Annotated in this window: 105 protein-coding genes (1 of these 105 running past the window's edge); 51 read left to right on the top strand and 54 right to left on the bottom strand. The window is 32.7% G+C overall.

What is annotated here, in order from left to right; genetic code table 11:
- The 4 genes from DK508_RS10345 to DK508_RS10330 all read left to right on the top strand — a co-directional run.
- Positions 1-269, top strand: partial view of a C40 family peptidase gene (locus DK508_RS10345; protein ID WP_109300691.1) — the 3' portion only. The gene continues 481 nt to the left of window position 1, outside the view; only the last 269 of its 750 coding nucleotides appear in the window; its start codon lies off the left edge, out of view; the stop codon is at positions 267-269.
- 12 nt (positions 270-281) lie between these two features.
- On the top strand, positions 282-809 hold the full coding sequence (locus tag DK508_RS10340) for an N-acetyltransferase (protein ID WP_109300690.1): 528 nt from the start codon (positions 282-284) through the stop codon (positions 807-809).
- A gap of 81 nt (positions 810-890) precedes the next feature.
- The gene (locus DK508_RS10335; protein ID WP_109300689.1) at positions 891-1,472 is read left to right on the top strand and encodes a TetR/AcrR family transcriptional regulator; all 582 of its coding nucleotides are present in this window, start codon (positions 891-893) and stop codon (positions 1,470-1,472) included.
- A gap of 66 nt (positions 1,473-1,538) precedes the next feature.
- Complete coding sequence (locus DK508_RS10330; protein WP_109300688.1) at positions 1,539-2,288, top strand: SDR family NAD(P)-dependent oxidoreductase; 750 nt, start codon at positions 1,539-1,541, stop codon at positions 2,286-2,288.
- Positions 2,289-2,362: 74 nt separating this feature from the next.
- Here DK508_RS10330 and DK508_RS10325 read toward each other — a convergent pair whose 3' ends face one another.
- From DK508_RS10325 to DK508_RS10315, 3 genes are all read right to left on the bottom strand, one after another.
- Positions 2,363-2,722 carry a hypothetical protein gene (locus DK508_RS10325; protein ID WP_109300687.1) on the bottom strand — a complete coding sequence of 120 codons (360 nt, stop codon included), beginning with the start codon at positions 2,720-2,722 and terminating at the stop codon, positions 2,363-2,365.
- Positions 2,723-2,732: 10 nt separating this feature from the next.
- Entirely contained in the window at positions 2,733-3,722 is a 990-nt protein-coding gene (gap, locus tag DK508_RS10320) for a type I glyceraldehyde-3-phosphate dehydrogenase (RefSeq protein WP_109300686.1), read from the bottom strand.
- A gap of 115 nt (positions 3,723-3,837) precedes the next feature.
- Positions 3,838-4,518 (bottom strand): DUF2461 domain-containing protein, encoded by a 681-nt coding sequence (locus DK508_RS10315; protein ID WP_109300685.1) that lies wholly within the window; start codon positions 4,516-4,518, stop codon positions 3,838-3,840.
- Between the two features lie 190 nt (positions 4,519-4,708).
- Here DK508_RS10315 and epsC point away from each other — a divergent pair, with 190 nt between their 5' ends.
- The 5 genes from epsC (at position 4,709) to DK508_RS10290 (ending at position 10,545) form a co-directional block, all read left to right on the top strand.
- Positions 4,709-5,500, top strand: coding sequence for a serine O-acetyltransferase EpsC (epsC, locus tag DK508_RS10310; protein ID WP_109300684.1), 792 nt, complete (start codon positions 4,709-4,711; stop codon positions 5,498-5,500).
- Entirely contained in the window at positions 5,500-6,384 is an 885-nt protein-coding gene (cysM, locus tag DK508_RS10305; RefSeq protein ID WP_109300683.1) for a cysteine synthase CysM, read from the top strand. The genes epsC and cysM overlap by 1 nt, the downstream gene beginning before the upstream one ends.
- Positions 6,385-6,571: 187 nt before the next feature.
- The gene (aqpZ, locus tag DK508_RS10300) at positions 6,572-7,258 is read left to right on the top strand and encodes an aquaporin Z (protein ID WP_109300682.1); all 687 of its coding nucleotides are present in this window, start codon (positions 6,572-6,574) and stop codon (positions 7,256-7,258) included.
- A 108-nt stretch (positions 7,259-7,366) separates the two neighbouring features.
- Complete coding sequence (gene recQ / locus DK508_RS10295; RefSeq protein WP_109300681.1) at positions 7,367-9,490, top strand: DNA helicase RecQ; 2,124 nt, start codon at positions 7,367-7,369, stop codon at positions 9,488-9,490.
- 17 nt (positions 9,491-9,507) lie between these two features.
- A complete protein-coding gene (locus tag DK508_RS10290; RefSeq protein WP_109300680.1) occupies positions 9,508-10,545 on the top strand; it encodes a 2-dehydropantoate 2-reductase in 1,038 nt (345 codons plus the stop codon).
- Positions 10,546-10,572: 27 nt separating this feature from the next.
- Here DK508_RS10290 and DK508_RS10285 read toward each other — a convergent pair whose 3' ends face one another.
- Together DK508_RS10285 and DK508_RS10280 are read right to left on the bottom strand one after the other, a co-directional pair.
- A complete protein-coding gene (locus DK508_RS10285; protein ID WP_109301313.1) occupies positions 10,573-11,205 on the bottom strand; it encodes an MOSC domain-containing protein in 633 nt (210 codons plus the stop codon).
- 7 nt (positions 11,206-11,212) lie between these two features.
- Entirely contained in the window at positions 11,213-11,998 is a 786-nt protein-coding gene (locus DK508_RS10280) for a tRNA pseudouridine(38-40) synthase TruA (RefSeq protein ID WP_109300679.1), read from the bottom strand.
- 149 nt (positions 11,999-12,147) lie between these two features.
- Between DK508_RS10280 and DK508_RS10275 the strand changes: the two genes are divergently transcribed.
- Together DK508_RS10275 and DK508_RS10270 are read left to right on the top strand one after the other, a co-directional pair.
- Complete coding sequence (locus tag DK508_RS10275; protein WP_109300678.1) at positions 12,148-12,525, top strand: LysM peptidoglycan-binding domain-containing protein; 378 nt, start codon at positions 12,148-12,150, stop codon at positions 12,523-12,525.
- Between the two features lie 224 nt (positions 12,526-12,749).
- A complete protein-coding gene (locus tag DK508_RS10270) occupies positions 12,750-13,115 on the top strand; it encodes a hypothetical protein (protein ID WP_109300677.1) in 366 nt (121 codons plus the stop codon).
- On the opposite strand, the gene cmk is transcribed toward DK508_RS10270, so the two are convergent.
- Positions 13,112-13,810 carry a (d)CMP kinase gene (gene cmk, locus DK508_RS10265; RefSeq protein WP_109300676.1) on the bottom strand — a complete coding sequence of 233 codons (699 nt, stop codon included), beginning with the start codon at positions 13,808-13,810 and terminating at the stop codon, positions 13,112-13,114. The two genes, DK508_RS10270 and cmk, sit on opposite strands and share 4 nt — an antisense overlap.
- A gap of 323 nt (positions 13,811-14,133) precedes the next feature.
- Here cmk and DK508_RS10260 point away from each other — a divergent pair, with 323 nt between their 5' ends.
- Positions 14,134-15,171, top strand: coding sequence for a rod shape-determining protein (locus DK508_RS10260; protein WP_109300675.1), 1,038 nt, complete (start codon positions 14,134-14,136; stop codon positions 15,169-15,171).
- A 34-nt stretch (positions 15,172-15,205) separates the two neighbouring features.
- Here DK508_RS10260 and lon read toward each other — a convergent pair whose 3' ends face one another.
- Complete coding sequence (lon, locus tag DK508_RS10255; protein WP_109300674.1) at positions 15,206-17,656, bottom strand: endopeptidase La; 2,451 nt, start codon at positions 17,654-17,656, stop codon at positions 15,206-15,208.
- Positions 17,657-17,977: 321 nt separating this feature from the next.
- Between lon and DK508_RS10250 the strand changes: the two genes are divergently transcribed.
- The 5 genes from DK508_RS10250 (at position 17,978) to DK508_RS10230 (ending at position 21,710) form a co-directional block, all read left to right on the top strand.
- Positions 17,978-18,427 carry an RNA polymerase sigma factor gene (locus tag DK508_RS10250; RefSeq protein WP_235016365.1) on the top strand — a complete coding sequence of 150 codons (450 nt, stop codon included), beginning with the start codon at positions 17,978-17,980 and terminating at the stop codon, positions 18,425-18,427.
- Complete coding sequence (locus DK508_RS10245; RefSeq protein WP_109300672.1) at positions 18,424-18,984, top strand: hypothetical protein; 561 nt, start codon at positions 18,424-18,426, stop codon at positions 18,982-18,984. The genes DK508_RS10250 and DK508_RS10245 overlap by 4 nt, the downstream gene beginning before the upstream one ends.
- Positions 18,965-20,056: a hypothetical protein gene (locus DK508_RS10240; RefSeq protein ID WP_109301312.1), complete on the top strand. Its 1,092-nt coding sequence runs from the start codon at positions 18,965-18,967 to the stop codon at positions 20,054-20,056. Before DK508_RS10245 ends, DK508_RS10240 begins: the two co-directional genes overlap by 20 nt.
- 22 nt (positions 20,057-20,078) lie before the next feature.
- Positions 20,079-20,813: a head GIN domain-containing protein gene (locus DK508_RS10235; RefSeq protein ID WP_109300671.1), complete on the top strand. Its 735-nt coding sequence runs from the start codon at positions 20,079-20,081 to the stop codon at positions 20,811-20,813.
- A gap of 159 nt (positions 20,814-20,972) precedes the next feature.
- Positions 20,973-21,710 (top strand): tyrosine-protein phosphatase, encoded by a 738-nt coding sequence (locus DK508_RS10230; protein WP_109300670.1) that lies wholly within the window; start codon positions 20,973-20,975, stop codon positions 21,708-21,710.
- On the opposite strand, the gene DK508_RS10225 is transcribed toward DK508_RS10230, so the two are convergent.
- The 4 genes from DK508_RS10225 to DK508_RS10210 all read right to left on the bottom strand — a co-directional run bounded on the left by DK508_RS10225 (position 21,707) and on the right by DK508_RS10210 (position 28,078).
- Positions 21,707-24,061 (bottom strand): polysaccharide biosynthesis tyrosine autokinase, encoded by a 2,355-nt coding sequence (locus tag DK508_RS10225; RefSeq protein WP_109300669.1) that lies wholly within the window; start codon positions 24,059-24,061, stop codon positions 21,707-21,709. The genes DK508_RS10230 and DK508_RS10225 overlap by 4 nt on opposite strands.
- Before the next feature lie 9 nt (positions 24,062-24,070).
- Positions 24,071-24,853, bottom strand: a complete 783-nt coding sequence (locus tag DK508_RS10220) for a polysaccharide biosynthesis/export family protein (RefSeq protein ID WP_109300668.1) — start codon at positions 24,851-24,853, stop codon at positions 24,071-24,073.
- A 166-nt stretch (positions 24,854-25,019) separates the two neighbouring features.
- Positions 25,020-26,948 carry a nucleoside-diphosphate sugar epimerase/dehydratase gene (locus DK508_RS10215; protein WP_109300667.1) on the bottom strand — a complete coding sequence of 643 codons (1,929 nt, stop codon included), beginning with the start codon at positions 26,946-26,948 and terminating at the stop codon, positions 25,020-25,022.
- On the bottom strand, positions 26,945-28,078 hold the full coding sequence (locus DK508_RS10210) for a DegT/DnrJ/EryC1/StrS aminotransferase family protein (protein WP_109300666.1): 1,134 nt from the start codon (positions 28,076-28,078) through the stop codon (positions 26,945-26,947). Before DK508_RS10210 ends, DK508_RS10215 begins: the two co-directional genes overlap by 4 nt.
- Positions 28,079-28,780: 702 nt before the next feature.
- Between DK508_RS10210 and DK508_RS10205 the strand changes: the two genes are divergently transcribed.
- Together DK508_RS10205 and DK508_RS10200 are read left to right on the top strand one after the other, a co-directional pair.
- Positions 28,781-30,199, top strand: a complete 1,419-nt coding sequence (locus DK508_RS10205; RefSeq protein ID WP_370443841.1) for an MBOAT family protein — start codon at positions 28,781-28,783, stop codon at positions 30,197-30,199.
- A gap of 6 nt (positions 30,200-30,205) precedes the next feature.
- Positions 30,206-31,180 carry a hypothetical protein gene (locus DK508_RS10200; RefSeq protein WP_109300664.1) on the top strand — a complete coding sequence of 325 codons (975 nt, stop codon included), beginning with the start codon at positions 30,206-30,208 and terminating at the stop codon, positions 31,178-31,180.
- Between the two features lie 16 nt (positions 31,181-31,196).
- Here the strand turns inward: DK508_RS10200 and DK508_RS10195 are convergent, their stop codons facing one another.
- Genes DK508_RS10195 through DK508_RS10140 form a run of 12 tightly spaced genes read right to left on the bottom strand, consistent with a single transcriptional unit; the run spans position 31,197 to position 43,501 of the window.
- Positions 31,197-32,357, bottom strand: a complete 1,161-nt coding sequence (locus tag DK508_RS10195) for a GNAT family N-acetyltransferase (protein ID WP_109300663.1) — start codon at positions 32,355-32,357, stop codon at positions 31,197-31,199.
- 49 nt (positions 32,358-32,406) lie between these two features.
- Positions 32,407-33,495, bottom strand: coding sequence for a GNAT family N-acetyltransferase (locus DK508_RS10190; protein WP_109300662.1), 1,089 nt, complete (start codon positions 33,493-33,495; stop codon positions 32,407-32,409).
- Between the two features lie 29 nt (positions 33,496-33,524).
- Positions 33,525-35,117, bottom strand: coding sequence for an FAD/NAD(P)-binding protein (locus DK508_RS10185; protein ID WP_109300661.1), 1,593 nt, complete (start codon positions 35,115-35,117; stop codon positions 33,525-33,527).
- Positions 35,118-35,120: 3 nt separating this feature from the next.
- Positions 35,121-35,765 carry an acetyltransferase gene (locus tag DK508_RS10180; protein ID WP_109300660.1) on the bottom strand — a complete coding sequence of 215 codons (645 nt, stop codon included), beginning with the start codon at positions 35,763-35,765 and terminating at the stop codon, positions 35,121-35,123.
- Positions 35,766-35,803: 38 nt separating this feature from the next.
- Positions 35,804-36,409, bottom strand: a complete 606-nt coding sequence (locus DK508_RS10175) for a sugar transferase (RefSeq protein WP_109300659.1) — start codon at positions 36,407-36,409, stop codon at positions 35,804-35,806.
- Between the two features lie 18 nt (positions 36,410-36,427).
- Positions 36,428-36,667 (bottom strand): acyl carrier protein, encoded by a 240-nt coding sequence (locus tag DK508_RS10170; protein ID WP_109300658.1) that lies wholly within the window; start codon positions 36,665-36,667, stop codon positions 36,428-36,430.
- 20 nt (positions 36,668-36,687) lie between these two features.
- Complete coding sequence (locus tag DK508_RS10165) at positions 36,688-38,184, bottom strand: AMP-binding protein (RefSeq protein WP_109300657.1); 1,497 nt, start codon at positions 38,182-38,184, stop codon at positions 36,688-36,690.
- A 25-nt stretch (positions 38,185-38,209) separates the two neighbouring features.
- On the bottom strand, positions 38,210-39,307 hold the full coding sequence (locus DK508_RS10160; RefSeq protein WP_109300656.1) for a hypothetical protein: 1,098 nt from the start codon (positions 39,305-39,307) through the stop codon (positions 38,210-38,212).
- A gap of 21 nt (positions 39,308-39,328) precedes the next feature.
- Complete coding sequence (locus DK508_RS10155; RefSeq protein WP_109300655.1) at positions 39,329-39,934, bottom strand: sugar transferase; 606 nt, start codon at positions 39,932-39,934, stop codon at positions 39,329-39,331.
- Positions 39,935-39,952: 18 nt separating this feature from the next.
- Complete coding sequence (locus tag DK508_RS10150) at positions 39,953-41,260, bottom strand: CoF synthetase (protein WP_109300654.1); 1,308 nt, start codon at positions 41,258-41,260, stop codon at positions 39,953-39,955.
- Positions 41,261-41,283: 23 nt separating this feature from the next.
- A complete protein-coding gene (locus tag DK508_RS10145) occupies positions 41,284-42,333 on the bottom strand; it encodes a sugar-transfer associated ATP-grasp domain-containing protein (RefSeq protein ID WP_109300653.1) in 1,050 nt (349 codons plus the stop codon).
- A 16-nt stretch (positions 42,334-42,349) separates the two neighbouring features.
- Entirely contained in the window at positions 42,350-43,501 is a 1,152-nt protein-coding gene (locus DK508_RS10140) for a glycosyltransferase family 4 protein (RefSeq protein WP_109300652.1), read from the bottom strand.
- Between the two features lie 348 nt (positions 43,502-43,849).
- Between DK508_RS10140 and DK508_RS10135 the strand changes: the two genes are divergently transcribed.
- On the top strand, positions 43,850-45,820 hold the full coding sequence (locus tag DK508_RS10135; RefSeq protein WP_109300651.1) for a right-handed parallel beta-helix repeat-containing protein: 1,971 nt from the start codon (positions 43,850-43,852) through the stop codon (positions 45,818-45,820).
- A 73-nt stretch (positions 45,821-45,893) separates the two neighbouring features.
- Here DK508_RS10135 and DK508_RS10130 read toward each other — a convergent pair whose 3' ends face one another.
- The 22 genes from DK508_RS10130 to DK508_RS10025 all read right to left on the bottom strand — a co-directional run bounded on the left by DK508_RS10130 (position 45,894) and on the right by DK508_RS10025 (position 71,734).
- Entirely contained in the window at positions 45,894-46,856 is a 963-nt protein-coding gene (locus DK508_RS10130; protein WP_109300650.1) for a hypothetical protein, read from the bottom strand.
- A gap of 4 nt (positions 46,857-46,860) precedes the next feature.
- On the bottom strand, positions 46,861-48,270 hold the full coding sequence (locus DK508_RS10125) for an MBOAT family protein (protein WP_109300649.1): 1,410 nt from the start codon (positions 48,268-48,270) through the stop codon (positions 46,861-46,863).
- 63 nt (positions 48,271-48,333) lie between these two features.
- Entirely contained in the window at positions 48,334-49,266 is a 933-nt protein-coding gene (locus DK508_RS10120; RefSeq protein WP_109300648.1) for a hypothetical protein, read from the bottom strand.
- A 3-nt stretch (positions 49,267-49,269) separates the two neighbouring features.
- The gene (locus tag DK508_RS10115) at positions 49,270-50,577 is read right to left on the bottom strand and encodes an MBOAT family protein (RefSeq protein WP_370443840.1); all 1,308 of its coding nucleotides are present in this window, start codon (positions 50,575-50,577) and stop codon (positions 49,270-49,272) included.
- Positions 50,578-50,702: 125 nt separating this feature from the next.
- The gene (locus tag DK508_RS10110; RefSeq protein WP_109300646.1) at positions 50,703-51,746 is read right to left on the bottom strand and encodes a glycosyltransferase; all 1,044 of its coding nucleotides are present in this window, start codon (positions 51,744-51,746) and stop codon (positions 50,703-50,705) included.
- 39 nt (positions 51,747-51,785) lie between these two features.
- A complete protein-coding gene (locus tag DK508_RS10105) occupies positions 51,786-53,186 on the bottom strand; it encodes a phenylacetate--CoA ligase family protein (RefSeq protein WP_109300645.1) in 1,401 nt (466 codons plus the stop codon).
- 8 nt (positions 53,187-53,194) lie between these two features.
- Entirely contained in the window at positions 53,195-54,334 is a 1,140-nt protein-coding gene (locus tag DK508_RS10100; RefSeq protein WP_109300644.1) for a glycosyltransferase family 1 protein, read from the bottom strand.
- A complete protein-coding gene (locus DK508_RS10095; RefSeq protein ID WP_109300643.1) occupies positions 54,334-55,224 on the bottom strand; it encodes a glycosyltransferase family 2 protein in 891 nt (296 codons plus the stop codon). The genes DK508_RS10100 and DK508_RS10095 overlap by 1 nt, the downstream gene beginning before the upstream one ends.
- 17 nt (positions 55,225-55,241) lie before the next feature.
- The gene (locus DK508_RS10090; protein WP_109300642.1) at positions 55,242-56,339 is read right to left on the bottom strand and encodes an EpsG family protein; all 1,098 of its coding nucleotides are present in this window, start codon (positions 56,337-56,339) and stop codon (positions 55,242-55,244) included.
- Position 56,340: 1 nt separating this feature from the next.
- Positions 56,341-57,291: a hypothetical protein gene (locus DK508_RS10085; RefSeq protein ID WP_160114647.1), complete on the bottom strand. Its 951-nt coding sequence runs from the start codon at positions 57,289-57,291 to the stop codon at positions 56,341-56,343.
- 3 nt (positions 57,292-57,294) lie between these two features.
- On the bottom strand, positions 57,295-58,740 hold the full coding sequence (locus DK508_RS10080) for an MBOAT family protein (RefSeq protein WP_109300640.1): 1,446 nt from the start codon (positions 58,738-58,740) through the stop codon (positions 57,295-57,297).
- 10 nt (positions 58,741-58,750) lie between these two features.
- On the bottom strand, positions 58,751-58,990 hold the full coding sequence (locus tag DK508_RS10075) for an acyl carrier protein (RefSeq protein WP_109300639.1): 240 nt from the start codon (positions 58,988-58,990) through the stop codon (positions 58,751-58,753).
- A 15-nt stretch (positions 58,991-59,005) separates the two neighbouring features.
- On the bottom strand, positions 59,006-60,490 hold the full coding sequence (locus DK508_RS10070; RefSeq protein ID WP_109300638.1) for an amino acid adenylation domain-containing protein: 1,485 nt from the start codon (positions 60,488-60,490) through the stop codon (positions 59,006-59,008).
- 30 nt (positions 60,491-60,520) lie between these two features.
- Entirely contained in the window at positions 60,521-61,093 is a 573-nt protein-coding gene (locus DK508_RS21550) for a serine O-acetyltransferase (protein ID WP_109300637.1), read from the bottom strand.
- Positions 61,090-62,211: a glycosyltransferase family 4 protein gene (locus tag DK508_RS10060; RefSeq protein WP_109300636.1), complete on the bottom strand. Its 1,122-nt coding sequence runs from the start codon at positions 62,209-62,211 to the stop codon at positions 61,090-61,092. Before DK508_RS10060 ends, DK508_RS21550 begins: the two co-directional genes overlap by 4 nt.
- On the bottom strand, positions 62,211-63,317 hold the full coding sequence (locus DK508_RS10055) for a glycosyltransferase family 4 protein (protein ID WP_109300635.1): 1,107 nt from the start codon (positions 63,315-63,317) through the stop codon (positions 62,211-62,213). Before DK508_RS10055 ends, DK508_RS10060 begins: the two co-directional genes overlap by 1 nt.
- 12 nt (positions 63,318-63,329) lie before the next feature.
- Positions 63,330-64,301, bottom strand: a complete 972-nt coding sequence (locus DK508_RS10050) for a polysaccharide pyruvyl transferase family protein (protein WP_109300634.1) — start codon at positions 64,299-64,301, stop codon at positions 63,330-63,332.
- Complete coding sequence (locus tag DK508_RS10045; RefSeq protein ID WP_109300633.1) at positions 64,302-65,582, bottom strand: hypothetical protein; 1,281 nt, start codon at positions 65,580-65,582, stop codon at positions 64,302-64,304.
- Between the two features lie 6 nt (positions 65,583-65,588).
- Positions 65,589-67,109, bottom strand: coding sequence for a lipopolysaccharide biosynthesis protein (locus DK508_RS10040; RefSeq protein ID WP_109300632.1), 1,521 nt, complete (start codon positions 67,107-67,109; stop codon positions 65,589-65,591).
- A 45-nt stretch (positions 67,110-67,154) separates the two neighbouring features.
- Complete coding sequence (locus DK508_RS10035; RefSeq protein ID WP_109300631.1) at positions 67,155-68,438, bottom strand: nucleotide sugar dehydrogenase; 1,284 nt, start codon at positions 68,436-68,438, stop codon at positions 67,155-67,157.
- A gap of 37 nt (positions 68,439-68,475) precedes the next feature.
- Entirely contained in the window at positions 68,476-69,474 is a 999-nt protein-coding gene (locus DK508_RS10030) for an SDR family oxidoreductase (RefSeq protein ID WP_109300630.1), read from the bottom strand.
- A gap of 253 nt (positions 69,475-69,727) precedes the next feature.
- Entirely contained in the window at positions 69,728-71,734 is a 2,007-nt protein-coding gene (locus DK508_RS10025) for a thiamine pyrophosphate-dependent enzyme (RefSeq protein WP_109300629.1), read from the bottom strand.
- Positions 71,735-71,989: 255 nt separating this feature from the next.
- Here DK508_RS10025 and DK508_RS10020 point away from each other — a divergent pair, with 255 nt between their 5' ends.
- The 4 genes from DK508_RS10020 to DK508_RS10005 are packed head-to-tail and all read left to right on the top strand — an operon-like array spanning position 71,990 to position 75,116.
- Complete coding sequence (locus DK508_RS10020; protein ID WP_109300628.1) at positions 71,990-72,940, top strand: isopenicillin N synthase family oxygenase; 951 nt, start codon at positions 71,990-71,992, stop codon at positions 72,938-72,940.
- A 12-nt stretch (positions 72,941-72,952) separates the two neighbouring features.
- Positions 72,953-73,282 (top strand): translation initiation factor, encoded by a 330-nt coding sequence (locus DK508_RS10015; RefSeq protein WP_109300627.1) that lies wholly within the window; start codon positions 72,953-72,955, stop codon positions 73,280-73,282.
- A gap of 18 nt (positions 73,283-73,300) precedes the next feature.
- Positions 73,301-74,239: a DUF1835 domain-containing protein gene (locus DK508_RS10010; protein ID WP_109300626.1), complete on the top strand. Its 939-nt coding sequence runs from the start codon at positions 73,301-73,303 to the stop codon at positions 74,237-74,239.
- 1 nt (position 74,240) lies between these two features.
- Positions 74,241-75,116, top strand: a complete 876-nt coding sequence (locus tag DK508_RS10005) for a nucleoside phosphorylase (RefSeq protein WP_109300625.1) — start codon at positions 74,241-74,243, stop codon at positions 75,114-75,116.
- A gap of 97 nt (positions 75,117-75,213) precedes the next feature.
- Here DK508_RS10005 and DK508_RS21095 read toward each other — a convergent pair whose 3' ends face one another.
- Positions 75,214-75,360 carry a hypothetical protein gene (locus tag DK508_RS21095; RefSeq protein WP_160114646.1) on the bottom strand — a complete coding sequence of 49 codons (147 nt, stop codon included), beginning with the start codon at positions 75,358-75,360 and terminating at the stop codon, positions 75,214-75,216.
- 150 nt (positions 75,361-75,510) lie between these two features.
- Here DK508_RS21095 and DK508_RS10000 point away from each other — a divergent pair, with 150 nt between their 5' ends.
- Positions 75,511-76,362, top strand: a complete 852-nt coding sequence (locus tag DK508_RS10000) for a substrate-binding domain-containing protein (RefSeq protein WP_109300624.1) — start codon at positions 75,511-75,513, stop codon at positions 76,360-76,362.
- A gap of 472 nt (positions 76,363-76,834) precedes the next feature.
- On the opposite strand, the gene DK508_RS09990 is transcribed toward DK508_RS10000, so the two are convergent.
- Positions 76,835-77,500 (bottom strand): uracil-DNA glycosylase, encoded by a 666-nt coding sequence (locus tag DK508_RS09990; protein WP_109300622.1) that lies wholly within the window; start codon positions 77,498-77,500, stop codon positions 76,835-76,837.
- 87 nt (positions 77,501-77,587) lie between these two features.
- Here DK508_RS09990 and DK508_RS09985 point away from each other — a divergent pair, with 87 nt between their 5' ends.
- The 3 genes from DK508_RS09985 (at position 77,588) to DK508_RS09975 (ending at position 84,359) form a co-directional block, all read left to right on the top strand.
- Complete coding sequence (locus DK508_RS09985) at positions 77,588-79,762, top strand: DNA mismatch repair protein MutS (protein WP_109300621.1); 2,175 nt, start codon at positions 77,588-77,590, stop codon at positions 79,760-79,762.
- A gap of 115 nt (positions 79,763-79,877) precedes the next feature.
- On the top strand, positions 79,878-82,376 hold the full coding sequence (locus DK508_RS09980; protein WP_109300620.1) for a PIG-L family deacetylase: 2,499 nt from the start codon (positions 79,878-79,880) through the stop codon (positions 82,374-82,376).
- 165 nt (positions 82,377-82,541) lie between these two features.
- Positions 82,542-84,359 carry a sodium:solute symporter gene (locus tag DK508_RS09975; RefSeq protein WP_109300619.1) on the top strand — a complete coding sequence of 606 codons (1,818 nt, stop codon included), beginning with the start codon at positions 82,542-82,544 and terminating at the stop codon, positions 84,357-84,359.
- Between the two features lie 73 nt (positions 84,360-84,432).
- On the opposite strand, the gene DK508_RS21090 is transcribed toward DK508_RS09975, so the two are convergent.
- Positions 84,433-84,765: a hypothetical protein gene (locus DK508_RS21090; protein ID WP_160114645.1), complete on the bottom strand. Its 333-nt coding sequence runs from the start codon at positions 84,763-84,765 to the stop codon at positions 84,433-84,435.
- A gap of 233 nt (positions 84,766-84,998) precedes the next feature.
- Here DK508_RS21090 and DK508_RS09965 point away from each other — a divergent pair, with 233 nt between their 5' ends.
- On the top strand, positions 84,999-85,979 hold the full coding sequence (locus DK508_RS09965) for a Gfo/Idh/MocA family protein (RefSeq protein ID WP_109300617.1): 981 nt from the start codon (positions 84,999-85,001) through the stop codon (positions 85,977-85,979).
- Between the two features lie 106 nt (positions 85,980-86,085).
- On the opposite strand, the gene DK508_RS09960 is transcribed toward DK508_RS09965, so the two are convergent.
- Entirely contained in the window at positions 86,086-86,928 is an 843-nt protein-coding gene (locus tag DK508_RS09960; protein ID WP_109301311.1) for a DUF2911 domain-containing protein, read from the bottom strand.
- Positions 86,929-87,052: 124 nt separating this feature from the next.
- On the opposite strand from DK508_RS09960, the gene DK508_RS09955 reads away from it, so the two are divergent.
- The 6 genes from DK508_RS09955 (at position 87,053) to DK508_RS09930 (ending at position 91,264) form a co-directional block, all read left to right on the top strand.
- The gene (locus tag DK508_RS09955; RefSeq protein ID WP_109300616.1) at positions 87,053-87,712 is read left to right on the top strand and encodes an MIP/aquaporin family protein; all 660 of its coding nucleotides are present in this window, start codon (positions 87,053-87,055) and stop codon (positions 87,710-87,712) included.
- A gap of 135 nt (positions 87,713-87,847) precedes the next feature.
- Entirely contained in the window at positions 87,848-88,204 is a 357-nt protein-coding gene (locus DK508_RS09950; RefSeq protein WP_109300615.1) for a hypothetical protein, read from the top strand.
- Positions 88,205-88,289: 85 nt separating this feature from the next.
- Complete coding sequence (locus DK508_RS09945) at positions 88,290-88,784, top strand: SRPBCC family protein (RefSeq protein WP_109300614.1); 495 nt, start codon at positions 88,290-88,292, stop codon at positions 88,782-88,784.
- 15 nt (positions 88,785-88,799) lie between these two features.
- A complete protein-coding gene (locus DK508_RS09940; RefSeq protein ID WP_109300613.1) occupies positions 88,800-89,498 on the top strand; it encodes an SDR family NAD(P)-dependent oxidoreductase in 699 nt (232 codons plus the stop codon).
- A gap of 2 nt (positions 89,499-89,500) precedes the next feature.
- Positions 89,501-90,808: a deoxyribodipyrimidine photo-lyase gene (locus tag DK508_RS09935; protein ID WP_109300612.1), complete on the top strand. Its 1,308-nt coding sequence runs from the start codon at positions 89,501-89,503 to the stop codon at positions 90,806-90,808.
- Positions 90,809-90,898: 90 nt separating this feature from the next.
- Positions 90,899-91,264, top strand: coding sequence for a SnoaL-like domain-containing protein (locus DK508_RS09930; protein WP_109300611.1), 366 nt, complete (start codon positions 90,899-90,901; stop codon positions 91,262-91,264).
- Between the two features lie 97 nt (positions 91,265-91,361).
- On the opposite strand, the gene DK508_RS09925 is transcribed toward DK508_RS09930, so the two are convergent.
- Together DK508_RS09925 and DK508_RS09920 are read right to left on the bottom strand one after the other, a co-directional pair.
- Positions 91,362-91,991, bottom strand: a complete 630-nt coding sequence (locus tag DK508_RS09925) for a porin family protein (protein WP_109300610.1) — start codon at positions 91,989-91,991, stop codon at positions 91,362-91,364.
- A 147-nt stretch (positions 91,992-92,138) separates the two neighbouring features.
- Positions 92,139-93,023, bottom strand: coding sequence for a LysR family transcriptional regulator (locus DK508_RS09920; RefSeq protein ID WP_109300609.1), 885 nt, complete (start codon positions 93,021-93,023; stop codon positions 92,139-92,141).
- An 83-nt stretch (positions 93,024-93,106) separates the two neighbouring features.
- Between DK508_RS09920 and hutH the strand changes: the two genes are divergently transcribed.
- From hutH to DK508_RS09890, 6 genes are all read left to right on the top strand, one after another.
- On the top strand, positions 93,107-94,687 hold the full coding sequence (gene hutH / locus DK508_RS09915; protein WP_109300608.1) for a histidine ammonia-lyase: 1,581 nt from the start codon (positions 93,107-93,109) through the stop codon (positions 94,685-94,687).
- A gap of 31 nt (positions 94,688-94,718) precedes the next feature.
- Positions 94,719-95,969 (top strand): imidazolonepropionase, encoded by a 1,251-nt coding sequence (gene hutI, locus DK508_RS09910; RefSeq protein WP_109300607.1) that lies wholly within the window; start codon positions 94,719-94,721, stop codon positions 95,967-95,969.
- A gap of 11 nt (positions 95,970-95,980) precedes the next feature.
- Entirely contained in the window at positions 95,981-97,981 is a 2,001-nt protein-coding gene (locus DK508_RS09905; protein WP_109301310.1) for a urocanate hydratase, read from the top strand.
- 4 nt (positions 97,982-97,985) lie between these two features.
- Positions 97,986-98,936 (top strand): formimidoylglutamase, encoded by a 951-nt coding sequence (gene hutG / locus DK508_RS09900; protein WP_109300606.1) that lies wholly within the window; start codon positions 97,986-97,988, stop codon positions 98,934-98,936.
- Positions 98,937-99,044: 108 nt separating this feature from the next.
- Positions 99,045-99,800, top strand: coding sequence for a hypothetical protein (locus tag DK508_RS09895; RefSeq protein ID WP_109300605.1), 756 nt, complete (start codon positions 99,045-99,047; stop codon positions 99,798-99,800).
- Positions 99,801-100,441: 641 nt separating this feature from the next.
- Complete coding sequence (locus DK508_RS09890) at positions 100,442-100,918, top strand: hypothetical protein (protein ID WP_109300604.1); 477 nt, start codon at positions 100,442-100,444, stop codon at positions 100,916-100,918.
- A gap of 62 nt (positions 100,919-100,980) precedes the next feature.
- Here DK508_RS09890 and DK508_RS09885 read toward each other — a convergent pair whose 3' ends face one another.
- The 3 genes from DK508_RS09885 to DK508_RS09875 all read right to left on the bottom strand — a co-directional run bounded on the left by DK508_RS09885 (position 100,981) and on the right by DK508_RS09875 (position 102,801).
- Positions 100,981-101,487 carry a ferritin gene (locus DK508_RS09885; protein WP_109300603.1) on the bottom strand — a complete coding sequence of 169 codons (507 nt, stop codon included), beginning with the start codon at positions 101,485-101,487 and terminating at the stop codon, positions 100,981-100,983.
- 95 nt (positions 101,488-101,582) lie between these two features.
- Complete coding sequence (locus DK508_RS09880) at positions 101,583-101,894, bottom strand: hypothetical protein (protein WP_160114644.1); 312 nt, start codon at positions 101,892-101,894, stop codon at positions 101,583-101,585.
- Between the two features lie 82 nt (positions 101,895-101,976).
- Positions 101,977-102,801, bottom strand: coding sequence for an alpha/beta hydrolase (locus DK508_RS09875; protein ID WP_109300601.1), 825 nt, complete (start codon positions 102,799-102,801; stop codon positions 101,977-101,979).
- A 194-nt stretch (positions 102,802-102,995) separates the two neighbouring features.
- On the opposite strand from DK508_RS09875, the gene DK508_RS09870 reads away from it, so the two are divergent.
- The 10 genes from DK508_RS09870 (at position 102,996) to DK508_RS09825 (ending at position 115,225) form a co-directional block, all read left to right on the top strand.
- Positions 102,996-103,442: a hypothetical protein gene (locus tag DK508_RS09870; protein ID WP_109300600.1), complete on the top strand. Its 447-nt coding sequence runs from the start codon at positions 102,996-102,998 to the stop codon at positions 103,440-103,442.
- A 189-nt stretch (positions 103,443-103,631) separates the two neighbouring features.
- Positions 103,632-104,096, top strand: coding sequence for a hypothetical protein (locus tag DK508_RS09865; RefSeq protein WP_200831863.1), 465 nt, complete (start codon positions 103,632-103,634; stop codon positions 104,094-104,096).
- A 61-nt stretch (positions 104,097-104,157) separates the two neighbouring features.
- Positions 104,158-105,213 carry a hypothetical protein gene (locus DK508_RS09860; protein ID WP_109300599.1) on the top strand — a complete coding sequence of 352 codons (1,056 nt, stop codon included), beginning with the start codon at positions 104,158-104,160 and terminating at the stop codon, positions 105,211-105,213.
- 100 nt (positions 105,214-105,313) lie between these two features.
- Positions 105,314-106,228 carry a nucleotidyltransferase gene (locus DK508_RS09855; protein ID WP_109300598.1) on the top strand — a complete coding sequence of 305 codons (915 nt, stop codon included), beginning with the start codon at positions 105,314-105,316 and terminating at the stop codon, positions 106,226-106,228.
- Positions 106,218-107,123 carry a patatin-like phospholipase family protein gene (locus DK508_RS09850; protein ID WP_109300597.1) on the top strand — a complete coding sequence of 302 codons (906 nt, stop codon included), beginning with the start codon at positions 106,218-106,220 and terminating at the stop codon, positions 107,121-107,123. The genes DK508_RS09855 and DK508_RS09850 overlap by 11 nt, the downstream gene beginning before the upstream one ends.
- 52 nt (positions 107,124-107,175) lie before the next feature.
- Complete coding sequence (locus DK508_RS09845; protein ID WP_109300596.1) at positions 107,176-107,805, top strand: hypothetical protein; 630 nt, start codon at positions 107,176-107,178, stop codon at positions 107,803-107,805.
- Positions 107,798-108,175 (top strand): mCpol domain-containing protein, encoded by a 378-nt coding sequence (locus DK508_RS09840; protein ID WP_109300595.1) that lies wholly within the window; start codon positions 107,798-107,800, stop codon positions 108,173-108,175. The genes DK508_RS09845 and DK508_RS09840 overlap by 8 nt, the downstream gene beginning before the upstream one ends.
- 78 nt (positions 108,176-108,253) lie before the next feature.
- A complete protein-coding gene (locus DK508_RS09835) occupies positions 108,254-110,179 on the top strand; it encodes a hypothetical protein (RefSeq protein ID WP_109300594.1) in 1,926 nt (641 codons plus the stop codon).
- A gap of 200 nt (positions 110,180-110,379) precedes the next feature.
- Positions 110,380-110,940 carry a hypothetical protein gene (locus tag DK508_RS09830; protein ID WP_109300593.1) on the top strand — a complete coding sequence of 187 codons (561 nt, stop codon included), beginning with the start codon at positions 110,380-110,382 and terminating at the stop codon, positions 110,938-110,940.
- Between the two features lie 1,780 nt (positions 110,941-112,720).
- Complete coding sequence (locus DK508_RS09825; protein ID WP_160114643.1) at positions 112,721-115,225, top strand: gliding motility-associated C-terminal domain-containing protein; 2,505 nt, start codon at positions 112,721-112,723, stop codon at positions 115,223-115,225.
- Positions 115,226-115,343 lie beyond the last annotated feature (118 nt).

Below are 115,343 nucleotides of genomic sequence, written 5' to 3'. Positions count from 1 at the left end.
TAACTGGGTATACCTTGTTAAGAGATGCATCGCAACAAGCAACTCAAGGAGAAGCGTTGAGCTTTATTGAGGAAAGTGAACCTGGTGATCTTGCCTTCTTTGACAATGAAGAAGGTGCAATCATACATGTAGGTATCATGATGAAAGATAACTATATTATCCACGCGCATGGTAAAGTGCGTGTGGATCGTATAGATCACACTGGGATTTATAATACCGAAAAACGTACTCATACACATAATTTACGAGTGATAAAACGTATTATCTAATACCATTTAAGGATGTCTTCTCAAGCTTTAAAAATAATACGGGTACAACATCAAGATAATCTGAAACTATTAGAAATAGGCTACCAGACTTTTTATGATGCCTTTGGCCCTCCTGTAAATACAGAAGAAAATATTCAAGAATATTTAAAAGAAAAATTCACTCTAGATCAGATAAATAAAGAACTTGCCGAGCCTGATTCAGAATTCTATTTTGCATTGATTGACACTCAGATTGTAGGATACATAAAAGTAAACTTTAACGATGCTCAAACAGAAAAAATTCAGGGAAATGGCCTAGAGATTGAGCGTATCTATATTGTTAAAATGCATCAGGGCAAAAACTTCGGGCAAATCTTATTCAATTCATGTCTAAACATTGCTGAAAATAGAAATGTAGATTTTATATGGTTAGGTGTATGGGATCAAAATACTAGGGCCATACGTTTTTATGAAAGAAATAATTTCAAAATCTTTGGCAAGCACCAATTTGTATTAGGTACAGAGATACAAACCGACATGATGATGAGACTGGATCTTTAGGTATTTTAAAAACTTTATGATTTTAATAACAATTATAGTAGGAATTATTACTTAATTTTGAAACGTTCATTTCAATTAAGAATGCCAAAAACTGAAACATTTAATAGAAATCAAGTGCTACAAAACGCTACCGCAGTATTTCATAAAAAAGGATACAATGGTACTTCTATGCAAGATTTGGTGGATGCAACTTCACTAAACAGATCAAGTATATATAATTCATTTGGTAGCAAATTGGGAATGTTTATGGAAGTATTATCTCATTATCAATCTCTATATAAGAGTCAAATGGGAAAAGAACTGATGCACTCTCATAATGCTTCGAACATGATAAAAGCAATTTTTGATATCTACCTTAAAGATATTTACGGAGATCGAGATAGAAAAGGATGCTTAATTGTTAATTGCAAATCCGAAATGACCAATCAAGAACCTTTGATTAAATCTTTTATGGAACAGAATCAAGAGCAAACTATAGCGATGCTTGAAGATGTAGTTCATAACGGACAAATGGAAAAGATTTTCAATGAGGATCAAACGGCAGCTCAATATGCCTTGTATTTATATTCTTCTATTCAAGGATTACGTATGACAGGTATACTTACCAATAACGAAGAAGAATTAAAAAACCTTGTAAACACAGTACTTACCGTACTTTATTAAATATTTTTTTTAATCTATTTTGAAACGATTGTTTCAAATAAAAATTAAACAATTAATATCATACACATGAAAAAATTAGAAAACAAAGTAGCCGTTATAACAGGTGCAAACAGTGGAATTGGCTTAGCAACAGCCAAGTTATATCTAGAGCAGGGAGCCAAAGTGGTTATCTCTGGAAGAAGGCAAGAAGCCCTGGATGAAGTAGCTCGAGAACTACAAGGAGATTTTATAACCGTAAAAGCCGATGTAGCTATACCCGCAGATAACACAAAATTGATTAAGGAAGCCACCTCGAAATACGGAAAAATAGATGTCCTATTCCTAAATGCTGGAGTAGCTCCCGTTTCTCCAACGAATGAAATCACCGAAAATCATTATAATGAAGTTTTTAATATCAATGTAAAGGGGCCAATTTTAGCTACCAAAGAGGCTTTACCTCATATTAATGATGGCGGTACAATTTTATTTACCAATTCTATTGTACATCAAAAAGGTTTTGACGGATTGGGAGTATATTCTGCTTCGAAAGGAGCTTTACGTGCATATCAACGCGTCTTAACTTCAGAAGTGAAATCTAGAGGTATTCGAGTAAATTCTATTGCTCCAGGTCCGATTGCGACTCCACTTTATGACAAAATGGGATTACCACAAGATGTCGTTCAAGAAATGGGAAAAGGATTTGCTCAACAAGTTCCACTAGGTCGTTTTGGAACATCGGAAGAAATAGCACAATCTGCCCTATTCTTAGCTTCAGATGATGCATCTTTTATTAATGGTGTTGAGTTAGAAGTAGATGGTGGGTTAAGTCAAATCTAAAACCCTTCTTTTATACTTAAAAGGGGATGATCAAATGATCATCCCCTTTTTTATTGTACATCCAATATTTATTATTAAGAGCTTTTCTTTTTTTTAAGTTTAGGAATATTTCCAATCAATATACTATGCTGCTTTATCAACTTAGCGATCTGTCTGGCACCTTCTTCAAAATAATCAGAATCATCGGGTAACAACAACCAGCTTTTTAATCCATAAACCTTGATCATCCTAACATCTTTAATCAACGATCTTAACTCTTCATGATGTTCAGTTTTGGTTGCAATCCATATTCCGTTATCTTCTATGTGATTATCCTTTTGACGTAAAGCAAAAACAATTTTATCGCCATAATAAAAAGCATCTATTCCGAACATCTTTTTATGTCTGAATTGCAGCGGGTATAATTCTTCAAATATAAAATCGTAAGGAAACATTACTTATTTTTCACAATTCTTGAATCTGTCTAATCATTTGATTTGTAAAACCCCATTCATTATCATACCAAATCATAATTTTAACCAAATCCCCATCAACAACTCTTGTCATTGAAGCATCTACAGTAGCGGCATACGGATTTTGCTGAATATCAGACGAAACTATCGGCTCATATGTAACATCCAATACTTTTGCGTATCGATCTGTTTGAGCCTCTTTTAGAAGAATTTCATTAATTTCTTCAGCAGATGTATCGCGCTCTGCAATGAAAGTCACATCACTAACAGAACCTACAGGAACAGGAGTTCGTACTGCTACTCCATCAAATTTACCTTCATATTGCGGTAAAGCTTTTGTAGTTGCGATTGCCGCACCTGTAGAGGTTGGAGTAAGATTAACTGCTCCTGCTCTACCCATTCTTGGATTCTTTTTTGAAGGCGCATCTACTAACGTCTGAGAAGCTGTGTATGCATGAATCGTATTTAAAATTGCCTTTTTAATCCCTATGGTCCTTCCTAAAACCTCAACCACAGGACTTATATTATTTGTGGTACAGCTAGCACAAGAAAAAATCGCAGTCTTACCTTCTGCTGTATTAACACCATGTACTACCGTTGGAGTATCTTTACTTTTTGTTGGTCCGGAAATCACAACATTAGTAGCTCCTGCATGAATATGCTTTTCTGCATCTTCTCTATTGGTAAAAAAACCAGTACTCTCGATAACAATATCTATATTATGTTCTTTCCACGGTAGTTGTTCTGGATCACGTTGATTGAAGTATAATATCTTTTGATCATCAACATGCAAATGATCCTCATGAATACGAACTTCTTTATCATAAATACCATACACACTATCGTATTTTAATAAATATTTCGCATTATCAATAGACATTAAATCATTTACCGCAACAACTTGTAAATCTGGCTCTTCCATAATTACTTTAAGTGCGGCTCTACCAATTCTTCCGAATCCATTAATTGCAATTCTTTTCATATATATTATTATTTTTTATTATCAAAATTCAATTTAGATATACAAGTAATATCTTGCACATCTATAGTCGCAAAAAAGAAGTTATAATTACCTCAATCAATACGTCATAGGAGTTTTAATCATCTATTAATGACACTCCATTTAAATCAGTTGTTAATACATCACTCATGTAATCAAAATAAGGTCTCAACAACTCATAGTGATATATTACTTTATCCAAAAAATCAGATGCAAACACCTCTTTATCACTAAACGAATGTGAAACAAAAAAAGATTTATTTCTTATCAAATCTATCGCCGGATGATCTTTACTAAATCCTTTTGGTGCAGTTTTTACTTGATATTCTGTACTAAAACCGTCAAAAGCTTTTTTGAAATTAGGGGTAGCTAATATTTCTCTAATCTCTTGATCATCCATTTCGAATTCTTTTCTTATTCTTAACAGATCGGCGGGTTGCGGGCCAAAAAATCCTCCTGCTATTAATGAATTACCTGGTTCCAATCTTAGATAATACCCTCCTCGCCTATGAGCGCCTGCTCTACTAAAACTAGCACTCCTATGCACATTATAAGGAGTTTTGTCCTTGCTAAATCGAATATCTCTATTAATTCGAAATACTTTAGTTTTTTCTATTTCATCATTTTCATTAAGTCTATCAGCAATTGCTGCATAAAAAGCCTTTAATACTTTCTCATTGGCTTGATATTCTTTTTTATGTTCTGTCATCCAGTCCCGATGATTATTTTTTTTCAAATTATTTAAAAATTCAAATGCTGATTTTGGTATGGTATTCATAAAAATTACTTTGATCTTAAAATTACTAAAATCTAACTTCGTCTTTCAAGTTTAACTAAAAATTATGCATTTATTGAATTTTTAAAGACCAGTTGTTATAATTATCTGAAAAATGTAAGGATTTATAGTGTATTATGACTTATGTACTCTTTATTCTATATATTTACTAGAGTTTTCAAACATATAGGTGATGACCAAAGAAAGAGATCAAATTATTGCTAAGATTAAAGAACAAAAAAAGAACCCTAATCTGAAGCTAAAGTTAAAAGAAAGAACGGAGTATTTCACAAATTTACTTTTTTATACATTATTCGATTCGGATACAGAAGTAGCTAAAAACATAGATCTTTTAGAAAAGACTTTTGAGGAACTTATTGATCTTGCGTGTTGGGAAACCGATAAACCATGTAGTAAGCTTTGGCAGTCCTATCTAGAAACCTTGCCAGAAATATTAGAAAAGTTAAATCTTGATGCTCAAGCTTTTATACAAAGTGATCCTGCTGCTAATTCGATAGAAGAAATCTATATGGCATATCCTGGCTTTTATGCTATAGCTATCTATAGACTAAGTCATGAACTATTAAAATTTGGATTACCAATGGTACCTAGGTTAATGACAGAATATTCTCATCGTCTTACTGGTACCGATATAAATCCAGGTGCAGAAATTGGAGATTCTTTCTTTATTGATCATGCTACAGGAATCGTTATCGGAGAAACTGTTATTATAAAAAATAATGTAAAAATATATCAAGGAGTAACATTAGGTGGGCTTTATGTAGATAGAAAATTGCGTAATGTAAAACGTCACCCTACGGTTGAAGATAATGTAACCATATATGCCAACGCTACCATATTAGGTGGTAGTACAGTTATTGGTGCAAACAGTACCATTGGTGGTAATGCATGGATTACCTCTTCGGTTCCTCAAAACTCAATCATTTCAAACACTTCAGAAATTAAGATCAAAAAAGTTGTTTAATGTCGCATAGTATTTTAGACCTTATCGGAAATACGCCTTTGGTAAGGGCCACTTCCCTAATAGACAATCCCAATATTACACTTTACCTTAAACTTGAAGGTCATAATCCAGGAGGAAGCGTAAAAGATCGTGCTGCTTTTAATATGATCAAATCTGCACTAGATAGAGGTGATATTAATCAAAATTCTAAACTTATTGAAGCTACTAGCGGTAACACAGGGATAGCACTTGCTATGATCGCAGGAATTTTTAATCTGAATATTGAATTGGTAATGCCCGAAAACTCGACCAAAGAACGAGTTCAAACTATGCGTGCCTATGGGGCAAAAGTTACCTTAACTTCTAAAGATATTGGTATTGAAGGTGCAAGAGATTATGCAGAAGCCAAAGTTAATGAAGAAGGCTATATTATGCTTAATCAATTTGCCAATGATGATAACTGGCGAGCTCATTATAAAACTACCGGGCCTGAAATTTGGAGAGATACTATGGGTAAAATAACTCATTTCGTTTCTTCGATGGGAACTACTGGTACTATTATGGGTACTTCTACATACTTAAAAGAGCAATCTACAGATATACAAATTGTTGGTGTACAACCAACAGATGAATCTCGAATTCCGGGGATTCGCAAATGGCCAAAAGAGTATCTTCCAAAAATATTTAACCCTTCAAAAGTAGACCAAGTAATTGAAGTTAGCCAAGAGGAAGCTACGGCAATGGCAAAACGATTAGCCAAAGAAGAAGGTGTTTTTTCGGGCATGAGTAGTGGTGGATCTGTTAGCGCTGCACTTAAACTTGCAAAAACCTTGAAAAGCGGTGTATTGGTGGCTATCATATGCGATCGTGGAGATCGATATTTAAGTTCTGATCTGTTCGACTAGACGCATTTTTTAAATTCTTTACCTCAAGATTAATTCTTTTAGTTTTTGTTAAAAAGATATTAATACTCTATATTTCAATAGTAAATACACTTCATTTCAATTATCAAAGCACCTCAAAATGTAAGACTTATAGGTGTTTTCAAGAAATGTTAGGGGCGTTATTTATCATTAACTAAAACTAAATCATATGAAAAAATTAATCTCAGAATTTATCGGAACACTATGGCTTGTATTAGGAGGTTGCGGAAGCGCCGTATTAGCCGCTGGATATCCAGAATTAGGAATCGGATTTGTAGGTGTTGCGCTTGCTTTTGGCTTAACTGTAGTTACTATGGCCTATGCTATTGGTCATATTTCAGGTTGTCACCTCAATCCAGCTGTTTCTATAGGATTATGGATAGGCGGTAGGTTTGATAAAAAAGAGCTTATACCATATATTATAGCTCAAGTTCTAGGAGGAATTGCCGGAGCAGGAATTTTGTACTTAATAGCTAGTGGTAAATCGGGGTTTGAAATAGGCGGTTTTGCCGCAAATGGATTTGGAGAACATTCCCCGGGTGGATATAGTATGTTGTCTGCTTTGATAACCGAAATAGTAATGACATTCATGTTTTTAATTATTATTTTGGGTGCAACACATTCAAAAGCACCTAAAGGTTTTGCCGGATTAGCTATTGGTTTGGGACTAACACTTATCCACTTAATAAGTATACCTGTTACTAATACATCAGTAAACCCTGCAAGAAGTACCAGCCAAGCAATATTTGTTGGAGATTGGGCTCTAGGTCAATTATGGTTATTTTGGGTAGCGCCAATTGTTGGTGCTATTTTAGCAGGTATTGTATACAAATATATATCTTCAGAAAAAGAATAAAATATAACTAGTACAATTTAGGCAATAGTAATATCGAACAAACTATTGCCTATATTAAAACAACCAAGTAAGTTCTTTTTCCCGAGCTATTTTTGTTCCTTTGCATTTATGCCAAATCAGCAAAAAATCTTACATACGCTAAAAGAATATTTTGGGTATGATAGCTTCAGACCACTTCAAGAAAAGATTATTAACTCTGTTTTTGATGGTATGGATAATCTCGTAATCATGCCAACTGGCGGTGGTAAATCAATCTGTTATCAGCTTCCTGCCTTGTTGTTACCAGGTATTACTCTGGTAATTTCTCCTCTCATTGCCTTAATGAAAGATCAAGTTGATGGTTTGATTGCTAATGGTGTTCAAGCATCATTTATAAACAGTAGTCAAAGTGAAAATGATCAACAAAAAATTCATCAAAAACTTAAAGACAATCAAATCAAACTCTTATATGTTGCACCAGAGAGTTTGTCTTTTCTAGATACTATATTTTCTGAAATTGAAATTAGTTTAATTGCTATCGATGAAGCACATTGTATATCATCATGGGGTCATGATTTTAGACCTGCTTATACACAATTAGGGTATTTAAAAAACAAATTCCCTAAGGTACCTCTCATTGCTTTAACTGCTACGGCAGATAAAGCAACAAGACAAGATATTTGCGATCAATTAAATATTCCTGATGCTACTCAACATTTAGCATCATTTGATAGAAAAAATTTAAGTTTAGAAGTTCGCCCAGGAAATAAGAGAATCGAACAAATACTTAATTTTTTAGTAAATAAACCCAATGATAGTGGGATCATATATTGCTTAAGTAGAAAAACCACCGAAACCCTTGCTGAAAAATTAAAGGACAAAGGCTATAAGGCCGAAGCATATCATGCAGGTATAGAGCATCAAAAAAGAGCCAATGTGCAGGAAGGTTTTATTAATGATACTGTACAAATAGTTTGTGCAACAATAGCATTTGGTATGGGGATTGACAAATCAAATGTACGATGGGTGATCCATTATAATTTACCCAAAAACATAGAGGGTTATTATCAAGAAATCGGTCGTGCCGGCCGAGACGGTATCCCCTCTTCTACTCTTCTTTTTCATAGTTATGCCGATGTTGTGCAATTACAAAAATTTGCGGATACATCTGGTAATAAAGAAGTACAATTAGCAAAGCTAGATCGCATGCAGCAATATGCAGAATCTTTAAGCTGTAGACGTAAAATTTTACTTAGTTACTTTGGAGAACTCATCGAAAAAGATTGTGGTAACTGTGATGTTTGTAAAAACCCTCCTACTTTTATTGATGGAACCATTATTGCGCAAAAAGCTTTATCAACAGTTACAAGAATCAAAGAGCAAGAACCCATTGGTACAATTATAGATGTATTGAGAGGAGCACAAAATGCAATTGTATTGGATAAAGGATATCAAGAGGTAAAGACATATGGTATAGGCAATGATATCGCTTGGAGAGATTGGCAACAGTATATTATACAACTTATCAATCAAGGATATCTTGAAATTGCTTTTCATCAAAATAATAAATTGAAATTAACAGCTCTTTCCCGAAAGGTATTATTTGAAGGAGAAAGAGTAAGTCTTGCGCATTTAAAAGAATTAGAAAAAACAAAACAAGTTATTCTAGATCAAAGTAAAAAAGGATCGACACCTAATTTATTCGAAAAACTAAGACAATTACGACTTGAACTAGCAAAAGAAGCAGGCATTCCCGCTTATCAAGTATTTAATGATGCTACATTAAAAGAAATGGAAAAAGTTCGACCAATGACTGATGAAGAATTTATGCAGATCAATGGTGTAGGTAGACAGAAAATGCAAAATTATGGGTATCAATTTATAAAAGAGATTATTAATTTTTCGGCCAAGAAAACCAAGAAAAAGAAAAGTTCTAAAAAAGGGAACACTCATAAAGAAACATTGGCCCTATACAAAGAAGGTATGTCTATCGAAGAGATAGCTATCAAAAGACAGTTAGCCCAATCTACTATTTTCTCGCACATTATGAAGTTATATAATGAAGGAGAGCAGATCGATCTTACTCAATTTGTAAATAAACAAGATGTTCTGGCTATTAAAAAGGCTAAAAAAGAGCTAGAACAACCCGAAGGATTGAAGTCTTATTTTGAACACTTTAATGGAACTATTGATTATAATAGTATTCGTCTTGCTCTAATTATATTAGAAAAAGAAAACTCTGTTGTAAAGTAATAAAACAACAATTTTTTATGCGATCACATGTTATTTTTGGTGCAGGTTTAATAGGTTCATTTATTGGTGGTATACTTACTTCTTTACACAAAAACACTCAACTTGTTTGTAGACCGAGTATCAAGCAAAAATTAAATAATGGGCTCACTTTAACTGATTATTTGGGTAATACTATTCAAATAAAAGAATTGGATTTTTTAACTCTAGAAAATATAACCCAAAATGGCTCAGAAGATTTTTGTGATTTTTTGTGGATTACAGTAAAATGCACTGGGATTGATCAAGTGAGTAAAGAAATTAAACCACTAGTAGGCCCCAATACGATAATTTTGTGTTGTCAAAATGGTCTGGGTTCTGATCGCGTTTTACAACAGTATTACCCAACAAACACAATCTTAAGAGTAATGATTCCTTTTAATGTTACTGAAATCAAACCAGGACATTTACATAGAGGTTCTGAAGGAACATTGTGTATTGAAACACCTAAACAACGGTTAGAATTAGTTACATCGCTCGTAACATTATTAAATACTTCAATAATGCCGACATCTCAAACAACAGAAATGCAAGCATTATTGTGGGCTAAGCTGCAGTTAAACTTAGGTAATAGTATTAATGCTTTGGCAGATATACCTGTAAAAGCAATGCTAGAGCAGCGTAATTATCGATTGATTATCGCCGTGTTGATGAAAGAACTACTACAAGTTACTAAAGCATTGCAAATTAAATTACCAAAATTAACCGCACTTCCAGCACAATACATTCCGGTAGTACTAAGCCTACCGAATTCTTTATTTAACCTTGTTGGTAATAAAATGCTAACAATTGATCCAACGGTAAGAACATCAATGTGGTGGGATCTCTCTCAAGGAAAAAAAACAGAAATTGATTATTTAAATGGTGCCATTCTAGAGGCTGCGCTACAAGTAAATATTGAATGCCCAGCAAACAAAAAGATAATTTCCCTTATAAAGCAAATGGAACAAACCAACAGCAATGCAAGAGTTAACATTGGTAGTGGTACATTATTAAAAGAAATTCAAAATGCTGTATAAGATAATTACCTTTATGTTATCTTGATGTTACTTCTTTAAATATTTCTTATCACTATCAGAAACTAAGGGATCATTAATTGCTTTTTCTAATAGGTCTGCATGTAATTTTGGGTCATAATGAAACATTAAAGTATTTAACTCGGCAATTGATATCCCATTAACATGCTCTTGTTGTATTTCGAGCTTATCCCCTTTAGTGACATTACCAGGTGATAACACTCTAATGTATACCCCTGAAAATAGAGATGCAATAAACTCTTTTATTACTCCTGGATTTCGAAAACGAACACCTAGTTTGTAACAAGGTTGCCTAGGTCTTGAGATTTGTACAGTTGCAGTACCTAGAGTATAAATAGAGCCTATATTAATTTTCCTTTCATCGAACCCTTCGATACTAAGATTTTCTCCGAACATTCCATAATTCCAATCAAGGTGAGGGTACTTTTCTTTCCAAAAGGGATAGTGATCAACAGCATAGAGATAGCAAGCCTTATCGACTCCTCCATGATATCGTCTATCCACAACATGATCTCCTTCTACATCTTCTTTTCCTAAAAATATAGACGTATCTACTGGATGTTTATAAATTCCAGTTTGAACCTCTTTCCCTCTCCATTCAATAGTTTTTATTTCGGCAATATTTGTAGACGCGACTTTCATATTGTTATTATTTAAATTCAACCGAGTTTAATATTAGTCCAGAACCAGGAACAATATGCTCTAGTACAATTTTCTCTGCTTCCGGGTTTAATGTTTGTTTAATAAAATTTATATCAATTTTTCTTTTACCTAAATCTAATAATACCCCCATCATAAGGCGTATTTGATTTCTTTTAAAGCCTTCTCCTTTCACTCTTAAAAGGTAACTTTCTTTTGGAAAAAAATTGGCAGTATAAATATCATTTTTTTCTATCTCACAATAGGTAATCTCTCCTTCTAATACAGTATGTTTTGAAGGTCGATGACAATATGATCTAAAATTATGCTTACCAACAAACAATTTTGCTGCTTCTTGCATTAAGGATACATCAAGATCTTCAGATATATTATACATAAAAGGAGCACAAAACGGATGAAATTTATCGCCAAAAGAAAATAAATACACATACTCTTTCATTTTTGGAGATTGAATAATATTAAAATGCGCATCTGTTTCGGTAACACTTAATGCTTTTATATCCTGCGGTAAGTTTTTATTAAATTCTGGAAAAAACGCCTCTGTATCTAAAGATATATGATCAACAAACAGTTCTATATATGTATGATTAACCGATACTTTGGCATCTGTTCTACCTGCAGCCAGTACTTTAAAATCTTTATGTTCTAAAACGTACGATACCGTGCGCTCTACCATGCGTTGTAAAGTATTTACTTGAGGTTGTTTTTGCCATCCATGGTACCTAAATCCCAGATATTGCAACTCTATTAAATAATAGAAACGTTTTCTAAACATTAAATTTATATTTACTTCTTTCCGAATATAGATAAATTATGCATTTCAACGATAATCTAAGCTTTTTTTATCTGAAAACTTTGTGAAAAAAAGATGATAATTTCCTATATTTGAGTAAATCTAATTAATAATTTAAAATCGACTTAGTTATGGTAAAAGCTAAATATCAAGGTGTTTTAGACCTAGGACAACAGTTAAACATTCAAGATGGTGATGTATCTGAAGAAAATGGAACACTTAAGATAAAAGGTACCGCTCAAACTCAATATGATAAAAACCAGCTTTGGGATAAAATAAAAGAAATTGGCGGAGAATCTCCTGCTGATATTGTAGCAGATATTAATGTGGCTGATACTTCTGTTTATCACAGACATGTTGTAAAAAGTGGAGAGTCTTTAAGCAAAATTGCTAAACATTATTATGGTGATCCTATGAAATACAAAGCCATTTTTGAGGCGAATACAGGTATTCTTAAAAACCCTGATGTTATTCACCCAGATCAAGAGCTTATCATCCCGAACCTATAAAACATAGTTACTTTATATATTTCTAAAGGCCGCAATAATTTGTGGCCTTTTTTGTATTTTACATGTATAATCCTATTATTTTTTAAGATCTTTTGATTTTTTACATAAGTCAAATATCTATAAATTGCGCATTTCGTCGAAAAAACACTAATATAAGTAGTCGAAATCCTATAAAACTACGGTTAAACCGTAGTTTTGTGTGTTAAAATTTATATCTTGCTTATATGAAAAGAATATTACTTCTTGTTTTCTTATGTATTTCTGCTAATAATTATGCCCAATCTTTATCTAAAACTAAAGTAATTTACGAGCGTAAAGATCAAATTGTGCTAAACAACGGTTTGCAATATCAAATCCTGGCTGAAAAACCTTTTTATGAAATCTCAGATTCTTCTATCAAGAAGCATCTCACTATTGCTGATCATGTATTAATGCTTAATCGCATTCTTGTTATAAGAAGAGATAACGAATATAAAGAGCTTATTGAATGGGTTGAGAAAGATACTAGATTCTATGACTCTAGAGATATTACCGAATTTAAAAGTATAGAAAATTACGTCTCTGATTATAAAAAAAATACCCGTAATTAAGAGTTTCTAATTGTCGTTTTGGCAAGCTGTAAAATCTGTTCAAATTGTTGTTCGAGACTAAGGTTAGAATTATCTATCTTAATGGCATCCCCTGCTTTTCTAAGAGGAGAATCTTTTCTTGTGCTATCAATATGATCTCTATTTACCACATTTTTTAATACATCTTCGTATGTAACATCCTCTCCTCGATCTTTGAGTTCTAGAAATCGTCGTTCTGCTCTATCTTTGGCGGTAGCAGTCATGAACAACTTTAACTCGGCATTAGGAAATACAACAGTACCGATATCTCTTCCATCCATAACAATCCCTTTATCCTTCCCCATTTGGTGTTGCTGTTCTACCAATTTCTTTCTTACCAAAGACACTGCTGCTATTTTACTTACATGTTTTGATACTGCCAAAGTTCTAATTTCTCTTTCTACATTTTCACCATTTAACACAGCTTCAGCTAAACCGTTTTCCTTATTCAATTCAAATTTTATACTAACCAAAGAAAGATCATTTTCCAGTTTCTCTTGATTAAAATTGAATTCGTCTACATATCCTTTTCTCATAGCATACAAAGTAACCGCTCTATACATAGCCCCAGTATCAACATAAATGTATTGTAATGCTTTAGCTAGTTGTTTGGCTACTGTACTTTTACCAGTAGAAGAATGTCCGTCTATAGCGATAATGATTTCTTTGTCTTTCAAATTGAATAAAATCTGATTATATAATTTTTCAAAAATCAAAAATAATCCAAACTATTAAGAATAATACCTCTAATAATAAAAAGTTATCATAATTTAAAAAGATAGATAACCATTGAAATTATTACTTTTCCTCTTCTAATTAAGTGAATACAAAAGGTTATAAATATGAATTATTGACACAAAAACGTCTATTACAAGTATAAAACTTGAAAAAAAGACAATAATTATATGTTATCCAAGTTATTTAATTTTAGATCCTTTATGTATGCCTACAAACTACTTTTAGACCTTAAATCGACATATATTAACCAAAGTAAATACTCATGGGCTTCTTTGATTTCATGAATGAAAAGATCGCAATAGATCTTGGTACCTCTAATACGCTTATCACCTATAAAGGGAAAATCGTAATTAATAATCCTTCTATTATAACTATACATAGGATTACCGGAAAAATTATCGCAGTAGGTAAAGAAGCCGGTATGATGAGAGGAAAAATAAACAAAAACATCAAAACATTGTCCCCTTTTAAGAATGGTGTAATTTCTAACTTTGATGCAGCCGAAAAAATGTTGAAAACGTTTATAAAACGTTTATCATCTTTAAACTCATCATTATTTACAACATCATATAACATGATCATTTCTATACCTTGTGGTAGTACTGAGGTTGAAATGAGAGCCGTAAAAGAATCGGCAAAAAGACTTAATGCAAAAAATATATTTTTAATACATGAACCTATCGCCGCCGCAATTGGTGGTGGGATCAACGTATTAGAACCTAAAGGAAATATGATCGTAGATATCGGAGGTGGTACTACTGAAATTGCGGTTATTTCTTTAGGAAGAATTATTAGTGGGCAATCTGTAAAAATTGCGGGTAATATTTTTAACGAAGATATAGTTCAACATATTCGAGAATCTCGTAACCTACATATTGGAGAATTCATGGCCGAAAAAATCAAAATACAAATTGGTTCTGCAATGGCTAATCTACAGTTACCACCAGATAACATGGCGGTAGAAGGAAGAGATATGCTCACAGGAAAACCTAAACAAATACATATTTCTTATAAGGAAATCGAAAAAAGCTTGGATAAATCTATTACACAAATAGAAAATGCAATTATGGAAACTCTATCAGAGATTCCGCCAGAGATATCGGCAGATATATACAATAGCGGTATCTATTTAACCGGTGGTGGATCTTTATTAAGAGGGCTTGATCAACGATTATCCAGAACAACAGAATTACCTGTACATCTTGGAGATCAACCCTTAGAAACAGTTGTAAAAGGTAGTGAAATTGCCCTCACAAACTTAGATAAGTATATGGATGTTCTAGTTCAAAAAAGAAGGTAACAAAAAAGGCTGAACATCTATCCAGCCTTTTTTTCTATAATTTCTTAGCGTTTTTAACTTTGGTATTGGTTATCGCCATTTTTAAAACATCTTCCATATCCTTTACATAATGAAATTTAAGTCCTTTAAGATATTCAGGTTTAATTTCTTTAATATCTCTTTCATTATCTGCACAAAGTAGTATTTCTTTTATATGTGCTCTTTTGGCCGCAAGTATTTTTTCTTTAATACCTCCTACTGGTAATACTTTTCCTCTTAATGTAATTTCTCCCGTCATGGCTAAGCTTTTCTTTACTTTTCGTTGTGTAAACAAAGAAACAAGTGATGTGAGCATGGTTATCCCAGCACTTGGTCCATCTTTTGGAGTTGCTCCCTCTGGAACATGTATATGCACATTATATTTATCAAAAATCTCAGGGTTTACTTCTAAAGCATCGGCATTGGCTTTTATATACTCCATTGCAATGGTGGCAGATTCCTTCATAACCTTACCTAAGTTACCTGTAATAGTCAGGTTTCCTTTTCCCTTAGAAAGAATTGATTCTATAAACAATATATCTCCTCCTACACTAGTCCATGCTAATCCAGTTACAACTCCCGCCACATCATTATTCTCATATTTATCTCTCTCAAGTCGCGGTGCTCCTAATACTTCAATAATATCTTCATTACTAACCTTTACATTATACTCTTCTTCCATGGCTATATTCTTAGCCGCAAAACGAACCATTTTAGCAATTTGCTTTTCTAACCCTCTTACTCCAGATTCTCGAGTATATCCTTCAATTACTTTTTCTAATTGCGCCTTACCTATCTTAATATGAGATTTATCTAAACCATGTTCTTCTAATTGTTTAGGTAATAAATGTTGTTTGGCTATTTCTACTTTTTCTTCAATAGTATATCCGGTTACATTGATGATTTCCATTCTATCACGAAGTGCCGGCTGTATCGTTGCCAAACTATTAGACGTGGCAATAAACATAACCTTAGACAAATCAAATCCCATTTCAAGGAAATTATCATGAAACTCAGAATTTTGTTCCGGATCAAGTACTTCTAATAATGCCGAAGAAGGATCTCCTTGATTACCCATAGATAATTTATCGATTTCATCAAGTACAAAAACAGGATTACTAGTACCTGCTTTTTTAAGGCTTTGAATAATTCGTCCTGGCATGGCTCCTATATATGTCTTTCTATGTCCTCGTATTTCAGCTTCATCACGTAAGCCTCCTAAAGAGATTCTTACATATTCTCTACCCAAAGATTCTGCTACAGATTTTCCTAAAGATGTTTTCCCAACTCCTGGAGGTCCATACAAACAAAGAATAGGAGATTTCATATCATTACGAAGTTTTAATACCGCCAAATATTCAATAATACGGCGTTTTACTTCATCCAAACCATAATGATCTCTATCTAGTACCTTCTTTGCTCGTTTAAGATCAAATTTATCTGTACTAAACTCATTCCAAGGTAAATCAAGAAATAGATCTAAATAATTACGTTGTATAGAATACTCTGCCACTTGAGGATTCATACGTTGCATTTTGGATAATTCCTTATCAAAGTGCTTTTTCGTTTTTTCGTCCCACTTCTTATCCTTGCTTCGCATGCGCATCTCCTCCAATTCATCTTCATGAGAAACTCCTCCAAGTTCTTCCTGGATAGTTTTCATTTGCTGATGCAAAAAGTATTCTCTTTGTTGTTGGCTCATGTCATGCTGAACCTTATTTTGAATATCATTTTTAAGTTCCAACTTTTGAAACTCAACATTCATAAACTTTAATGTAGTAAGTGCTCTTTCTTTAAGATCATTTATTTCTAATAGTTTTTGTTTTTCTTCAACCGGAAGATTAAGATTAGAAGACACAAAATTGATCAGAAAAGAATTGCTTTCAATATTTTTAATGGCAAAAGAAGCCTCTGTAGGTATATTTGGACTTTCCTTGATAATTTCTAAGGCCAAATCCTTAATCGACTCTATTATTGCACTAAATTCTTTATTTTCTTTTGCAGGTCTAGCTTCTGGCACCTCTTCTATCTTAGCTTTAATATATGGTGTTTCTTCAACTACTTCCTTTATTTTAAATCGTTTTTTACCCTGCAGAATAACGGTAGTATTTCCATCAGGCATTTTTAACACTCTTAATATACGCGCTACTACACCTACTCTATTAATATCTTTTAATGTGGGATTCTCTACTCCTTCTTCTTTTTGAGAAACAACTCCTATAGTTTTATTGCCATTATTAGCTTCATTAAGAAGTTTAATAGATTTATCTCGGCCTGCAGTAATAGGAATAACAACTCCTGGAAATAATACGGTATTACGCAGAGGTAAAATAGACAGTACATCCGGCAGCTCTTCTTTGTCTATTTCCTCTTCATCTTCTGGAGTTAATAAGGGTATTAACTCAGCATCTTCGTCTATTCCCTGAAATGACAAACTGTCTAGTGTTGTAAATTTGGTTTTCGCCATAAGTATATATCAAAGTCATTTTGTCATTAAGACCAAAAGACATTCTTTTTAAAATTAATATAAATGGATTAATAAATCCCTATAAACCTATACAAAACAAGGTTCTTTTATTGTATTCTCCTATTACATTTCAATTGTTATGCCACAAACTTTAAAAAAAATATTTAAAAACTGTAACAAAATATATCAATACCTATCTTTATGTAAAGTAAACTATATTTTTTGTCACTAACCCAACTAAATACAGAGCAGCTAATAGCAGAATGCCGTAAACAGGATAAAAATGCTCAACTCGAAGTTTATAATCGCTATTATAAAGCTATGTATAACACCTCGCTGAGGATTATTAAAGACACAGCCGAAGCTGAGGATGTCATGCAAGAAGCTTTTTTAACTGCTTTCACAAAACTTGCCATGCTAACCGATAATAAAATGTTTGGCGCTTGGTTAAAAAAAATAGTAATTAATGCAAGTATTACGGCTTCGCGAAAAAATAATCATCATCGCGAAGTTGCTTTAGAAACAATTGAATATGCTTTAACGGACAGTGATGGCATCGTAACAGAAGATTTAACGACCATTAAAGCAAACAAAATATTAACTACACTAAATCAATTAAAAGACAGTTACAGCACTGCGTTATCATTACACTTCATAGAAGGGTATGATTATGAAGAGATCTGTCAAATAATGGATATATCATATTCTAATTGTCGTACGCTCGTTTCGCGCGCAAAAGAGAGTTTACGAAAAAAATTACAAGTTGTATGAATGAGGATAAAGTAGAAAAGTTATTTGAACATATGAAGGATCAATTAGATACATTCGAGCCTTCTACGAACCATAAAGCTAGGTTTTTGGAAAAACTGGAAGGGCAAAATAAAGTCGTTCAGTTTTCGCCTAAAGAACGAAATTGGTATAAACCTCTAGCTATTGCAGCTTCAATCGCTATCCTTTTTGGAGCAGTAACTATGATTTCTATGTTCAATCCTAAAGAAGAAGCTGATCTGGCAAGTGTGTCACCAGAGATGCAAGAAACTCAAGGTTTTTTTACTTCGGCAATTCAATCACAATTAGAAGAAATCGACAAAGTTTCTTCCAAAGAAACTGATGCCTTGGTTACAGATGCTATGAATTTGCTAGAAAAGTTAGAATCTGATTACCAAGATTTGAAAAAGGATCTTGTTCGTAGCGATAGTGACAAACGTGTTATAAGTGCGATGATCAAAAATTTTCAAAAACGTGCTAGTTTGTTAGAGGAAGTCTTGCAAAAAATCAATGAAATTAATGAAATTAAATTATCAGAAAATGAAAGCTCAATACTATAATATATTCTTACTCTTATTTTTGCCAGCATTAATAATGGCCAACAATGGCGATTTAAAGGGCAAATACACGAAAGAAAAAAAATTAAAAAAGGAATTTGCCGTAAATGCAGATGCATTATTAAAAATTAGTAATGATTACGGAAATCTAGATATCACTTCATGGAATGAAAACCGTGTAGTTATGGAAATTAATATCAAAGTAAGTGGTAATAATGAAGAAAAAGTAATTAAAAAACTAGAATCTATAGATGTAGAATTTGATTCCTCTTCTCAAATGGTAAGCGCCAAGACAACATTTAATAAAGGAGATAAATCATGGTGGGATAAATGGTCTAGCGGATGGAACAATAATTTGAACATGAAAATTAATTATACTGTGAAAGTTCCTATAACCAATAGTGTAGATTTTAATAATGACTATGGTAGTATCACTTTGGATAAAATCCAGGGGAATGCAAAAATTAACTGTGATTACGGACAGATTATACTTGGAGAGTTGTTAGGAAGTGATAATTATATAAATATAGATTACACCAACAATAGCACAATAAAGTACATGAAAACTGGTAAAATTAATGCCGACTATTCTAATTTTGAATTAGGTGATGGTGAAAAAATTGATCTAAACGCCGATTATACACAATCCAAATTTAAATCCGTAAAATATCTAAATTACAATTGTGATTATGGAGGTATTCGAGTTCAAAATGTAAATAAAATCATTGGTAACTCTGATTATGTGGATACTAAGATCGGTAACGTTAGTAAAGAATTAAATATCGAATCTGATTATGGTTCGATAGAGGTTGATGCATTACAAAGTTCGATACAAAGCGTTACTATAGATACCGATTATACAGGAATTTATATTGGTTACAATGATGGAGCCAATTTCGATTTCATTATCAAAACCTCTTATGGTGGCATTAAGCTTGATGAAAGTATTTCGGTACAGAAAAAATATGTAAAGGACTCTAAAAAAGATTATCAAGGATACGTAGGGCAAAAAAGTAGCGGAAACACAGTCAACATTTATTCTAGTTACGGGGGAATTAAACTAAGAAAAAATTAAAAACACTAATACATTCAATCAAATGAGAACAGCAACAATTATTTTAAGCATTGCATTGTGTAGTATCACTTCGGTAAACGCACAATGGTGGGGAAATGGAAAAAAAATTAATGGAGATGGTAATATAGTTACCAAAAGTCGCAGTGTATCTGATTATGATGCGATCAAAGTAAAGGGTAGTCTAGATGTATCTCTAGTATCTGGGACCGAAGGAAATATATCTATTGAAGGAGAAAGTAATCTTATTGAACACATAGTAACAGAGGTAGATGGGGATGCTTTAAAGATTTACGTAGAAAAAGGATACTATCTTAAACCTACAAGGGGGAAAAAATTATTAATCACGGTTCCTTTCAAAGATTTAAGCAAAGTAACCCTATCGGGATCGGGAGACATTTATAGTACAGATGTCATAAAAGCTTCAGATTTTAAAACCGGAGTATCAGGATCAGGAGATGTGAAATTAGTTGTTGATGCTCAAAACACTGAAGGATTTGTTACAGGAAGTGGAGATTTGGTGCTAAGTGGATCATCGAGTATGTTTGATTGTAGTGTTACAGGTTCTGGAGATTTAGAAGCATATCGCCTTAATGCCAAAGAAGTTGTTGCTTCGGTAACTGGATCCGGAGATGTACAAGTTACAGCAACAGAATCTATTAAAGCTCGTATTACTGGATCTGGAGATATTTTTTATAAAGGAAATCCCGAAAAAGAAGATAAAAAAGTATCTGGTTCAGGAGACATCTCGAGACAATAACATATACATATTCAATACCTACCAAAAACTGTTTAAGGGTTATGATCTCTTAAACAGTTTTTTTTGTGTATAATAATCTTTATTTTTACATCATATTTATCTTAAATTATAAAAGGTAAGTGATGTAATTTTGATTTTCACCCCAAACAAACGAACGCATTGCTATTTTTATCTAAAAAAGAAGTTCCACTTAAGGAAATTATTCCTGATGGCTACGTTGATATTCATTCTCATTTACTACCGGGTATTGATGATGGTGTAAAAACGATATATCAATCTGCTTATATTCTAGAACAATTTGAAAACTTAGGGATTAAAAAAATAATTACGACACCGCATGTCATTCAACAAGTTTGGCCTAACTCTTCTAAAATAATTACTGAAAAACTTGAGAAACTAAAAAGAGTACTACCTTCTCTAGGCATTTCAAAAATAGAGTTACAGGCCAGTGCGGAATATATGATGGATGACTTATTTTATCAAAGAATAAAGGATAACGATATATTACCATTACACAAAAACTATCTACTTGTAGAAATGTCTACATTTAGTGCTCCTATTAATTTAAATGAAATCCTATTTGAAATTAAATTAGCGGGATACATTCCTATATTGGCACATCCCGAACGATATACTTTTTATCAAAATGATCTTAAAAAATATGACGAACTAAAAGAATCTGGTTTTTTATTTCAGTTAAATCTATTATCGTTTTCTGGATATTATGGAGATCAAATTAAGGCTTTTGCCAAAAAGTTGGTTGATCATGACTACATTGATTTCACAGGATCTGATGTACATAATTACCATCAATTGGGAATACTCCAAAAAGGATTTTCTTCTAAAATGGCCGAAAAAATTACCACACTAATGAATAAGAATAAGGTGTTTGCCTAATTCTTTTTACCATATCCATATCCATAATTATATCCTGCTTGACTACCAGCCGCATTAAGCAATACAGCAATATTAGGGAGGCGTTTTTCTTTATAGAAATTTTCTGGTACTTGTAATATTCTTTTATCCGAATAATTTTCTCTTACAATATAAATACTTAAATCAGAGAACTTACCGATCAAAAGCGTATCTGCAACCAAACTTACAGGAGCTGTATCTACTATTACATAGTCATATATATTCTCTAAGTATTCAAACATAGTCTTCACCCTATCTTGCATAAGTAATTCTGCAGGATTTGGAGGAATTGCTCCAGAGGGAATATAATCAAAAGAATCGTCATCATCCTCAGTATAAATAACATCTGCCGGATTAAGTTCCTTATTCATGATGTAATTAGTAAGTCCTTTGGTATCTTTTCCTTGAGGAAGTTCTAAGATTTTATGAAATTTTGGATCTCTTAAATCTGTTCCTAAATACACTACCTTTTTACCAGAAATTGCCAAAGCCTTAGCAAGATTAGAAGAAATCATGGTTTTACCTTCACCAGAAATAGTAGAAGTAACAAAAATGACTTTACCAGTAGATTTATTAATACCGGCCATTAAAAAATCAAGGTTTGTTCTTAATATCCTAAAAGCTTCTGCAATACCAGATCTATCATTTTGTGAAATCAAAATCTTGTTTTTACCTTTTACTTTCGGAATTGAACCTATTATAGGCATAGAAAGAGCTTTTTCAAGATCTTCTCTAGAATTAATCCTAACATTTAATAAATCAGATAGGTAGATAATCATAAAAGGGATCATTAATCCCATAAACAATGCACCTGCATAAATCATTTTCTTGTTAGGAGAAACAGGAAACGAATTTAACGTAGTTGCCTTATCTATTACTCTCGCATTTGAAAGCGTAATATGGCTGGTTATTTCTGCTTCTTCTCTTTTTTGCAATAAGTATAAATACAATTGTTCTTTAATTGTTTGCTCTCTCTCTATTACCCTAAGATCCTTTTGCCTAATAGGTGCATTATATAGTTTACCACTAAAATACTGATCCTGGGTTCTTAAACTTTTTAATCTAATATTAATAGAACTCCTTAAACTATTTAAGCTCCCAATTAAAACCTGTCTTAGTCCATCAATTTGTTGATCTATATTTACTACTACTGGATTTTGCGCACTCGAAGTTTTTAATAGTCTTTTACGCTGAAGAATTAGAGTATTATATCTAGAAACTGTTGTAGTAATCGTACCATCACTAAAACCAAGATTAGAAGGCACAAGATCATATCTTCCATCTTGGCTTAACACAAACCTACGCATAGATTCTATCAAACTAAGTTGGGTATTTAACTGCGCTATTTCTTGAACATTTCTAGAATCTATATCGGCAACTCTTTGTGTTTGCGCCTCTACATCATTTGTAAGCCCAAATTTTGATTTATAACCCGCAGCTTCATCATCTACTTCAGAAAGGTCTCCCGATATTAAATCCAAACGTTCATTAATAAAATCGGCCGTTCTTGCAGATATTTGTTTTTTATTCTCTACCGTTGCTTTATTATATTCTTCAACAAGATTATTGAGAATATCCTTAGCTTTTTCTTTTACTGGCGAATTAAGTGCCAACCTTACTATAGAAGAGTTTTTAACAGAATTAATCGCAATTCTATTTCTATAGGATTCTGCAACAAGTCTAACCGGAGTGATTTGTATTTTAATGATTTTCCCGATACTATTATCTATGTTATCAACACTTGGTGTAATGACTATATCACCTACGGTACTACTTACTGTATTACCAAAAGAGTGGTCACTTAACTTTTGCCCTTTTTCATCCAAAAATGAAAAAGAAGTCCCAGAGTTTATCTTAACATGAAAAATCTTTGATTTTGTATGCACAATAGAATCATCGGCAAGAAAATTAATTTCTACTAGAGACTTAGGGTAATTTTCTATTTCTAAAATTCTACCTTCAGAAAAGTATTTTACATTAAGCTCTAGGTTATTTACTACGTTGGTGATTAATGTTCTAGATCGTATGATCTGGATTTCATTTTGAATACTGTTTTGAGCATTATCTGCCAATCCCAAATCTTTAAATACCGCTAGTTCTGATTCTCCAATACTTTCTTCTTGAGAAATCATAATGGAAGACGATACATTATATTGCGGGATTGTATATCTTATTTTGGTATATGCTGCAGCTACAAAAATTACTACGCTCAAAACAAACCAATACCATTTTTTAAGATATTTGACCAGTTGATCCCTTAGATTAAAACCAAATCCACTTGAAGTATCAAATGCAGTATTTGTTGCCGAAGTATTATTGTTATTAGAAATCATACTTTAATATTATCTTATGATCAAAGTAACGGTAGATAAAACAATACCAACTACACTTATGATAATACCTAAAGCATTACTATTTGTTTTGGATGTTCTTATTCTAGAATTGTTAGGTTCTATATAGAGTACATCATTTTGTGCTAAATAATAAACCGGAGAGTCAAAAATAGATTTTGAGGTAAGATCCACTCTATGGTATGTGTTTACTCCATCATTTTCTCTAATCACCATTACATTACCTCTTTTTCCTTTTATCGTCATATCTCCTGCCAAACCTAGGGCTTCTATAATTGTAACTCTTTCATTAGGTATAGTATACGACCCAGGTCTAACTACCTCACCTAGAACAGTAATTTTAAAGTTTTTAAGACGTACGCTTACTATAGGATCATTGATATAAATTTTCAACTTTTCCTTTATCATATCTTTTACCTCAATACGAGTTAATCCTTCGATTTTAAGTTGCCCCAATACTGGGAAATCAATATTTCCTTTTTCATCAATAAGATAGGTAGGTTCAACTCCTCCGGCTCCTCCAGTTCCTCCTTCTCCTCCTGCCGCACTTATAGATGTCCCTTGCCCTAGATTAAATGGTCTAGCAGCATCCATATCTCCTGCAGAAATAAATATACTTACGATATCATCTACCTTAAAAACGGGTGTAAAAGAGTTTTTGGATGCAATTTTCTCCAGATCCGAAGAATTTTGAAAATAAACAACATCACCTGGAGCTTTACAGGAAATAACAGAAATTAATAATACAAGTAATAACAAAAATTTACATCGCATATCTATAGTACTTTAAAGGTAAATTGTGGAACGAATCACAAAAGTATAACTTTATTTAATTTAGCAATGGAATTTTGTTCATCTGTTTTATTTCTAATTTCAATTGTATGTATTACACCAAACCACTATTAATAAAAGGTATAACACATACAATGGCAATACACTACTACGCCAAAACTTTTTGTTTTTTTGTAGCTGTTTCTTTATTTATTTTATCAATACTTTCAAAAGTTGAATTATTCGAAATATATTCTGGAACAATTTCTTTTAATTTCCCAACAATTTGATGGTCTTGATTTAATAAGTTCATGATACACAGATCATCTATTTTATCCTTAACCATTGCACAATCATTATCATCATGTCTACTGATCATGATTTTCTTATGATATGTAGGTAAAGTGTTTTCTGTATCTGCTAATAATTCTTCATACAGCTTTTCTCCAGGTCTTAATCCTGTAATTTTAATATCTATATCATTAGGATATTGCAACCCTGATAATCGTATCATTTTTTTGGCTAGATCAAATATCTTTACAGACTCACCCATATCGAAAATAAAAATCTCTCCTCCATTACCCATTGTTCCTGCCTCAATTACCAATTGCGAAGCTTCTGGAATAGTCATAAAGAAACGGGTGACATTTTTGTGGGTAACTGTTAAAGGTCCTCCTTTTTGAATTTGTTTCTTAAACAAAGGAATTACAGATCCATTAGAACCAAGAACATTACCAAACCTTGTGGTTATAAACTTGGTCTTACTTGTTCTATGCAAACATTTGATGTACATTTCTGCTACCCTTTTGGTCGCTCCCATCACATTAGTTGGATTTACCGCTTTATCCGTAGAGACGAAAACGAATTTATCCACTCCATATGCCGAAGATAAATCAGCCAATTTTCTGGTTCCTAATACATTTATCTTTATAGCCTCGCTTGGATTTGATTCCATTAAAGGTACGTGCTTATAAGCTGCGGCATGAAAAACCATATTTGGTCTAAATTTCTCAAATACCGTTTCCATTCTTTGATGATCTCTAATATCAGCAACGATAGGTGTGAAATTTTTAACTCCTTTACTAATAAGTTCTTGTTGTAAGTCGTATAGTGGAGATTCTGCCTGATCAACCAAAATTAAATTTTTATAACCGTAATAAGAAGCCTGTCTTACAATCTCACTACCAATAGACCCTGCAGCTCCGGTAATCATAATTACTTTACCTCTCAATTCCTCTTTTATATTCTGATTATTCATATTTATCGGAGCTCTTTCCAATAAATCTTCAATCTGAATTTCTTTAATTTGAGAAACTTTAAGTTTACCATCTATCCAGTCATTAACCGCTGGAATAATTTTTACTTTTACTGAGAACTTAAGTAATTCGTCAGAAATTTCTGATAATCTTTTCTTGCTTATGTGTGGTATAGATACTACAATCTCCTTTATATTATTCTTATTAATAAAACTTTGGGTCAATGATCCAGAAGAAAACACTTTAATACCATTGATTGTTTTACCAATTTTTTGATTATTATCGTCTACAAAACCCACTACAGATAACGATCTGCTTGAGTCATTTGTAATAGCGGCAAGAGTAATCAATCCCGAATCTCCGGCTCCGTATATCAAAATTCTTGAAGTCTCTCCTATTTTAGATTTCACATAATAAAAACAGTACTTAAATATCAAACGGCTTGTAGTAAGTGTAATGATATTTAATAAGTAATGCACGCATATTATAGATACAGGTATATTAAGAAGCTCAGGCATTAAAGACAACCTACTAGAAACCATCAAAAACCCTGTAAGTGAAATTAATACGGTAACTGCTAGAAATAAATTATAAGCATCTCTCATTCCGGTATGTCTTACCACCCCTTTATAAGATCCTATTAACAAGAAACTTAACGTAGCCAACAAAGCTACAATAGGTATTTGATAAACCAAATTTGAAGTCTCAAAATTAAATGCTATACCAAATCTAATAACGTATGCTAACAAGAAATTAAAAATAGTAATCGCCACATCGATTCCTAACACTAACCATTTAGAGGCGTGCTTATGTGAATTATTTATTAGGTAATTTTTAATCATCTCAATACATTTTTAATTACTGATACAACTCGATACAAATCATCTTCTTCAAGATTGGATCCGCTTGGTAAGCAGAGTCCCCGATCAAATAGATCATCAGAAATTCCATTGAGGTAGGCATCACAATCCGAAAAAACGGCTTGTTGATGCATGGGTTTCCATAACGGTCTAGATTCTATATTTTCTTCGGCCAAAGCCGATCTAATTCCTTCTCTTAGCTTATAAGAAGTTGTCTCTACACAACTAAGCCATCTATTAGAGTAAAATCCTTCTGGCTCTTCTAAAAATTTTATTTCAGAAGAAAACTCTAAATGCTTCTTATAAAAATCAAAATTTCTTCTTCTTTTGGCTACATGACTATCCAACACTTCCATCTGTCCTCTTCCTATCCCCGCAGTGATGTTACTCATTCTATAATTATATCCAATTTCTGAATGCTCATAATGAGGTGCGTTATCTCGTGCTTGTGTTGCAAGAAAAATTGCTTTTTCTTTATGCTTTACATTTCTTGAAACCAAAGCTCCTCCTCCTGATGTGGTAATAATTTTATTTCCATTAAAGGAAAGAATCGCTACATCACCAAAAGTTCCACACTTAACGCCATGATAAGAACTTCCTAATGCCTCGGCACTATCTTCTACAACAGGTATTTTATATGCAGAAGCTATTTTATGAATTGCTTCAACTTGGTAAGGCATCCCATATAAATGAACAGTAATAATGGCTTTAGGTTTTTTACCTTTAGCTATTTTATCTTTGATAGCAATTTCGAGTTGTTCTGGACAAATATTCCAAGTATCCCGTTCGCTATCTACAAACACTGGTTTAGCTCCTAAATACACTATCGGATTTGCAGAAGCAGCAAAGGTCATACTTTGACACAAAACTTCATCACCGTTGGTGACTCCCAATAATATTAAAGCAAGGTGTAGCGCTCCTGTACCGGAACTTAGTGCGGCGACATTGGAATCATTTTCCAAATAAGTCTCTAAATCACTTTCAAATCCATTTACATTTGGACCTAAAGGTGCTACCCAATTCGTTTCAAAGGCTTCTCTTACGAAGTTTTGCTCTGTTCCACCCATATGCGGTGAAGAAAGCCATATCCTTTTTGAATCAATTACATTCATATTCTCCCATTAATAATGAACAAATAATTCTCTGTTGAATAAAGATTTTAAACAAACCTATACTCAAGTTCTTTTTCATGACAATCTAAAAAATCCTGGAAGAGGGGGTAGAACTTCCTTCCTAAAAATTTACTTTTTAGCATTTATTTTCCATTAGCTAAAATAGTTCAGTTCTATCAATTTTCAATTCAAAAATCTATTTTTTAGACAGAATGCTTAAAAAAACGTTTAACGGTATTAGTTATCATAGAAACTTACTTACATTACGTTAATACCGTAAGAAAAATATGATGCAAAAGAAATATTTTACAAGTAATACTTTTTTATTTTTCGGTTTTTCAATACACTATCTATATCAAAACAGATGCCCCCAGCACCACTATAAAATCTTACTTATGCCCATATACCGTGGTACAATGATACCATATAGTTTTTTGTAATCCTCTAGTCTAAAACCTAATAATCAATGGGGTTTTTTCCCCTTTATCGAAATAACAGATAAGCAGAATCTTTTGAATGGTACCCATGCACGAAAAATTGTTAAAATAAATTTTGATTTATCTAATTAATTATATAAAATTTACAACAATAAACCACTTTGGTTTTATCACCTAATCATTGCCGGTCTATTACCCTCCCCCCCGAATTTCATAATTTTATAATTAATAGATGTTATTTAATTCATTAGAATTTTTCATTTTTTTGCCAATAGTTTTTATCGCATATTGGTATATTTTTAAAAAGAGAATTCGGGCTCAGAATATATTTCTTCTGGTAGCTAGTTACGTGTTTTATGGCCTTTGGGATTGGAGATTTCTTTTCCTAATTCTTGCCAGTACGGTTGTAGATTTTTTTGTTGGGCAAGCCATATACTCGAACGATTCTAATACAAAAAAGAAGATTTGGTTATGGGTAAGTGTACTATTTAATGTAGGTCTTTTAGGTTTTTTTAAGTATTATAACTTCTTTATAAACTCATGGGTTGACTTTGTTTCTATTGTAGGGTATGACATAAAAAGCACATGGACTTTACAGATCATATTGCCTGTTGGTATTTCTTTTTACACCTTTCAGACGATGTCTTATTCTTTAGATATTTATTACAAAAGATTAACTCCTACTAAAGATTTTATATCATTTGCTACTTTTGTAAGTTTCTTCCCTCAATTAGTTGCAGGACCTATTGAAAGAGCTTCTAATCTTTTATCACAAATCACTTCTAAAAGAACTTTTAACTATGTGCAATGCACAGATGGTCTAAAATTAATTCTTTGGGGATTGTTTAAAAAAATAGTGATTGCAGATGCTCTTGCTCCTATTGTTGATGATATTTTTGCAAATTACGGATCTTATCCTGCATCTACTCTAATCTTAGGAGTATCATTATTTAGTTTTCAGGTATATGGTGATTTTAGTGGATACTCTGATATTGCTATAGGGACCGCTAAATTATTTGGTATAGAACTCATGTCTAATTTTAAATTCCCTATTTTTTCAAGAAACGTGGCCGAATATTGGCAAAGATGGCATGTATCATTATCCACTTGGTTTCGACATTATGTGTATATCCCATTAGGAGGAAATAGAGTAGGTAAATTAAAATCGATTAGAAATATCGTTATCATTTTCTTAGTCAGTGGTTTTTGGCATGGCGCGAATTGGACATTTATTGCCTGGGGTGCATTTCACGCACTTTTATATATTCCTGTGTTTTTAATGGGTAGAAATCGAATTTACATGAATAATGTAGTAGCAGAAAATCGATGGTTTCCTTCTGTAATCGAAATATTTCAAATTTTGATTACCTTTTCATTAGTTACATTTTCTCGTGTATTCTTTAGATCCGAGTCTATTACTGATGCATTTGGTTTTTTAGAACAGATCTATTCTAATTTTACTTTCGAAACATACGAACACCCCTTAGGTTATAGAATGATTGATTATTTTGTATTATTAGGAGTTTTTGTGTTGTATGAATATAGAATCAGAAGAGATGAACGATCGCCATTTAAATTTAAATCAAAAATTGTACGGTTTATAGCATATGCCTTGGTAATTTTGGGTATGATGTTATTTTTTGACGACAATATCGATAGATCTTTTATATATTTTCAATTTTAAATTATCATGAAAAAACTCTTTTTAAAAAGTGGTTTATATGTTTTCTTGATACTAATTGTATTAGAAGGTGTAGCACGTATCTTTCATTTAGGAAAAGACACTCCTACTCGATTTCTTGATGAACATAAGGTTGAGAAATGGGTTCCAAATCAAAATGGGTTTTCAGTTACTGGAAATCGCAGGCAAAATTTCTCAGAATTTCATATCAATAATTCTGGATTTAACTCGTATCGAGAATTTACTCCAGATCAAAATCGAATAGAAGTAGCACTTGTGGGTGATTCGTTTATTGAAGGTTTTCACCAAGATTACTATAATTCTATAGGCAAAAAAATAGAAAATGACTTACCCAAAATTGAAGTATACGAATATGGCTATGCCGGTTATGATTTTGCAGATCAGTTACACCTTATTTATTCGTACAAAAAACAATTTGACCTTATAGATCATGTCATTTTGGGTATAAAATTTTCTAATGACCTTACTCGAGATGAATATAAAGTAGTAACCGGTAGATTAGCTTTAGATACGCCTATTAATAAATTATTAAAGAAAAGTAAATTACTAGTTTATTGTAAAAGCATCGGACTTTTAGATCCTCCGCAAGAGTTACTATATAAAACGAGAAAGTTTTTTAGATCCAAAAACCCTGAAAAACCATTAGATGAGCAAGAAGCTTTACGAATCAAAAATGAAAAAGAAAAAACATACCTAGCCAATTTCGAAGGTTTAATCGACAAATATGGGTATGATAAAAATCGATTTACGCTTCTTTTAGACTCAAGAATAACAAGTCCTATTTTTATATCCTATTTAGAGCAAAACAAATTTAAATATATCGATTTCTCTCGTTCTTTTGAAAACTCAAAACGATCCACTACCCTTATATATGATCGACACTGGAACAACCATGGAAGAACACTAATCGCAAAAGTTATTTCAACTTATTTAAAAAAGAAAAACACAGGAGACCCAAAATAATTTAATGTCTTTTTTGTCAAACATTCGAAACGATTCTTTGTTCTTTTGACTTTCCAATGATGAGATAAGTTTTTGAGTCATTTGGGTCTTCTAAGACGGTTACATCTTTTACGTTTTCGATAGCAGTATATAAAAAATCAAATACAAATTTTCTTAGAAACAGATTTTCTTTAGTATTGTAATCCAAAGCCGTTCCTTTGTTTTCTTTATTTAATTCTTGTACTGGGAGTGCTTTATACAACGGCGATATCGTCTTTAATTTCTTAACTTTACGCTTGGCTTTAAAGTTTTTATATCGAACATAAGCGATTTTAAAAACATACTCCTTTAATCTTACTTTTAAGTATTCAATATTGCCTTTAATTGAAGCTAAAAAAGAACCTTTAGGATATATAATTTGATGTTCGAAATTATAAATATGATTACACCACTCACGTTTATAACTTAGATCTCCCATTCCCATTTCATAAGATTGATGATTATTCGCAATGCACCAATCTAATTTTTTAAATATCTCTACACTTCCTAAACTAAATTTACCAAAATCAATATCATACGAAGAAATCGCACTAAATAGTCGTCCTTGAAAATGATGATTTAAAGAAACAACAATAGGTTTATTATCTTCATAAATCACGAACAAGGATGCTCTTTTTTCATTAATTAACGAAAAATACATCTTCTTATAACGCTCCCATTGTATTAAACTTTGACTCACATCATTTCTCTGCTCGAATCTTCGAATAAGCATTTTTTCGAGACTATCCATTAAAAAATCATACTCTTCTTTCTTTATCTCTCCATAAAAAGTATTACTTGATATATCAAAGCACGACTCTAATCTTTTCACTCTTCGTCTTATCCCCTTGGCATTACTTCTAAAACGATGTTTTATATATGCCTCGGCACTAGCAAACTCATTTAATACGATTGCATAGCCTTTAAAAAATTGACTTATTTTTTTAGTAACAAAAGTATTATCTTTTAATACAGGCTTTAAATAATCCGGAATAAAGAAAACTGAATATATAGTATCCTTACTATCCATAAGAGTAGCATCATAATCGGGATTGATTAATGATTCATCCTTATCAAAAACATTAATTTCTGAAAATATTCTGGGAATTGAACTTTTTTCAAAAAGCTCAAAGAAGTAATCTATACTTTCCTTTTTCACGTATTTAATTTTTGTGCCTAAAAAATGATTAAACGTTCAAATATTTCTTTTATCTATTTAACCTGTAAAATGGAAAAAAATAGCTATTTAAGTCCTCTTCAGCAATATCAGTGTATTCTGGATTAGAAGACATGGATAATTCATTATACACCTCCTGATTAACAATCTTTCTACCGGTATAAAAAATCACATCCTCATTTTTGGGGAATAATGATTTTTTACTTTTATAAAGACCATCTCCATCTTTCATTCCTCCGCCTAGAACATAATACTTCTTTTGATTATTTATAGCCCATTTGATAATTTCTACTCTTAAAAAATCGTTTGGCCTATAACTAAAGTACTCAGCATTAGTCCCTCCTAGAAAAGCAAAAATAGTGTCTTTATAATTAATTATAAGCTCGACAGAAATCGGAATATTTTCAAAATATGTAATTGCAATTGAAAAATTATTCAGGTTCGATAATATCAGATTCTCAAAATATGAATTTGAGAAAAAGTAGATGCTATCTGCATTATTTCGACTCATGGTATCAACGTAGATATCATTAAAAATTTTAATAACATCCTTTGTGATTTCGTCTTTATGAAACACTTTAAAACTTAGATCATAATTAACTGCTTTTCTATAGTTGTTCCTTACTTTAGGTAAAAAAGCAGTCCACTGATCATCAAAATTTTCTAGAAGATGCCCTCTTACATTTGATAATGATTTTATTGTTACACCAGAATATTGTTTAAAATTTTCATTAAGACTAAATCTTACAAACTCTGATATTATATCATTCTTTTTATACCATTCATCTACATACTCCCAAAATTCAATTAAGTCATCCTCAGAGACATTTTCATTAAAAAGAGGTCCACTATAACCGTATGGACTAATCACATCATAATAAGGATGTTCTTTATCTTTGATCATTATCTTTCTAAGAACAAATGGCATTAATATAATAGGCATCCCATCTTTTTCGAGCATAAAATATCGCAAAGAGTCTTGTTTTTGCGCAAAATGCTCTAAGTGTTCTATTGAGTAATATACATTATTACCCCATTCTGTTTGAAGAAGTGCTTTGTATTCCAATACATTAGAACTATCATCCAGGTTTTTAGCAAAAAGTCCGTAGTTTTTCTTCAATTGTAATAATATTAGTTAGGTATCTATTTTTAAGATCTTTGATTCAATTCATTTTCTTTAAAGAAGTATTCTTTAAACCTCTCTGACAATACTTCTGACAGCCATATAATTCTGCCACAATGTTCCAAATGCCATACCGCTTTTCCTTCAAAAACATTTCCTGCCAGTAAAGGCCCTACAATATGTAAGTTCTTTGAAGTTTCTAAAGACTCATTTACTTCAAAACCTATCTTAGAATCATTTGGTCTTGCATATCCTTTATTGATTACATTTTTTAACAAATCCGGAATATCGCTTTTATTCAAATTCGTACTACCGATACAATTAATAACTAAATGAACTGTATCATCATACATTACATTTTTCTGAGATGTTGTATCGAGATATTCTAAAAGGTATTCTCCTACATCGTTTTTCTTAATATCACTAAATCGTCCCGCAATATGATCAAACCGTCCCTCTTGTTTTAGTGCATCTATTGTTTTAGAATAATGAAAACCAGCACAACGCTGTCTTCGACCAATTTCATTACCATGTAAACAGGCAAATTTCTTTAATTCCTCTTCATTCAAACTACCCAACAAAGAACCAAATGCTCTAGAGATAATTTCTACAGTAGACGCTGCACCCAAATTCATCTCATCTGCATGATCTAGATCTTTATATGTAGCATCTGCAATAATTTGAGCTGTCAGAGATTTTTCTGTAGCTAATGCTTGTAAATTATATGGGGTATATTCCTTTTTCAATTCTTCATCAACCACAGAATCTGGTAACAATCCTTGCGTAGACAGAAATACAAACTTATTTACTCTAGCTTTTATACTATCAACATCATTAAGTTTATACAACATTTCCAGACCACTGGCATTGGCGCCAATTATAAGTACATTGATTTTTTTCTCTGGTAATTGATCTGTGAAATCTTCAATTTTCCTTAGTGTTTCTTTTAATTCTGGTTTATAAGGAGCGTTGACAAAAAGTAAATTGTTTTCGGCAATTAAATCTTCCTTTTTCCATAAATGGTTGACCGGAAGAGATCCAACAGAAAGTACTACTTTATGAGATAAAACAGAAGTATCACTCTCTAAAAACAACTCGTACTTATCTTCTACTTTTTCTATATCAGAAACTTCTCCCTGGATATACTTAACAGATACAACGCCTTGTTTTTGAAACTCTTGTACTTTATTCTTTACTTTTTCATCTATATAACAGCCAAAAAACCTTCTAGGAATGAAAAGATCTTCCCAATCGTTTTTTGCTATTTTATCCGCATGAATATTTAGCCAATCTACCGCTAAAGCTCCTCCATCATTTTTTAACTCTTCTAACAACCAATTTTTATTGTTATTGAGCCAATGAACAAATTTGCCAAGTTCTGGTTCTGGCAAAAAGTTTTTCAAAGAGGTAATTAGATGTACCGAAAAACCTGAACGAGAACCATAAGGGATACCTGTATGAAACTCATTATACTTATCGATAATCGTAATGCAAATTTGTCTATCTGCATTCGTTTGACCTTCGATACTATCTAAGAAATGTAAAATTGTAAATGACGATGATATTCCCGAACCAATAAATGTTATATCCGATATATTATTTTTAATTTCAGACTGCATGAATTATGGTTGTTTGGTTTTAATTACTCTTCCTGGATTACCTACTGTCGTAGTATAATCCGGAACATCTTTAATAATAACTGTTCCTGCTCCAATCAATGTATCTCTTCCTATTTCTTTTACCCCTGTCATAGCGGTAACTCCCATTCCTACATATGCATTTTCTTTTACATGTATTAAAGCCCCTATATTAACTCCAGAAGACATAAAGACACCATCTTCTAAAGTTACATGATGCGCAATCGTACTATCCATATTAATCATTATATAATTGCCTATGGTGGTATGTGGCATCACAATATTTCCTGCAAGCATATATACTGCTTCTCCGATAGTTACATCTGGTGCTATAGACACCGTATGATGCAAAAATCCAGGTATACCATACCCTTCTTTTTTTAATGTAGATAAGTATTCTACTCGAATTGCATTTACTCCTATCGGGCAATATACATCTTGTATTTTCTTCTTAAACTCATCAAGAAACAAATCTTTGTATTTACCCAATACCGGAATACCCAGTACATTCTTATTTTCCAGTTCTGGATTATCATCAATAAAACCAATGATATTTGCTCCAGCTTCTTTTAAATAAGATGCGTACACTTGCCCCTGTGTTCCTGCGCCGATGATTACTGCATTTTTCACTTGTTTATAATAAAGTTTTTAGTGGTTATTTTATTTGGTTAATTATTTCCTGTAAAAGTAGGCATATTCACGTTCTCACCACTATTAATATCTTCTTTAAAGAATACTTTCTTAATGGTTAGCGCTAGAATTCTTATATCCGTTTTTACATTTATATTTTCTGTATACCAGACATCTAGCTTAAATTTTTGCTCCCAAGATATCGTATTTCTCCCGTTAACTTGTGCCCAACCCGTTATACCCGGTCTAACATCATGTCTTTGTTTTTGAAAATCATTATATAGAGGTAAGTATTTCACCAAAAGAGGACGAGGGCCTATCAAACTCATATCTCCTTTTAATACATTGAACAACTGAGGAATTTCATCTAACGAATATTTTCTAATAAATTTCCCCGTTTTTGTGATTCGCTGTTCAAAAGGTAATAATTCTCCATTTTTGTCTTTCTTATCATTCATACTTTTGAACTTAATGATCTTAAAAATTTTTTCTTTTCTACCAGGTCTAGGTTGAAAGAAAAAAGGTTTTCCTTTATTAGCAAATATCAACATAATCATAACACCTATCAAAATAGGAGATAGCATGGTGATCCCGATCAAAGCGGTAATGAAATCAAAAAATCTCTTAAAAAAAACTGTATACATACTTCTTTTTTGATGTACCTATATTTCTGATTCTATGGTATTTAATAAATCTCCTACATTATTCATATTCATTAAATCCATTAATTTAAATTTAATATTAAATACTTTTTCTACTTCGGTAATAATCATCATATGTGTGATTGACTCCCATCCATCTACATCATTGGCTGTAGTTTCATTAGTAAGCTGAAAATTGTTATGTTCTAATACTGTAGTAAAAGCCTCTGTTACCTTAGATAAAATCTCTTCTCTACTCATTCTTAGGTCTTTATTGTTATTTAATTAATATTAAAATGTGTTTTTAATTCTTTTCGATTAATTTTTCCATTGATACTGTGTGGAAATTCTTTAATAAATCGCACATGCATAGGTATCATATAAGCAGGCATTTGAGTTTTCATGTGATCAAATATATAATCCGTATCGAACTCCTCAGATTCTATTGCCAACCCTAGTTCTGCATTACCTAATTTATTGGTAATATCTAGAGCGACTATATTCACTTTTTTCTCTGATTTCGTCTTGGCATGAAATTCAATCTCAGCCAACTCTACTCTGTATCCTCTTATCTTAACCTGAAAATCTGCTCTTCCAACATACAAATAATCTCCATCTTCATCTTTAAAACACAGATCACCTGTTTTATAATACCTCACTGTTATGCCATTTTCCTCTCTTATAAAAAAACTTTCAGCATTTTTCTCTTCATTTTTCCAATATCCAGGAGTTATTTGAGGGCCTGCTAAACACAGTTCTCCAGTAACTCCAATAGGTACTTCTTGATTAGTATCATCTACCACCAAATACAACGTATCTTTTTGTGGTGTTCCTATTGCAATTATCCCATTATTGGCCTTTTGATCTGTTTCTTTATGATATGGGTAAAAACCACTATATACAGTAAATTCTGTTGGCCCATAATAATTAAATATTTTACAATTGGGTAAACAGTTACTCCATTCTTTTGCAATATCGCTATGCAATGCTCCTCCTCCAAAACTACAATATCTTACATCTGGAGCATTTACCTCTGGGAAGTAAGGACGTAAATAATTTATGATTGAAGGCACCATAGTTAATACCGTAAGTTTCTGTTCCTTTATAAGCTTGAATATATAAAAATATTTAATTGCACCTTTTGGAATAGTGTACATACAAGCCCCTCCTAACAAAGGAAACAAATACGTTACTACAGAAAAATCAAATGTAAGTTCGAACATTTGCAAACAACGATCTGAAGGAACTAAATTAAATTCGGACTCTGCATCAATAGCATTTACCAATCCTTGTACATTATCAAAAGTAATAGGCACCCCTTTTGGCAAACCTGTAGTGCCTGATGTAAATAAAATATAAGCCAATTGATCTCCAGACACTTCTTTGGGCACTAGGTTTATCTCAACGTTAGCAAGTGTACTAGAGCTTATTACCGTATACTCATCATATAAAGTAGTTTCTGAAGAATCAATAACATACTTAGTTTCTGTCATACCAAAGACCTGAATGTTTCTTTCTTTTGGTGATGATGGGTTTACAGGAACATATGCTTTGCCTTCTAACCAAAGTGCTATAATGCTTGCATAGGTCTGAAGATCATCATTAGTAACTAAGCCTATTAGTTTTTCAGAATCTTCTATGGTATTACTAATTGCCGCTCTAATTTTAGAAATCTCGATGGCAAAATCATTATAGGTATAAAATGTATTGTTGATACACAATACATTGTGATCAAAGTGTTGCTCTATTGATTTTTGTAGTTTTTTTACAAATTCCATGTTGTTGGTTAATTAAACAATTGGTTTAATAAAAATGGCCGTCTCTATTTAGTAAATCAAAGTTTTCAAAATCTAATTTGGTTTCGTCATGAGCCAATCCCTTTTTGGTGACTCTGTGTCTAAATATGGTTTTATATCTTTTCGTAATCCGATCAGATAATTTAGTATCATCTGTAAATATAAATTTTGTTCCTACCTTAGCAAAGTTTTCTATTAGTGCATCTACGCACAAATCATAATGGTGTTCTTCATTAACCAAAAAATACTTTACATTTAGTTCATTAAAATTAATAATATAAGACACAAAACCTATAATTTGATTTTCCTTAATTATTTTCAAATTATGAATATGAATATTATTACTAATCCCTGTTTGCAATGCTTTATATGGGTGCTTTGAAGAAATAGGAGTTTGTGTATATTGATTGTTATCTATTTGCCAATTTACATACTCTTTTGTTTTATGAATCAAATCCTTTCTACATAGAGGTTCTATAAATCTCCACGTTTCATCATCTATTTTATTAAGATAATCATAAGAAAGTTCTTTTGTGTTTTTCTTAAACCTAGAGGCATTCAATGTTTTTACAATTGAATACACGACACTATCTACCGCATCTAAAACAAACTTAATTGATTTTAAAAACTTAAATCTACCTATAAGCATTGATGGATCCATGCTAAAAAATATGGTATGTCTTAATCTTGATGCAATTACAGAAAATGGTTGTTTTTCGTAAAACGTATTTACATTTTCGGCGTACGATTTTATAAGAATTTGTTTTCCAGTAAGATTCACTGCTTCGTTGTATATATAGGTCCCTAATACTGTATCTTTATAAGTAGGATGTACCCACCAAGAAATCATCCAGTATACTTTTTGTATCTGTTGATCCACAGTATTTGCTAAGTCGGGAAACATAAATATGAAAGAGATCATTTTTTTATCTTCATAGCCTATGACTCCACAATAATCATCATCCTTTATTCTATCATTAGATATTAACCATAAAGCTTTTCCTTTTGGCATTGGAGCCAGTTCATCTTTCCAATATGTATTTTGGTCAATTGCTTCGCTTAACATCTTTTTGGTTAAGCTAATCACTTCTAAATTTTTACTCATTTTATTTTATCTCTAATAAAACTAGTTATTACCATTAAAATACTCTGATGTTAGCTCTTCTGAAAGGTTTACATCTTCTTTATGCAACACTTTTTTTAGAGTCAAAATCAAAATCTTTACATCTAATAAGAAACTACAATTCTCTACATACCACACATCATATTCAAACTTCTTTTTCCAAGTTATTGAATTTCTTCCATTAACCTGAGCCCAACCAGTTATCCCTGGCCGTACATTATGACGTTTTTTTTGTGTGTTATTATAGATTGGGAGATATTCTATAATTAAAGGTCGGGGGCCTATTAACGACATTTCACCTTTCAAAACATTAAGCAATTGTGGGATCTCATCTAAAGAGGTTTTCCTTACAAAAGTTCCTACTTTGGTTATTCTATCATTGTCTGGTAATAAATTACCTTCTTTATCCTTTTTATCGTTCATAGTTTTAAACTTAACGATACTAAAGATTTTTTCATTTTTACCGGGCCTTCTTTGAATAAAAAAAGGTTTTCCGCCATTAGCAACGGCTAAAAAAATGATCAATACAATAAAAATAGGCGAGATCAAAATTAACATTAATAAAGATGCGCCAAAATCCAAACTTCTTTTAATAAAAGATCTATACACAATTTGTAGAATTACTAATTATGAATTAATCATCTCATTGACCATCACTCTTCGTTTTCCAGATGCAAGTAACGGAATTTCATCAACATATTCTATAGTGATTTTAGCATCTTCGCCCAAATACCCTTTAAATTCGTTAAGAAACTCATTCTCACGAAGAAACTTATCCTGTTCAGAATTTAACTTAAAGTGATATGTACCCTCTGCTTTTTGAATTAATTGACATTGTTTTAACTCTGGATAATTATTTACTAATAACACCAAGTTTATTGCAATATGTTCACCTTTTGTATTATAAATTTGATCCACCTTTCTACCGTTAACTTGTGTTAGTATTGGTTTTGCATCTAAACTATCTTTAACACCAATATCACCTGTATCATATCGTAACATTGGTACATGATAATTAAATAAATCCGTGATTACAATTCTTCCAGACTCACCGTTTTTAACCCTTTTATTAGAGTTTAACTCCAAAATCTCTACTAGATAACTGGCTTCATTGATTTCAAAATGTTTTTTATTCCCTAAGGGTTGTTGCGCCAAAATTCCGTTTTCAACATTAGAATATCTCGACACAACTTCTGTATCAAAGTACTTATAAATACTTTGTTTGGTGTAATCATTTAACCTTTCTGACATGGCGATTATTGATTTCAAATTATTAGGAATTACCGAAGCATCATTTCGATCCAAATATTTACAAATCTCTTCATATGCAGAGGCATACCCTAACCAACTGTCAGACGACTTACTGCGAGATAAACTATCTACCACACCTTTCATCACACGCTCTTCTCTAAGCTCAAAAACATCTACGGGCACAATATTTTGAAGTAATCTGGTAACCACATTCTTTTTTTCAAAAGCATTCCACATTCTAAAATACGTAAGTCTATTTCCTATTTTAAAACCCGCTTTTTCTGAAAAAAATATGGTATCTGCCATATTTCGAGTCCTTTTATTAATATCCTGATAGGTCTTAAATGGCGTACCTGTTGAACCACTCGTACTTACTGTAAATTTGGGTTGGTTTATATACAATTCTGACTGAAAACTTTCAAAATTATCTCTAATTGTATTTTTATTAATCACAGGAAAATCCTCTATAGAATTATACCCTTTATATTCTTTATAATACGAAGTCGTTTCTACTGCATGATCCAAAACTTTTTGCAAACTTTCTTTTTTAAAATCAATTGCTTTTTGAAAAGTTGGATTTTCATTTATGAACTTAATTTCTTTATAATGACGTCTTTTCTTAGAACCTTTTATGGCATCTACCGTCCAAAATGCTTTATTTCTTAATAATTCAAAAACTCTCATTTCCCCTTTTTAATTTTTTAATATTAAGCTTCTTCCATAATTTCCTTATACAAAGGATGTTTACAAAATCCTCCAAACGTAATATCTGGTCCCAAAAGCGAGTTATTATCATTTCCTTCTATAATAACTGGGCCTTCTGAACTGATTGCAATATCCCAGCCTATAATTTTATCCGGTATATGAGTTACACATTCTTGTATCAAATCACATGCTTCTTGAAAATAAGGAATTTTATAACCATCAAATTCAGTTCCCGTATCGGGATGTCTATCAAATCGTCCCCCTCCATATTTCATCATTTGATGACTCTTATCTACGAGCTCTCCTTTTTGTACATCTATAGAAACCCAAAACCCTCCAGAATTACTATTATCTAAAACGCTTCCCCCTCTTCCAAAACGCATATAGCTTGATAAAATATGTATCTTATTATTTTTATCCATATAGGTATCAAAGCGGATTGTATTTACACTATTGGGATATAATTTATTAATACGCTCATGCTGTACGATTACTTCTTGATGAATACAATCGTTTTTTAAAATATAAGCTCCATTTTTTTCTATTTCTTCATCCAAATTTTCTTGAGTAATTAAATATGCACCTACTCCTCCCATTTCGGTAATAGCCTTTACAAAAACTTTTGTTTTTGCCGTTTGGCCAAAAAGGTTTTTGAAATATTCTTTTAATTCTTCCTTATTTGAAATCACGTGCACTTTGGATTGATAAAAAAATCTACCGCCGAGGTTATACGAAATCATTGGTGGAACTGGCATATTGTTTTTTTCCATATACATTGCAAAAGCCAATTTATTTCTCAGTAAAGAAGCATATTGGTAACGATGTAAATTCTTAGAAAGTGTGATTTTATCAACTTCTTTACTACTTAAGTAATCAGTATAATTTTTAATATCTTTTCGATATAAAAACTTTCCAAAATAAAAATTAGGGAATTCTTTTTTTACAATCCAAAAAACAATGGCTTCCTTAAAAATTTTAAAAAAACCTTTTTTAGAGTCATCCTTTAAAACAACAGACACCCTCTTTTGTAACAACTTCCATTTTCTTTTCATACTTAAAAACAGTTTGTTAGTTAGTAAGTGATTGATATTCTTTTAACAATTCTTCCCATACATGTTTACATTCATATCTTTTGGTTATAGATTCTCTCGCATTTCCTGCCAATTTGAGTCTAAACATATTATCTTTTGTTAATTTTTGAATACTCTCAAAAAGTGCTTCGGTATCTTTTGCAGGTATAATTATACCATTATCATCTTTGGTTATAATTTCATTACAACCATTAATATCTGTAACAATACTCGCTAATCCCATCGAAGCGGCTTGCATAACCACATTAGGAAACCCTTCTCTATAACTCGGGAAACCTAAAATATCTGATATTGCAAAATATGGTCTAACATCGTTTTGCCACCCTACAAATATAATATTTGGATTGTTCTCTATTTCACTTTCTATTTCTGGTAATAATGGATCTAAGTCTTTTTCGTATATCCCTACGAGCAGTAATTTAACTGTATCATCTTCAAAACTTATTTTTTTAAATGCATTTACTAATTCATTTATCCCTTTATCTTTTACTAATCTTCCCACATAAATAATCACCTTATCCGTAGTTGATATTTGTAACTCTTCTCTTAATTTAAGGTTGTCTTCTTTAGTATATAAAGCTGGATCAAAAAAAGAAGTATCTATTCCGTTAGAACTTCCATTAGCAATGACTTTTAGTTTCTTTTGCGTAGTATATTTATTTTGAAGAATAATATCTTTAAGACCAAAAGAGTTTGGGTAAATCATTGTTGCACAACCATATGTTATTTTCTCTACAACATCTAGCAATGTTCTTTTTGCACCTGTAGCCTCTAACAGGGGTAACCCAGCTATTGTGTGCAACCTATGTGGTACTCTTGCTAATTTTGCAGCAAGCATGGCCAAAGTTCCGGCTTTGGGTGTATGACTATGTACTATTTCTGGTTTTTCTTTTCTAAAAACCTTATACAACTCATAAACAGCTTTTAAATCTTGAATAGGAGTTATTTTACGAGTCATTTCTATAGGTATAACCTGTACTCCTTCTTCTTGGGATACTCTTTCTAATCTCCCTTCTCCTTTTCCCGATATCCCAATTACTTCGTAATATTGGGACATGAATTTAAGTTGTCCTTTCAGTAACCCCCCTAATGATTTTGGTATTGTAGTTACACGAATAATTTTACTCATATTTTTACCTTAAAATAAAGTGGGCTCATGTTACCTCTTTACAATTCGATTGCAAATATAGATATAACTCACACTTTTATTGAAGAATTTACCTTTTTCTAACCTCCAAAAATCACGAATTATTTAATTTCAAAAATAATTGTAAAAAATTTGACAATATACAGGTAAAAGCCCCTAATTGGTAATTTTCATTACGGTTAAACCGTAATTACCTAAGGCTTTATATATCAATTAATTATATTATGTAAATTTTAACAGTTTTTATCAATAATAATACAATAGTTTCATTCAATTTACGTTGTAGAACACAGATTAAACCCCAAATAGAATAACTATAAATAGCCCCCCATGAAGAAATTATCTTATTTTGTATTGGTTTTCTGCGCATTAAGCGTGATATCATGCAGTAATGAAAACTTTGAAGAAGTCCTTCCAGAAGGAACAGAAAATCCCGATCCGGACCCAGATCCCGATCCAGACCCAGACCCAGATCCAGATGTTACTACTACTCCCTGTGATTTTGATTTAAAGAATCTTACAGCCAACAGCACAACCGTTATAGACTGTATGTTAGACCTTAAAGGAGAAACTATAAATTTACCTGCAAATGCAAATTTTGATTTTGATGGTGGATTAATCATTAATGGTACTTTAAATTTCTCTGGTGGATATATCGATGGTCGAATTATGAATTCTGACCTTGAACTAACAGGAGATTTGACCCTAAAAGATCCTACCTTTAAGTTTATTCCAACCAGATGGAAAAATATCGTACAAGGGAGAACAACTAAAGATATTGCTTTAAAAAATAACACCAACTTAGAAAATTTAATGAATTTCACAAAGGAGTTAGGAGCAACGACCTTTGATATAGACAAATTCGATGCTTATTTTGAAGTAACTACAGTAACTAGTACTACTGCAAATCAAAACTTCTACCCTTCTGTAGAATCTATCAATGTCCCTTCTGATTTTACTCTTAGAATGACAGATAATACTTATCTAAGAGTACAACCAAACACAAGTAAAAACTATGTTTTATTGGCTATTAGGGAAGTATCTAATGTAAAGGTAATTGGTGGAAATCTTTATGGTGACCGTAAGGAACATGATGATAATACAGAATCAGGACCTCATGCTTTTGGAATGGTACTTATGGTTCATGGAGGAAACAATGTAGATATCGAAGGTGTAAAAATGGCATACGGAACTGGTGATGGTGGTAATGTAAACAGTGTAAACTTTACTTTTCAACCTAATTATGTGCCATCGAATAATATAAGATTTACTAACTGTACATTTGATAGTAATAGAAGAAACAATGTATCAATAACAGATGGATTTAATATCCTTGTCGAAGGTTGTACATTCTTAAATGCTGGTATTGATATGCCAGGTTCTCCTGGAAAAGCACCAGGAGTTGCATTAGATGTAGAAGCATTTAGAAGTAGAGATGATGCTGGTAACTTAATTCTTTATGAAAAGGCATATGATATTACCCTAAGAAACAATACCGAAAGAGGTAGTAAATTTGGAGCCTTTGTTATCGCAATTGGTGAAGATGTGACTATAGAAAATAACGACCTTGAGGATGGTATTGCAATTGGAGCTGGGCATGACATAAAGATTATAGGAAATACTATTAAAGCCGCTGCAGATGATAATATCGGGGCAGGGATTACAACAGGACATCCTAATTCTTCTGACACCTATAATAACGTTATTGCCAATAATAGAATTATCAGTCATAATATTGGTATAGCAGCATATCAAAGAGATATGGAGATTTATGGCAATACTATCGAAGATTTTAGTGTAGGTATACAACCTAAAGATATTAAGAACTTTGATATCTACAATAATACGCTTACTAGTGATAGAAATGCTAGTATAGCAATTTTTGGTAACCTTACTACTATGGATAATGTTACTTTTAGAAATAACAATGTAGTTAAGGTAGACAGGGAAAGTATCAAGATGGTTGCCGTAAATGAAGGTGCCGAAGCTGCAGCTTTTAAAACAACCATAACAGATAATGATTTTGCACATTCGACGACTATTAGTCGTACCAATGGAATCGATTTTATCGGAAACAGAACAAAAGAAGGTATGATCCTAGTAAATGCCAAAAACATCAATATTAATAGTAATACAATAGAGTCTACTGGTCGAGACGGAATTATCATCCAAGAAGGCTGTAGTAATTTAAATATTGGATTAAATAACATTACAGTAATAGGTACAAACCTAGATTGTATTGATCAAAAAGCGGCGGGAACAAATATTGTGATCGCTAATGATAATACTTGTAATAATTAAATACATATCTTTCTCTCACATAAAAAAAATCCCAAGTCAAAAACTTGGGATTTTTTTATTTCATATTACTTTCTCACTTAACAATTGGATATAACAAATCTGCTAGGATTTTATTCCCTTTTTCATTTAAATGACCATTAGCTACAAAATAATTATTAAGGTCATCAGGAAATTCAATAACATTAAAGTTCACTTGTGATGAATCGGATTTATAATCCGTAATACCATTAAGGTGAATTCTTCCTAAATTATTAATAACTACAACCTCTACTATATCATTTAGTTTTTGCTCTTCAATTTTTCTAACAACCCAATCCAAGTTCTCCTGATTAAAATCTACATTTTTTTGTTTATTTTTTGCCGTACCGTAATATTTAAACATATTATATATCTTAAACACCAATAGACTTTTACTAAACCTTTTTACTTTACTAGTAAGAGACAAACTAGTACCAAAACTATTCGCTTTCGCCTTATAAAATGTAATCTCCTCTCCGTTTTTATATGGGAAACTCCTATTGGCATCGCTCTTAGGGTTACGTTTTCCGATATTCGCTACTTCACCAGGTGTCATAACAAAAATAACTTTATCAAATTTCAGTTTTTCATCATTCAGTAGATGTTTTAATAAAACAATTCCTTGCACAGGAGTCCAAACTCCACCAGATCCTGCATTATTGATCGGCGTGTTTAACTTTTCTTCCAATACTTCAGAAAATCTATCTTTGTTATCCATCCCAAAGCCTTCTACAAAAGAATTACCAAGGACCAAAACACCTCCTTTATTAAACTCATCATCTCTAAATCCATGAGCGTTGATTTGATTCACTACACCTCCCCACGGATAGTTTATCATTTGTTTAGAGTTCTTTTGGCGTGTAACACCGTATAATGAATCCATATCATAATACAATGGTGGATCATTAAAGCCAGTTAAGGGTAAAAAAGCATCTGTTCCATTTGAAAATACTCCTACAATGAGATTCAAAATTTCTAAAACTATAATATAAACTACTATTTTCTTTACGTACTTCATATACTTAAAATTGAAAATAAATAAACTCTGCTTGTATCTCTCTATTCAGCGATCCTATAATTGCCATTGCCATAAGAATCCAAAAAATAAAATGAATTCTAATGTTTTTATATCTCATAAAATCTAATACCAACAACACGATAATCAATAAAACATCTGAAAAAATAATAAAGCTGGAAGTATCTACTTTAAAAGAATTTATTCCTTTTATATACTGCATTGCATCGGTAATCGAATCTGCCCTAAAAAATACCCAAGCAATCGTAACTACAAAAAAGGTAAATAATACTTGAGCGAAATCTTTAATATATATCAATACGCTTTTTTCTTTAGCACCATCATCTAGATGTCTTCTATTTGTACCTAGTAAAAATGACGGTATAAATAAAAGCGCATGAATACCTCCCCATACGATAAACGTCCAATTTGCACCATGCCAAAATCCACTGACCAGAAAAATAGCGAACACATTTCTAATCCCTATTAGTTTTCCTACTTTGGAACCTCCTAAAGGAATGTATAAATAATCTCGAAACCAAGTAGATAATGAAATATGCCATTTTCGCCAAAATTCTCCTATACTACGTGAGAAATATGGAAAATTAAAATTGGTCATGAGATCAAATCCAAACAATTTTGCTGTCCCAATCGCAATATCTGAATATCCACTAAAATCACAATATATCTGAAATGCGAAGAAAATTGCTCCTAAAATGAGCGTGCCTCCCGAAAAATCTGCATAGTTCGAAAAAATATCATTTACAATTGGTGCAAAAGAATCTGCTATAACTACCTTTTTAAACATCCCCCAAACGATAAGTTCAATCCCCTTAATGCTTTTAAGTTTATCAAACTTACGTTGATGTAACATCTGCGGTAATAAATTAGATGCCCGTTCTATGGGTCCCGCCACCAATTGTGGGAAAAATGATACGAAAGCCGCGAAAGCGACAAAATCTCTAGTAGGTTCTAGCTTTTTTCTATAGATATCTATAGAATAGGACATGGTTTGAAATGTATAAAAAGAAATACCTACAGGAAGAATTACTTTTAATGTCCAAGTGTTTTCGAGTTGATATCCTACCGATGCCAATGCGTCTATCCAGGATTCGATAAAGAAATTGTAATATTTAAAAAAGCCCAATAATCCTAAGTTAAATAATGCACTAAGCACCAACCATCTTTTTCTAATTTTTTGATTATCTGATCCTTTAATATTAAGGCCAATAAAATAATCAACTACTGTACTTAGCGCTATTAAAGACAAAAATCTGTAATCCCACCATCCATAAAAAACATAACTGGCGACTAGAATTAAAAAATTCTGAAGTTTCAGGTTTTTATTTACCACAAACCAGTATAACAAAAATACAATAGGTAAAAAGATGAAAAATTCTAATGAGTTAAAAAGCATATATCCTTGTAATTCTAAAATTCATACTTAATTAGGTGTTTTACCGCCTTTAATATTATCAAACTATAATTTCATTTTTTTTATTTCTTCTGCTAATAAACTACTAAACAATGTTGCTCCGTCATTATTTAAATGCGAACTATCATGAAACAATTCATACCTGTTCAAAAATTGTTTAGAGTTAAAAAAATCAATAAATGTAACCTGCTCATTTTTTATAATCTCGGTTATCATACTTAATGATTTATTGTTGGTATGATCTACTTGAACCAAATTAGGTGATGTCACCATTACTAATTTTATATTATTATCCTTAGCCTTAGCAATAAACGATTTAAATCCAGTAACAAAATTTTGGTCTATTACCGTTTCGATCTCATCAGTTTCTACCATCTTCAACTTATTCGACGCACTTAACTTACCATACAATGGCCTATAGCCCTTAAAATCAATTTGAGGAGATAAGTAGTACCTTATCGCGTGTACCAAAGTCGAGTTTGTTTGGTAAGATTTAAAAAAAAGTTTAAAATCCACAAACCTTGATTGTTGTTCTAATATAGGTTTTAGATCTTCCCTATGATTGGCATAATATGGATGCAGATCACTAAGTCTATCGTATGCAGCTTGAGATCCATATAAAAAATCTTCATCCACATTTAATATGATCACATCTGGTTTTGTTCTTTTTAAAATCATTTTTTGAAGAGCAGAATGATACAATAACTGCTGCCCTTCGGCACCTGCATTATAAGAAGATGTTTGTAGTTCTTTTTCTAATACTTCGGGTATATAATGACGATGAGCATGAGAACTGCCAAATATTAAAACCTTTGCTTCTGTTTTCTCAATAGCATGAGTTGCTCTAGCATATTTACCCGTTTTCTGATTAAAAAAAACATACTGCGAAATTGTTCCTAATGCAAAATCTACAATTAGTAAAATGATTAGGAATTTTACAATTTTCAATAGTGATATTTTATAGTCTTTCTTGATCATCTTCTAGAATTGAAAATATATAAATTGACTTTCTCCAAATACTCCAAAATATAAAATTATAAATACCACTAATGCATACCCTGTCAATCTTACGACTTCAAGTTTATTCTTAGAGATTGAAAAAATCCTATTAAAATATTCTTTCTTAGTTTCGATCACAAGAAGTATCATAATTGCAAGAGTGGCATACAGAGATGCGGCGATATCATCACCACTACCTATATACAATCTTCCTGGAGTAGTAAAAATATCTCGTATAATGTATATTGCATTCTCTAAAGTATTAGCTCTAAAGAATATCCATGCAAAATTGATCAAACAAAATGTTACAAACACATTAAGTAGTCCCTTTCTATTTTTCTTAAAAAGTAGCGCTTCAATAATCAAATATATTCCATTTAAAGCACCCCAAATAACAAATGTCCAGTTAGCGCCATGCCATAACCCACTAATCAAAAAGGTAATAAATAGATTAAAAAGCCATCGAGATTTAACTACTCTATTCCCTCCTAATGGGATATACAAATAATCTCTAAACCAAGTAGATAAAGAAATATGCCACCTGGTCCAAAATTCGCCTACCGAAGCCGAAAAATAAGGACGTCTAAAATTGGTCATTAAATCAAATCCAAATAGTTTGGCTGTACCAATAGCAATTAAGGAATACCCAGCAAAATCGCCATAAATCTGAAAAGCAAAAAACAATGTAGCTACAATAAAACTTAAACCATCATGATTTTCGATATTATTAAAAACAGCATTAACATAGATTGCAGCTCTATCTGCTACAACTAATTTTAGAAAGAAACCCCAGATCATTAATTTAATACCATAAGAAAAAGCTTTATAGGTAAACTCTCTCTTTTTCAAAAATTGTGGCAATAAATTAGTTGCTCTCTCAATAGGACCTGCCACCAATTGCGGAAAAAACGAAACAAAAGCAGCAAAAGCAATAAAATTCTTTGTCGGTTTTAATTTTCCTTTATAAATATCAATAGAGTATGACATTGTTTGAAATGTATAAAAAGAAATACCAACAGGTAGTAAGATATTTAACATCCAAACATTTTGAGATTGATAACCAATCGAGGCTAACAGATCTACCCATGAATCTATGAAGAAATTGAAATATTTAAAAAAACCTAGCAGACCTATATTGAATACAATACTAACCCAAAGCCATCTCTTTTTTACATATTGGGTGCTAGCATTTTGTATTCTAAACCCAACTATATAATCTGTTATCGTACTAAGCGCAATTAAAGAAAGAAAACGCCAATCCCACCAGCCGTAGAAAACATAACTAGCCACTAACAAGAGTATATTTTGTAACCTAATATTCTTAACTAAAACCCAATACAGTATGAGAACGATGGGTAAAAAGATAAAAAAATCGAAAGAGTTAAAAAGCATACTGTTTTATTCTATAATTTCTATCATTTAATTACACTTTGATAAAGATCTACATGCAACTTATAGATTGCGTCGATATCATATTTATCCATAACCAATGTATACAGATGTTCTGCCTTTTGTATGGCAGTATTATAATTGGTTAATACAGATATTGTAGCTTCATGAAAATTATCTAAATTAGATACATAAGCATTATCATCATTCAAAAAATCCGGAATACTTCCTACAGGTGTGGATATCACTGGTAATTTAGAAGCTCCCGCTTCTATAATCGAAACTGGCATACCTTCCCAAAGTGATGTAATCAACAAACAATTGGCATCCCTTAAGTAATCTGCTACATTATCCTGATGGCCAAATAATTTTATATACTTAGAGGCGGCATTTTGCTTAATCGCAGCTTCAAGTTTTGTTCGAAATCCTCCATCCCCAACTACATTGATTACAAAATCCGTGTGATTATGATCTACAAGACGTTTCACTAATTCAACCAAAAATAATGGATTTTTAGGTTCGGTTAATCTTCCTAAAAACAAAAACACAAAGGGTTGTTGTTGTTTTTTGATCGTATTATCAAATCTTCTTGTGTCTACACCATTAGGTATCGCAATACTATTTTTTAAATACCATTTTTTTGAATTATTACTAAAAATGATATCACTTTTTCTAAAAACTTTGGTTACAAACAACAACAATCGTCGGTATAACTGCTTAACCTTATTGGTATGCAATGTAAATACGATGGGCGCATTCTTGAAAAAGACCTTACATAATAAACCTATTGCAAAAGCATGAAACATATGGCAATGGAAAACGACATCTTTCTCGTTTTTTATAATTTTTTTTAAGTGTCTTAATCCAGGGAGTAAGGATTTAGGAGAAGTAATATTTAAAAAATGACATTCTATTCCTTTTTCTTCAAACTTATGGAGTATTTGTTTTCTATTAGAAACAGCTACTGCCATAGTTTTGTTTTTGGTGCCCACAGTTTGTCCGGCCAACTCTAAGACCATATGTTCGGCTCCGCCACCACTTAATCCCGTTATAATATGTAAGATTGTCAATGTATTATTTTAGTTTTAATGAATTCAACTTCATAGGGGTTAGAATTCTAATTCAAAATTTCTCTTTACTGCATCAAACTTCCCATTTGGTCCTAATACAATATCATCAACTTCGTTTATTTGATATTCTATTTTTTGTCCTAGCCTATCCTTTAGGTTACCTAACAACTGCTGTTTCATAGGGTCATCAAAATCGGTATCAGCAATTAGATTAACTATGATCTTTTCTGGGGTTTCTTGTATAATTTGACTTTTGACAATACCTTTTAAGCCTTTATAAGCGGTATCCATCCTTCCTACATACCCTTTCTCCTCTGTCCAAAGGATATCATCTTCTCTTCCTATTATTTTTTCAATAATGGGCATTTTACAACCGCAATCACATTGTTCTTCCTCTTTAGATAGCAGTACCGTATCTCCTATATCATATCTAATTAAAGGAGTTTTATAATTGATAAAACTCGTTACTACTAATTTAGCAATTTCACCTGCCTGGGCAGGTTCTCCCTTAGTATTTATAAATTCAAAGACTCCAGAATCCAAATTGAGGTGCAGATTACCTTTTACACATTCTGTTATAAACGGACTACCTTCACTAGATGCATACTGGTTAAAAACATGACAATTAAATGCTTTTTCAATTTCTATTCGCTGATAATCGTATAATGTTTCTGCAGTAACAGCAATAGCTTTAGGAGTAAAACTTAAGGAAATATTTTGCTTATTAATATACTTACTAATAATATAAATTGCAGATGGATAACCATCTATTAGTTCTGGTTTAAATTTGTTTAATTTCTTGATATAACTACCTAAATTATCAGCTGTAAGATGATAAGTAGACATCAATAATTGCTTCTCAAAGTAATTATACACCCAAAACGGTGGTTTTTTGGTTTCTGTATCTACTATTAACCTACCCGAAAATCGAACTTGTTTATTTCCAGGAATAACGCCGATTGCATGATGAAACCTTTTCCATATAGCAAAGGATACATTTATAGAATCTAAATCAAGATAATCTATCGTAGGAGAGCCAGAGGTTCCGCTCGTATGTCCTACCATAGCCGTTTCTCTTTTTTTATTTACGATAAGATCCACTTTAGTCTTTCGATCTGTCTTTTTTAAAATAGGCATTTTTTGTAGTACTCGCATAGGATCCTTTTCTATATCCTGTAAAGTGATTCCTAACGCTCTCATTATATCACCATACCAATCTGAATGCTCTAAAGCTTCTGAGAGTACTATTGACAATTTCTCATTTTGATACTTAGTTACAGAATCAAGATCTGCATCCCATAAATCAATATGTTCTTTTAAGTAGACTTTAAATTCTTTGTTATACCGTTGTTTGGTATTTAAATACCCTTTGATATTTAACAAAATGAATTTAAATGGATATGGAAGATTATTATATATTTTCTCTTTAATTCCTGCCATAATTGTCTTTAAGCGTGTTTTAAATAAAATTTTTGCGCCATTTCTGTATTAGAAACAATATCATAATTTGCTTTTATTATTTCATCAGTGTTTTGCCCCTTTTTTTGGATATCAGTTTTTTGAATCTTGGTTGCCCATAAATCGGCATCCCCAGGTTGATTTATACTTATAAACTCTATATCTTTTGTTAAATGCACTTCTTTTGTTATCGCATCTGAAGCCAATACTTTTACGCCTGCAGCCTGAGCTTCAATTAAAGTTACTGGTAATCCTTCGTAAAAAGAAGGAAATACGAAAATGTCAAACACTTGTAATAACTCAGGAATATCAGTACGTACACCCAAAAACTGAATCTTGTTTTGAATATCTAAGTTTTTAACTTTTCTCTCTATCTCTTTTTTTAATGGTCCATCTCCTACTAGTAGCAAAATACAATCTTCTTTTTGCTTTAATAAAGAAGCGAAAACATCGATAAGAAAAGAATGATTCTTTTGACTTGCAAAACGCCCAACATGCCCCAGAACCAAAGTGTCTTCAGAGATATTTAGTTCATTTTTGTATGTTAAACTTGTAGTGGTATTATATTCAAATTTTATTGCATCTATAGCATTGTTCATGAGTTGAAAAGAAGATTTCTCACCAAACAACCATCTCCCAGCCTTATCACCACAAGAAAACAAATGTGTAGTATGGTTTTTTACTTTTCGTTTTAAACGAAGTTTAATAATCTTTTTTAATGTTTCTTTAATCCCTTCTTTTTTAAGGCTTGAAAAATTAACCTTATCAATAGCAATGTGCGCATGAGCAATTCTACAAGGTATATTAAATTCTCTAGCAATTTTTAAAGGAAAACTACTAAACGTATTGAGATGGGAATGTACAATTGAGTATTCATTATGTGTAGTAAAAAAGCTTCGTAACGCATCATAATATGCTTTTGGAAACAATGGGTTTATAGGGTCTAAACGATGTATCTTCCCTCCCAATGTTTTTATTTCATCATCAAAAGCGGCTTCCTCTTTTCTATGCACCAAGAAATCAAACTGAACCTTGTCACGATCCAACTGTCTATAATAGTTCATAATCATAGACTCTGCTCCACCACGATTCATAATGGTAAAAACCTGCAATACTCGTATAGGCTTCATTATACTCCTGCCTTAGTTTTAAATCTTATATACATGTTTAACAACACTCCAAATGGTATAGCAAGAATCGTTATAAATTTCCTTGGAGATTCTTTCAAGAAAGAGCCATTTTTAGTAAACAAAGAACTCGACACATAATGTATAGCGTTCTTAAAACGTTCTTTAAAACTCTCTCCTAATTGCATTCTACTTTTTCTAGAAAAGGCAAAACCTCTTGGATGTCTTCTATATTGTTTAAGCATGTTCATACTCGAACCATCTGCCAAATATTCTACAATACAAAATACTTCATTAACAGGAAAAAGTTTATAATCCTGATCAATCATTTGATATAGATATCCCAGCGGGACAAATCGCTCTCCTTTAAAAATAGGATACGGGGGATATTTTTTAACAACTTCTGTTCGGTATACTAGTTTTTTGTCTCCCTGCACAGCATGTTTATGATACAAATCATACAATCTCGTTTCTTTTAAATCTTCGGGCATTGATGTACCTATAAGGTTTCCTTTGGTATCCGCATCTAATCCGACTAAACCAGCGTATTGAGGTTTATCTTTAATAGTTTCCCAATTTTGCAGAATTTTTTCTATGGCATCATCAGGCATAAAATCATCGCTATCTATACAAACGTTAAGTGTTGTTTCTATTAAACGATACGCTGCATTATGGCCTCCGTGCATCCCTAGGTTTTCTTGAAAATGATACACTATTGCGATCTTATTTTCTTTGATCCAAGAGTTCACTAACTCTTCGGTATTATCTGATGAACCATCATCAATAATCAACCATACAAAATCCTGATTGGTCTGTCGTATTAAACTCTGATAACACTGATCCAGGCAATAAGCTCGGTTATATGTTGGTGTAAATACTGTAATCGTTTTCATAGTTGTTAGTTTAAGAGTTATCCCCAAAAAAGGTAATACATGAAATAGGTGAATAAAAAATAGATCACTATTACTTTACCAAGTAAAAAATGTTGGTCTTTAAAAAATTTCTGTTTTAAAAATGGATACGCAATAATTATGGCCATCATGAACCATGATAGATAAGCAAATCTATTTGAAAAGTTTGCGTTAATAACTAGGATCCAAAAACCATTACAAATGAGGTAGGTATTTAAAAGTTTATTATATATAGGGTCTTCAAATTTCTTTCTAAACACAAAATACCAGCCTGCAAAAACTGCAAAAGCACTGTGAAACAAAAAATCCCATCGAAAACCCGTACTAGAGAATGTTCCCTCGGCTGCCTCACTAGTTAGATATCCTGCTAACCTATCATCATCTCCAAAGCCTAGATTAGCAAATAGAGCAATCCATACACTACCTAGTGCTAATGATAGCGGAATACAGGCTAACCAAGCTTTAAAATAAAATTTAGGGTTGTTATAGAAATAAGTAATAATAAATGCAAAAATGGGCAATAGCGTAGTTTTATGAAAAAATGACGCTGCCAGAAATAGCAAACTCATGATCACTTTATTACGGTGGTAACTAACACCCCACAAAAACAAGGAGCAAGCCGCTCCATTTCTCATTCCATTAACCCCATAGGTCCAAAAAGAAAAAGAAACTACAAACATTATAAATGCATAATACCAATACTCTTTAAAAAATACTTTTGATATCTTATACATTGGAAAAATGTAAAAGAAAGCACATAAGGTAAAAAAGGTATGTATCGTAGTAAAACTAGCCATAGTTTTCATAAATACATGCCAGCCGTAATCATTTACTGTCAATATTTCCCCACCGGTACTGTAATGCTGAAAAGTCCTATAATAATTTATAGTATCTCCAAATCGATGACTTGCAGGTCTCTGCCCAATATGAAATATTAAAAAAGCTAATAGAATATATCCTGTAAAATTAATGAATGAAAGATTTTTAGGCTCACTCATATTAAGGATACGCGTATGCAGGAGTGTAAACAGCACTAGAAAAAAGCACAAGTTAAGATACAAAGGATAATACCAATCTATAGGAATAAAGGTATTCATATTACTCTATGCTGTTTTTAATTATCTTATTTCTATCAATACTTTGCAAAATAGAATCACATAGTACTTTGGTAAACTCTTTACCCGAAAACTTATCTACATGGTGACCATCATATGTTTTATATACTCTTTTGCCATTATTAAAATCAAAATATCTAACCTCTTTTAAATTAGCTATCGAATCAATTATACGATTAAACCTAGGGAAATATTTGTCTTCATATTTCAAAAACTCTTTTGAAATAGGCATCCTTGTTAAAAACACATGTCCATATTTATCCAACTCGGTAACTAAGTCACTAAGACTTTGAATCCTTGTTTGTGATAATTCATACTTATCTACATCTTTCAAAAAAATATTGATTTGGGCTTCTTTCCATTCTTCAAAAATTTTGTCCTCTGTAGGTAAATTAGTTTCTTCTAACCACCCATTTTTGTGTACTCTTGCCTTTTTCCTAAACAATGTTTTAAAATGAAAAAATGAAAAGTTCTTTACTAAATATTCATAGTTAGGATTAATGCTCACAAACTTCATATTATGAGGAGGCTGTCCTGCTTCTCTAAACTCACCTATTGCATTATTATAATCTTCATGCTGAGCTAGCATTTCTGGACTAATACAAATAACATATATACCATTATCTGCAGATTTATCTAATTTTCTAAGGATACTTTGGTTATACAAAGGACCAATGACCGACTGGGCTATTGTAAAGCTATAATTAAAAAAAGGTGTATCGTATTGTTTCCCTTCAAAAAACTCATCCATTACAGCCGGCTGTACTCCTTGAAAACTTCTCGAATCACCAATAATCAACGATTCAGCATCCGGAGTTGTAAATTTTTCATAAAAATAATCGATATACCCTCCATAATTAACCAATATGAAAGTTACAATACCCAAACAAATGAGACTGAATATTCCTAACTTTATGATTAATTTCTTTACCATACTTTAAAATTGAAAATATATGAATGTTTCTGCACTTCTTCCAAATAAAAGCAACAATAAGAAGATGAATATATAAAACGCCCATCTCAGGTATATAGAAAATTTACTAATTTCCAAATCGTGTTTTCTTTCTCGATTTATCCATTCGACTATTACAAAAAAACCAACTAATAGCAATGTCATAACGGTAGTACCATTCATAAAGGCCCAAGGTGCTTTTATAATGGTAGAAGAAAATATTCTCCTTAAATAATCAAATGCTTCTAGTATACTACTTGCCCGAAAAAATACATCGGTCAGCATAATAACCACAAACAACAACAACATTTTTAGAAGTTCTTGTAAAGATGGCAGCCACTTTCCTTTAGCAACAACCTCTGATGTATTCATTTTACCCGAGTACACTAAGGGGATAAAATAGATCCCATGAAAAAGCCCGTAAACTACAAAGGTCCAATTTGCGCCATGCCAAAACCCTACTAAAACGAATGTGGCAATAATAGAAATTATTAACCCTTTTTTTTGTTGTCTTCTTAAGATGAATGATAATGGTGTAAATACATAATCCATCATCCAGGTTGTTAGTGAGATATGCCATTTTCTCCAAAAATCGGCGATATTGGTAGAAAAAAACGGAGTCGAAAAATTTCGCATTAATTGTATTCCAAATAACTTACTTACTCCAATAGCCATATTAGAATACCCCGAAAAATCTGCATACAATTGTAGTGCATAAAAAAAAGTAAGTAACACCAATGTACTTGCCGGATGATCTTGATAATCACCAAAAACAGAATTAACCAGTACAGCGCAATTTTCTGCAATTACTACTTTTGCAAACAATCCCCAAAGAATCTGTCTTAATCCATCTACAAAAACCGCATAAGAAAATTCTCTTTTTATAGAAAGTTGAGGAAGCAAGCCTGCTGCTCTTTCGATAGGTCCAGAAAGTATTTTAGGGAAAAAAGTAACAAACACTGAAAACTCTAAAATATCTGTGCTAGGTTCAATTTCTTCATTATTAACATCGATAAGGTATCCTAATGTTTGAAAAGTAAAGAAACTAATTCCTAGGGGTAACAAAATTGTTAAGGTATCATGACCTATATCCGCTCCAAAGACATTAAGTACATCGTAAAAACCTTCGTAGAAAAAATTTACATATTTAAAATACAATAATAACCCTACATTAAATACTACACCAGTGTATAAGAATACATTCCTCTTTTTATCCTCTTCGGCCTTATTAATTTTTAATCCCAAGTAATAATTCACCAATGTGCTTATCACTAATAGTATAAGAAACCTCCAATCGGCCCAAGCATAAAAAAATAAGCTGGATACAAGTAATAGTATGTTCTGAGATGTACTGGATTGTTTAAAAACTAACCAATACAGCAACAGGACAGGGATTATAAATGTAACAAAGTCGAAAGAGTTAAAAACCATGTTTTACAGATTACGACTTACTTTGAATTAGTGAAACCAAAGCTCCCATATTTTTTAATTTATTCAATTCTCTCAGTTTAAAACGAATACCAAATTCTTCCTCTATTTTGGTGATAATCATCATATGAGATAATGAGTCCCAACCATCTACATCTTTAGCAGTTAACTCATCACTCATTTCAAAATTGCTATGTTCCAAAATAGTGGTCAAAACATTACTTACTTTTTCTTTAATAGTAGTTATTTCCATACCGTTTTCTATTTTTTAACTAAACATTTCTTTTAATTTCTTTCTATCAATCTTCCCATTGGTATTCAAAGGAAAACTTTGAACATGTTTTATTTGTGAAGGAATCATATACGAAGGCAATTTAGTTTTTATATATTCTAAAAGTTCTTTTGTATCTGTAACTTCAGATTCTATAACCAATCCAATTTCTGTATTATGAATAGTATTGGTAAAAGCTACAGCAACAGCATTTACTTTATCTAAAGCGGCCTTTGCATGATATTCAATTTCGGATAACTCTACTCTAAATCCTTGTATTTTTGCTTGAAAATCTACTCTTCCTAAATATAAAATATCCCCTTCTGCATCAATATTACAAAGATCTCCTGTTCGATAAAACCTAGTATTTTTTCCCTGATAGTTTTTATAAAAAAATGCTTCTTTGTTTTTAGTTTTGTTTTTCCAATATCCTGGAGTAAGTTGAGCTCCACTTAAACACAATTCACCACTTTCTCCTACTGCCACTTCATTATTATCCTTATCTACAATTATCGTAGAAGTATTTTTCATATCTCTTCCGATAGTTAAAACACCATTGTGTGTTTTATTTTCGGCATTTTTCACATAGGTATAATCGGTACAAAATATTGTACATTCTGTTGGGCCATATACATTTGCAATAGTAGCATTAGGAACACATGTACTCCATTCTTCTGTAACATCCAGAGGAAGTGCTTCACCACAGAACAAACTATATTTTAGCGCAGGGCAATTAATTTCCTCAAAATAAGGTCTTAAGTAATGTAATATTGATGGTACCATAAGACTAAACGTAAGTTCATAATCTTCCATCAATTCAAAAATATAACTATACTTAATCTCTTCCTTAGGAATAGTATAAACACAAGCCCCTTTTAATATTGGAGCCAAATAGGACATTACCGATAGATCAAAAGTTAATTCAAACATTTGTAAGCATCTATCTTCTTCGGTGATAGGATAATCTAGCGCCCAGAAAGCATCTACAAATCCTGATAAATTAGAAAAGGTAATAGGCACTCCTTTGGGTGTTCCTGTAGTTCCTGACGTAAAAAAGATATATGCCAAATTTTCTTCAGAAACTCTAAGAGGTGTTAAATCCACGGGGAATGTATTAAGCTCTTTGGTAGTTATTGTTTGATATTCTGAAAATATTTTTTCATTTGAAGAATCCAGAATTGTTCTAATATCTGCTTGGCCAATAACCATTTGATTTCTACTCAACGGAAATTCTGAGTTTAAAGGTACATAAGCCTTACCTTCTAGCCATAAAGCAATTATTGAAGCATATGTTTGTATATCGTCATTGGTAACTAACCCAATCGCAATTTCATTTTCTTCAGTTTTACTTCTTACGGTTTTTCGAATATTAGAAATTATCTGTGCAAATTCTTTATATGTATGATATTCTTGACCAATACAAAACGCATTGCGATCATAGTGCTTTTCTATAGATTTTTGTATATCAAAAACTAAATTCATACCCCCTATTCTTAATATATACTCTTGTGGCTATACTCTTTTACCGTCTTTTTTGATAATTTTTGCAGGGTTACCAACAACCACACAATTATCAGGCACATCCTTGATTACAACAGATCCTGCCCCTACTATACTATTATTGCCAATCTTTATATCCCCTATGATAATTGCACCTGTATAAATAGATACATTATCCCCTATTGTAGGCCTTTTTCCTTCTACTTCTCCTACGGTAACTAAATGATTTACATAAAAATTTTCTCCTATTGCATCGGCGTTCAAAATAGTACTGTACGGATGTCCCGTAAGGATTCCTCCTCCTAATTTTGTACTTATATCTATCCTAAAATATTTTTCTTTCTTGCAATATATATTTAAAAGAGAAGCTATCAATCCCCTATTTCGATGATAAAAAACTGTTCTAAAATCTGGCGAGGTTGCCAAAAAACTTAATAATAAAGATTTCTTACTTCCATTTAACCCCTTGGACGAAGCCCATCTTTCTATATCCTTATCAATATCTTTTTTATTTCTACTTCTTGCATACAAAAAAAGATGCGGCAATAAGAATAACTTATACAAATTTATAATTAATGATCTCATGAATTAATTATTAAGTCATTAAACATATTCTCCCAAATACTCATGATTGACTCAAGTTGATATTTACCAGAATTTTCTCTAGCATTTTTCCCCATTTCTTTGATTCTTTCGTTATCATTCATCAATTGGGTTAATGAACTTGCAAAAGTTTCTTTATCATATATAGGTGCCAAAATCCCAGTATCCTTATTAATTATGTTTCTTGGTCCATAAGGACAATCAAAGGATACTATCGGTAATCCACATGCTTGCGCTTCAAGCAATACTAAAGGAAAACACTCATTATGCGATGTCATTACAAAAATAGATGCTTTTAGCATTTCTCCTTTGATATCATTTGTTGACCCTTTTAACAAAATACTATCTTGTAATCCTTCCTTATTTATTTTATCCTGCAATTCTTGTACATAACCTGGTTCACCATCTCCAAATACATGTAATTTCCAATTTGTACCAGGAGTAGCCACTATTTTCCATATATCAATAAGTATATCGTAACCTTTTACATGAGCAATTCTACCTGCTGTGATTATGACATTATTAGATAAATTAGAGGTTGATTCGGGGTAAAATGTTAACGGATTAGGAATAACCTTTGTATTATCGCTTTTATAATAATTAGACTCATCCTTATTAAGGATTACTAATTTATCATATTTAGACTCTACATAATCTGCGTATTTAAAAAATAGTTTTTTAAGAAATCCGGGGTTCTTGCGTTTACCTTCTTCAATAAATTTTGAATAATGAAATTCTTTTACCTTAGGTATACTCTTCACTATAAAAGGAACAAAATACGTATCGGCACTATGGCTACATACGACAACCACATCGGGTTGTATACTTTTAATTACAGATTTTGTTTTTTTTATATGTCCCGGTAATTTCTTTAAATTAACAGGATGAAAATATGACCTTCTCCTATCATAATTAATCCCTAAATCCTTAAATGTAATAGTATTATCAAATTGATAACAAGCTTCTTTATTCTTTTGTTCACTAGTAAGAATAAATACTTGATTCTCTTGCTTAGAAGCAAAGTAATTTGCTTTTATAGAAAGTACGCGTTCGATACCTCCATGCAAATACACCTGATCAATGATAAATATAATCTTCATTACGACCGAGTATTTGTTAGACTTCTAAATAACTTATCCCATTCTTCCGATATTTTCTCGGGAAGGTAATCTTTTACGGCTTCTCGTGCTTTTGCTCCCATGGTTTTTCTTTCCTCTTCATTATTAATTAAGGTAAGAATCCCATCTGCAAAAGCTTCGGTATCTCCATTTTCTATCAACAAACCATTCTCTTTATCAGAAATAATATCTGAAGGGCCATATGGGCAATCATATGAAATACAGGGCACGCCATAAGCCATTGCCTCTGTTAATACCATGCCAAAGCCTTCATACCTAGAAGACATTGTATAAATTGATGCTTCTTGATATTTTTCTGCTATATTTCTTACTGGTTTATAAAAATTAACTTTCTCAGAAATTCCTAGTTGATCTGCCAATTGATCCAATTGTTGATTCTTATCAATAGTACCATAAACATCTAATGTCCAATCGGGATGAGATTTGGCAACAATCTCCCAACTTTTTAATAATCTATCATATCCCTTTTGAAAGCTTTGCTTTCCTACTGCCAAAACTCTTTTGTTTTGTAATGAACTTTGTTCATTAGGATAAAAGGATAATGGATTTGGTATTACTTTAAGGTTTTTAAATTTCCATTCCTTAAGGTTCCCATTGGTTAATACCACAAAATGATCATATGAACGGCCTCCGAAATTCATCAATCCCGATTTAATATCATCTGATATTTTTTTGGCTATTGATTTTCTGCCTCCTTTTATAACAGCATTTCTAGAAACATGTCTTTCGTAAATCATCGGACACGGTTTACCAATTATTTTTGGAACCAAAAAACCTTTCAAACCATCATCACAGACTGCTATTACATCTGGTTTAAGTGTTTTTATCAACCGTCTTAAACCAATGGCATACTTGTAAGCATGAATTAAAGGATTTCCTTTTGCCGTAATATCATGATACTTTATCTTAGGACTGAACTTATAAAAAAGGTCGTTATTATTTTGATTAAGTGTTACGACATGTACATCATAATTGTAATGGTCTGCTAACATACTGGCTTTTATTGAAAGTACTCTTTCTAATCCACCAGGACCATCAATTCTATTTACGATGTAAAGAAGTTTCATTTAGCAGCGATTTTATGAATTTAATTTACCAGTAACCCTCTCTTTTAAAGCATTTGATAAATCATGGTGCTTCTCCAGGTTTTTCACTATAGTATCCAAATTTATTTTGTCTTCTAAAGGGAAGTTAGCCTTAAACTCTCCTGTTTTACTATTTACATCTATTCTATTAAAAAGTTCAAGAATCCCATCAAAACGACATGAATCTACAAAACTGTCAAACCCATTAATAAAAATTACTGGTGTTCCTAATGCAAGACAAGGTAAAGCACAATGAATTCTTGAAGTAATTACTAATTTAGCTCTTGCATACTTATTTAAAAGAGCTTCTGCCATTTCAAATTTCTGCTCATCTGAAAATTGATTCGACGGTGGTTCTTGATTGATAAACTCGGCCGTTTCTAGAACTTCCTTACTTATAAAATTCTTTAAATGTTTATTTTTCTTTCCTAACTGAAAAGCTGATCCATTAAGGATATTCTTAACGGTAAGCTTTGTGTTATAGAATATTTTTTCTGGCCTTGGATAACTATACAAAGGATCTACAATATAGATATCTTCTCCTCTTTGCGAATCATCTACTTTATAAGAATCCAAAGTTAAAGTAAGACATCCCGTAAAATGAGCATCTATTCCTTTAGACTTAAGGGTATCCGCAGTAAATTGATCTCTACAACCTATAGGTTCATGCTTTTTAAGATACGCTATCCCCCTTTCACTCAGCATAAATGGTGCTGCTGTATTGTTCATATGAAAAGATACAAATATTGGATCTATATCTTCTGAAGGAACCCAATTATGAATATTATGAGTAAACCACCCATTCATAATCAGTTTTACCTGTTCTCCTTGATAATCGCCAAGCCGTTCTCTATTTAAAAAAGTATCCACTTGTGGCAAAAACTGCTTTGCCGCTAAACTCTGAATATTATCTCCTACATTAAAAAAACGTCTATTCTCATCGTAAGTTAGTAGTCCGTATTTCATCTATTTAATTTTTCTGTATAGTTTGCTTACCCAAGGAAATTTATTCCTAATTATAAATTTTATTCGACGGATCCCTTTATTGGGATTATTAATTTTTTGTTCTAAAAGGCGATCGATTTTACCTCCTCTAATATCATTAATTTGTTTAGTCTCAGTTTGTTTATCCGAAAACACATAAAAATCACTAGAATTCTTGGCCTTTTCCATCAATTCCCACCAAAAATAACGTACTCCATCACTTGCTCCACCAATATCTAATACTTCATAAAACTTATCGTAAATAGTTTGATCCACATTAAATCCATAATCATTAGGATTTTTACCATTAAGAATCAAGCCCAAAATAGTCCTAAAGCATTTTTCGCAAATACTACAATTAAACTCGGTTCTCTTCTCAGAGTAACATACTCTTAATTTAAACTTAGTATCTGTAACTGCAGCAAAACCAGCAATTAAATCTACTTTATCTTGCCTTTTTAGTTCGTATCCATCATGAATAACCTTAAGATCACCTGCCCAAGTTATTTTCTCATCAATATCTGGAGTCGAACCCCAATCAATATCAATATGATCTGTATATGAAGAAGCAATATAGACAGAGCCATAGTTATATACATAAGAAAGTGGCGCTATAGCACCTATTAAAGCAAGTCCATGTTGTACTTTACCCCACCAGCCTATATCTTTTAAAAGTAATTCTACTTGATAGGTATAAAAATCTCTAAGATTAGTTTCTATATATTCTTTATGGTTATTTTCAAGCAATTCTTCATTATCAATAAAACCAGCAAAATCATTCCATTGTTCCTGATCTTTTATATCTATATCGGCTCCTAAAAGTGTTATTAAATCAGGCGTTTCTTCATAAATTCTTATATACGTGGCATACGCATCAACTCCGCCACTAAACAACATCGCAGTTTTGGTTCCGCTTGTGTTGTTTTTAACAATTTTCTTCGCTACAAGTGTTCCTCCAAAACTCTGAGGTGTATCTCGCTTAGCAAATTCTGCTTTGATCAATTCTATTGAATTATAAAAATCTTCGTCGATTTCTTCTACTTCTATAGTAAATCCCGCAAACCATGCTATGGGTAGTACATTAGATAAAAAAGGAATAACGGCTATACTATCAGGAACCGCACTAACATCTACCAAATATTTTGAATAAAAAAGTTGATCTTGATCAAAATATTTCTGCACTTGTCCATCAGCTATATAATCGTAGTTGATTTTTGTACCGTTATCAGAATATGATATATGACGAAGTTTCAGTGTTTCCATTCTCCTCTATTTTCGCCTCAAAACTGAAGCAATAGGTTTAACAAATAATTGTTTTTCGTATTCATGTAACCCTAATGTGTACATTAAAACTCCGAACACAATAGTAAATGTACTTCCTTTGAGTACAAAATTAAGCCATCCTTCTCCAGGTATATAATTTATAAAATATCCAACTGCCAAAATTATAATCAGCGCCAGAATAGTTTTATAAGCTAGTTCTTTAAAAAATCTAGGAATATTGAGTTTAATCACTTTGTGGTAATAAAAATTCATAACATTTTGAACAATTAACCAACCAATTACAGAGCCTGCCATCATACCTATTGCTGCATACTTTTTTGCAAAAACAGCTCCTATAACAGTACCTATAATCATAAAAGACAAATACAAAATTGCCTTAAACGATAGTTTATTCTTTGCCTCCAAAATAGAATTACCAAAGTGTTGCACTAAAGGAAGTGTATAAGCCATCATTATCATTAAGGCTATCACCCACGATTGATAACTTCCCTCTTCACCAATAGTATCACCAACCCATAAGTTAACAAACTGATTACCGTAAAGTGCAAAGGCTATCAAAATATACATTAGAACTATAAAAGATAGACGTCCAATTTTAATCATCATGTCGGTAAGTTGTTCTCCAGAAGCATTATCAACAGACATCTGAGTGGCCCTAGGAAGAAAGACTCCTGAAATTGCAGTGGAAAAGGCTCCATAGTATGTCCCCAACGTGATTCCAATACCATAAATAGTAAGAACTGCTGGTGGGCTTATTCTACCCAATACCCAGTGGCCCGCTTTCCATTGAAAAAGGCCTACCAAAGAGAAAACAAAAATCCAAACCGAATACTTGAGGATATGTTTAATAAAACTTTTCTTCAGCGAATGAAGTTTAAATTTTACTTTAAGTTTTCTGAAAACAAAATAGCCTGTAACAATAATTACACTAACATTAAAAACAGTATCTACTATTACCAGAGCAATTGATCGACCCCCGTATAGTAAAACTGCAACGACTGTTAGAGATCTTAAAACGTATCTAATAATATTTAGAGTTTTTGGAAAAACAAATTCTTCATAACCCGAACATATCCCTGTAAAAGATCCTCCTGGCAATCTAATCGCCAGATTAAAAATTAAAATAACAAACATTACTTTTGCTATCTCAATTTCTTCGGGGTTTAGTTTTGTGAAATAAGATTCAATATTGGCATAAAAAGAAAAACCAACTATTAATACCAAAAGAGAAATAATCATATATATGATCATCGTGGTGGCCAAAAAATTCTCCTCTCCCTCTTTATCCTTTTCAGCTCTATACTTAGCAACAAATCTTATTATCGTATTATTAAGTCCAAAATCTAATATAGAAATAGTACCTATTAGTGCTCCAATAGTTATAAAAATACCATATTCATTTTTCCCTAAATATTTAAGAATAAAAGGAGTAAGAAGTAATCCTACCACATTCGTCAAAAAAATCGTGATATAGTTTAATAAAGCTCCTTTTTTTAGTTGGCTCAAAGTAATTAGTTTAAAGGTTTATAGCTATCCTTAAAAAGGATAATATTATAATCTACCGTCTACTTTATCTTTTAAAATCCCTTTTACATCATACAAAACACCATTTGGTAGAAGTAATGATTCTAAATCTATATCCAGAAATTCTTTATGAGCAACGGTAAGAACTATAGTATCAAACTTTTGAATAGGTAATTCTGTGGTAGTCTCTAAATTATATTCATGTTGTACTTCAGCAGGATTCGCCCAGGGATCAAAAACTGTTATTTCTGTTCCAAAATCTTTCAATTGTTCTATAACATCAACAGCTCGAGTATTGCGTACATCTGGGCAATTTTCTTTAAAAGTAACCCCTAATATCAAAACTTTTGCTCCTTTAATTCTTATATCATGTTTAACCATTAATTTAATAATCTCTGACGCTACGTATTGCCCCATACTATCATTTAATCTTCTACCTGCCAAAATAATTTCTGGATGATATCCAAATTCTTGAGCGCGTTGAGCCAAATAATAAGGATCGACACCAATACAATGTCCACCTACAAGCCCTGGTTTGAAAGGAAGGAAATTCCATTTGGTTCCGGCAGCTTCTAGAACATCGTGTGTATCTATGTCCATTAAATTAAAGATCTTGGCCAATTCATTTACAAAAGCAATATTTATATCTCGCTGAGAATTTTCAATTACTTTGGCTGCCTCTGCTACCTTTATCGTTGGGGCCAAATGTGTTCCTGCTGCTATAACAGTATTATAAAGCGCATCCACTTTTTTTCCTATTTCGGGTGTCGAACCCGCAGTGACCTTTAGTATTTTCTCTACAGTATGTTTCTTATCCCCAGGATTTATACGCTCGGGAGAATATCCAGCATAAAAATCTTTATTAAATTTTAACCCACTAATTTTTTCAAGTACTGGTATACATTCTTCTTCGGTTACACCTGGATATACTGTAGATTCATAAATTACAATATCATCAACCTTTAATACCTTAGCTACAGTTTCACTAGATTTATAAAGAGGTGTTAAATCTGGTCTATTATTTCTATCTACAGGTGTGGGTACAGTAACTATGTAATAATTACAATCCTCAATATCTTCTATCTGGCTAGAGCAATAAAGGCCATTACCCTTTTTATCTACATTTTCTTTTAATACAGCTTGTAAAAGTTCATCTTCTACTTCCAAAGTTGAATCTTTGCCTGAACGTAATTCTGCTATTCTTTCATCATTAATATCGAATCCTACTACCGGAAATTTAGTAGCAAACAATCTGGCCAACGGAAGTCCAACGTATCCTAATCCTATAATTGCTATTTTAATATCTTGCATTATTGTTACTTATTTTATTATTGGTTTTTGTTCGGAATTATTTCAGGTTATTCCAATACCATTTTACAGCTTCCTTTAATCCCGATCTCATATCAAATTTTGGACTATAACCCAATAAATTCTTAGCCTTATCGATAGATGCCAAAGAATGCGGCACATCTCCCCTACGTTCTGGTCCAAACTTGACTTCAATATCTGCAATCCCATTATCAAATTCTGATAAATATTCTTTTAATAAAGAAGTTAGTTCATTTAACGTTGTTCTTTCTCCAAAAGCAGTATTATAAACATTGTTTAGTGCATCAGTATTTTCTGATGTTATTGCACATAAATTCATCTGAATAACATTGTCTATATATGTAAAGTCTCTAGAAAACGAGCCATCACCATTAATTACTGGAGATTCATGTTTCATAAATTGCATTACAAATTTTGGTATTACCGCTGCATATGCCCCATCAGGATCTTGTTTTCGACCGAATACATTAAAATAACGTAATCCTATAGTATCTAGATCATATGATTTCTTGAAATTTTCTGCATATAATTCGTTCACATATTTAGTGATCGCATAGGGAGATAAAGGTTTTCCTATGTTTTCCTCAATCTTTGGTAATGATTTAGAATCTCCGTAGGTAGAAGAACTTGCCGCATAAACAAAACGTTTTACATTTGCATCTCTAGAAGCAACTAACATATTTAGAAACCCTCCAACATTTACATCATTACTAGTAATAGGGTCATTAATAGATCTAGGTACAGAACCCAAAGCAGCCTGATGCAAAACGAAATCAATACCGTCACAAGCTTTATTACAATCATCTAAGTTTCGAATATCTCCTTCAATAAAAGTAAAATTAGGATTGTCAATTATTAAAGAAAGATTTTTCTTGTGTCCGGTTGCAAAATTATCTAAACCAACTACAGTACTCCCTATATCTAAAAGTGCTTCGCAAAGATTAGATCCAATAAAACCAGCTGCACCGGTTACGAGTACTTTTGACAAACGTAACTGCTCTATCTGTTTAGTGTTCATGTATTTCTTTTTAATCCCCTGTTATTTAGTCCCGAAGACTATGCTAAGCATAGACTGCGCGAAATTAACATTTACTAACAGAACTTACAACTAAGTTAAAGGGGATTTTACCCCTAATTAAAATTCATATATTTCAAACAACGTTAAAAACATACAATTCGTCTAAAAAAAATATATAAATACTTAAAAATCAGATAATTGAATTTAAATTATTTTTTGTTAACTATAACGTTTTCTTAATCCAAAAACTCATTTAATACTTCAACAAAATCAATAATTCTTCTTCGAATTTATCCTTAGCCAAATATTGTTTTTCAAGATTAGAATCAAAAGGAATTGGCGTTTCTATACTTGCCACCCTTTTTACAGGTGCATCGAGATACGTAAAACAATTTTCCATAAGTAATGCTGAAATATCTGAGGCTATACCCCCAAACAAAGTATCTTCTTGCAAGATTATTGCTTTTCCGGTCTTTTTAACCGAACTATAAATTGTTTCAACATCCAATGGCTGTAATGTCCTAAGGTCAATTAAATCTACTGATATATCCCTGTGTTTGTTTAAAGTTTCAAGAGCCCAATGTACTCCTGCTCCATAACTTATAACAGTAACATCATTACCTTCATCTAATAGCGCAGCTTTACCTAGTGGTACGTTATAATATCCTTCAGGAACCTGTTGCCTAATACTTCTATATAGAGCTTTATGTTCAAAACATAATACCGGATTAATATCTTCAATAGCGGATATCAACAACCCTTTAGCATCATACGGAAAAGCCGGATAAATTATTTTTAAACCAGGTACTTTGGTGAACCACGCTTCATTAGTTTGACTATGAAAGGGCCCTGCCCCAACACCAGCTCCACAAGGCATTCTAACAACTACATCAGAAGATTGACCCCAACGATAATAAGACTTTGCCAATAGATTAACAATAGGATTAAACCCAGAGGATACAAAATCTGCAAATTGCATTTCGACTACAGCTTTACAATCATTTATCGAAAGCCCATATCCAGCTGCAACAATTGTAGATTCGCATATAGGAGTATTGCGAACGCGATCTTTCCCAAAATCTTCTACAAATCCTTCTGTAATTTTAAACACTCCTCCGTACTCGGCAATATCTTGCCCCATAATCACTAATTCATCATGACGTTGCATTGATTCTCGTAGACCTTCAGAAATAGCATCAACTAATCTAATTTCATTAGTATTACGGTTTGGATCAGTTATTTCATAATCAGATCTCGCATAGACATCACTTAATTCTACTTCTAAGTCAACAGGAATAACACTCTCATTAACGGCACGCTCCCAGTGTGACTCTATTTCTTCTTTAAACTCTGTTTTTTTCTGAAGATCATAATCCTCGGTAAAAACTCCTTCCGAAATCAAGAAATTTTTATAATTTTCTATGGGATCTTTAGCCGCCCACTCATCCATCAATTCTTGAGGAACATATTTCGTGCCGCTAGCCTCTTCATGACCTCTCATTCTAAATGTTTTGAACTCCAATAGGATAGGACGAGGTTGTTTTCGAATACTTTTAGCTAGTTCATTAACTTTATGATAAACTTCGAGAATATTATTTCCGTTAATAATATGTGATTCTATACCATATCCTTTACCTCTATCCGCCAAATGTTCGCAACGATATTGCTCTTTCGTGGGAGTTGATAATCCGTACCCATTATTTTCGATACAAAATAAGACAGGTAAATCCCAAACAGAGGCTACATTTAGAGCTTCATGAAAATCCCCTTCGCTTGTACCTCCTTCTCCAGTAAAAACAGCGGTAACCTTATTATTACTCTTTAACAGATTTGCCAAAGCTATCCCATTTGCCACTCCCATCTGAGGGCCTAAATGAGAAATCATACCAATAATATTATATTCTTGAGTCCCAAAGTGAAAAGAACGATCTCGTCCTTTTGTAAAACCACTGGCCTTTCCTTGCCATTGAGAAAAAAGTCTATATAATGGTATTTTTCTTGCAGTAAACACACCTAAATTACGATGCATAGGTAATATATACTCATCGTTTTCTAATGCCGAAGTTACTCCAACTGATATTGCTTCTTGACCAATACCACTAAACCATTTAGAAATTTTACCTTGCCTTAGCAATACTAACATCTTTTCTTCAATAAGACGCGGTTGTAACATTTTATAATACAGAGAAAGAAGTACATCATCATTGTATTCTTTTCTATCAAAATTTAATGCTATTTTTTCCTTCGAAATGTAGTTCATAAAAGAAAGTTTGTTAGGTAAATGTAATTATTTTTATTTCACAACTCATATCAATAAAGCAATATTATTAAGTAGTTGTTAATTTAACCCTAACAATTCTACGAATTAATTAAATTTACTATAATTTCTGGGCTATATATTCAGAAATAGTTAATTTGACTACTATTAAAATTTGTAAAAAAAATTGAAAGGTAATACTGGTTATTCTACAAAATACACCTAATTTTAGTTTTTCAATTCTTAAGAAGAAAACCAATGAATAATATACCAAGCGTAGATTTGGCTGATTTCTTATCTGATGATCAATCTAGAAAACAGAAATTCGTCAATGAAATAGGAAAGGCTTATGAAGAAATCGGTTTTGTAGCTCTAAAAAATCATTTTTTGAGCGATAAACTGGTAGAAGACCTATACAAGGAGATCAAAGCATTTTTTGCACTTCCTGTAGATACTAAAGAGAAATATGAAATTGAAGGATTAGGAGGGCAACGAGGATACACCTCTTTTGGAAAAGAACATGCAAAAGGAAAAAAAGAAGGAGACCTTAAAGAGTTTTGGCATTTTGGACAAGAGCCTGATAAAAACGCAAATCTAATAGAAGAATACCCCCCTAATGTAAATGTTCAAGAATTAAATGAGTTTAATGGCACGGGAATGGAAGCCTATAGAATGCTCGAAAAAACTGGAATTTATGTTTTAAGAGCATTGTCGTTGTACATAGGGCTAGATGAACATTATTTTGATCATTGGGCAAGTAATGGCAATAGTATTTTACGTCCAATTCATTATCCTCCTATATCTGAAGAGCCTAAAGGTGCTGTTCGTGCTGGTGCGCACGGAGATATAAATTTAATCACTTTACTCATGGGAGCATCTACAGGAGGGTTACAAGTGCAAAGAAAAGATGGCGAATGGATTGATGCCATACCCCAAGACGACGAGTTAGTGATTAATGTTGGGGATATGCTAGAAAGACATACCAACAACAAGCTAAGATCAACTATACACCGTGTTATAAATCCCCCCAAAGAACAATGGGGCAAACCAAGATATTCTATTCCCTTCTTTATGCATCCAAGAAGTGACATGAAACTTAACTGTCTTGAAGAATGCATTACCGATAACAATCCTAAACATTATGAGGATATTACGGCTGGAGAATTCTTACATCAAAGACTTGTTGAAATTGGATTGATCAAAAAATAGTCATTTAACATTATGGATTTACAAGATCAATTAAAAAATCTTTTTCCTGATCATACACCAGAAAAAGAAGAAGTTCTTGAGGAACAAGAAGAACAATTATGGATGCAAGACGATCCTATCATATGTAAATATGAAAAACGAAAAGGAAAACCAATTACTATTCTTGAAGGCTACACAGGAGCCGATGGAGATTTTAAGAAACTGGCCAAAGAGTTAAAAACTCGCTTAAGTGTTGGTGGAAGTTTTAAAAATGATGCTATCATTATACAAGGTGATTATAGAGATCAAATTATGAATATCCTTAAAGAAAAGGGGTTTAAGGTGAAACGTGTAGGAGGATAATTAAGGAATATTAGTATTTTGGAAAAACATACATTACATATTACCAATGGAGATAGTCTAACCAACAGATTAAAAGAATTACAATTAGTTGAAGGTGATTTTTTTACTTGGAGAGAAATGCTTTGCGAAGGACCAACTGAAATCAATATTGAAGCCGAAGATGCTATCAAAAAACGCAAGGATTTCTTAAAAAAATACTATCGTATTACTCCTACTGATTTTGAAGAAAAATTTGTTTCGCAGCTTAAAAAACTAGACGATCTTGAAGAATACAAAGAAATAATACTTTGGTTTGAATATGACCTATTTTGTCATGTAAATATGATTGCCGCAATAAGCTTATTACTACGTAAAGGTATTAATAAAACTCCTGTTTATTTGGTATGTAGCGGAAGAATAGAGAATGAAAAAAAATTAATGGGACTATGTGATCTTTCCGAAATTCAATTAAAAAATCATTATAAAAACAAAATACATCTTTCTCTTGATGATCTTGAACTTGCTGCCTATATCTGGACACTATATTGTGAGTCAAATCCAATGAAAATTGCAGCACAAATTAAAAAACATTCCTCTTTCGAATATTTGTCTATTTGCCTTAGAGCACATTTACAGCGTTTTCCTAATATGTTAACAGGACTTAATGTATTAGAACACAACATACTTGAAATGGTTGAAACCTACCAAATTAAAAATGTAAAACAACTTATGGGGTATACTCTAGAATATCAGGGTTACTACGGATATGGTGATATGCAAATGAAAAGGGTTATCGCAAGGCTTTTCCAGTTTTTGGATCAAACCAAAAATAGATTACAATTATCAGAACGAGGAAAGTTAGCTTTGCTACAAAAAAAGAATTTTTACAACACCCAAATACTTGATTGGCAATATGGTGGTGTTAAAAAATACGATTACCTGTACAATGACCAAACACACAAACTATTAAAATTGTAATATGGCTATAGCCGAATCTGAGCTTATACTTAATAATGATGGAAGCATCTATCACCTTAATCTTAAACCCGAACATTTAGCTCCTACTATAATTACTGTTGGAGATCCGGATCGTGTAGACACAGTAACGCAACACTTTGATAGTATTGAATTTAGAGTCAAAAAACGTGAATTCCATACACAAACCGGGTTTTATCAAGGAAAAAGAATCACCGTGATATCCACAGGTATTGGTACAGACAATATAGATATTGTATTCAACGAATTAGATGCTTTAGCAAATATTGATTTTAGCACTCGGGAAATAAAAAGTAAGCATACTGCGCTACAAATTATTCGTATAGGAACTTCGGGAGCAGTACAAAAGGATATCCCTATTGACAGTTTTGTAGTTTCAGAAATTGGAATAGGATTCGATAGCTTACTTCATTTTTATCAAAGTGAAAATGTACAAGAATTAAAAATATCAAAAGCTTTGATAACTCATTTTAATTGGGATAAAAATAAATCAATTCCATATGTAGTTCGTGCTGATAATAAATTAAGTGAGCATATGCAAAGTCATAGTACTCAAAAAGGGATTACAATAACCAATGTTGGGTTTTATGGACCACAAGGAAGAGTTTTACGACTATCATTAAAAGATCCTAGAGCTAATGACAAGATATCCACCTTTGTCTATAACGGTCAAAAAATCACAAATTTAGAAATGGAAACCGCAGGGATTTATGGAATGGCAAAGCTTTTAGGACACCAGGCCGTTTCTATGAATGCCATATTGGCCAACCGCGTTACCGGGGAGTTTAGCAAAACTCCAAAAGAAACTATTGAAAAGTTAATTAAATATACTTTATCAAAAATTGTAAGTTATACGTAATAACTGTAGACATATAAAAAAAGGATGAAAATTTTCATCCTTTTTTAAACATTAAATCATTATAAAATACTTAGCAAATATTTTTAATATATAATTATTAACCGAATAATATTTTAAGACTTATCAATAAATTGGTCAATAATAAAACCGCAATAAAAACAACAATTCCATTTTCAAGGGGATTATTTTTTAACTTGGCAACTTTTACATTAGCGCTTTTGGTTTTAAGAAAATTCTTTTTCATAGCAATTGTTTTTATTTTGGGTTATAACTTGTTGTCAAACTTAATTCCCTTTGGAAGAATTATAGGTCAAATATAAGGAAAAGATTTCTATTTCATCGTTAAAAAACAATAAAAATCGATGAAGTGCGCAAATTTTAATATTTAAAGAGCATGCATACTATAAAAATAGGAGGTGTTCCAGAGCATTTTAACCTACCCTGGCACCTTACAATTGAGGATAATAGCTATCTCAAGAATGGTATACAATTAGAATGGACAGATTACCCCGGAGGAACGGGAGCTATGTGCCAAGCACTAAGATCTTCTGAAATTGATATGGCCATTGTACTTACAGAAGGTATTATTAAAGATATTATTGAAGGAAATTCTTGTAAAATTGTACAAACCTATATCAATACTCCTTTAATTTGGGGTATTCATGTTGGAGCTAACTCTAAATACACAAATATATCTCAATTGCAACATACCAAAGCAGCTATAAGTAGATACGGTTCTGGCTCTGAATTAATGTCTTATTTACATGCTCAAGATCAAAACTGGGATATCTCGACTTTACAGTTTGAAGTCATCAAAAATCTTAATGGCGCCATTGAAGCTCTTACCAATGAAACTGCAGATTATTTTATGTGGGAACACTTCACTACGAAACCGTTAGTTGATCATGGTACTTTTAGAAGGATAGCCGATTATCCTACACCTTGGCCATGCTTTGTTATCGCAGTAAGAGAAGATATATTACAAAACAAAAAAGAAGTAATCAAAACGATTTTAAACATTATCAATACTACTACTTTAGATTTCAAAAAAATACCAAGTATTGATAAAACTCTAGCCAATAGATACGATCAACAACTAGAAGATATTGAAAAATGGTTAGCAATAACTGAATGGAGTCAATCATTACTATCTAATGAAACCATTGTACATGTACAGAAACGATTACATCATTTGAATATCATTAATCAAAAAGTAAATCCAGAAGAATTAATACACAGAATCTGATTAAATTTCTTTTTTCTTTAATATTTCTTGCCATATCGAGTAGGGTAAAACGAAATCAAAGCGTTGTAATACAAAGGATCTTTTAAAGATTTAAGATCTATCGTATGATATGAATTGATTTTGCAACAAATCGTTATCAAAAGATTAATTATTAGACAACTACAATCAAAAAGTAGTGAATAGTTATTTTTTTTGTACATTTGCCGGGCCTACCCCAGTGAAATAATTATTAACGCATAAGCAACCATATTGTAATTAATGCATCTAATAATTAACTAACAAATCTATTTATGATCACATTCTTAATTATATTAGCAGGTCTTGTAGCCTTCAATATTATGCTGTTAAAGTTTAGTATGCATTCTGTTGGTTCAAACAAAAAGAAGACGAAAACTAAAGGTAAAGTCAACCACATTTCTAATCCATCAACTGAAAAATCTAAAAATACAGAAATTCCTTCAGCAGCCTAGTGCTACCATTTAATACTGGTCTTGTCAATTTTGGTAAGGTAATTATTTACCATACTGAAATGCTGATTACCAAACCAATACCCTCTATTTGCACTTAATGGAGATGGATGTCCACTAGTAAGTACATAATGTTTTGATGTATCTATTTTTGCACCCTTCTTTTTTGCATATCCTCCCCAAAGTAAAAAAACAATATTCTCTTTTTTATTAGATAGCGTCTCTATAATAGCATTAGTAAACTGCTCCCAACCCTTTTTTTGATGTGAACCCGCCTGATTAGCACGTACCGTTAAAGTTGCATTTAATAATAAGACTCCTTGTTTTGCCCAACGCTCAAGATTTCCATTTGACGGGTATAAAACACCCAAATCAGTTTCAATTTCTTTAAAGATATTAATCAATGAAGGTGGTATTGGTATTCCATCATTTACTGAAAAACACAAACCATTTGCTTGTCCAGCACCATGATATGGATCTTGACCAATAATTACAACTTTCACATTATCAAAACTACAATGATCAAAAGCAGCAAAAATCTCATCCTCTTTTGGATAGCAAGTAGACGTAAGGTATTCTGTTTTAACAAAACTAACCAGATTAGAAAAATATGGTTTACTAAATTCATCTTTAAGCTGTTCTTTCCAACTGGATTCAATATTTACATTCATAAGGACTATAAAAATTACTGTAATTATGTACTTTTGCTTCGTTCAAAATTCAGTTGAATATAGACCAAAAATTGGGTAAAAAAAAGTATGATTCGTATTTCTGAAAAAACATTAAAAGATCTTGAATTAGATACCGTACTCGATCATATTGCCGAACTGTGTAATACTGATTATGGTAAAACTAAAGCATTAGAAATTGTTCCTTTTAGCACTAAGGAAAAATTACATACCGCCTTACAACATGTATACGAATACAAATCTTCTTACTTAAATGATGCTCGTATACCAAACCATGGATACGATAGTATTACCAAAGAAATACAATTACTTCAGATAGAAAATGCTTTTCTAGAAGCATTTAATCTTAAAAAGTTAATTTCGATTAGTACGACCACTAATGAATTATTAACTTTTTTTAAATCCAATAAAGAACTATACCCTATTTTACATAAGACCTCTACCGAGGTTCCGTTTACTAAAGAAATTATTCTTTTAATCGATAAGATTCTAGATAAGTTTGGTGAAGTAAGAGATAACGCCTCCTCTACTCTACTTGGGTTACGCAAACAAATTAACATTATCCAAGCAAAATTAAATGGGAGCTTTGGAAAAGATCTTAGCCGATATAATGGCTTAGGTTATTTGGACGAAATTAAAGAAAGTGTAGTTGATAATCTTAGAGTACTTGCTGTTAAAGCAATGTATCGCAGAAAGGTAAAAGGAGCTATTATGGGTAGTTCTAAAACAGGGAGTATTGTTTATATAGAGCCTGAAACTACCTTACAATACAGTCGTGAGTTAAGTAATTTGCAGTACGAAGAACGAGAAGAGGTTGTAAAAATACTTAAAGCTCTTACCAATGACTTAAGACCTTTTATCGAATTGCTTGAGCAATATCAGGAATATTTAAGTGATGTCGATATTGTAGCTGCAAAATCAAAATATGCAAAGCGACTTAACGCTGTACTTCCAAAAATTACAGAAAAAAGAGAGTTAACACTTCAAGATGCCTATCACCCATTGCTCTATCTAAACAATAAAACAAAAGGAGAGAAAACTTACCCCCAGACGATATCTTTAAAAGAAGATAATCGAATTATTGTTATTTCAGGACCAAACGCTGGTGGAAAAAGTATTACTTTAAAAACTATTGGTTTATTACAAGTAATGTTACAAAGTGGGATGTTAATCCCCGTACATGAATATAGCAGAATATGTTTATTCAATACAATCCTAACGGATATAGGAGACAACCAGTCCATAGAAAATCATCTAAGCACTTATAGTTATCGTTTAAAAAACATGAACTATTTTCTTAGAAAATGTAGTGATAAAACATTGTTTCTAATTGATGAATTTGGTACCGGGAGTGACCCTGAATTAGGAGGAGCACTAGCCGAGGCATTCTTAGAAGTTTTTTATGAACGAGAATCTTTTGGTATTATTACTACACATTACGCCAACCTAAAAATGTTGGCAAATGAGTTACCTAATATGACCAATGCCAATATGCTTTTTGATGCCAGAACCTTAGAACCTCTTTTTAAATTACATCTTGGTGAAGCAGGAAGTTCTTTTACTTTTGAAGTAGCTCAAAAAAATGGTATCCCTTATAGTTTAATCAATAAAGCAAAAAAGAAAGTTGAACGTGGTAAAATCCGCTTTGATAAGAGTATAGCTAATCTTCAAAAAGAGAGATCCAAATTACAAAAAACTACTTCTTCTCTAAAAACCAAAGAACAAAAAGCTGAAGAAGAAAAAGAGCGTCTTGAAAAAACAAACGAGCGTATACAAAGAAAACTTGAGAGCTATCAAGAACTATACGATAGTAATCAACGAATGATATACCTGGGACAAAAGGTAGATGACCTAAGTGAAAAATATTTCAACAATAAAAAGAAACGTGAACTAATTAATGAATTTATAAAAATTGTTGAAGTAGAAAACTCTAAGCGTAAAAAGCAAACCGTAAAACAACAAAAGGTCAAGAAAGTCAAAGAACAAAAAGTTGTAAAAGAAGTAGAAGAAAAAGTCAAGGTTATTCGAGAGAAGAAAAAAGAGCAAAAAAAGAAAGAAGAAAAAACAATACAACAAAAGCCCAAAGTAGTTCTTAAAATTGGTGATCGTGTACGAATGATTGATGGCAAATCTATAGGCACTATTGATACTATTGAAAAAAGGAAAGCGATAGTTAATTATGGCGTTTTTACCACAAACGTTGCCCTTGATCAATTAGAATTTGTAGAAAGAAAAAAGAAATAATTATGATGGTATCTCTTAGGCTTAGTTCCTTGTTAAAGTATCCTTAAACCACAATTCTGAGAATTTTATCTTTATATATTTGGTGAAATTACATTCAAAATTGCACCTAACTATTATGCGAAAATTACTTTTTGTAGTCTCTTTAAGTCTACTATTACCCTGTATTTCAAAGGCACAACAACCTAATAAGCCTAACGCATCGCAAATTCATGAAGCGATAAAAAAGCTTAATTTTTTAGGCTCTGTACTCTATGTAGCTGCTCATCCCGATGATGAAAACACTAGGCTTATTTCGTACATGGCTAATCAGGTAAAAGCTAGAACAGCATACCTATCGCTCACTCGTGGTGATGGTGGTCAAAATCTAATCGGTCCAGAAATTCGCGAACTTTTAGGTGTAATAAGAACACAAGAATTATTAGCAGCTAGACGAACAGATGGAGGTGAACAAATGTTTACCCGAGCAAATGACTTTGGGTATTCTAAACATCCAGACGAAACTTTATCTATTTGGGATAAAAAAGAAGTTTTAGGAGACGTCGTATGGGCTATAAGAAAATTTAAACCTGATGTAATTATTAATCGTTTTGACCATAGAACACCTGGTAGTACTCATGGTCATCATACTTCTTCTGCTATGCTAAGCGAAGAAGCTTTTAATCTCGCCGCCAATAAAACTATATACCCTAATCAATTACAATATGTAGATAGTTGGCAGCCTAAACGATTATTTTTTAATACATCTTGGTGGTTTTACGGAAGTCGTGAAAATTTTGAAAAGGCGGATAAAACAAGGTTATTAGAATTTGACACAGGGGTATACTACCCTGCATTAGGGCTTTCTAATACCGAAATTGCTTCTCTAAGTCGAAGTAAACACAAATCTCAAGGGTTTGGAAGTACCGGTACTAGAGGGAAACAAAAAGAATATATAGAACTTATTAAAGGAGATTTACCTAAGGATAAAACTAATCTTTTTGAAGGTATTGACACCTCATGGAACCGTATCAAGGGTGGTGATGCAATAGGAAAAATTCTTTATCAAGTTGAAAAAGATTTTAACTTCAGAAATCCATCGGCCAGTATACCTAAATTGGCAGAGGCATTTCTATTAATCAATCAATTAGAAGACACCCATTGGAAAACAATTAAATCCAAAGAAATTAAAGAAATTATTGCCGCTACTGCAGGTTTGTATCTTGAAGCTGTCTCTACAGAATCAAATACCACAAAAGGAAATGAAATTACAATCAAAACAGAAGCAATAAATAGAAGTACAAATAAAATAGTTTTGAAATCTATAAAAATAGATGCAATTAATATTAATGATACTTCTGAAAAAGTTTTAGGAAACAACGAAAAACAAAATTTAGAATTTAAAGGTATAGTTTCTAACACTATTAGTTCAACAAACCCTTACTGGCTTAATCGCAAAGGAACTCTGGGAATGTATCAAGTTGCGGATCAAAAATTGATAGGTAAACCAGAAACAATACACCATATTACTGCTACATTTAATTTAGAAATTGAAGGTGTTGCCCTTCCATTTACAAAGGCAGTTGTATACAAAACAAATGATCCTGTAAAAGGAGAAGTGTATAAACCTTTCGAAATTATCCCTGCAGTTTCAGTACGTATTAAAGATAAAGTAATCATTTATGCTAATGGCCTTTCAAAACAAATTCCGGTAACTATAAAGGCCGGAAAAACAAACATGAAAGGATCTGTAACCTTATCACATCCAGAAAGTTGGAGCGTAACACCAGGAACAATTGATTTTAGCTTAGCACAAAAAGGAGAAGAAAAAACAATTTCGTTCACCCTAACAGCACCTGAAAATCAAAGTGAAGGATACATATCCCCCGTAGTCAAAATAGGTGATACTGAGTTTTCAAAAGAAGTGGTTACTATCGATTACAATCATATACCGTTTCAGACAGTAACACTTCCTTCAGAAACAAAAGTAGTACGTCTTGGTATTAAAAAGAAAGGACAAAACATAGGTTATATTGAAGGTGCAGGAGACATTGTTCCAGAAAGCTTACGCCAAATAGGTTATAAAGTAACCACTATAGATCCTGATGCTATTTCGGCGGCGACTTTATCACCTTTTGACGCTATTGTTGTTGGTATCAGAGCTTACAATACTATCGAAGAATTAAAGTTTAAACAACAATTTCTTCTTGAGTATGTAAAAAATGGTGGTAATCTTATAGTACAATACAATACAAGTCATAGACTTAAAGTAAAGGAAAATTTAGGTCCATTTCCTATAAAACTATCCAGAGATAGAGTTACTGATGAAAATGCTAAGGTTACTTTTCTTGCACCAGATCATCAAGTGCTAAATACACCTAATAAAATCACAAATACTGATTTTGAAGGTTGGGTGCAAGAACGAGGATTATATTTTCCGAATGAATGGGCAAAAGAATACACCCCTATTCTAGCCGTAAATGATAAAGGAGAATCAGAAAAAAAGGGACCTTTACTAATAGCACAATACGGAAAAGGATACTATGTCTATACTGGGCTTAGCTTTTTCAGAGAATTTCCTGCTGGAGTTTCTGGTGCGTATCGTCTTTTTGCCAATATGTTATCTTTAGGGAAATAAAATATCATATATGAAAAATGAAAGTTTTACTTGGAAAAAGTGGTACTCGATAGTACTAATTACTAATGCTATATATATTGTTATATTTTATTTAATAACCACTGCATATATACTATAATCTATTTCTATATTTAATTCAAACCCTAACTAACTTAATTATAACGAATGCAAACCATAGATTGGATCGTACTTATAGGAACCTTGTTATTCATCGTTCTTTATGGATCTTGGAAAACAAGAGGTAGTAAAAATGTACAAGAATACATACGAGGTGGTAATGAAGCCAAGTGGTGGACTGTAGGGTTATCTGTTATGGCAACTCAAGCTAGTGCTATAACATTTCTTTCGACACCTGGTCAAGCATTTCATAGTGGGATGGGATTTGTTCAATTCTATTTTGGGCTACCGATCGCTATGGTGGTAATTTGTATGATATTTATACCATTATACCATAAGCTTAATGTCTATACCGCATACGAATACCTCGAAAGTCGTTTTGATTTAAAAACAAGAAGTTTAACTGCTATATTATTCTTAATCCAAAGAGGACTTGCTGCTGGAATTACCATTTTTGCCCCCGCTATTATTCTATCAGCTGTATTAGGATGGGACTTGACCACACTTAATGTTATTATTGGTGTTTTGGTAATTATCTATACAGTATCCGGAGGAACTAAAGCCGTTAGTGTTACACAAAAACAACAAATGGCCATAATCTTTACGGGTATGTTAATAGCCTTCTTTTTAATAGTTAGTTACCTACCCGAAGGGGTTACTTTTTCAAAAGCTTTAGATATTGCTGGAGCTAGTGGAAAAATGGAAGTTTTAGATTTCTCCTTTAATTTCGATAATCGATATACTTTCTGGAGTGGTATTATAGGAGGTAGTTTCTTAGCTCTCTCCTACTTTGGTACTGATCAAAGTCAAGTACAACGCTATCTATCAGGAAAATCGATAAAAGAGAGCCAACTAGGTTTACTATTTAATGGTTTATTAAAAGTACCAATGCAATTCTTTATTCTTTTGGTAGGTGTTATGGTATTTGTATTCTACCAATTTAACCCTTCTCCTCTTAATTTTAATGAAAATTCTGTTAATAAGCTTTTAAATTCAGAGTACTCAAATGAGTATAAAGAAATAGTAGAAAAGAACAATATATTGTTTTCACAAAAAAAAGGAATAGCTCAAGAACTTGCTAAAACCGGAGATGTTGGATTAAAAACTAAACTAACCAGTATGGATAGTTTAGAGAAATCATACCGCCTAAGAACACAATATTTGATTAAAAGAGTAATCGACTCTACCTATTCTAAAAATTATGATCAATTAGCCTTGGAGGTTAAAAATCTTGAAAAAGAACCGTTAAGTGAAGAATATAAAATCAAACAAAAAGAGTTATTAGCTTTATATAAAAAATCAGCCAAGGATAAAGAAACAAACGACAAAGATTACATATTTATAACATTTATACTTAACAATCTACCAAGAGGTTTGATTGGATTGTTATTAGCAGTTATTTTATCAGCGGCGATGTCTTCTACTGCATCCGAGTTAAATGCACTCGCATCTACGACGGCGATTGATCTTTATAAAAGAAATGTAAAGGAAGATAAAGACGATAAACACTATGTAAATGCCTCTAAATTTTTCACATTGGTTTGGGGTATTCTTGCCATTTTGGTAGCTTGTTTTGCCAATCTTTTCGATAATTTAATTCAATTAGTAAATATCATCGGATCTATTTTTTATGGAAATGTGCTTGGTATTTTTCTATTAGCATTTTTTGTGAAATTTGTACGTAGCAATGCTACTTTTGTAGCGGCTATAATTACACAAATTATTGTCATTATAGGTTGGTATTATGACTGGATGCCCTATTTATGGTTAAATTTATTTGGATGTGTACTAGTTATGGTTATTGCGATGATTATACAACCATTTATTAGCCTTGATTCTCATACAGATCTAGGTATATCAGAGTAGATTACACTAACATATCCCTATGGGTATTACTTAATTTTACAAGCTATGCAATACAACCATTAACTAACTAGTCTTAGTGATGAATAATTGCTTCATTAAGGTATACCGTAAGAGATTTTTGAAAAGTATCATATTTTTTTCCAATACTATCGATATCATCAAGAGTATGTTTTGAAAATTTTATCTGATTCTTTGCCGTTTGAGAAACTTTATCAATGGTTTGTTTCAGAAGGATACCTTTGTGATTTAATTCTAAATACTGATCATACATTTCAGAAGTACAAGGTTCGCAAAGATAGGAGTGTAATTTTGAAAGCATACTCGAAAGCTCAGTATGCATTAAATTCAATCTCATAAAATGTGGTTGCCGTAGTAAAGATGATTTCGTAACGTGGGGGATATCCATAACAATTAGGTTTTAATTAAGAGAGTAATTTAAATATAAAGAAATTTTGCCTAACCACCAAGATTTAAACACCTCACAACAAGGTATTTACATATATTTCAAGGAATATTAAATATCATTAAAATAAACAAAATATTTATAATTAATTACTATTGTACATTCATCATATTCAACGGATGAAAAAAGCTGTTTTTTAGTTATTTTTGAAATAATCTAATTAGTTATATCCAAACATGAATTTAAACAAAAACGTAAACTGGGGTATTCTTGGATGTGGTAAGATTGCTCACAAATTTGCCGAGGACTTACTTACCGTTCCAAATGCAACACTCTATGCAGTAGCCAGTAGAACAGAAAAAAAAGCTCAAGATTTCGGGAATTCTTACGGAGTAACTAACAATTATGGAAGCTATAATCAATTAACCAAAGACCCCAATATCGATGTAATATACATCGCTACACCACATGTTTTTCATTATGAAAATACACTATTGTGTTTAAATCATAAGAAAGCTGTTTTATGCGAAAAACCTTTTGCGATGAACCAGGAGCAAGTAGAAGAAATGATTCAAACAGCAATAAAAAATAATGTTTTTCTTATGGAAGCGTTATGGACTTATTTTTTACCACATTATAAATATGTTTTAGATTTGATAGCTTCTAAAAAATTTGGAGCTGTAAAAAGCTTACAAGCCGATTTTGGTTTTGCTGCAACTTTTAGTCCAAATGAAAGATTATTTAACAAAGCCTTAGGTGGAGGAAGTTTACTTGATGTAGGCATTTATCCTCTCTTTGCTGCTTTGAGTATCATAGGTTATCCTGAGCATATAACTGCCAAAGCTTCTTTCGGAAAAACACAGGTAGATGAGACTTGCACTGTTGATCTACTTTATAAAAACGAAGTAAATGCATCTTTGCATTGTGCTATTACCAAAAAAACAAAAACCGAAGCAATCATCGAACTAGAAAATGGTACTATACATATCAATAGTAGGTTTCATGAACCTTCATCTATCACTATTATTACAGAAAACGAATCAAAACTAATTGAATTTGAGGTTAAAACAAATGGTTATAGTTATGAAGCTATCCATGTGCAAGAGATGATACTCAAAAACCGTACAGAGAGTACAATAATGACTTTTGAGAAAAGTCGACAATTAATCAAGTTATTAGATACAGTACGGGCCAAAATTGGGTTGAGTTACACCTAATACCATCTTTAGTATTTTAAATTCTCTTTTCATAAGTTTCGAGAAAATAAAAAAAGCGTTCCGATAGGTCAGAACGCTTTTTCGATTTGTGTGTGAAAAAGAGTGATTATTTAGCTCCCCACTCTGAAAGGGAGTCTTTATTTAATTTTACGTAATCAGCATTTCCTGCCGTTTCCGCTAATTCTAACGATTTTTTTGCAGCCTTTATTGCCCCAGGCTTATCTCCTGTCTTTGCATAAATCAAAGATTGTTGTCTGTGGTACCAGAAAGCTGGATTTTCTCTCATAGCAATAGCCTTATCAATATGCTCCTTTGCTTTTGCATAATCCTCAATATCTTTATAGAATACAGCCGCTTGATAATGATCTCCATCAGATGGACCTGCCATAGTTTTTTCAATACTTGCTAATGCAATTTTTTTAGAAGGCACTTCTAGCGTAACAGCTGCTTCTGTATTTGCCCAAATAAAGTTTAATACCGCAGAGTTCATTGTGAAATCACTAAACATGATTGTAAAAGTCTCTACATTCATTGGCAATGTATTTGCTTTTACAGTAGTTTTTGCTGCAACTTTGGCATCATCCCATTCTCTAGGAGTACCCCAATTATTAGCATCACTATAAAAAATAACTTCCCAGTTTTCTTTTCCTGGTTTTGTAAAAACTGCATAAGTTCCTTTCTTAAGTTCTTTACCTCCAACTTTTACATCATCACTAAAAGTAATTTGAGTATTTTTATTAGCTCCTGTTCTCCAAAGTTTATCAAAAGGTACTAAGTTTCCAAAAATAGTTCTTCCTTTCATACTAGGTCGTGAGTATTCCACAGCAACATCAGTTAAACCAATAACTTGTTCAATTTTAGATGTTGGACTAGGCTGAGGGGTTTTTACCTGAGCTTCTATCCCGAAAGATAAAAGAGCTGCAGAAATAAATAAGATAATCTTTTTCATTGTGTTTAATTTAGTTTGTGAATCATTCATAATCATCAACACGAAAATAAGGATTACACATACATAATAAGTTAACAAAAACTTAAAATAAGGAATAGTATATTTGCCATATTTTAGAGGAATTATGCGAACATATATCTCAGAAACTATAGGAACTTTTAGCTTAGTGTTTTGCGGCACGGGAGCAATGACAATTAACGAAATAACAGGTGGAGATGTTACTCATGTTGGGATAGCCATCACCTGGGGACTCATTGTTATGGCAATGATTTATGCTTTCGGTGAAATATCTGGAGCTCATTTCAACCCGGCTGTTACTATTGCATTTGCTTATGCCAAAAAATTTGAATGGAAAGAAGTTCCCAAGTATATCCTTGCTCAATGTATAGGTGCCATTCTGGCCAGTAGTATATTAATATACTTATTCCCCGAAAGCGAATACCTTGGAGGTACATTGCCGGCTATAGATGATCTTAAAGCTTTTATATTAGAATTATTACTAACTTATTTTCTTATGGTAGTAATAATTAATGTATCGACAGGTTCTAAAGAAACAGGTACCATGGCAGGAATTGCCATAGGTGGTGTTGTATTACTAGAGGCTATGTTTGCGGGTCCAATCACTAAAGCCTCTATGAATCCAGCACGATCTCTAGGGCCGGCATTATTATCCGGTCATTGGGAGCATCAATGGTTATATTTTATAGCACCAATAATAGGAGCTTTATTAGCAGTGCTCACCTGTAGACTAGTTAAGCCTGATAATTGTTGTGATGATTGCTAATTTTTTTCTTTTTTCTCAATTCTAAAGTTAAACGTAGAAAGGCCTAAATACATATTTATCCAAATTTTCTATTTGGTTCATTTCACTATTCGTTCTTTTTAACATATATTTATCATATAATAAACCATTCCCCCTATGCAGCATTTTTCTAACGAATTTTGCCAAATAGAGTTTTATGATCGATTCGTGATACTTGTTATTAACGAAAATGTGAATTTAACCCTTGATAAAGCTTCAGAAATAAGAGATAATCTTAGAAATCATTACAAATCCAAAGACTTTGTAATGATTACTCATCGTAAATTTAAGCATAACGTAAACGTGGATGTTTATAGGCAAGGACAACTACCTAACATGAAAGGACTTGCTATTGTTTCTGATGATCTCGAAGAGAGAAATAAAGCCATAACAGAGCAACCTTATTACAACAAATCTTTTGTTTTTTTCACATGTTTAGAAGAAGCCAAATCTTGGGCTGAAGCGTATTTCTAAAACAGAAAATTATTTTTTGTTTAACATAAATACCATAAAAGTTAAACAAAATGGTTGTATTTTTATACTTTAACTACTTCAAAGTATGAAAATATATACACTTACCGCCAAACAAAACTTACCTATATCTATTGATAAGGCATGGGACTTTTTATCAAATCCAGCTAATTTAAAAATCATAACCCCGGATTATATGGGGTTTAAAATTGTATCCGGTGCAGACAGAAAAATGTTTTCTGGTCAAATGATACAATACATAGTTACCCCTGTATTAGGTATCAAAAACAAATGGGTCACAGAAATTACACATATAAAAGACAAACATTATTTTGTAGATGAACAACGATTTGGCCCCTACGCACTCTGGCATCACAAGCATTTTTTAAAAGAGATTCCTGGTGGAGTAGAAATGGAAGATATTATTGATTACAAAATTCCCTTTGGTATTATGGGGCAACTTGCACATCCAATACTCGTTAAGCCTAAACTTAAAGAAATTTTTGAGTATCGAGAAAAGAAATTAATCGAGTTATTTGGTACCTTCGAGAATGATACCCCTAATGAAATCGTATTTGTCTAATTATAAAATTAAATAATGAGGAAAAATATCCTACTTATAGGTGGAAGCCATGGAATCGGGTTTGAAATTGCTTTAAAATTATATAGCGAACATAACGTATTCATAGCTTCTAGGACATCAGAAAATTTAGGAAATCTAGAAGTTACTCATATTCCTTATGATGCTTCTAAAGATGAAATAGATACTACAATTTTACCCGATCGCATAGATGGTTTTGTGTATTGCCCAGGAAGCATTAACCTGAAACCATTTAAGGCACTGAATCCAAAAGATTTTGAAGAGGATATGCAGATCAATTTTATGTTTTTGGTAAAAATTGTACACACCATGCTTCAAAAACTTAAAAATTCAGACCAAGCAAGCTTAATATTTTTTAGTACTGTAGCCGTAAAAATCGGAATGCCCTATCATACCAGTATTGCTGCTGCAAAAGGAGCTATTGAAGGGTTTGCCAAAGCATTAGCTGCAGAGTATGCTCCAAAATTTAGAGTAAACGTTATTGCACCTTCTTTAACAGATACCTCTCTCGCAGGAAGGTTATTAGGAAACGAAAAAAAGAAAGAACTTATGGATAGTCGTCATCCAATGAAACGTGTAGGGCAAGCGGAAGATGTTGCTAATATTGCTAAATTTCTATTAAGCGATGATAGTAGTTGGATTACAGGTCAAATTATCGGAGTTGATGGAGGAATGTCTACCTTAAATGTTAATTGATTATGGGTAATGAGGTTTCTATCTTTTGGTTTAGAAGGGATTTACGATTAGAGGATAATATTGGTCTTTTTAGAGCATTATCGGGATCACAAGCTGTACTACCCATTTTTATTTATGATAAGGATATTCTCGATAGTTTATCAAAAGATGATCCAAGGGTAACCTTTATACATCAAACGATACAAAAATTAAATCTGAAGTTGAACAATGAGCATGGCAGTGGTATTGCACAATTCTATGGCACTCCCCAAGAGATATTCAAACACCTTTTGACACAGTTTAAAATCAAAAAGGTATATACGAATCATGATTATGAACCTTATGCTATACAACGAGATAAAAAAATCCATCAACTGCTGGCACAACAGCATATAGAATTTCTAACTTTTAAAGATCAAGTCATCTTTGAAAGAAATGAAATTGTAAAAAACGATGGTAATCCATATGTGGTGTACACACCTTATAAAAATAAATGGAAAGAAACTTTTGATCGCAGTACATTAATAACATTCGAATCAGAGAATCACCTTAATCATACGGTAAAAAAAATAGCGTTTCCAACGATAACACTTGCTCAAATGGGGTTCTTAGAGTCTTCATTAAAAATATACAGTTTTGATGCTTCTTCTGCATTGATTCAAAACTATGAAGCGACAAGAAACTTTCCTGCACAAAATAAAGGCACATCAAATTTAAGTCCGCATTTACGTTTTGGTACCGTAAGCATCAGGTCTATTATAAAAAAAGCAATAGCCGAGGAGAATGAAGTATTTTGGTCAGAACTAATTTGGAGAGAGTTTTTTATGCAAATACTATGGCATTATCCACATACTACAGAAAAATCTTTTAGACCAAAATACGATCGCATCGAGTGGCGTAATAATGAAGATGAGTTTGAGAAATGGAAAAATGGCGAAACGGGCTATCCTTTGGTCGATGCAGGAATGAGACAACTTAACCAAACAGGGTATATGCATAACCGAGTAAGAATGGTAGTTGCTAGCTTTTTGTGTAAACATTTATTAATCGATTGGCGATGGGGAGAAGCCTATTTTGCCCAAAAATTATTGGATTACGATCTATCAGCAAATGTTGGCAACTGGCAATGGGCGGCAGGATCTGGAGTAGACGCTGCTCCTTATTTTAGAATATTTAATCCAACTACTCAAATCACAAAATTTGATAAAAAACTAGAATATATTAATAAATGGGTCAAAGATTTAAATGAACTCACTTACCCTACTCCTATAGTCGAACATAAAATGGCTCGAGAACGATGCTTACGTATATATAAAAATGCTGTTGGATAACTTTAAAATATAACATTTTCTTTAAACTTTGGGATTAAAGTTTTTTGTAATTTATACCACCTTATTTTATAACCAATAAAACTCAATCCAATGAATACACAACAAGTTGCAAGTCGATTAGTAGAACTTTGCCGTATGGGCGAAAACATGCAAGCGATTAACGAATTGTATGACACCAATATTGTAAGTAAAGAAATGTCTGGAGCTCCTAACTCTGTAACTTCTGGAAAAGAGGCTGTTACCAAAAAAAGCGAAGAGTGGTATGCTACCGTAGAAGAATTTCATGGTGGTGAAATTTCTGAACCTCAAGTAGCCGAAAATCATTTTAGTTGCACCATGAAAATGGATTGCACTTTTAAAGGACAAGGCAGAATGCAAATAGAAGAACTTTGTGTGTACCAAGTAAACGATGGTAAAATTACTGAAGAACAATTTTTCTATACCATGCCCGCTTAATAATACATATCATTCTGGCACATAAAAAAACAGCGGTATGAACTTTAATTCATACCGCTGTTTTTTTTAAGAGTATAACGAAGTACTCTTTTATTGCTTAAAATTTATATCCTGCCGAAAATTGAATCACCGCATTTTGTCTAGAAAACGCATCTTCGCTATCTATATCAACAATATCAGAGATCCCGAAATTATATCGCGCCTGAAAAAAGGTTCCTATCTCAAATTGATAACCTAAACCTATATTGGCACCTATATCAATATCTGAAATAAACTCCTGAAAATCAAGATCAGATATCTCTGTTCCTCCGTTTGCGGTGTTTTTACGTTCTAATACAGCCGAAGTTAAGTACCCTACTTGCGGCCCAACTTCAATACTAAATCCTGGTACTACATAAAATGGATAATATTTAACCATAGTGGCCAAATAAATATAATCCAATTTTAATGTTTCATCTTCAAAATTTGGTTCTAAACTTTCTGCTTTATATCCTTGAAAAGAATAAAATAATTCAGGTTGGATACTTAGTACTTCAATAATAGGGATTTCGGCCACAAGACCTAGATGTACACTAGTACGCATATCTAGATCATCTGTTTCGTCGCCAACTACATCTGCTAGATTTAACCCTACCTTGACTCCTATTTCAAAAGATTCTACCTGAGCACTCATTTTATGCGATAAAAACCCCATAGCAAGAGCGATAAAAAACATTTTTTTAATCATAGTTTATAAATTTGGAGGCATGCTATTATGTACAATAAACGTCCTTAATCTGATATAGGTATAAGGAACCCATACATAATTTCATTAAGCCAAAAGTAAACAACCGTATCCAGAAATAAAAAAAATAATCATACTTGTATAAATCAACTACACTCCTATTATGCTTCTAATCCTTTGTAAAGCAGGGTTTCGGTTATCTTTTTTATAAATAACCGAAAGCTTTGCTTTCTGCTTAATTTTAGGAATCTCAAGGAATTTAACCCCTAAATCGAACCCATGTTGTAAAGAGGTGGGTATGATAGCAACACCAAGACCACTTTCTACAAGTTTAAAAATCGTTTGGGCATGTACAGATTTATGAGAAACCTTAGGTGTAAAGCCTTTATCCTCACAAATACTCATGATTTTGTCATAATACAATGAACTATAATCTGAAGAAAATAGAATAAAACTTTCTTCAGAAACTTGTTTTATATTCTTGAAATTACTCGAATTTAGATGATGATCCTTCGGTAATACCAAAGAGAACGTATCATTATGCACTGTTTTTATAGCCAATCCATCTGGTACTCTTGCCAATCTTACAAAACCCAAATCCAATTGGTCTTTTTCTATGGCTTCGACCTGTAAGTAATTAGACATTTCTTCTAGACTAAACTGTATATTAGGATATTCTTGGTTTACTTTTACCAATACATCAGGAATTACTCTTTGCATGGCAGATCCCAAAAAACCAATCCGTATTTCTCCATTACTTCCATCATCAATTAAACGAGTTTGTTTTATCGTAAAATCAATATGATTAAAAACATACTCTAATTCTTTTTTTAGATAAACACCCGCTTCAGTAAGATGTACATTTCTTTTATTTCTCAAAAACAAACGAGCACCGATAATCTCTTCCATTTGTTTGATCTGTCTGCTCAATCCTGGTTGCGAAATAAACAGCTTGTCTGCTGCCTTTCTAAAATGTAATTCTTCGGCTACAGCCAAAAAATAAGTAAAATGACGTAATTCTAATTGATAACCCATAGTTATTAATAATTGACAAAATTGGTATTTCCAATTATTAAATATAACCATTAATTTAGTATCAACAAATCATAAGCATTACAATGTCGAATACATCAGAACATTTTTTATACGGAGAAGGCTATCTCACTGCTGGTATAGCCTTAGAAATAGCTCGAGGTAAAAAAAAGGCAATCATTTCTGAAGCTTCTAGAATCAAGATTCAGAAAAATCGTGATATTGTTCATAATATCGTCGAAAAAGGCGATCCCGTTTATGGAATCAATACCGGTTTTGGTCCTTTATGTACTACCAAAATATCCAAAGAAGAGACTAATATTCTTCAAAGAAACATTTTACAAAGTCACAGTGTTGGGGTTGGTGACCCAATAGATAAGGAAATAGCAAAGTTGATGCTTATCCTAAAAACGCAATCATTATCCAAAGGATATTCTGGTATAGCGCAAGAAACATTGGATAGAATTTTATGGCATATCGATAATGATGCAATCCCAGTAGTACCAAGTCAAGGTTCTGTAGGGGCGTCTGGGGATCTAGCCCCTTTATCGCATTTATTTTTACCACTAATAGGATTAGGTAAAGTAATCTATGATGGTAAAACAATCACTACCGAAGAATTATTTAAAACAACAGGGCTATCCCCTATTGATTTAGGCCCAAAAGAAGGACTGGCTCTCATAAACGGTACTCAATTTATCGCTGCACATGCTGTACAAGTAGTATCAAAACTACACAGTTGTCTTTCGCAAGCAGATATTATTGGTGCTATGATGATCGAAGGGTTACAAGGATCTATAAAGCCTTTTTATAACGAACTGCATCAACTTCGTCCATTTAAAGGAAATATTCATGTGGCTTCAAAAGTAAAATCACTACTAAAAGGTTCTGAAATCATGGAGGATCACACCTTTTGTGATCGTGTACAGGATCCATATTCTTTACGTTGTATTCCTCAGGTACATGGCGCATCAAGAAATGCCTGGTTGCATTTAAAAGAATTATTAGAAACGGAGCTAAACTCGGTAACTGATAATCCTATTGTAATTAGTGAAGATCTTACAATAAGCGGGGGTAGTTTTCATGGTCAACCTCTGGCAATGGCTATTGATTACGCCTGTCTTGCTGCATCAGAATTGGGTAATATTTCTGATCGAAGAATATACCTAGCTCTAGAAGGAAACTCTCCTGGTGTTCCAAAATTATTGATGGAAGATACAGGAATCAACTCGGGATATATGATATTGCAATATACTACAGCTGCATTGGCTAGTGAGAACAAGGGATTATGCTTTCCGTCTAGTGCCGATAGTATCCCTACTTCATTGGGTCAAGAAGATCATGTAAGCATGGGATCCATTGGCGGAAGAAAAGCACTAAGGGTGATCAATAATATTGAAAAAATACTTGCGATAGAACTTCTTACTGCTGCTCAAGCTTTTGAATTTAGAAAACCTTTGAAATCGGGTGTTATTCTCGATGAAATTCATAAAGAAATCCGTAACCATGTATCTTTTGCTGATAAAGATCGGGTATTTGCAGATGACATTGAAAAAGGGATTAAAATGATCAAGGAAAAAACGATCATGACCATTGCTCATGATGTTTCTGAAAAGAAGGGCGTATCGTTAAAAACTCAATTTTCTGACGAATTTGAAGTATATTAATCTAGTCAAACAATAAGAAAAGTAAGGTATTATGAAGAAGTATAAACTTATTGGGCCAATTACTCAATTAATAAGCATGGAAAACTCTGGTATATCCGGTGCTTTAAAAGATGAAGAACTACCTATAATCAACAATGCAGGCATCCTTATCGAGGATGAAAACATTTTTGCTATTGGTGATTATCTTGATCTAAAAGAAAAGGCTATTTCGCTACATGCAGAAATTATAGAATTACTTGGTGATCACATAGCTGTACCTGGATTTATTGATGCACATACACACATCTGTTTTTCGGGGACTAGAGCAAGAGATTATGCGATGCGTAATGCCGGTAAATCATATCTAGAGATAGCGAATGCTGGTGGAGGTATCTGGGATACAGTGATGCAAACAAGAAAAGCCGAAAAAGAAGAACTCTGTCATAACGTACATAAAAGAGCCAATGCACTTTTAAAAAACGGAATTACTACTATAGAGGTAAAAAGCGGATACGGCTTATCGGTAGATGAAGAATTAAAAATGTTGCGCGCTATACAAGATGCAAATGCTTTAACCGAGGCAGATTTGATAGCTACCTGTTTGGCTGGACATATGTTACCCCGAGATTTTGAAGGTGATCAAAAAACCTATCTAGACCATATCAGTAATACCTTATTCCCTATACTTCAGGAAGAGAATTTAACTAATAGGATTGATGCTTTTATAGAACAAAGCGCTTTTCAGCCTTCAGATATTTATCCTTATTTTGAAAAAGCAAAAGCAATGGGGTTTGATATTACAGTACATGCTGATCAATTTAGTACCGGCGGAAGCGAGGTAGCGGTACAAATGAATGCTATTAGTGCCGATCATCTCGAAGCCAGTACCGATCATGAGATTAACATCCTAGCAAAAAGCGATGTTATTGCAGTGGCTTTACCAGGCGCATCTCTTGGATTGGGATGTGATTTTACTCCAGCCAGAAAAATACTAGATGCAGGAGGAGCATTGGCCATTGCCAGTGATTGGAATCCCGGATCTGCACCCATGGGAGATTTACTAACCCAGGCATCGATTCTTGGTACTTTTGAAAAACTAAGCAATGCCGAGATTCTAGCAGGAATTACCTATAGAGCTGCCGCTGCCCTTAACTTAAAAGATAGAGGACGATTAGCGCCAACCCAATTGGCCGATTTTAATCTTTTTCAAACAGATCACTATAATGAAATCTTTTATCAACAAGGCAAACTAGTTCCTTCTCAGGTATGGAAAAAAGGCAGTATCGTGTATTCTAGATCATAATGACCACAACAATGACATTTAAAGAACAAATAACACAAGGTATACCGGCAGTTTTACCGGCAAAGAGAAAATTAGACGATACGATTAGCAGAGCTCCAAAACGTAAGCAAATCCTAAGTATCGAAGAAAAAAAACTGGCACTTAAAAATGCGTTACGGTACTTTCCCGAAAATTGGCACCAAGAACTAGCTGGCGAGTTTCTAGAAGAGCTAAACCAATACGGGCGTATCTATATGCATCGTTTTATACCAGACTACGACATGCATACTCGATCTATTGATCAGTACCCCGCGCAAACAAAACAAGCCGCAGGTATTATGCTTATGATCCAAAATAATCTTGATCCTGCCGTAGCCCAACACCCATATGAGTTAATTACTTATGGCGGTAATGGTGCAGTATTTCAAAATTGGGCGCAGTACCTGCTTACTATGCAGTACCTGGCCACAATGACCGAAGAACAAACGCTACATATGTATTCTGGGCACCCTATGGGCCTATTCCCTTCGTCAAAAGATGCTCCTCGAGTTATCGTTACTAATGGGATGATGATTCCTAATCATTCTACACCAGATGATTGGGAAAAATACAATGCATTGGGCGTAACACAGTACGGGCAAATGACAGCCGGGAGTTATATGTATATTGGCCCGCAGGGTATCGTGCATGGTACGACTATCACTGTCATGAATGCGTTCAGAAAAACACTAAAAAATAATGAATCCCCAGCAGGTAAGATCTTTTTAACCGCCGGTTTAGGAGGTATGAGTGGCGCACAACCCAAAGCAGGTAATATTGCTGGTTGTATTACCATTTGCGCAGAGGTAAATCCCCATGCTGCCTATAAAAGACATGAGCAAGGTTGGGTAAACGAAATCCTTAATAATATAGACGACCTCGTTAGTAGAGTAAAAAAAGCTGTTGCGCAAAAAGAAGTGGTTTCTATTGCCTATCAAGGTAATGTAGTTGATATATGGGAGCGATTTTATGATGAGCATATCTATATAGATTTAGGTTCTGATCAGACATCACTGCATAATCCATGGTCTGGAGGGTATTATCCAGCTGGATTAAGCTATGAAGAATCCAATACGATGATTAGCGAGCATCCCGACGATTTTAAAGTTAAAGTACAAGAATCACTTCGTAGGCATGCCGCAGCAATTAATAAACATACACAAAGAGGTACGTATTTCTTTGATTACGGAAACGCATTTTTATTAGAAGCATCTCGTGCGGGAGCAGATGTAATGGCAAAAAATGGCATTGATTTTAAATATCCATCTTATGTTCAGGATATTTTGGGCCCTATGTGTTTTGATTATGGTTTTGGGCCTTTTCGATGGGTATGCAGCTCAAACACGCCAGAAGATCTAGAAAAAACAGATCAAATTGCCTTAGAAGTTATGGAGTCTATAAAGAAAAAGGCTCCAGCAGAGATCCAACAGCAAATGCAAGACAATATTTCTTGGATAAAAGAAGCAAAGCAAAATAATCTTGTTGTAGGCTCGCAAGCCAGGATTTTGTATGCCGATGCCGAAGGAAGAATCAAAATAGCCGAAGCTTTTAATAAAGCCATACAAGAAGGACATATTACCGCCCCCGTGGTATTAGGAAGAGATCACCACGATGTGAGTGGTACCGATTCTCCTTATCGAGAAACAAGTAACATTTATGATGGTAGCAAATTTACTGCAGATATGGCGATCCATAATGTGATTGGGGATAGTTTTAGAGGCGCTACCTGGGTATCTATCCACAATGGTGGTGGTGTTGGATGGGGAGAAGTGATCAACGGTGGATTTGGTTTACTATTAGATGGATCACAAGAGGCATCACGTAAATTAGAAAGCATGTTGTTTTATGATGTAAATAATGGAATCTCTAGAAGAAGCTGGGCACGTAATAAAGAGGCTATATTTGCTATAAAGCGCGAAATGGAACGCACTCCAAATCTAAAAGTTACCTTACCAAATATAGTCGAAGGTGACTTTTTGGATACAATCTTATAATACTATGAAGTACTATAAAAAAACAAATCAAAGTATATGGACTGGTCGCGCATCTCACGATCAATTATACATGCATGAAAAAATTAGATGTATCAATCTAGAATCTCATGTATTTGATCACGATAGTAGCAAAATTTTTGGCTTATTGGGGTATGCATGTGATGAAGGTGTAGTGCGAAACCAAGGAAGAGTCGGCGCCGTTTCTGGACCTGATAGCATAAGAAAAATGTTGGCCTCTCTATCAAATCATTTTAAAGAGGATACTCAAATTGTCGATGCCGGTTCGGTTACATGTCCAGATAAAAATCTAGAACAAACACAAGAATCAACATCTCTAAGTGTTCAAAAATTATTGAGTAACAAAGTGTTCCCAATTGTTTTAGGTGGAGGGCATGATTTGGCATATGCCCATTATCGGGGGATTAAAAAGCAATATCCTAATCAAACTATCGGTATCATCAATCTAGATGCCCATTTTGATCTTAGGCAAGTTATCGATCAAGGAACATCAGGAACGCCTTTTTATCAAATTGCTCAAGAAAATGACACCTTTAACTATTTATGTTTGGGGATTCAGAAAGCTTCAAACAATAGAGAATTATATAAAACCGCAGCTAATTTTGGGGTGCAATACCTCGAAAATGACAAATATACCATCGCAAATAAAAGTAACGTACAACAGTTGGTTGGTGATTTTATGGCATCTGTAGATATGATATACCTCACTATCGATATAGACGGTTTTTCTTCGGTATATGCACCAGGAGTAAGTGCTCCTTCGCCTATGGGGTTTGCAATAGATATTGCACTAGATACTATTGAGCAAATTTGTAACTCGAATAAACTTATAAGCTGTGATATTGTAGAGCTTAACCCTATATATGATAAGGATAATGCCACTGCTCGATTAGCAGCCAGATTAGTGTACCAAATAATCCAGTATTTACAAGGCTAATATCCATTAAGCTCACAGACAAAAACAGCACATCCTTTTTCGGGCAATAGAACTGTAACATTTTGATGTAATAAGACTCTTATATTTAACCAGTTAAATATAAAAATCATGCAATCATCAATCAAAAAAATCAAATCGTTATCCTATCCAAATCTTTTTCTTTTACTATTTCTATTTTTCTTTTCTAGTACTGCTTTTGCTCAAAAAAAAGAGCTCTGGTTTGGAACCTACACCGATCAAAACGGGCAAACACACCAAGGCAGGTATAACATAATCAGAGATGGTAGGGCGTTAACCTCTATTACCCTCGCTGCGTATGGAAAATCTCCCATAGAATTTACTGTGATCAAAAACGACACAGTGCAAAGATTCGTAAAAATCTCTTGGCCCAATATGCCCAATCGTATTGCCACTCTTATTCAATACACTAATGGATATTATGCCGGAAATTTTGAAGATGGAACAAAAGTACTACCCATGGTCATTAAAGAATTTAACTATCAAGATGCACAATTACAAGGAAATTGGTTTAAACCAAGTGATATTGAGGTAAACATTATTGAAAACACTATTAAACTATTGGATTCTAAGAAAAGTTGGAATAAAAATGATACTAGAATATGTGAGTCTAATACTACTTATAGTTTATTTTGTGCGCTCTACGAATCGTCTATTGTTATTGATGGGCAATATCGCCATTTAAGGCCTGCTATAAAATTTGTACGCGAGGCCATACAAGAAAAATATCCTAAAAAATATGATCATGTTCTTGTAGACTTTAATAATGCCGAAGAAATATCGATACAAGAATTGCATGAAATTTTGAAGTTAGCCAAGCACAACTTGATTAAAGCGATCAAATAACTGTAGTTAACTACAAAAATGATATAGCCCTAACCTAAGTGACTAATGCATACTACATAGGGTACAATAGCGTATGTCTTTTCTTTTAAAAAAGAGGAATTACCAGAAGATAATCCCTCTAATCGATTTAAAAAACAAATAGCCAATATTTGTTATGTCTCTATTACTTACGAATCGCATAACTAGAAGCTTGTGGGAGTTGTCTTAAAAAATTTACAAAACTTGTAAGATTTAATCCAAAATGGGAGTATAGATTGTTCATGACGTGTGTGATTTAAGGTTCTTTGCTACTAAATTAACACGTTATCAACAAATTACCAAATATTATGTTTATTATATGTTAATAATTTGTTGAAATCATATTTTATTACGATTAAATGTGATTTAATTCACAATAAAATAAAAATTAACACGTATAAACTTACAATAATTGTTAATAACTATGTTAATAACTCCATTTTACTAATTTCGAGTACTCTCAAATTGTTGAAAACCATACTCAAAAACCCTAAAAATCAACAGCTTATTCACATTTTTGGTGCTTTATTAACACAAACCGCTGTTAATAACCGTAAACCATATCCAACAAAAACATCCATACCAACACTGTGACTACCTATTTTTTGATTTAAATTGCATGCATGAAAGCTGCTACTGCCAAAGAAATTAAAACCGAACTGTCACACTCCTCTCATCTCGAACTTATAGAGTTATGTCTAAGGCTCTCTAGATTTAAAAAAGAAAATAAGGAGTTACTTACGTATTTACTGTTCGAATCGTCTGATGAAGATGAATATATCGCTGGGATCCATACCGAAGTCGATGAGCAATTTGAAATTATCAATACTGCATCGTATCATTATATAAAGAAGAGTGTTCGTAAAATCTTACGAATGATCAAAAAATACATTCGCTATTCTAACAACAAAGAGACCGAGGTAGAGCTATTGATTTATTTTTGTAAAAAACTTAATGATTTTACACCCTATATTCATAAGAGTAGTGTTTTACAAAATATACGGGATAGAGAGATCCTATCGGTAAAAAAGAAAATCGGTGCATTGCACGAAGATCTACAATATGATTATCAACTAGAATTAGAATCGCTCTCCCTATAATTTCGTTTGGGAAACTACTAGTGAGATTTCATTACAAAAAAAGAAAGGTATCTGGGGGCGTATTATTCCTTTGGTATACGCTCGTCGATTAACTTTAAAGGTGCATCACCCATAAGATCGAACATATCCAGGATATCTCGTATGCTTTGCTCCTCTTCCATCTGTTCTTCTACAAACCACTGTAAAAAGTTTTCGGTACCAAAATCATTTACCTTACGGCATTTGGCAACTATCTTATATATAGATTGTGTTACCGAGATTTCTTGTTGCAATGCCAACTCAAACACTTCTTTTAAAGAAGCATACTCATGAGCAATATTAGTGACATCGGGAGAATATGCAGACCCCCCGCTATTATTAATAAAAGCAAAGATTTTCATCATATGCTCTCTTTCTTCTACAGATTGTCTATAAAAAAAGGAAGCACTACGTTCTAATCCACGTTGATCGCACCAGGAAGCCATTGCCAAATATACAGACGAAGAATGTTGTTCTTTTGCTATTTGTTGATTAAGCATATCCATAACCTCTAGATTAATGCTTATTTGTTGTCTTGCAATATTTTCCATAACGATACTCTTTAACTTTATTATAAAATTAAGGAAAATAAGGCGTTTAAAGGAATCAAGGGGGTAATTTATAGCCAGTCTAAATCTAAGCTAACCTAAGCAGTCAGGGCGGTACGCAATTCTATCATAGCAAAGGTACCTTGTATCAACTCTGTAAAATCCAAAACCTGCAAGGTATCTAATATAATCACATGCTCTTTATCACAAAAAGTAAGTAGTGTTACATCACAATGAGAAAGCATATACTCCAAATGATCATGACTAGATAATTGCTTTGCTTTGTACCGTAAACTAAGGAGTTGGCAAAAAGAAACCTTAACCATCTTGTGGCCAAAATCTATATAAAAACATCGATCCTTGGTAGATTGATACGATGTATAATAGGTTGATGTAAATAGTAATTCCATATTCCGGTGGCGAAAATAATCCTTATTTAGATTTAATCCAAATATAAAATGAATTTTTCGCTCATGGTATCCTACATCATAATTATATCGTTTGGTGTATCCAGGCAGTGATGGTGGTTAGTAATTTACCTTTCTCTACATCATTATGCAATTCGTGGTACCCATCTTTAAACAATACCAGCTCTGCTTGATCTGTTTGCGCCGCAAACTCTTGGGTAGCGGTATACGCTATGATTTGATCATCGGTACCGTGCAAAAGTAGCATCGGTTTTTGCAAAGTTGCCGCATGGGTTATCGCCCACTCCCCTGCTTCTATTATAGGAAACGAAAAATTAGGACTCACCTTATCATGCACCAAGGGATCGTTTTTATACTTTTCTACCTCTTCTCGTATTCTAGATATTGCGCTAACATCAAGACCAGAGGGTAGGGTTATCGAGGGTGCTATTTTTTGCATTAATTTGCCCATGGTCATTTTCCAGGCTGGGGGATTAAACGCCAATCGCAAAAATGGGCTGGTAGCAATGGCACCTGCCAGATTAGGCTGCCGTTTAAGCATATAATTAATAACCAGATTACCTCCCATACTATGGCCGTACAAAAATATAGGGCGCTCATTGGCGAGTTCTTGTGTTTTGGTCAACATCATATCCATCACCTGTAGGAGTGCATCATAGCTTGGGCAATGGCCTCGTTTACCGCTACTTTTGCCATGCCCAAAATTATCATAGGTGATTACCCCAATATGTTTGGCCAATAGCTCTGGGATCGCATAGGATGTATATCTAGAAGAGTGCTCCCCCATCCCATGCACTAATAATACTACTGCTTTACACTCATTAGGCACCCAATACTGTGCAAAAAGTTGATGCTTTTGGTACTCCAAATAGAATTCTTGATGTTGCATGGTTTAAATATACTATTTTATTGGTAAGCCTAGTTCTCCCCATTTTACAGCGCAATATTTTAAAAAAACTCACAAATTGTGGATTCCCGTAAAAAAATATTACTCAATAGCCGTAGTTTGGCCCCTAGGCAATAGCAAAATATATGTACTTTTACACATACACAGTTGTTAGCAACAAGCACAGATCTTAAAAAATGAAACTTAAAACAATAATATCTGCGGTTGGAATCCTATTATTTTTATTTAGTTGTAAAAATGAAAATAGATATAAGGACAAACTTGGAAATGAAATTACTAAAAAAGGTAATGAGACTTATATAATTCCTGCCAAATATGAAAAAACAGGAGCGTCATATAAAATCTTCTTGCGGAATGAAACTGACAAATCTGTTGTTATTAAAGGTAAAATTAAACTTAATCCAAACGAAGAGAAAATTCTCTCATTAATAGATACTGATTCTATTTTGTTTGACATCGGACCTGAAATTTATTTCGGAGAATATGGACTTGAAACTAAAGATAAAAAAGGACAATTAACTGGAATTGGTGGCGAATTTTGGGAAAATTATAACGTGTCTGATGATGTGGAATATGGATTCGTAATTGTAAAAGCAGGCAAAGGAAATATACCGACTAAATAAAAGCCAGTTGCTAACACCATATATGTGATCATAGCAGCTAAGTGATCAATCGAATGGTTATTGTATTTTTGGTAAGACGCAATGCTTGCAAAAAGTAAAAGTTAGCAACCAATGCGCAAGAAAAATCGAAAAGCAAGGTAACATTTTGCACAGCTACGACACATATACATACGTTAGGCACAATAAAAAATGAGTGAGGAAGAAAAAGTACCAAATCTTAATGCTGAACAAATAAGAGAAGGAACTCAAAAAGGACTAAAGAAATATGAAAATTTGAGTTTCATTGAGCAATACGCGATGTATATGGGAATGGCTCAAATACTTGAATTTGGACTTAAAAAGCTATTTGAACAAAAGTTTGAAGGAAATCTTGATGATATGGAAAGGTGGACTTTGGGAAAAACTAGAATTGAACTTGAAAAGAAAGGTTTAAGAGCGGACTTTATTGCTCTTCTCAAAGAAGTTGTTGATTCAAGAAATCATATAGCACACGAAATTTTAGCAAATGAAGCACTAATGAATGGAATGCTAAATAAATTAAATGTTCAAGGAAGGTTTTCTAAAAATCAGAGAATTTTATGGAAAGCAATAAAAGAACTTGAGCATATCTGCTTTCTGTTTGACTGGACGAATGAAAGTAATGGATGGGATTAAAAAACATAGCATATGCTATTTGTAATTGTGAATTTGCGTCACAACAAAATAAAGAATCAATTTGAGAAATAAACTGGAAATAAGTAAAACCATTACAAACGAAAAGGGAAAAATTATCTTTTTTGGCTTACAACATTTCCTAGATGATATAACTCACGGTAACTGTTGTTTTATCTGTGGAGCAAAACCTGGCTCAAAAGAATTCAATGATGAACATATAATACCAAATTGGATTTTAAAAAAGTATAATCTTCATAATAAATATATAACTCTACCTAATGGAACAAAATTTAAGTATGGTCAATATACAGTTCCCTGTTGTGAGGAGTGTAATTCCGAATTGGGCAAAACTTATGAAGTACCAATAAGTAAATTACTAAACAAAACTTATTTAGAAATCTTAGAAGAAATAAATAAAGACCCAAAAATTCTTCATTTTTTATTTAAATGGTTATGTCTAATTTTCCTTAAAACTCATTTAAAAGATAAAACATTATTGTCTGAAAGAGACATAAGAATTGATGCTGGATTTTTATCGGACAAATATTATTGGGAAGAAATGCACCATATACATTGTATCTCAAGAAGTCATTACACTAATGTCAAAATTGATTACAATGTTTATGGGACAATATTTATTGTCCCTGCTATGGCAATTGAAAAAGCGGACGGATTTGACTTTATGGATAATGAAGTTAGTAAAACTATTATGCTACAATTAGATGAATTCTGTATCATTTCAGTATTAAACGATTCTTGTGCTGGTTTTACTTTGTATAATGATAACTTTTCAAGAATTGGAGGTCCATTATCACCTTTTCAAATAAGAGATATTTTTGCTCATTTGAGTTTTATTAATATTAATCTAAAAGAAAGACCAATATATTTTTCTCTATTTAATAGTTCTCTTAATGAATATAAAATTAAAGCAACTATGCCTAAGTTGGTCGAGTTATTAGACGAAAAAGAACGTTTTATTTCTTCAGGACAACTGTTAAGACAATTTGTTGAACCAATGATTGGCGAAGTCCAAAACAAAAAACAAATATTGAAGGAAATTGAAGAAAACAAAAGGAACTATCTATTTGATAATAATGGTAACTTTATTAAAAATTAATTATAAAAACTGTGCCTAACAGTTTGTATATTTCATTTGCTCCCTTCGGGAAGCAAACGCAACATACAAGAGACGTTATCTGTAATTAAAACAACCATTAATGCCAATACCTGAAAGACAATTAAAGACATGGTCTAATCAAGGAGCAGTTCAATCATCTGCCGCAACACATAAAAGCGTAGAAAACTGTATAAAAAAAGTAAACTGGAATGATGATGTTAATTACGTTACCTATTTGCAAGGCTCTTACCCGAACTATACTAATATTTATGGTAATAGTGATGTTGACTTGGTGGTTGAGTTCAGGTCAATTTTTTCTAAAAATCTTTCTGCACTAACAGAATCTCAAAAAGAAGAATACAGAGCTAATTATAAACCTGCAAAATATTCTTTGGCAGCTTTTAAAGCCTCTGTTGTAAAGCAATTACAAGAGTGTTATGGTAAAAATAATGTTGTTGTAGGCAATAAAGCAATTTTAGTAAAAGGTGATGGTAGCCGTCTTGATTGTGATGTTCTGGTCTGTAACCCATACAGAAAGTATATTTCATATTCGTCTAGTAATGAAAACTATATTGAAGGGATTTTATTTGAGACCGAACATGATTCTCCTTCAAAAACAATCATCAACTATCCCAAGGTTCATTTAAAGAATGGTAGTATTAAAAATCGACACGAAAACACCAATGGGAATTTTAAACCATCCGTTCGTGTATTGAAGAATATGAAGGCAAGCATGGTAGATAAGAATTATATAACTAAAGAACTTGCACCTTCTTACTTCCTAGAATGTCTTATTTATAATTCTCAAAATTCGAATTTCCGACAAAGTTCCTATGGGGATATTACCGTTTCAATAATTAATCAATTTAGTGCTGATTTAAAAAATGGAAAAATGGCTAATTACTTGGTTCAAAACGAGCAACGAAAACTATTTGGATCTGGAGACCAACAATGGAATATTGATGACGCTACAACTTTTGTAAATCAACTAATTAGATTTTGGAATGAGTATTAAAGTATTAACTCTTGACGGTGGTGGCTCTAAAGGAATTTATACGATTGGCGTTTTAAAAGAGCTTGAAAAGAATTTAGGTCAAAAAATAGGTGAATATTTCGATTACATCTACGGAACAAGCACAGGTTCAATAATTTGTGGGTTACTAGCAATTGGAAAAACAGTTGATGAAGTAGAGGGAATTTATTTAGAAATGATTCCAGAAATAATGAAGGAATCAAAAGCTAAAAAAAAGAGCAAAAAACTAATTGAACTGGGCTCGAAACTACTTGGAGGAATTAAGTTTGGAAACTTAATCTGTGATATAGGAATCGTTGCTTTAAACCATGAAACCTTAGAGCCTTTAATCTTTAAGTCGAATATTAAGCAGGCTCATGGTTCTACTGGTTCTTTTATTCCCGGATTTGGGTGTAAACTATTAACAGCAATCCTTGCGTCATCTGCAGCTTACCCAATTTTTAATCCTGTTGTTGTTAAAACAAAAAACAGAGGTAATATTAAAACAGTTGATGGGGGATTTGTAGCAAACAATCCTTCATTATATGCATCAATAGATTTAACAAAAAATTACGACCAAAAAGATATTAAGATGTTGAATATCGGAACGGGAAAATTTTTGGAAAGACTAGATGGAATTTTACCAAAGATTATAAATCGGTTCGGTATTACTAGGTTTTTCTTTACTGAAATATACACATCTAGCACAAATACTAACTTCAGGTTACTAAAGTTGATTTATCCAGAAATAAATGTTTTACGCATAAATGATTCATTCATGGATATTTCAACAAATATGACGGAAAAAGATATTAGTATTCTATCTAAAGTACTTCAAAAGGGCCAGTTTAGTTATATCAATTTTGAAAAGGAAATCACTGAATTGTTTAAAAATTAAAAAAAAAACTTACGTTCCATTTAAAAATTGTCAATTGTTATAAACACGAAAAATGAAGAAAGATGAATTAAAGCTAATTGTAACTATTTCAATTGCATTAGCGACATTAATTGGAGTAGTATACATAGTTATACTAGATAAAAGATTTAATCTAACTGATGGATTAAGAGCTATTAGTTTTGGGATAACTATTACAACATTATTTTGGGCATTTTACTTTTCATATGGATGGAAATGGTGGATGTTAAATAAAATATTTTATCGACCAAACCTAAGTGGTACATGGTCTGGCACACTAAAGTCAGATTGGGAAGATGAAAATGGAGAAAAAGTTGGAGATATAGAGTTTTATCTTGTTATAAGACAAAGCTTTTTAAGAATTCATTTTACAACTTTTACAAATTCGTTTATTGGTATTTCATACTCGGAAACCATGGCTCTGAAAAAAGAAACTGGCCTAAAAAACGTAGCTTATTTGTATCGTAAAGAAACAAGCCAAGATGACAATGAAATTCTTCAAGAAGGAGCTACTGAACTTAGACTAATTGATTCAAATCCTAAAGAATTGATTGGGAGATATTGGAGCAACCAAAAGACCAATGGAAAGATTAATGTTTCCTTTATTTCAAGCGAAATTGTAGATTCTTTTAATGATGCTAAATCTTTGAAAAATTATGGGTAATAATATATTTATTCGATTAGATGTAGACAATGCAGGTGACAGCATTGAATTAGCTTTGTTAAAATCTGACCCTAAGAAAGCTCAGCGCGTGCATGATTCGATTCAAGAAAACATCAATTTAATCGTAGAGATGATTCACGAAAAGCATACAAGAACAGTACTTATGAAAGGGTCTGACGATATTTTATTCTCGGTTAATAAAAATGAATTCGATATAAATTTCTTAAAAAAAATCAAATCGGAATTTAAATTGAGAACAGGCTTCTCTATTAGTATTGGAATTGGGTCAACTATAACTCAATGCTTGTTGAACTTACGGATTGCAAAAGTATCAGGAAAAGATAAAATAGTAGAAAATAAAAACAGATAACAAAATGTATAGTGCATAGCTACCCTGCGGGATAGCAACGACACCATACATAGAACGTTAACAGTAATTTGAAAAAATTTGAGTTCAAAAGAATTTAATAGAGTAGTTTTTTATTCAAAAGAGGATATGGCAATAGGCCATAGCCTTATAAAAGCTGAAAAGTTATTAGACGACTATAATTCCGAACAAATCTTCACTATTAATGACTTACTTGAATATTACAACATCAAAATATATTTTGAAAATGACTTTTTTTTGACAAAATGGGATGAATCAAAAAAAAATAAATACTTAAAAACAGTAGAATTAAATTGGAACCTATTAAAGCAAAAGCTACTGCAAATTTCTGACTCCAATATTGAAGAAATATTAAACGAGCTAGAATATAATTATAAAAGCAATTTTTGGGACTTAATTCATAAGTTAAGTGTTTTTAAAAACATTTCTCAATCAAAATTTAGTGAAATTTTAAATGGATTCTCTTATCACATAAATTATATACTTCCTCAAAAAAATATTGTCCAAAAATTCAATAAAGAAATAAAGTGTTTTTTATTGAGCTATGAGAAATCTGCAGAAATTATTTTATCTCAATTTGAAGAAAAAACAAATAAAAAATTAATTAAAATTTTTTTTCCCAAAAGCCTAAGCTATTCCGATAAGGAATACATAATCGATAAGTATTTAGATTATGATGATGCAAATTTTAACTACATAAGACTAGTAGAGAGGTCGAAAGATTCAAATGATTTAAAACTCTCAGACAAAACAAGACATAAAGCAAAGAAAAAATCAAAAGAACAAAACAACGAGATACTAGAAAAAGGTCATACTTGGAATATTAGAGTACAAAGCGGTCTAAGCAAGGATCAAGATGAACCTGTAACTTTTAAAAATAATGAAGGATTATTCGAAGCAACTTATAGTGAAAAGTTCCTTGATAAAATTGATGACGAAATAAGTCTATTCAATATGTTTAAACATTTATTTAATTATACTGATGAAACTTCATTAATAACTTTAGTAAGTAAAAAAAGTGAGTTAGACGTAATGGAACGTGTTTTTATGAAATCAAAACACGAATATGAAACAGGACAAGTCTTTACAAAAAAGGAAATGCTTTCAACATTACAAATTCATCTTTTTGACAACTATCTAAGAAGAAAAGATTCTGGAATTGAGCAGCTCATAAATTCATTCATTTCGCATCTGAATGAACTACTCATTTCAAATAAATTAGTATTTCAAATCAGAAATTCCGATTCTGAGTACATTGGAAAAATACGAACTATTTTACCTGATTTTGATTTTCTTCTAAAACAATACAAAAATTTAGCTGATGACGGAAGTATTGATTTAGAGTTATTACAAATGAGTTCAAAAGCTATTGGTTTTAGTCAAATTACAAGTCAAGTGAAAAGTAAATATATTTACTCAAACGATAATTTGATATTACAGCTTAAACATCTATTCTTTTCAGACCAAAGTCATTTATTCTATACAGAATCTTATGGAACAAAATATAAAAACTTATTTGATTTAATTACTCAAGAAAATGTAACTCTTGATGATTTTGCTAACTATCAAAAAGATACAATACAAAATCTCATAAGAGATGGTTATCTAAAAATCAACCAAGAAAACAAAGTTGAAATTGAAAGAATAACATTAATTTATGTAATTAGAGAACTTCACAGAAATGAATTGTTAAATTATTGGCACTACCCAAAGTTTGTGAGGAATGAAATTGATCTAATGATTAAAGAAAAAAAGCTTTTGACAGAGGATACCCTTTTTTCAGAAGAAGAAATCAAGTACTTAAATTTTTATCTAAACAAAAAGATATATACAAATGGTTATGATTTGAGAAATAAGTACTTGCACGGAACCAACGTTCAATCTGAACAAAAACATAAAAACGATTATTACTTAATCCTAAAAATAATAACCCTTACCTTATTGAAAATTGAAGATGATATCTTAATAAGAAAGAACTACTGCTAACAATGTATAAGAAAACACAAAGCTTTTAGGATTAATCAAAAGATCTGTGTTTATTTACAAAGACCGCCAAATTTTTAAATTTAGCTTTTAAAAATGATAAGCTAAAAACAAAATATAAAAATTCGGCTCCGTGTTAATTCAAAAAGCTAGTGTCTATTTACACGCAACGATATCATACACAAATATTTAGCTACAATTTGATGACAATATACGAGCACATAGAAAAAATAAGAAATGACAAGTTAATAAGCCAAAACTTTATTAACTCGGTTAAATATGAAAAAAGCCCTAACATAGATGTTATTGATAATAATATTAAAACCCGTACAGAAATAGTTGAGCTGTTATTGGCCGATTTTTCAAATAAAGACATAGACTTAATTAGGTTTCTATTTGACGAAGAATTCAAATGTGCGCAAGAAACAAGAAGACAATATAATCTTTATCAACTCAGTTTTTATTTATATAATCTAGGAAATTTGCAAGATATATATCGAATTTATGCTGCTAAATATAAAATCATGGATATGGACATTGCGACTATGATGGACAGAAGCATGTTATACATGAATCATAAAATAGATAGTGTAATCGAATTTGTTGAAAATGATTTTAAAACCAAAGATGGTGTAAAGGCTAAATATCCTGAAATTCTTGACGAATTATATGACCTCAAACAAGAACCAGACTATGAAAATGAAGAAGCTTATAATTTGTTCATTCGAGGTTATTTTTATGGTCACAAAAATATATCTCCCTAAGCATTACTTATAAAGTAATGATAATCAATTGCGCCAGAATTTCCATATCTTAAATTCACTTGCATTAATTATCTTTAGCAACTGTACGAAAGTACCTATGTACTTTCTAGGAACTAACCATACACTTAACACTATATACAATTATAAGAGACTATTACATGGTATTAGGTTTTCAGCAAATCGAAATAGCTTACAAAGTTTAATTTTAATATAGCCCCTTACAAAACAAGTGAATTGTATGATGCTAGCCTAAAGATATCTTCAACAACCAAATATCGTATCTCCTTATTCCTTCAAATAAAATTATTCTAAAAATAAATTCAGAAGCTAGCTCGAGCTTAGCCTTAGAGCATTTAATCTCGATCGAGTAAAATACCTTGCTGCCGGGTGGATTCCCTTTTTCTACATCCCTAAAAACTTTGTTTTTGTCCCATTTTTAATGGAGTTCTAACACTTTTTTTTGAATGTTTCTTGTTTGTGTTTCATTTTCGCAGAATATCAATATTAAAAAACGATAAACCAAAGAAAAAAAGATATCGAGAACATCTAACATTCTTGAGGGTAGCGCCAAAATGAACGCATATTACTGTTCTGTATGTAGTAGTACTCTTGATCCGGACCACCATTTTCGATTGAAAAAAACATAATAACCAAAAAACTTAAAAAAGTCATGAAAAAGCAAATGTTAGTGCAATTAAAATTAATGCTATTTCTTTTTTTAGGCTTGCTGACAACAAAGACCTATGGACAGCAACTTGATGGACCACCTATTGCGGGAGAATTTAGATCAAATTTAGGAAAAGCAACAAGCATGTCGGCAGATGGTAATATCATCGCAGCAATAACCAATGATTTTAGGATGCAGAGGAGTACTATACGTGTTTATGAAAAACAGAGCCGGCATAATAGCTTTTTCTGGATACAGATAGGGAGTAGTATTATTGAAGAAGGAATCATATCATCAGACGGAACAACTTTATCAACGGCTATAAGCTTATCAAACGATGGTTCACGATTAGCTGTGGGTAATAAAAGCGTTCAGGGAGATGTTGGCCGTGTGCGTGTATTTGAGAGAGATGGTAATTCCTGGGTACAAATAGGTTCGGATATTCTCGGTAAACAAGCAGGAGAGCGATTTGGATTAGACGTAAGCTTATCGGGAGATGGTAATTCAGTGCTTGTAGGAGCACCGTTTTACGATCGTGATGGTACTAACCAAGACCCCGGTCTGGAAGGCCGTGCAGAAATGTACACCTTAGATGGTTCAAATAACTGGATTCCCGGTGATGAAATTTTCGGTCAGTCACATGATGAACATTTGGGAACGAGCGTAGATATATCTGATGATGGAAATACCTGGGCTGTGTTATCTCTTAATCTTTTTAACAGGGAGCCTCAGTGGGAAGGAGATACTCAAGTGGCTATAGGTATTTATGAATACATTAACGGGTCTTTGGATCGAACAGCTTATTTTGAAGGTGAACAGGGGCATACGCTACGTGATGGCATAGGGGGATCCGTCGATTTAACCGGAGATGGTAAAGCTTTTGTATTCTCGTGGATGCGTATTTTTCGAGAAAATGGGCACGTATGGGTGTACAAAAAAAACACGGCTAACCAGTGGGTTCGTAGTGAAATTTATGATGGTAATAATGAGCGGGAAGGTGATTTTGGATTCGGATTAGCCTTGTCTGATGATGCAAAAACCCTGGCTATTGGGGAGCCCGGTGTTTCTATCAATCACAGTAATCATGGCAGGGTATTGGTCTATAAATATGAATTGAATTCATGGCAGTTGGCAGCTACATGGGAAGGAGAACATTTAGGACATCGAATAGGCATGGTTAATGCGCTTCGTTTGTCTTCGAACGGTTCAAGATTGCTAATAGGGGAGTCAATTCATGGTGTTGACAATCAGGGATTTAATACAAGTACTGGTCGGGTAAGGATGTTTAATATCACTAGCAGTGAGGTTTCTATACAAGGTGCGCCGGCAAGAATAAATACTACAGATCCTTTTGAAGTTTCGTTTGCCTTTGATAATCCGGTTTCGGGTTTTGAGGTAAGTGATATTTTATCAAGCAATGCCACAGTCGATAATTTTACTGCGGTTAATGCATCTACATACACCGCTACCATTACACCTACAGATATATGCGGTAATAACGACATTACCATTAATGTCCCTGCAAATTCGGCAACCAATGTAAGTTCCAACCTCCCTATTTTAACAACGAAGCAGGTGGTTGTCAAGACCGGAGTTGTAGCAGCGGCCAAAGATATTACTGTACAATTGGGCGCTAATGGACTGGCGGCTATCGAACCGGAAGACATCGACAATGGTTCCGAGGATGGGGGTTGTAATACTACAGTAAGCTTAAGCCTGGATAGGGATACCTTTGATTGTAATGATATAGGCAATCCTGTAACCGTAACCCTTACCGCTACTCAGGGTAATAATTCAGATATGGCAACCGCCATGGTGACGGTTCAAAATAATATCAGCAGCCTTACTGCCATAGCCAAAGATATTACCGTACAACTGGACGCCAATGGACAAGCAACCATCAATCCCGGGCAAATAGACAATGGATCCGGAAATGGTTGTAACAACTCTGGCTTCATTTTTATAAGCCTGGACAGGAATACCTTTACTTGTAATGATGTAGGCAACCCGGTAACCGTCACCCTTACCGTTACCCAGGGCAATAATTCAGAAACAGCAACTGCATTAGTAACCGTGCAAGAGAACCCCAATGACTTGGTAGCCATAGCAAAAGATATTACGTTACAATTAGATGCCAATGGGCAGGCTACTATTACTCCCGAACAGCTAAACAATGGTTCGAGCTATGGCTGTGGTAACACCCCTACATTAAGTCTGGATAGAAATACCTTTACTTGTGATGATGCAGGTGATACAGTAACCGTTACCCTTACCGCTATCCAGGGCAATAATTCAAGTACAGCAACTGCTACAGTGACCGTACAAGAGAATCCGAATGATCTGGTGGCCATAGCAAAAGATATTACCATACAGTTAGATACCAACGGGCAGGTAACCATATCGCCGGATCAAGTTAATAATGGTTCCAACGGCGGTTGTAACAATAACCCGAATTTAAGTTTAGATAGAGATACTTTTACTTGCAGTGATGTGGGTACTCCCGTAACCGTGACACTTACAGCTACACAAGGTAGTACAACAGCCATGGCAACTGCTATAGTGACCATAGAAGAGAATTTAAACGGTGTAGTAGCCATTGCAAAAGATATCACCGTGCAATTGGATGCCAATGGGCAGGCCACTATTACTCCAGAACAGCTAAACAACGGTTCTTTTTATGGCTGTGGCAATAGCCCGAACTTAAGTCTTGATATAGATACTTTTACTTGTAACGATGTAGGCTCTCCGGTAACTGTTAGCCTTACCGCTACCCAGGGTAACAGCTCAAATACGGCAACCGCATTGGTAACCGTAGAAAATACCATCAATAGTCTTGTAGCAATAGCCAAAGACATTACGGTACAATTAGATGCCAATGGACAAGCAACCATTAATCCTGGGCAAATAGACAATGGTTCTGGAAGTGGTTGTAATAGCTCTAGTTCCATTTTTATAAGCCTGGACAGGAATACCTTTACCTGTAACGATGTAGGCAACCCGGTAACCGTTGTCCTTACGGCCACACAAGGTAGTGCAACGGCCACAGTGACCGCCCAGGTAACCGTGCAAGAGTATTTGGATAACCTGGTGGCCAAAACCAAAGATATCACCGTACAACTGGATCCCAATGGACAGGCCACTATTACTCCCGAACAGATAGACAATGGTTCAAGCTATGGCTGTGATAACAGTCCTACATTAAGCCTGGATAGGAATACTTTTACTTGTGATGATGCAGGTAATACAGTGACCATTACCCTTACCGCTACCCAAGGCAATAATTCAGATACAGCAACTGCCGTAGTGACCGTCGAAGCGACGACCGGGAATTGTGAATTTGAGCCCCTTGCGGATTTCAATAGAGGCATTTCACCAAACGAGGATGGTATTGCCGACACTTTAATTATTGAAGGGCTAGAACAATACAAAAACAATGAGGTTAAGATATACAACTTAAGTCAGCGTTTGCTGTATAGCTCCCATTATAGTGGCTCTGGCGATGGTTGGGATGGAACTCATAGGGGTGCCCTTGTCCCTGTGGGTTCCTACTATTGTATTATAGATTATAATGAACCAATGTTGGGCTACGAGGTGAAGATGATTTATATTAATTACTGATTGTTCCTCTAATCAAAAAGAGTTCTCTGATACCCGCGCCAGGACTCCCCTTTTTCAAGCAAAAAATTAAATACATATAAAATCGAAAATAATGAGAAACGTAATTCAAGATTCTTTT

Source organism: Aquimarina sp. AU474, assembly GCF_900312815.1.
In the GTDB taxonomy this organism is placed as follows: domain Bacteria; phylum Bacteroidota; class Bacteroidia; order Flavobacteriales; family Flavobacteriaceae; genus Aquimarina.
The sequence above is the reverse complement of the archived record's forward strand: the minus strand, read 5'-3'. Positions and strand labels throughout refer to the sequence as shown.

Excerpts from the sequence above, each read along its gene's own strand:
- DK508_RS10340 (WP_109300690.1), top strand. The coding sequence starts at position 282 with ATGTCTTCTCAAGCTTTAAAAATAATACGGGTACAACATCAAGATAAT.
- DK508_RS10335 (WP_109300689.1), top strand. The coding sequence starts at position 891 with ATGCCAAAAACTGAAACATTTAATAGAAATCAAGTGCTACAAAACGCT.
- DK508_RS10330 (WP_109300688.1), top strand. The coding sequence starts at position 1,539 with ATGAAAAAATTAGAAAACAAAGTAGCCGTTATAACAGGTGCAAACAGT.
- DK508_RS10325 (WP_109300687.1), bottom strand. The coding sequence starts at position 2,722 with ATGTTTCCTTACGATTTTATATTTGAAGAATTATACCCGCTGCAATTC.
- gap (WP_109300686.1), bottom strand. The coding sequence starts at position 3,722 with ATGAAAAGAATTGCAATTAATGGATTCGGAAGAATTGGTAGAGCCGCA.
- DK508_RS10315 (WP_109300685.1), bottom strand. The coding sequence starts at position 4,518 with ATGAATACCATACCAAAATCAGCATTTGAATTTTTAAATAATTTGAAA.
- epsC (WP_109300684.1), top strand. The coding sequence starts at position 4,709 with ATGACCAAAGAAAGAGATCAAATTATTGCTAAGATTAAAGAACAAAAA.
- cysM (WP_109300683.1), top strand. The coding sequence starts at position 5,500 with ATGTCGCATAGTATTTTAGACCTTATCGGAAATACGCCTTTGGTAAGG.
- aqpZ (WP_109300682.1), top strand. The coding sequence starts at position 6,572 with ATGAAAAAATTAATCTCAGAATTTATCGGAACACTATGGCTTGTATTA.
- recQ (WP_109300681.1), top strand. The coding sequence starts at position 7,367 with ATGCCAAATCAGCAAAAAATCTTACATACGCTAAAAGAATATTTTGGG.
- DK508_RS10290 (WP_109300680.1), top strand. The coding sequence starts at position 9,508 with ATGCGATCACATGTTATTTTTGGTGCAGGTTTAATAGGTTCATTTATT.
- DK508_RS10285 (WP_109301313.1), bottom strand. The coding sequence starts at position 11,205 with ATGAAAGTCGCGTCTACAAATATTGCCGAAATAAAAACTATTGAATGG.
- DK508_RS10280 (WP_109300679.1), bottom strand. The coding sequence starts at position 11,998 with ATGTTTAGAAAACGTTTCTATTATTTAATAGAGTTGCAATATCTGGGA.
- DK508_RS10275 (WP_109300678.1), top strand. The coding sequence starts at position 12,148 with ATGGTAAAAGCTAAATATCAAGGTGTTTTAGACCTAGGACAACAGTTA.
- DK508_RS10270 (WP_109300677.1), top strand. The coding sequence starts at position 12,750 with ATGAAAAGAATATTACTTCTTGTTTTCTTATGTATTTCTGCTAATAAT.
- DK508_RS10260 (WP_109300675.1), top strand. The coding sequence starts at position 14,134 with ATGGGCTTCTTTGATTTCATGAATGAAAAGATCGCAATAGATCTTGGT.
- lon (WP_109300674.1), bottom strand. The coding sequence starts at position 17,656 with ATGGCGAAAACCAAATTTACAACACTAGACAGTTTGTCATTTCAGGGA.
- DK508_RS10250 (WP_235016365.1), top strand. The coding sequence starts at position 17,978 with ATGTATAACACCTCGCTGAGGATTATTAAAGACACAGCCGAAGCTGAG.
- DK508_RS10245 (WP_109300672.1), top strand. The coding sequence starts at position 18,424 with ATGAATGAGGATAAAGTAGAAAAGTTATTTGAACATATGAAGGATCAA.
- DK508_RS10240 (WP_109301312.1), top strand. The coding sequence starts at position 18,965 with ATGAAAGCTCAATACTATAATATATTCTTACTCTTATTTTTGCCAGCA.
- DK508_RS10235 (WP_109300671.1), top strand. The coding sequence starts at position 20,079 with ATGAGAACAGCAACAATTATTTTAAGCATTGCATTGTGTAGTATCACT.
- DK508_RS10225 (WP_109300669.1), bottom strand. The coding sequence starts at position 24,061 with ATGATTTCTAATAACAATAATACTTCGGCAACAAATACTGCATTTGAT.
- DK508_RS10220 (WP_109300668.1), bottom strand. The coding sequence starts at position 24,853 with ATGCGATGTAAATTTTTGTTATTACTTGTATTATTAATTTCTGTTATT.
- DK508_RS10215 (WP_109300667.1), bottom strand. The coding sequence starts at position 26,948 with ATGATTAAAAATTACCTAATAAATAATTCACATAAGCACGCCTCTAAA.
- DK508_RS10210 (WP_109300666.1), bottom strand. The coding sequence starts at position 28,078 with ATGAATGTAATTGATTCAAAAAGGATATGGCTTTCTTCACCGCATATG.
- DK508_RS10200 (WP_109300664.1), top strand. The coding sequence starts at position 30,206 with ATGAAAAAACTCTTTTTAAAAAGTGGTTTATATGTTTTCTTGATACTA.
- DK508_RS10185 (WP_109300661.1), bottom strand. The coding sequence starts at position 35,117 with ATGCAGTCTGAAATTAAAAATAATATATCGGATATAACATTTATTGGT.
- DK508_RS10175 (WP_109300659.1), bottom strand. The coding sequence starts at position 36,409 with ATGTATACAGTTTTTTTTAAGAGATTTTTTGATTTCATTACCGCTTTG.
- DK508_RS10170 (WP_109300658.1), bottom strand. The coding sequence starts at position 36,667 with ATGAGTAGAGAAGAGATTTTATCTAAGGTAACAGAGGCTTTTACTACA.
- DK508_RS10165 (WP_109300657.1), bottom strand. The coding sequence starts at position 38,184 with ATGGAATTTGTAAAAAAACTACAAAAATCAATAGAGCAACACTTTGAT.
- DK508_RS10160 (WP_109300656.1), bottom strand. The coding sequence starts at position 39,307 with ATGAGTAAAAATTTAGAAGTGATTAGCTTAACCAAAAAGATGTTAAGC.
- DK508_RS10150 (WP_109300654.1), bottom strand. The coding sequence starts at position 41,260 with ATGAGAGTTTTTGAATTATTAAGAAATAAAGCATTTTGGACGGTAGAT.
- DK508_RS10145 (WP_109300653.1), bottom strand. The coding sequence starts at position 42,333 with ATGAAAAGAAAATGGAAGTTGTTACAAAAGAGGGTGTCTGTTGTTTTA.
- DK508_RS10140 (WP_109300652.1), bottom strand. The coding sequence starts at position 43,501 with ATGAGTAAAATTATTCGTGTAACTACAATACCAAAATCATTAGGGGGG.
- DK508_RS10135 (WP_109300651.1), top strand. The coding sequence starts at position 43,850 with ATGAAGAAATTATCTTATTTTGTATTGGTTTTCTGCGCATTAAGCGTG.
- DK508_RS10130 (WP_109300650.1), bottom strand. The coding sequence starts at position 46,856 with ATGAAGTACGTAAAGAAAATAGTAGTTTATATTATAGTTTTAGAAATT.
- DK508_RS10125 (WP_109300649.1), bottom strand. The coding sequence starts at position 48,270 with ATGCTTTTTAACTCATTAGAATTTTTCATCTTTTTACCTATTGTATTT.
- DK508_RS10120 (WP_109300648.1), bottom strand. The coding sequence starts at position 49,266 with ATGATCAAGAAAGACTATAAAATATCACTATTGAAAATTGTAAAATTC.
- DK508_RS10105 (WP_109300645.1), bottom strand. The coding sequence starts at position 53,186 with ATGGCAGGAATTAAAGAGAAAATATATAATAATCTTCCATATCCATTT.
- DK508_RS10100 (WP_109300644.1), bottom strand. The coding sequence starts at position 54,334 with ATGAAGCCTATACGAGTATTGCAGGTTTTTACCATTATGAATCGTGGT.
- DK508_RS10095 (WP_109300643.1), bottom strand. The coding sequence starts at position 55,224 with ATGAAAACGATTACAGTATTTACACCAACATATAACCGAGCTTATTGC.
- DK508_RS10090 (WP_109300642.1), bottom strand. The coding sequence starts at position 56,339 with ATGAATACCTTTATTCCTATAGATTGGTATTATCCTTTGTATCTTAAC.
- DK508_RS10085 (WP_160114647.1), bottom strand. The coding sequence starts at position 57,291 with ATGGTAAAGAAATTAATCATAAAGTTAGGAATATTCAGTCTCATTTGT.
- DK508_RS10080 (WP_109300640.1), bottom strand. The coding sequence starts at position 58,740 with ATGGTTTTTAACTCTTTCGACTTTGTTACATTTATAATCCCTGTCCTG.
- DK508_RS10075 (WP_109300639.1), bottom strand. The coding sequence starts at position 58,990 with ATGGAAATAACTACTATTAAAGAAAAAGTAAGTAATGTTTTGACCACT.
- DK508_RS10070 (WP_109300638.1), bottom strand. The coding sequence starts at position 60,490 with ATGAATTTAGTTTTTGATATACAAAAATCTATAGAAAAGCACTATGAT.
- DK508_RS21550 (WP_109300637.1), bottom strand. The coding sequence starts at position 61,093 with ATGAGATCATTAATTATAAATTTGTATAAGTTATTCTTATTGCCGCAT.
- DK508_RS10060 (WP_109300636.1), bottom strand. The coding sequence starts at position 62,211 with ATGAAGATTATATTTATCATTGATCAGGTGTATTTGCATGGAGGTATC.
- DK508_RS10055 (WP_109300635.1), bottom strand. The coding sequence starts at position 63,317 with ATGAAACTTCTTTACATCGTAAATAGAATTGATGGTCCTGGTGGATTA.
- DK508_RS10050 (WP_109300634.1), bottom strand. The coding sequence starts at position 64,301 with ATGAAATACGGACTACTAACTTACGATGAGAATAGACGTTTTTTTAAT.
- DK508_RS10045 (WP_109300633.1), bottom strand. The coding sequence starts at position 65,582 with ATGGAAACACTGAAACTTCGTCATATATCATATTCTGATAACGGTACA.
- DK508_RS10035 (WP_109300631.1), bottom strand. The coding sequence starts at position 68,438 with ATGCAAGATATTAAAATAGCAATTATAGGATTAGGATACGTTGGACTT.
- DK508_RS10030 (WP_109300630.1), bottom strand. The coding sequence starts at position 69,474 with ATGAACACTAAACAGATAGAGCAGTTACGTTTGTCAAAAGTACTCGTA.
- DK508_RS10025 (WP_109300629.1), bottom strand. The coding sequence starts at position 71,734 with ATGAACTACATTTCGAAGGAAAAAATAGCATTAAATTTTGATAGAAAA.
- DK508_RS10020 (WP_109300628.1), top strand. The coding sequence starts at position 71,990 with ATGAATAATATACCAAGCGTAGATTTGGCTGATTTCTTATCTGATGAT.
- DK508_RS10015 (WP_109300627.1), top strand. The coding sequence starts at position 72,953 with ATGGATTTACAAGATCAATTAAAAAATCTTTTTCCTGATCATACACCA.
- DK508_RS10005 (WP_109300625.1), top strand. The coding sequence starts at position 74,241 with ATGGCTATAGCCGAATCTGAGCTTATACTTAATAATGATGGAAGCATC.
- DK508_RS21095 (WP_160114646.1), bottom strand. The coding sequence starts at position 75,360 with ATGAAAAAGAATTTTCTTAAAACCAAAAGCGCTAATGTAAAAGTTGCC.
- DK508_RS10000 (WP_109300624.1), top strand. The coding sequence starts at position 75,511 with ATGCATACTATAAAAATAGGAGGTGTTCCAGAGCATTTTAACCTACCC.
- DK508_RS09990 (WP_109300622.1), bottom strand. The coding sequence starts at position 77,500 with ATGAATGTAAATATTGAATCCAGTTGGAAAGAACAGCTTAAAGATGAA.
- DK508_RS09985 (WP_109300621.1), top strand. The coding sequence starts at position 77,588 with ATGATTCGTATTTCTGAAAAAACATTAAAAGATCTTGAATTAGATACC.
- DK508_RS09980 (WP_109300620.1), top strand. The coding sequence starts at position 79,878 with ATGCGAAAATTACTTTTTGTAGTCTCTTTAAGTCTACTATTACCCTGT.
- DK508_RS09975 (WP_109300619.1), top strand. The coding sequence starts at position 82,542 with ATGCAAACCATAGATTGGATCGTACTTATAGGAACCTTGTTATTCATC.
- DK508_RS21090 (WP_160114645.1), bottom strand. The coding sequence starts at position 84,765 with ATGGATATCCCCCACGTTACGAAATCATCTTTACTACGGCAACCACAT.
- DK508_RS09965 (WP_109300617.1), top strand. The coding sequence starts at position 84,999 with ATGAATTTAAACAAAAACGTAAACTGGGGTATTCTTGGATGTGGTAAG.
- DK508_RS09960 (WP_109301311.1), bottom strand. The coding sequence starts at position 86,928 with ATGAAAAAGATTATCTTATTTATTTCTGCAGCTCTTTTATCTTTCGGG.
- DK508_RS09955 (WP_109300616.1), top strand. The coding sequence starts at position 87,053 with ATGCGAACATATATCTCAGAAACTATAGGAACTTTTAGCTTAGTGTTT.
- DK508_RS09950 (WP_109300615.1), top strand. The coding sequence starts at position 87,848 with ATGCAGCATTTTTCTAACGAATTTTGCCAAATAGAGTTTTATGATCGA.
- DK508_RS09945 (WP_109300614.1), top strand. The coding sequence starts at position 88,290 with ATGAAAATATATACACTTACCGCCAAACAAAACTTACCTATATCTATT.
- DK508_RS09940 (WP_109300613.1), top strand. The coding sequence starts at position 88,800 with ATGAGGAAAAATATCCTACTTATAGGTGGAAGCCATGGAATCGGGTTT.
- DK508_RS09935 (WP_109300612.1), top strand. The coding sequence starts at position 89,501 with ATGGGTAATGAGGTTTCTATCTTTTGGTTTAGAAGGGATTTACGATTA.
- DK508_RS09930 (WP_109300611.1), top strand. The coding sequence starts at position 90,899 with ATGAATACACAACAAGTTGCAAGTCGATTAGTAGAACTTTGCCGTATG.
- DK508_RS09925 (WP_109300610.1), bottom strand. The coding sequence starts at position 91,991 with ATGATTAAAAAAATGTTTTTTATCGCTCTTGCTATGGGGTTTTTATCG.
- DK508_RS09920 (WP_109300609.1), bottom strand. The coding sequence starts at position 93,023 with ATGGGTTATCAATTAGAATTACGTCATTTTACTTATTTTTTGGCTGTA.
- hutH (WP_109300608.1), top strand. The coding sequence starts at position 93,107 with ATGTCGAATACATCAGAACATTTTTTATACGGAGAAGGCTATCTCACT.
- hutI (WP_109300607.1), top strand. The coding sequence starts at position 94,719 with ATGAAGAAGTATAAACTTATTGGGCCAATTACTCAATTAATAAGCATG.
- DK508_RS09905 (WP_109301310.1), top strand. The coding sequence starts at position 95,981 with ATGACATTTAAAGAACAAATAACACAAGGTATACCGGCAGTTTTACCG.
- hutG (WP_109300606.1), top strand. The coding sequence starts at position 97,986 with ATGAAGTACTATAAAAAAACAAATCAAAGTATATGGACTGGTCGCGCA.
- DK508_RS09895 (WP_109300605.1), top strand. The coding sequence starts at position 99,045 with ATGCAATCATCAATCAAAAAAATCAAATCGTTATCCTATCCAAATCTT.
- DK508_RS09890 (WP_109300604.1), top strand. The coding sequence starts at position 100,442 with ATGAAAGCTGCTACTGCCAAAGAAATTAAAACCGAACTGTCACACTCC.
- DK508_RS09885 (WP_109300603.1), bottom strand. The coding sequence starts at position 101,487 with ATGGAAAATATTGCAAGACAACAAATAAGCATTAATCTAGAGGTTATG.
- DK508_RS09880 (WP_160114644.1), bottom strand. The coding sequence starts at position 101,894 with ATGGAATTACTATTTACATCAACCTATTATACATCGTATCAATCTACC.
- DK508_RS09875 (WP_109300601.1), bottom strand. The coding sequence starts at position 102,801 with ATGCAACATCAAGAATTCTATTTGGAGTACCAAAAGCATCAACTTTTT.
- DK508_RS09870 (WP_109300600.1), top strand. The coding sequence starts at position 102,996 with ATGAAACTTAAAACAATAATATCTGCGGTTGGAATCCTATTATTTTTA.
- DK508_RS09865 (WP_200831863.1), top strand. The coding sequence starts at position 103,632 with ATGAGTGAGGAAGAAAAAGTACCAAATCTTAATGCTGAACAAATAAGA.
- DK508_RS09855 (WP_109300598.1), top strand. The coding sequence starts at position 105,314 with ATGCCAATACCTGAAAGACAATTAAAGACATGGTCTAATCAAGGAGCA.
- DK508_RS09850 (WP_109300597.1), top strand. The coding sequence starts at position 106,218 with ATGAGTATTAAAGTATTAACTCTTGACGGTGGTGGCTCTAAAGGAATT.
- DK508_RS09845 (WP_109300596.1), top strand. The coding sequence starts at position 107,176 with ATGAAGAAAGATGAATTAAAGCTAATTGTAACTATTTCAATTGCATTA.
- DK508_RS09840 (WP_109300595.1), top strand. The coding sequence starts at position 107,798 with ATGGGTAATAATATATTTATTCGATTAGATGTAGACAATGCAGGTGAC.
- DK508_RS09830 (WP_109300593.1), top strand. The coding sequence starts at position 110,380 with ATGACAATATACGAGCACATAGAAAAAATAAGAAATGACAAGTTAATA.